Annotated in this window: 77 protein-coding genes, 2 tRNA genes and 2 pseudogenes; 59 read left to right on the top strand and 22 right to left on the bottom strand. The window is 63.7% G+C overall.

The annotated features are described in order from the left end of the window. The 3 genes and pseudogenes from Q0T48_RS15315 to Q0T48_RS15305 all read left to right on the top strand — a co-directional run. The coding region (locus Q0T48_RS15315; RefSeq protein WP_295957688.1) for a HupE/UreJ family protein at window positions 1–542 on the top strand (542 nt) is incomplete at its 5' end. Between the two features lie 182 nt (window positions 543–724). Then, a complete protein-coding gene (locus Q0T48_RS15310) occupies window positions 725–1,219 on the top strand; it encodes a MarR family transcriptional regulator (RefSeq protein ID WP_295957686.1) in 495 nt (164 codons plus the stop codon). Between the two features lie 168 nt (window positions 1,220–1,387). Then, window positions 1,388–2,869: pseudogene (locus Q0T48_RS15305) on the top strand (DHA2 family efflux MFS transporter permease subunit). A 60-nt stretch (window positions 2,870–2,929) separates the two neighbouring features. Here the strand turns inward: Q0T48_RS15305 and Q0T48_RS15300 are convergent. Both Q0T48_RS15300 and Q0T48_RS15295 read right to left on the bottom strand, forming a co-directional pair. Beyond that, window positions 2,930–3,739, bottom strand: coding sequence for a carbon-nitrogen hydrolase family protein (locus tag Q0T48_RS15300; protein WP_295957684.1), 810 nt, complete (start codon window positions 3,737–3,739; stop codon window positions 2,930–2,932). Beyond that, window positions 3,736–5,418, bottom strand: coding sequence for an NAD(P)/FAD-dependent oxidoreductase (locus Q0T48_RS15295; protein WP_295957681.1), 1,683 nt, complete (start codon window positions 5,416–5,418; stop codon window positions 3,736–3,738). Before Q0T48_RS15295 ends, Q0T48_RS15300 begins: the two co-directional genes overlap by 4 nt. A gap of 70 nt (window positions 5,419–5,488) precedes the next feature. Here Q0T48_RS15295 and Q0T48_RS15290 point away from each other — a divergent pair, with 70 nt between their 5' ends. Then, a complete protein-coding gene (locus Q0T48_RS15290; RefSeq protein WP_295957680.1) occupies window positions 5,489–6,079 on the top strand; it encodes a cupin domain-containing protein in 591 nt (196 codons plus the stop codon). Window positions 6,080–6,130: 51 nt separating this feature from the next. Here Q0T48_RS15290 and Q0T48_RS15285 read toward each other — a convergent pair whose 3' ends face one another. Together Q0T48_RS15285 and Q0T48_RS15280 are read right to left on the bottom strand one after the other, a co-directional pair. Further along, window positions 6,131–6,670: an Mpo1-like protein gene (locus tag Q0T48_RS15285; RefSeq protein ID WP_295957678.1), complete on the bottom strand. Its 540-nt coding sequence runs from the start codon at window positions 6,668–6,670 to the stop codon at window positions 6,131–6,133. Window positions 6,671–6,760: 90 nt separating this feature from the next. Then, window positions 6,761–8,023 (bottom strand): annotated as a pseudogene (locus Q0T48_RS15280) (chloride channel protein). 161 nt (window positions 8,024–8,184) lie between these two features. Between Q0T48_RS15280 and Q0T48_RS15275 the strand changes: the two are divergent. From Q0T48_RS15275 to Q0T48_RS15240, 8 genes are all read left to right on the top strand, one after another. Further along, a complete protein-coding gene (locus Q0T48_RS15275) occupies window positions 8,185–8,673 on the top strand; it encodes a MarR family winged helix-turn-helix transcriptional regulator (protein WP_295957676.1) in 489 nt (162 codons plus the stop codon). A 31-nt stretch (window positions 8,674–8,704) separates the two neighbouring features. Continuing rightward, window positions 8,705–9,958 carry a putative Na+/H+ antiporter gene (locus Q0T48_RS15270; protein WP_295957674.1) on the top strand — a complete coding sequence of 418 codons (1,254 nt, stop codon included), beginning with the start codon at window positions 8,705–8,707 and terminating at the stop codon, window positions 9,956–9,958. Window positions 9,959–10,021: 63 nt separating this feature from the next. After that, the gene (locus tag Q0T48_RS15265; RefSeq protein ID WP_295957672.1) at window positions 10,022–10,522 is read left to right on the top strand and encodes a C40 family peptidase; all 501 of its coding nucleotides are present in this window, start codon (window positions 10,022–10,024) and stop codon (window positions 10,520–10,522) included. A gap of 16 nt (window positions 10,523–10,538) precedes the next feature. After that, entirely contained in the window at window positions 10,539–11,156 is a 618-nt protein-coding gene (locus Q0T48_RS15260; protein ID WP_295957670.1) for a methyltransferase domain-containing protein, read from the top strand. Between the two features lie 62 nt (window positions 11,157–11,218). Further along, window positions 11,219–12,523 (top strand): efflux RND transporter periplasmic adaptor subunit, encoded by a 1,305-nt coding sequence (locus Q0T48_RS15255; RefSeq protein ID WP_295957668.1) that lies wholly within the window; start codon window positions 11,219–11,221, stop codon window positions 12,521–12,523. Next, on the top strand, window positions 12,523–13,419 hold the full coding sequence (locus Q0T48_RS15250) for a glycosyltransferase (protein WP_295957666.1): 897 nt from the start codon (window positions 12,523–12,525) through the stop codon (window positions 13,417–13,419). The genes Q0T48_RS15255 and Q0T48_RS15250 overlap by 1 nt, the downstream gene beginning before the upstream one ends. Next, window positions 13,419–15,386 carry an ABC transporter permease gene (locus Q0T48_RS15245; RefSeq protein ID WP_295957664.1) on the top strand — a complete coding sequence of 656 codons (1,968 nt, stop codon included), beginning with the start codon at window positions 13,419–13,421 and terminating at the stop codon, window positions 15,384–15,386. Before Q0T48_RS15250 ends, Q0T48_RS15245 begins: the two co-directional genes overlap by 1 nt. Before the next feature lie 35 nt (window positions 15,387–15,421). Next, window positions 15,422–16,942, top strand: coding sequence for a trypsin-like peptidase domain-containing protein (locus Q0T48_RS15240; protein WP_295957662.1), 1,521 nt, complete (start codon window positions 15,422–15,424; stop codon window positions 16,940–16,942). Window positions 16,943–17,014: 72 nt separating this feature from the next. On the opposite strand, the gene Q0T48_RS15235 is transcribed toward Q0T48_RS15240, so the two are convergent. Then, window positions 17,015–17,893 (bottom strand): MurR/RpiR family transcriptional regulator, encoded by an 879-nt coding sequence (locus Q0T48_RS15235; protein ID WP_295957660.1) that lies wholly within the window; start codon window positions 17,891–17,893, stop codon window positions 17,015–17,017. Between the two features lie 108 nt (window positions 17,894–18,001). On the opposite strand from Q0T48_RS15235, the gene Q0T48_RS15230 reads away from it, so the two are divergent. The 5 genes from Q0T48_RS15230 to Q0T48_RS15210 all read left to right on the top strand — a co-directional run bounded on the left by Q0T48_RS15230 (window position 18,002) and on the right by Q0T48_RS15210 (window position 22,434). Then, window positions 18,002–19,336, top strand: a complete 1,335-nt coding sequence (locus Q0T48_RS15230) for an aspartate aminotransferase family protein (RefSeq protein ID WP_295957658.1) — start codon at window positions 18,002–18,004, stop codon at window positions 19,334–19,336. 84 nt (window positions 19,337–19,420) lie between these two features. Then, entirely contained in the window at window positions 19,421–20,281 is an 861-nt protein-coding gene (locus tag Q0T48_RS15225) for an amino acid ABC transporter substrate-binding protein (RefSeq protein WP_295957692.1), read from the top strand. A 2-nt stretch (window positions 20,282–20,283) separates the two neighbouring features. Beyond that, complete coding sequence (locus Q0T48_RS15220) at window positions 20,284–20,928, top strand: aspartate/glutamate racemase family protein (RefSeq protein ID WP_295957656.1); 645 nt, start codon at window positions 20,284–20,286, stop codon at window positions 20,926–20,928. A gap of 31 nt (window positions 20,929–20,959) precedes the next feature. Next, window positions 20,960–21,784, top strand: coding sequence for an undecaprenyl-diphosphate phosphatase (locus Q0T48_RS15215; protein WP_295957654.1), 825 nt, complete (start codon window positions 20,960–20,962; stop codon window positions 21,782–21,784). After that, window positions 21,784–22,434: an HAD-IA family hydrolase gene (locus Q0T48_RS15210; RefSeq protein ID WP_295957653.1), complete on the top strand. Its 651-nt coding sequence runs from the start codon at window positions 21,784–21,786 to the stop codon at window positions 22,432–22,434. The genes Q0T48_RS15215 and Q0T48_RS15210 overlap by 1 nt, the downstream gene beginning before the upstream one ends. On the opposite strand, the gene Q0T48_RS15205 is transcribed toward Q0T48_RS15210, so the two are convergent. The 4 genes from Q0T48_RS15205 to Q0T48_RS15190 all read right to left on the bottom strand — a co-directional run bounded on the left by Q0T48_RS15205 (window position 22,391) and on the right by Q0T48_RS15190 (window position 27,767). Next, on the bottom strand, window positions 22,391–23,236 hold the full coding sequence (locus Q0T48_RS15205) for an alpha/beta hydrolase (RefSeq protein ID WP_295957691.1): 846 nt from the start codon (window positions 23,234–23,236) through the stop codon (window positions 22,391–22,393). The genes Q0T48_RS15210 and Q0T48_RS15205 overlap by 44 nt on opposite strands. A gap of 63 nt (window positions 23,237–23,299) precedes the next feature. After that, window positions 23,300–24,127 carry a proteasome-type protease gene (locus Q0T48_RS15200; RefSeq protein WP_295957651.1) on the bottom strand — a complete coding sequence of 276 codons (828 nt, stop codon included), beginning with the start codon at window positions 24,125–24,127 and terminating at the stop codon, window positions 23,300–23,302. 29 nt (window positions 24,128–24,156) lie between these two features. Next, window positions 24,157–26,739 (bottom strand): DNA mismatch repair protein MutS, encoded by a 2,583-nt coding sequence (mutS, locus tag Q0T48_RS15195; protein ID WP_295957689.1) that lies wholly within the window; start codon window positions 26,737–26,739, stop codon window positions 24,157–24,159. A 119-nt stretch (window positions 26,740–26,858) separates the two neighbouring features. Then, window positions 26,859–27,767 carry a LysR substrate-binding domain-containing protein gene (locus tag Q0T48_RS15190; protein ID WP_295957649.1) on the bottom strand — a complete coding sequence of 303 codons (909 nt, stop codon included), beginning with the start codon at window positions 27,765–27,767 and terminating at the stop codon, window positions 26,859–26,861. A gap of 257 nt (window positions 27,768–28,024) precedes the next feature. Here Q0T48_RS15190 and Q0T48_RS15185 point away from each other — a divergent pair, with 257 nt between their 5' ends. Next, entirely contained in the window at window positions 28,025–29,629 is a 1,605-nt protein-coding gene (locus Q0T48_RS15185) for a glycosyltransferase family 39 protein (protein WP_295957647.1), read from the top strand. Here Q0T48_RS15185 and Q0T48_RS15180 read toward each other — a convergent pair. From Q0T48_RS15180 to Q0T48_RS15170, 3 genes are read right to left on the bottom strand one after another with little or no spacing between them, the layout of a single operon-like run. Further along, window positions 29,586–30,956 carry a sensor histidine kinase N-terminal domain-containing protein gene (locus Q0T48_RS15180; RefSeq protein ID WP_295957645.1) on the bottom strand — a complete coding sequence of 457 codons (1,371 nt, stop codon included), beginning with the start codon at window positions 30,954–30,956 and terminating at the stop codon, window positions 29,586–29,588. The genes Q0T48_RS15185 and Q0T48_RS15180 overlap by 44 nt on opposite strands. After that, window positions 30,953–31,627: a response regulator transcription factor gene (locus tag Q0T48_RS15175; protein WP_295957644.1), complete on the bottom strand. Its 675-nt coding sequence runs from the start codon at window positions 31,625–31,627 to the stop codon at window positions 30,953–30,955. Before Q0T48_RS15175 ends, Q0T48_RS15180 begins: the two co-directional genes overlap by 4 nt. Window positions 31,628–31,663: 36 nt before the next feature. Next, entirely contained in the window at window positions 31,664–32,464 is an 801-nt protein-coding gene (locus Q0T48_RS15170) for a helix-turn-helix transcriptional regulator (RefSeq protein WP_295957643.1), read from the bottom strand. A 127-nt stretch (window positions 32,465–32,591) separates the two neighbouring features. Between Q0T48_RS15170 and Q0T48_RS15165 the strand changes: the two genes are divergently transcribed. The 4 genes from Q0T48_RS15165 to Q0T48_RS15150 all read left to right on the top strand — a co-directional run bounded on the left by Q0T48_RS15165 (window position 32,592) and on the right by Q0T48_RS15150 (window position 36,710). After that, entirely contained in the window at window positions 32,592–33,515 is a 924-nt protein-coding gene (locus Q0T48_RS15165; RefSeq protein ID WP_295957641.1) for a DMT family transporter, read from the top strand. A 216-nt stretch (window positions 33,516–33,731) separates the two neighbouring features. Then, window positions 33,732–34,928: an acyl-CoA dehydrogenase gene (locus tag Q0T48_RS15160; RefSeq protein WP_295957640.1), complete on the top strand. Its 1,197-nt coding sequence runs from the start codon at window positions 33,732–33,734 to the stop codon at window positions 34,926–34,928. A 1-nt stretch (window position 34,929) separates the two neighbouring features. Then, on the top strand, window positions 34,930–36,159 hold the full coding sequence (locus tag Q0T48_RS15155; RefSeq protein ID WP_295957638.1) for a CaiB/BaiF CoA-transferase family protein: 1,230 nt from the start codon (window positions 34,930–34,932) through the stop codon (window positions 36,157–36,159). Between the two features lie 131 nt (window positions 36,160–36,290). Continuing rightward, window positions 36,291–36,710 (top strand): DUF3052 domain-containing protein, encoded by a 420-nt coding sequence (locus tag Q0T48_RS15150; protein ID WP_295957637.1) that lies wholly within the window; start codon window positions 36,291–36,293, stop codon window positions 36,708–36,710. 149 nt (window positions 36,711–36,859) lie between these two features. Here Q0T48_RS15150 and Q0T48_RS15145 read toward each other — a convergent pair whose 3' ends face one another. Together Q0T48_RS15145 and Q0T48_RS15140 are read right to left on the bottom strand one after the other, a co-directional pair. Beyond that, window positions 36,860–37,453, bottom strand: a complete 594-nt coding sequence (locus Q0T48_RS15145; protein WP_295957635.1) for a PEP-CTERM sorting domain-containing protein — start codon at window positions 37,451–37,453, stop codon at window positions 36,860–36,862. A 502-nt stretch (window positions 37,454–37,955) separates the two neighbouring features. Beyond that, on the bottom strand, window positions 37,956–39,479 hold the full coding sequence (locus tag Q0T48_RS15140) for a CoA-acylating methylmalonate-semialdehyde dehydrogenase (protein WP_295957633.1): 1,524 nt from the start codon (window positions 39,477–39,479) through the stop codon (window positions 37,956–37,958). Window positions 39,480–39,584: 105 nt separating this feature from the next. Between Q0T48_RS15140 and Q0T48_RS15135 the strand changes: the two genes are divergently transcribed. Continuing rightward, window positions 39,585–40,538, top strand: a complete 954-nt coding sequence (locus Q0T48_RS15135) for a LysR family transcriptional regulator (RefSeq protein WP_295957631.1) — start codon at window positions 39,585–39,587, stop codon at window positions 40,536–40,538. 92 nt (window positions 40,539–40,630) lie between these two features. Here Q0T48_RS15135 and Q0T48_RS15130 read toward each other — a convergent pair whose 3' ends face one another. Further along, window positions 40,631–41,293: a GntR family transcriptional regulator gene (locus Q0T48_RS15130; RefSeq protein ID WP_295957629.1), complete on the bottom strand. Its 663-nt coding sequence runs from the start codon at window positions 41,291–41,293 to the stop codon at window positions 40,631–40,633. A 168-nt stretch (window positions 41,294–41,461) separates the two neighbouring features. Between Q0T48_RS15130 and Q0T48_RS15125 the strand changes: the two genes are divergently transcribed. From Q0T48_RS15125 to Q0T48_RS15060, 14 genes are all read left to right on the top strand, one after another. Then, the gene (locus Q0T48_RS15125; protein WP_295957627.1) at window positions 41,462–42,376 is read left to right on the top strand and encodes a dihydrodipicolinate synthase family protein; all 915 of its coding nucleotides are present in this window, start codon (window positions 41,462–41,464) and stop codon (window positions 42,374–42,376) included. Between the two features lie 45 nt (window positions 42,377–42,421). Further along, on the top strand, window positions 42,422–43,183 hold the full coding sequence (locus Q0T48_RS15120) for an ABC transporter ATP-binding protein (RefSeq protein ID WP_295957625.1): 762 nt from the start codon (window positions 42,422–42,424) through the stop codon (window positions 43,181–43,183). Beyond that, window positions 43,176–43,898 (top strand): ABC transporter ATP-binding protein, encoded by a 723-nt coding sequence (locus Q0T48_RS15115; RefSeq protein ID WP_295957623.1) that lies wholly within the window; start codon window positions 43,176–43,178, stop codon window positions 43,896–43,898. The genes Q0T48_RS15120 and Q0T48_RS15115 overlap by 8 nt, the downstream gene beginning before the upstream one ends. Before the next feature lie 39 nt (window positions 43,899–43,937). Further along, the gene (locus Q0T48_RS15110) at window positions 43,938–45,131 is read left to right on the top strand and encodes an ABC transporter substrate-binding protein (RefSeq protein WP_295957621.1); all 1,194 of its coding nucleotides are present in this window, start codon (window positions 43,938–43,940) and stop codon (window positions 45,129–45,131) included. 33 nt (window positions 45,132–45,164) lie between these two features. Continuing rightward, window positions 45,165–46,067 carry a branched-chain amino acid ABC transporter permease gene (locus Q0T48_RS15105; RefSeq protein WP_295957619.1) on the top strand — a complete coding sequence of 301 codons (903 nt, stop codon included), beginning with the start codon at window positions 45,165–45,167 and terminating at the stop codon, window positions 46,065–46,067. Window positions 46,068–46,070: 3 nt separating this feature from the next. Then, entirely contained in the window at window positions 46,071–47,036 is a 966-nt protein-coding gene (locus Q0T48_RS15100; protein ID WP_295957618.1) for a branched-chain amino acid ABC transporter permease, read from the top strand. 22 nt (window positions 47,037–47,058) lie between these two features. Next, complete coding sequence (locus Q0T48_RS15095; protein ID WP_295957616.1) at window positions 47,059–47,997, top strand: 4-hydroxyproline epimerase; 939 nt, start codon at window positions 47,059–47,061, stop codon at window positions 47,995–47,997. Further along, window positions 47,994–49,100, top strand: a complete 1,107-nt coding sequence (locus Q0T48_RS15090) for an FAD-binding oxidoreductase (protein ID WP_295957614.1) — start codon at window positions 47,994–47,996, stop codon at window positions 49,098–49,100. Before Q0T48_RS15095 ends, Q0T48_RS15090 begins: the two co-directional genes overlap by 4 nt. After that, window positions 49,091–49,327 (top strand): (2Fe-2S)-binding protein, encoded by a 237-nt coding sequence (locus tag Q0T48_RS15085; protein WP_295957613.1) that lies wholly within the window; start codon window positions 49,091–49,093, stop codon window positions 49,325–49,327. Before Q0T48_RS15090 ends, Q0T48_RS15085 begins: the two co-directional genes overlap by 10 nt. Next, a complete protein-coding gene (locus Q0T48_RS15080) occupies window positions 49,324–50,577 on the top strand; it encodes an FAD/NAD(P)-binding oxidoreductase (RefSeq protein WP_295957611.1) in 1,254 nt (417 codons plus the stop codon). Before Q0T48_RS15085 ends, Q0T48_RS15080 begins: the two co-directional genes overlap by 4 nt. 135 nt (window positions 50,578–50,712) lie before the next feature. After that, window positions 50,713–51,846, top strand: a complete 1,134-nt coding sequence (locus Q0T48_RS15075) for a branched-chain amino acid ABC transporter substrate-binding protein (RefSeq protein WP_295957609.1) — start codon at window positions 50,713–50,715, stop codon at window positions 51,844–51,846. Between the two features lie 607 nt (window positions 51,847–52,453). Then, entirely contained in the window at window positions 52,454–56,308 is a 3,855-nt protein-coding gene (locus tag Q0T48_RS15070; protein ID WP_295957607.1) for a DUF748 domain-containing protein, read from the top strand. Between the two features lie 191 nt (window positions 56,309–56,499). Then, window positions 56,500–59,343: a DUF349 domain-containing protein gene (locus Q0T48_RS15065; protein ID WP_295957606.1), complete on the top strand. Its 2,844-nt coding sequence runs from the start codon at window positions 56,500–56,502 to the stop codon at window positions 59,341–59,343. A 92-nt stretch (window positions 59,344–59,435) separates the two neighbouring features. Then, window positions 59,436–61,019: a glycosyltransferase family 39 protein gene (locus Q0T48_RS15060; RefSeq protein WP_295957605.1), complete on the top strand. Its 1,584-nt coding sequence runs from the start codon at window positions 59,436–59,438 to the stop codon at window positions 61,017–61,019. Here Q0T48_RS15060 and Q0T48_RS15055 read toward each other — a convergent pair. The 4 genes from Q0T48_RS15055 to Q0T48_RS15040 form a co-directional block, all read right to left on the bottom strand. After that, window positions 60,979–62,970, bottom strand: coding sequence for an ATP-dependent helicase (locus Q0T48_RS15055; protein WP_295957603.1), 1,992 nt, complete (start codon window positions 62,968–62,970; stop codon window positions 60,979–60,981). The genes Q0T48_RS15060 and Q0T48_RS15055 overlap by 41 nt on opposite strands. Before the next feature lie 66 nt (window positions 62,971–63,036). Then, window positions 63,037–63,591, bottom strand: a complete 555-nt coding sequence (gene efp / locus Q0T48_RS15050; RefSeq protein WP_295957602.1) for an elongation factor P — start codon at window positions 63,589–63,591, stop codon at window positions 63,037–63,039. Between the two features lie 113 nt (window positions 63,592–63,704). Beyond that, window positions 63,705–64,817 carry an elongation factor P maturation arginine rhamnosyltransferase EarP gene (earP, locus tag Q0T48_RS15045; RefSeq protein WP_295957600.1) on the bottom strand — a complete coding sequence of 371 codons (1,113 nt, stop codon included), beginning with the start codon at window positions 64,815–64,817 and terminating at the stop codon, window positions 63,705–63,707. Beyond that, the gene (locus Q0T48_RS15040) at window positions 64,817–65,329 is read right to left on the bottom strand and encodes a YgjP-like metallopeptidase domain-containing protein (RefSeq protein ID WP_295957598.1); all 513 of its coding nucleotides are present in this window, start codon (window positions 65,327–65,329) and stop codon (window positions 64,817–64,819) included. Before Q0T48_RS15040 ends, earP begins: the two co-directional genes overlap by 1 nt. Window positions 65,330–65,375: 46 nt before the next feature. Here Q0T48_RS15040 and uvrC point away from each other — a divergent pair, with 46 nt between their 5' ends. The 12 genes from uvrC (at window position 65,376) to Q0T48_RS14980 (ending at window position 77,644) form a co-directional block, all read left to right on the top strand. Beyond that, window positions 65,376–67,364: an excinuclease ABC subunit UvrC gene (gene uvrC / locus Q0T48_RS15035; RefSeq protein ID WP_295957596.1), complete on the top strand. Its 1,989-nt coding sequence runs from the start codon at window positions 65,376–65,378 to the stop codon at window positions 67,362–67,364. Between the two features lie 34 nt (window positions 67,365–67,398). Continuing rightward, complete coding sequence (pgsA, locus tag Q0T48_RS15030) at window positions 67,399–67,965, top strand: CDP-diacylglycerol--glycerol-3-phosphate 3-phosphatidyltransferase (protein ID WP_295957594.1); 567 nt, start codon at window positions 67,399–67,401, stop codon at window positions 67,963–67,965. Window positions 67,966–68,268: 303 nt separating this feature from the next. After that, a complete protein-coding gene (locus Q0T48_RS15025) occupies window positions 68,269–68,541 on the top strand; it encodes an HU family DNA-binding protein (RefSeq protein ID WP_295957592.1) in 273 nt (90 codons plus the stop codon). A 17-nt stretch (window positions 68,542–68,558) separates the two neighbouring features. Next, window positions 68,559–68,634: transfer RNA gene (locus tag Q0T48_RS15020), tRNA-Val, on the top strand. Window positions 68,635–68,724: 90 nt separating this feature from the next. Continuing rightward, window positions 68,725–70,650 carry a SurA N-terminal domain-containing protein gene (locus Q0T48_RS15015; RefSeq protein WP_295957590.1) on the top strand — a complete coding sequence of 642 codons (1,926 nt, stop codon included), beginning with the start codon at window positions 68,725–68,727 and terminating at the stop codon, window positions 70,648–70,650. A 41-nt stretch (window positions 70,651–70,691) separates the two neighbouring features. Continuing rightward, window positions 70,692–70,767 (top strand) — tRNA-His (locus Q0T48_RS15010). A gap of 264 nt (window positions 70,768–71,031) precedes the next feature. After that, window positions 71,032–73,530 (top strand): EAL domain-containing protein, encoded by a 2,499-nt coding sequence (locus Q0T48_RS15005; protein ID WP_295957589.1) that lies wholly within the window; start codon window positions 71,032–71,034, stop codon window positions 73,528–73,530. A gap of 65 nt (window positions 73,531–73,595) precedes the next feature. Continuing rightward, window positions 73,596–74,357, top strand: a complete 762-nt coding sequence (gene surE, locus Q0T48_RS15000) for a 5'/3'-nucleotidase SurE (protein ID WP_295957587.1) — start codon at window positions 73,596–73,598, stop codon at window positions 74,355–74,357. After that, complete coding sequence (locus Q0T48_RS14995) at window positions 74,358–75,164, top strand: protein-L-isoaspartate(D-aspartate) O-methyltransferase (protein ID WP_295957585.1); 807 nt, start codon at window positions 74,358–74,360, stop codon at window positions 75,162–75,164. A 67-nt stretch (window positions 75,165–75,231) separates the two neighbouring features. Continuing rightward, the gene (locus tag Q0T48_RS14990; protein WP_295957583.1) at window positions 75,232–76,134 is read left to right on the top strand and encodes a peptidoglycan DD-metalloendopeptidase family protein; all 903 of its coding nucleotides are present in this window, start codon (window positions 75,232–75,234) and stop codon (window positions 76,132–76,134) included. Between the two features lie 5 nt (window positions 76,135–76,139). After that, on the top strand, window positions 76,140–77,099 hold the full coding sequence (locus Q0T48_RS14985) for a sigma-70 family RNA polymerase sigma factor (protein WP_295957580.1): 960 nt from the start codon (window positions 76,140–76,142) through the stop codon (window positions 77,097–77,099). Next, window positions 77,099–77,644: a DUF1439 domain-containing protein gene (locus Q0T48_RS14980; protein ID WP_295957578.1), complete on the top strand. Its 546-nt coding sequence runs from the start codon at window positions 77,099–77,101 to the stop codon at window positions 77,642–77,644. Before Q0T48_RS14985 ends, Q0T48_RS14980 begins: the two co-directional genes overlap by 1 nt. A gap of 78 nt (window positions 77,645–77,722) precedes the next feature. On the opposite strand, the gene trxB is transcribed toward Q0T48_RS14980, so the two are convergent. Continuing rightward, window positions 77,723–78,679 (bottom strand): thioredoxin-disulfide reductase, encoded by a 957-nt coding sequence (gene trxB / locus Q0T48_RS14975; RefSeq protein WP_295957576.1) that lies wholly within the window; start codon window positions 78,677–78,679, stop codon window positions 77,723–77,725. A 232-nt stretch (window positions 78,680–78,911) separates the two neighbouring features. Here trxB and Q0T48_RS14970 point away from each other — a divergent pair, with 232 nt between their 5' ends. From Q0T48_RS14970 to lolA, 3 genes are read left to right on the top strand one after another with little or no spacing between them, the layout of a single operon-like run. Further along, window positions 78,912–79,586, top strand: coding sequence for a Crp/Fnr family transcriptional regulator (locus tag Q0T48_RS14970; protein WP_295957575.1), 675 nt, complete (start codon window positions 78,912–78,914; stop codon window positions 79,584–79,586). 45 nt (window positions 79,587–79,631) lie between these two features. After that, the gene (locus Q0T48_RS14965; RefSeq protein ID WP_295957573.1) at window positions 79,632–81,962 is read left to right on the top strand and encodes a DNA translocase FtsK; all 2,331 of its coding nucleotides are present in this window, start codon (window positions 79,632–79,634) and stop codon (window positions 81,960–81,962) included. After that, window positions 81,962–82,606 carry an outer membrane lipoprotein chaperone LolA gene (gene lolA, locus Q0T48_RS14960; RefSeq protein WP_295957572.1) on the top strand — a complete coding sequence of 215 codons (645 nt, stop codon included), beginning with the start codon at window positions 81,962–81,964 and terminating at the stop codon, window positions 82,604–82,606. Before Q0T48_RS14965 ends, lolA begins: the two co-directional genes overlap by 1 nt. Before the next feature lie 65 nt (window positions 82,607–82,671). On the opposite strand, the gene Q0T48_RS14955 is transcribed toward lolA, so the two are convergent. Continuing rightward, window positions 82,672–83,883 carry a hypothetical protein gene (locus Q0T48_RS14955; RefSeq protein ID WP_295957571.1) on the bottom strand — a complete coding sequence of 404 codons (1,212 nt, stop codon included), beginning with the start codon at window positions 83,881–83,883 and terminating at the stop codon, window positions 82,672–82,674. 88 nt (window positions 83,884–83,971) lie between these two features. On the opposite strand from Q0T48_RS14955, the gene Q0T48_RS14950 reads away from it, so the two are divergent. The 7 genes from Q0T48_RS14950 (at window position 83,972) to Q0T48_RS14920 (ending at window position 94,088) form a co-directional block, all read left to right on the top strand. Further along, window positions 83,972–85,273: a replication-associated recombination protein A gene (locus Q0T48_RS14950; RefSeq protein ID WP_295957568.1), complete on the top strand. Its 1,302-nt coding sequence runs from the start codon at window positions 83,972–83,974 to the stop codon at window positions 85,271–85,273. A 431-nt stretch (window positions 85,274–85,704) separates the two neighbouring features. After that, window positions 85,705–86,634: a branched-chain amino acid ABC transporter permease gene (locus tag Q0T48_RS14945; RefSeq protein WP_295957566.1), complete on the top strand. Its 930-nt coding sequence runs from the start codon at window positions 85,705–85,707 to the stop codon at window positions 86,632–86,634. Between the two features lie 13 nt (window positions 86,635–86,647). Further along, window positions 86,648–87,721, top strand: a complete 1,074-nt coding sequence (locus Q0T48_RS14940) for an ABC transporter ATP-binding protein (RefSeq protein ID WP_295957565.1) — start codon at window positions 86,648–86,650, stop codon at window positions 87,719–87,721. Between the two features lie 9 nt (window positions 87,722–87,730). Beyond that, the gene (locus Q0T48_RS14935) at window positions 87,731–88,516 is read left to right on the top strand and encodes an ABC transporter ATP-binding protein (RefSeq protein WP_295957563.1); all 786 of its coding nucleotides are present in this window, start codon (window positions 87,731–87,733) and stop codon (window positions 88,514–88,516) included. Window position 88,517: 1 nt separating this feature from the next. Continuing rightward, entirely contained in the window at window positions 88,518–89,258 is a 741-nt protein-coding gene (locus Q0T48_RS14930; RefSeq protein WP_295957561.1) for an ABC transporter ATP-binding protein, read from the top strand. A 91-nt stretch (window positions 89,259–89,349) separates the two neighbouring features. Then, window positions 89,350–90,636, top strand: a complete 1,287-nt coding sequence (locus Q0T48_RS14925; protein WP_295957559.1) for a DNA repair exonuclease — start codon at window positions 89,350–89,352, stop codon at window positions 90,634–90,636. Next, window positions 90,633–94,088, top strand: coding sequence for a YhaN family protein (locus Q0T48_RS14920; RefSeq protein WP_295957557.1), 3,456 nt, complete (start codon window positions 90,633–90,635; stop codon window positions 94,086–94,088). The genes Q0T48_RS14925 and Q0T48_RS14920 overlap by 4 nt, the downstream gene beginning before the upstream one ends. Window positions 94,089–94,205: 117 nt before the next feature. Here the strand turns inward: Q0T48_RS14920 and bfr are convergent. After that, a partial coding sequence (bfr, locus tag Q0T48_RS14915) for a bacterioferritin (RefSeq protein ID WP_295957555.1) occupies window positions 94,206–94,530 on the bottom strand: 325 nt, incomplete at its 5' end.

Here is a 94,530-nt window from a genome sequence, read left to right as displayed (position 1 = left end):
TGCAGGGCTACGACCACATGGCTTTCCTGCTGGCCTTGGTGCTGCCGCTGCAACTGCGCCTGGGCCGGGCGGCGGCGTTGGTAGAAGGCCGCAGCCCCTGGTGGTCGCTGCTGCGCACCATCACCGCCTTCACCGTAGGCCATTCCATCACCCTGGGGCTGGCCACCTTCGGCTGGACCGAGGCCTCGCCCCGCTGGGTGGAGCCCGCCATTGCCGCGTCCATCGCCTTCACCGCGCTGCTCAACATCTATCCGGTGCGGGTGCTGCGCTCCGAGCGCCTGGCGCTGGTGTTTGGCCTGGTCCACGGCTACGGTTTCGCGGGCCTGTTGATCGAAGCTGCAGCCCCCGCGGGCTTGTTGCCCTGGGCGCTGGCCGGTTTCAACCTGGGCGTGGAAGCCGGGCAACTGACCGCCGTGACCGCCTGGGTTTTGCTGTCGCAGGTGGTGGTGCGCCAGCCCTGGTATGGCCGGGTGGTGGTGCGCGGCGGCTCGTGGCTGCTGGTGGCACTGGCCGCGTACTGGTTCTGGCTGCGGGTAGCTTGAATCTGAAGGGTGGGATCGGGCGGCGACTCGCCCATTCCTGGATCCGATCGGGTAGTCCCCTATTTTTATATGAAATGGGCCGTTAGTGCATGTTCTACCTATGCATTTTGCTATTTATTTAGTAGCAATTTATGCCGGCAGCCCGCAGCGCAAATTAGTAACCTAGGTTATCATTTGCGCCCATGCCTGAAAGCTTTGCCCCTTTTGAATCGGCCATCAAGGCCATTGCCACCCAAATACCGGGTGCGCAGCCGCGCGAGGCGATTCTGACGCGGCTGCTGCTGCACATCGGCACCCGCCTGGGCGAGGTGGTCGATGTCAAGCTGCGCGAACTCGGGCTGAACTACACCACCTGGACCACGCTGGTGGTGCTGTACAGCCATCCGGGCCACCGCATGCTGCCGTCGGAATTGAGCACCTTTATCCACACCTCGCGCACCCACTGTTCGCGCATTGCCGACGACCTGGCCAAGAAAGGCTGGGTCGAGCGCGTCGCCAGCGAGGTGGACCGGCGCGAGGTCTACATGCAGCTCACCGATGCGGGCCAGGCCCTGGTGGAAACGGTGCAGCCCCAGCGCCGCCAGCAGTACAGCACGCTGTGGGCCGGGTTTAGCGCCGAAGAGATGGACCAGTTTGACCTGCTGCTGCGCAAGGTGTTGCGCTATGTGGACGGGTGACAGCCGCTCCTTTTTTTTATGCATATGGTGACCTATGTCACTATCACCTCCGTCACCATTTCACCTTCTGCACCCTAGACACCCATGGCCCTAACCGCAACAGCCACCGACACCGCCGCCCCTCCGCCCGACTTGGCTAAACACCGCAAGCTGGTTACGGTGGCGATCATGCTGGCCACCGTGATGCAGACGCTGGACAGCACCATTGCCAACGTGACGCTGCCGCACATGGCATGCAACTTGTCGGCCTCGCAGGACCAGATTTCCTGGGTGCTCACCTCCTACATCGTGGCCGCGGCGATTGCCACGCCGCTGACCGGCTGGATGAGTGGCCGCTTTGGCCGCAAGCGCATCTTTCTGATTTCGGTGGTGGGCTTCACCGTGGCGTCGGCCTTGTGCGGGCTGGCCACGTCACTCACGCAGATCGTGCTGGCGCGCCTGCTGCAGGGGCTGCTGGGGGCGGCGTTGGTGCCCTTGTCGCAGGCCATCATGCTGGACACCAACCCGAAGAAAAAGCATGCCCAGGCCATGGCCATCTGGGGCATGGGCGTGATGATTGGCCCCATCCTGGGCCCCACGCTGGGCGGCTGACTGACCGACAACTTTAGCTGGCGCTGGGTGTTCTTCGTCAACATTCCGGTGGGCATTTTGTCGTTCATCGGCATCCAGCTCTACATCCGCGAAACCGTGGTGCAGACCAAGCTGCGCTTCGATGTCTACGGCTGCGTGGCCCTGAGCCTGGCGATTGGGCTGCTGCAGATGTTTCTGGACCGGGGCGAGCTGCTGGACTGGTTCAGCTCGCTAGAGATCCAGCTGGAAGCCGCCGGGGCGCTGGTCAGCTTCGCCTTCTTCATCGCACTCACGGCTACCGCCAAGGAGGTGTCGTTCTTCAATGTGCAGTTGCTCAAAGACCGCAACTTCGTCACTGGCCTGGTGCTGTACTTCATGGTGGGGCTGCTGCTGTACGCCACGCGGGCCCTGCTGCCGCCGATGCTGCAGTCGCTGATGGGCTACCCCGTCATCACCGCGGGCTTGGTGATTGCGCCCAGCGGCATGGGCACCATGGTGGCCATGATGTTTGCCGGGCGCTATGCCAGCCGCGTCGATGCGCGCGGCATGATCGCTTTGGGGTTTGCGCTGACCGCCTGGTCGCTGTGGCAGATGTCGGGCTACACCTTTGACACCCCGCAATCCAGCGTTGTGTGGTCCAGCGTGATCCAGGGCCTGGGCCTGGGCTTTGTGTCGGTGCCGCTCACCACCATGACGTTCTCCACGCTCAACCCGCTGTACCGGCCCGACGGCACCGCCATCTACAGCCTGTCGCGCAACATCGGCAGCAGCATCGGCATCTCGGTGATGCAGACCCTGCTAACCCGCAACACCGCCTTGTTCCATTCGCAAATGGTCGAGCACGTCAACCTGGCCAGCCCCGCCGTGCAGGCGGGTCTGCCGGCCGTCTACAACCTGGCCACGCCGCAAGGCCTGGCCGCGCTGAACAACGAAGTCACCCGCCAGGCCAGCTTTCTGGCCACCCTGAACGACTTCAAAATCATGATGGCCGTGACCCTGCTGTCCATCCCGTTGCTACTGCTGATGCGCAAACAAAGCCACGCAGCCACGCCGCCGGTGGAGGCGCATGTGATGGAGTGAAGGAATTTATAGAAAAAGTGCCTCTAGTGCAGACGTCAGCTACGCTAGTAGCTATTAACTTTATAGCTTTTGCGGAGGAGTCCGGCACAGCGCCAAATGCCCATTCAAAGCCCGCCCGGCCGCCAAGCCCGCCCGCGTCACATCCGCCAGCAGTAGCTCGGCCCCGCGCCCAGCCTGTACCAGGCCGGTCCCGTTCGGTGCCGCCACGCAGCTCAGTCCGTTGTAGACCAAATCCCCCTCGCTGCCGCAAAAGTTGGCATACGCCACAAACAGCTGGTTCTCGTAAGCCCGCGTGGGCACCAGGTGCTGGGCGACGAAGTCAAAGCCCTCCATATTCGCCGTGGGCACCACGATGAGGTCGGCGCCTTGCAGGGCTAGGCGGCGGGTGTTTTCGGGGAACTCCACATCAAAACAAATCAGCAGGCCGAGCTGCCAGCCGTGGAAGCTGAACAGCGGCTCGTCGCCGGGGCCGGGGCTGAACATGCCGCGGTCCAGGTCGCCAAAGAGATGGGTTTTGCGGTAACGGGCCAGCATCTGGCCCTGGGCATCGATGCATTGGGCGGCGTTGAAGATGGCTCCAACATCGTCGTGTTCGGGATGGCCGAAGGCGATGGCGATCTGGTGCTGCCGGGCGATGGCGGCCACGGCCTGGGCGCGGGGACCGTCAGGGCGTTCGGCCAGCACGGCAGCGGCGGGGCCGCCGATGTTGTAGCCGGTCAAAAACATCTCGGGCGTGACCAGCAGGTGGGCTCCGGCGGCGGCGGCCTGGGCGGCGAATGCGTCCAGCCGCGCCAGGTTGGCGGGCACGTCCAGCGGCAGGGAAGGGCACTGCAGCAGCGCCAAACGTAGATCGTTCGGCAGGTCGATCATTCCGGCAGTTCCATAGGGCCAATCTCTTTGAACACATCGCCGGGGCCGGGGTTCTCGGCGTGGGTTTTTCCACCGAAGTGGTGCAGGATGCCCCACACCGCGTTCAGCGAAGTCTGCACCGCGCCCTCCACCCAGGCGGGGGTCCAAGACACGTCGTCGCCCGCGATGAAGATGCCGCGCTCGCTGGCGGGTTTGTCGTCTTGCATGAAGTGGGCAAACATGCGCTGGTTGTAGCGGTAGTGGCCGGGCAGCGCGCCTTTGAATGCGCCCAGAAAGTGCGGATCGGCCTCCCACGAGACGGTGATGGGGTCGCCGATGATGTGGCTGGCAATGTCCACCTGCGGGTAGATTTTTTTCAGGGCATCCAGTGCCAGCTTGACGCGCTTTTCGGGCGGCTGGGGCAGCATCTTCAGCGCGTCGCCCATCCAGGCGTACGACAGGCAGATCACGCCTGGTTTGCCGGGGCCGTTGTCGAACAAATAGGTGCCGCGGGTGAGGCGGTCGGTCAGCGTCATGCTCAGGGTGTCGCGGCCGGTGACGGGGTCTTTGTCTTTCCAGAACGGGCGGTCCACCATGACGAAGGTTTTGCTGGACTGCATGTAGCGCGTGCGGTCCAGCGCCATCCACATTTTTTGCGAAAACAGCGATTCGTCGCAGTCGATCTGGGTGGTCAGCAGCCAGCTTTGGCAGGTGGTGAGCACAGCGGCGTAGCTGCGCGTGTCGCCCCAGCGGTCGGTGACCGCAATGTTGCCGTCGCTTTGGCGCTGGATGGCCGCCACACCGGCGCGCGGTGCACCGCCGTGCAGGCTGGCCAGGGTGGTGCCTGCGGGCCAGTGGGCCAAGGTGTCGGGCACCAGCTGCCACAGGCCCAGCGGTACCTGGTCGGCACCGCCGACGATCAGGCGCTGCGCGTCGTCGCAATTGGTCATCACCACGCGCAATATTTCGAGCATGGAGTTGGGAAAGTCCGAATCCCAGCCGCCGGTGCCAAAGCCCACTTGGCCGAAGACTTCGCGGTGCTGGAACGACAGCCCAGCAAAGGCCTCGGAAGTGGCCACAAAGTCGTAGAAGGTGCGGTCGTCCCACAGCGGCACCAACTTGTTCCACAGCGCCTTCAGCGCGGGCACGTCGCGGCTGCGGATGGCGTTTTGTACCGCCTCGAACTGGGCACCGTCTTCCAGCGCGCGGGCCCAGGCGTCGGCCACTTCCTTGAACATGGGCGGCAGGTCGGCCAGCTTTTCGGCGTAGTAGGTCTGGCCTTCCAGATCGACCACGGTGCTGCCGCTGGCGGGCGTGAGCGGGTTGGGGAAGGGCTGGCTCTGCAGGCCCAGGGCGTTGACGTAGTGGTAGAACGCGGTGCTGGACACCGGGAAGCGCATGCCGCCCAGCTCGGCGATCACGCCCTGGCCGCCCTCGAACGGCTGCGAGCGCAGGCGCCCACCCATTTTGGAGGCCTCGTACACCACGGGTTTGAAGCCCAGCTTCATCAGCTCGTAGGCGGCCACCATGCCCGCCATGCCCGCGCCAACGATGGCGACCTCGGCCCCATGGTGCTGGGCGGGCAGGCTGCCCAGCCCGGCGGGGTGGGCAATCCAGTCGTCGAAGGGAAACGGAAAATCGGGGCCGAAAATGGTGACGGGCGCTTTGTCAGCGGCGGTGGCAGTGTGGTCGAGTGGCATGGCAATGGTGCAAGTGATCGGTATAAGTGTATATTTTGCTCAAAATATTGAGCGTTTGGGGAAATTATTTATGCTGGATGGTCCGTTTGATGTGGGGAGCCGCTTGCGCCAGGTGCGCATGGTGGCGGGCTGGTCGCAGCGGCAACTGGCGGAGCGGGCGGGCGTGCCGTCCAGCCAGATTTCGACCATCGAGCAGAACAAAAGCAGCCCCTCGGTGGCCTCGCTGCGCAAAATCTTGAGTGGCGTGCCGCTGACCATGGCGGAGTTTTTCGAGCCCGACCAACCCCAGGCCGATGCCGTGTTCCACAGCCCGGCCGACCTGGTGGATTTGACATCCCGCCTGACCCGCCACGCCCCCGGTGCCAGCGGCGACCGCACGCTGACGCTGCGCCAGGTGGGCAATGCCCGCGCCCACAACCTGCAAATACTGCAAGAACGTTACGCGCCCGGTGCCGATACCGGTGTGGACATGCTGGAGCACGAATCGCACGAGGGCGGCATTGTGCTTAGCGGCGAGATCGAGCTGACCGTGGGCGAGCAGGTGCGGGTGCTAAAGGCGGGCGATGCCTATTTGTTCGACAGTAGCCTGCCGCACCGCTTTCGCAATATCGGCGACAGCGTGGTCGAGATTGTGTCGGCCTGCACGCCACCATATTTGTAGTTTGCTATTGAAAATGTAGCTACTGGCGTAGATGGTATTTGCGCTAGAGCCTTAAAAAGCTTGTGGTTTTTTCGTGGGGCGAATGCACGTGGGTCCGGCGCTGCGCTCGATTTCGGCCAGCAGGTTTTTGCCCCAGCCCAGCGCAAACAAGGCCTCGCCGGTGACGAACATCGGCCCGACCAGCAGGCCCACCAAATCGTCCATAAACGCCGGTTTGCGGCCCTCAAAGTAGTGCCCGATGAACTGCAGCACCCAGCCCACCGCAAAGCTACCTAGGCCCCAGCCCAGCCAATGGGCTACGCTGCCGCCCGCCACTTGGTGGGCCAGCGCGATCAGCAGGCCATTGGCCATACTAACGGCCACACCCAGTAACAGATTGCCCCGGCTGAGGTACCACAGCGTGCTGAGTATCCAGAGCAGCCAGGCGGCGGTGAGCGGATTACCGTCCAGCTGCCAGCGCGCCAGCAGCACGCCGATGCCGAACACGATCAGCGGAATGCCGACGTAGTGCGTGGCGATGTTGCGCCGGTCGCGGTGGTAGTGCGCGTACTGCACCATCAGCACGGTGGCGGGGCGGAACAGGGATGCCATGGGGGTCTCCTTCTTTTGGGGTGTATGGCATGCTAAGAGTGCGAGCCCGCAGCGCGCTGTCAAGTGCACGACACCCAGGGTTTACACCGCCTAGGACACCTGCGGCACCCGCCGCAATTGCAACGCTGCCAGCGACGCGTACAGCGGCGCGCTGACCAGGCGTGACACACCGCTGGCCACCAGGGCGCTGGCCATCAGGCTCAGTACCAGGCCGTGGCCGTCCACCATTTCCATCACGATGATGAACGAGGTCATGGGGGCCTGGGTCACCGCCGCCAGAAAGCCCGTCATGCCCAAAGCGATGAGCGTGGGCGCGTTGACGTAGCCGGTCAGCAGGGCGATGTCGTTGCCCAAGGCCCCGCCAATCGCCAGCGAGGGCGCAAAAATACCCGCGGGCACCCCGGCCCAGGTGGTGAGCCAGGTGGCGATGAACTTCAACGGCATGAACAGCGGCGCGGCGTCGCCGTGGCCCTCCAGCAGGGCGCGGGTGTGGCCGTAGCCGCTTCCGTAAGTGGCACTTTGGCTCACTACACCCAGCACCGCCACGGCGAGCCCGCAGGCGGCGGCAAACCGCACGGGCGCAGACTGGCGAAACCGGGTAAACGCATCGGCCGAGCTGCCCGACAGTGACACCACCAACAGCCGCGCAAACAGCCCGCCCGCCAACCCGCAGCACACCGTGACCAGCAGACCCGGCAGCAGCAGCGCCATGCTTAAATTTTCAATGTGGATCACCCCAAAATAGGTGGTGTTGCCGTACACCGATACGGCCATCAAACCACTGAGCACAATCGCCGCCAGCAGCAGGCCGCTGCTGCGCTGTTCGGGCCTGCGTGATAGCTCTTCAATGGCAAACATCACGCCGCCCAGCGGGGTGTTGAACGCCGCCGCGATGCCTGCCGCGCCGCCGGCCAGCAGCAGGCCGTGCTCCGACACCCGCGAGCCCTTGGGCAGTCAGCGGCGCGCGTGGTGCATGACTCCGGCAGCAATCTGCACCGACGGGCCTTCACGCCCCAGCGACAAACCGGCCAGCAGGCCCCAGGCTGTCAGTAGCGCCTTGGCCAGCGCCAGGCGCAGCGACACAAACAGCCCGCGCGCTGCGGGTGGCACCTCGGGGGTGAGGGCAGCCATCACCTGTGGAATGCCCGAGCCCGCGGCACAGGGGGCAAACCGCCGCGTCAGCCAGACGATGGCCGCGGTGCAGGCGGGGGTCCACAGCAGCGGGGCCCACCAAGCCTGTGCGTCCAGCACAGAAAACATCTGCAGAGCATGTTCCGTCAACCAGGTAAAGGCCACCACCGTCAAACCTGCCAGTGCGGCAAACCCCAGCACCACGCCGCGCCCGGCCCACAAACGCTAGTCGGCCACTTCTTGCTGGAGGGCAGTGAAAATGCGGGGATGCGGCTGCATGGGTTGGCCTTGGTAGGATGGGAATTACATTTGATGCAATATATTAGATTGTAGGGTGCTCCACGCCGCAGGGTGGACCGCCCATTGGCCTCTATCATCGCGCTATGCTGTCACTCCAAGATACCTCTGAGCACCCCGCCACCACAGCCCAGGTGCTACGCCGGTTTCGGGTGGTGTTCAACGCGGTGCGCAGCCACTTTCAGCAGGTGGAAAACCAGGTGGGCCTGGGCAGTGCGCAGGTGTGGGCGTTGAGCGTGGTCAGGGACCAGCCTGGGATCGGCATGGGGGGCTTGGCCAAAGGCATGGACATCCACCAAAGTACCGCCAGCAATCTGGTCAAAGCCCTGCTGCGCAAGGCGCTGATCCGCATGGACAAAGCCCCGGAGGATTGGCGCAATGTGCGGTTGCATATTCTGCCCAGTGGCATCGCCGTGCTGGACCAGGTGCCCGGCCCGTTCGCCGGTGTGCTGCCGCTGGCGCTGGGCAAGCTGCCCCAGGCCAGCCTGCAACGGCTGGACCAGGATCTGGCCGAACTGATCGTGCTGCTGAAGGCTGACGAGCAGGCCGGTGGGATTCCACTGGCCGAGCAATAATTTTTTAATGGATCTATCCGAGTACTTCTGCATGCAACCCACTGCCCTCCAACTCGCCGCCGCCGTCCTTTTTGGGCTGGCACTGCTGCACACTTTCGCCGCCAGTTGGTTTGAAACCCTGGCCCATCGGTATCCACTCCACTCGGGGCTGTTCCACATCCTGGGCGAGGTCGAGGTGGTGTTTGGCGTCTGGGCTTTTGTGCTGATCGTGGTGATGGCGGTGTTGGGCAATGGGGCCGATGCGCTGGCCTACGCCGAGTCGCGCCAGTACACCGAGCCACTGTTTGTGTTTGTGGTGATGGTGGTGGCCGCCTCGCGCCCGGTGCTGGAACTGGTGCAGCAGTGGCTCAGCAGCGTGGCCCGTGTGCTGCCGCTGCCCACCCCCGTAGCCATGGCCTGGCTGGGCATGGCCCTGGTGCCGCTGCTGGGCTCGCTGATCACCGAACCCGCAGCCATGACCCTGGCCGCGCTGATCCTGGCCCCGCTGGTGTTTCGCCAAGGGCCACCGGAGTGGCTCAAATACGGGGCTTTGGGCGTGCTGTTCGTGAATGTATCGGTCGGCGGCACGCTGACCTCGTACGCCGCACCACCGGTGCTGATGGTGGCATCCGTGTGGGGTTGGGACAGCGCTTTCATGGCCAGTACCTTTGGCTGGCGTGCTTGCATCGCGGTGCTGGTCAACGCCAGCGTGTTGGTGTTTTTATTGCGCCCGTACCTTAAGACTACGGCCGCCGCCAAGCCCATGGCGACCCGGCCCGTGCCGCTGGTGGTGAGCCTGATCCACCTGGCATTTCTAGCCGGGGTGGTGGTATTTGCCCACCATCCGGTGGTGTTTATCGGCCTGTTTGTGTTCTTCATTGGCTACACCCAGGCCTACGTGCGGCACCAGAGCCCGCTGATTTTGAAAGAGGGCCTGCTGGTCGGGTTCTTTTTGGCGGGCCTGGTGGTGCTGGGCGGCATGCAGCAGTGGTGGCTGCAGCCCATCGTTTCCAGCCTGGCCCCCACGGCGCTGTTTTTTGGCGCACTGGGTTTAACGGCGCTGACCGACAACGCCGCGCTGACCTATCTGGGCTCGCTGATCGAGGGCATCAGCGACCCAGCCAAATACATGCTGGTGGCGGGTGCCGTGGCGGGCGGCGGTTTGACGGTAATTGCCAACGCACCCAACCCGGCCGGGGTGGCGCTGCTGCGCAAAGGCTTCAACGACGAGTCGATCGGGGCACTGGGTCTGCTGGCCGGGGCAGTGCTGCCAACGGTAGTGGCGGCAATTTTGTTTTTGCTGTGATTTTGATAGCTATTGGTACATGATGGACGGGCGCTAGAGGTCATTTTTATCAGAATCAAGCATATGGACGCACACACACGCAGGTATTGCACGGTAGCCGCTGGGGTTTTGCTGCTCACGCTGGCAGGTTGCGCCACCGCGCCGCCGTCGCGCCCCGCCACGGCGGGCCCCATGGGCCCCTCGCGCTTGACGGTGGAAGAGGCCAACGATGTGACCCTGTACGCCATCAGCCTGGTGGGCACGCCCTACCGCTACGGCGGCAACACGCCCTCAACCGGGTTTGACTGCAGCGGCCTGATTGGCTACGTCTACAAATCCCAAGCGGGCCTACCGGCTCCGCGTACCGTGGCTGCCCTGGTCAACTGGGGCCAGGCCGTGCCTGCCGATGCGGTGCGCACCGGCGACCTGGTGGTGTTTGCCCCGCGCGGCGCGGCCACGCATGCGGGCATCTATGTGGGCGAAGGGCGGTTTGTGCACGCGCCGTCCACGGGCGGTGAGGTGCGGCTGGACCTGCTGATTTCCAGCTACTGGTCTCGCCAGCCCACCGCGTTTCGGCGGCCCTGATTTTTGGAGGTATTTGATGGCAGGCCCTGGTATCGCCTTTTGGCAAGCGCGTTTCGACACCCAGCAAACCGGCTGGGACCGCGGTGGCCCCAGTCCACAGTTGCTGGCCTGGCTGGACAGCGGCGCATTGCAGCCATGCCGCATCGCCGTGCCGGGCTGCGGTGGTGGCTGGGAGGTGGCCGAACTGGCCCGGCGCGGCTTTGAGGTGGTGGGCCTGGACTACACCCCGGCGGCAGTGGCGCGCACGCAGGCGCATCTGCAGGCCCAGGGGCTGGCGGCCGAGGTGGTGCAGGCGGATGTACGCAGCTACCTGCCTGCGCAACCCTTTGACGCGGTGTACGAACAAACCTGCCTGTGCGCCATCCACCCTGACTCCTGGTTCGCCTACGCAGGCCAACTGCGGCAGTGGTTGCGGCCCGATGGCAGCCTGTGGGCGGCCTTCATGCAAATGCCCCGGCCCGAGGCCATGGCGCAGGGGCGGGTAGAGGGCCCGCCGTACCACTGCGATATCAACGCCATGCGCGCCTTGTTTCCCAGCGCCCAATGGGACTGGCCCGCGCCGCCATACCCCCAGGTGCCGCACCCGGCTGGCATGCACGAGCTGGCCGTGCGCCTGGTACGCCGTGCGGAATAACCGTTGTAACCCCACACGAAATTTTGTAACCACCCGTTCCTACAATCGCTCCAATGCGAAAAATGAAGCGATGGGTGTGGGGACTGGTGGCCGTGCTTGTGCTGGGCGGGGCTGCGTGGTGGTGGAACCAGAGCCGCGCTGCGGACCTGCCGGTGTACCGCACCGGCACCTTGGAGCGCGGGCCGCTACTGGCCACCGTGGCGGCCAGCGGGGCGGTGAACCCGGTGACCCAGGTGTCGGTGGGCACCCAGGTGTCGGGGCAGATCAAGGAGCTGTACGCTGACTTCAATGACGAGGTCAAGGCTGGGCAGCTCATCGCCATACTGGACTCGGAAACCTTTGAATACCGCGTGCGCTCGGCCCAGGCCGATGTGGATGCCGCGCGGGCCGCGGTGCTGACAGCCCAGGCCAACGCCGCAGCGGGCCGGGCCGCCATCTCCAAAGCCCAGGTGGACCTGACCGAGGCCCAGCGCGACCATGACCGCAAGCGCGACCTGGCCGACAAGCAATTCATCGCCCAAAGCGAGGTGGACCGCACCCGCGCCTTGGTCAACACCAGCGGTGAGCTGCTCAAGCTGGCCCAGGCCCAGGCCAGCGTGACCCAGGCGCAGATCACCACCGCGCAGGCCAATGTGGCGCAGCGCGAAGCCATGCTGGGCCAGGCGCGCATCGACCTGGGCCGCACCCGCATCACCTCGCCGGTCAACGGCATCGTCATCAAACGCACCATCGAGCGCGGCCAGACCGTGGCCGCCAGCCTGCAGGCGCCCGAGCTGTTTGTGATTGCGCAAAACCTGCACGACATGCAGGTCGAAGCCAGCATCGACGAGAGCGACGTGGGCCGCATCCGCCTGGGGCAAAAAGCCAATTTCAATGTCGATGCCTTCCCCGGCCAGACCTTTGAGGCCGAGGTGCGCCAGGTGCGCAAGGCCGCGCTGAACGTGGCCAATGTGGTCACCTACGTGGCCGTGCTGCGCTTTGCCAATACCGACGGCCGCCTGCTGCCGGGCATGACGGCCAATGTGCGCGTGGTCACCGACATCCGGCAAGACGTGCTGAAAGTGCCCAACGCCGCCCTGCGCATGCGTATTGTCGATACAGTAAATGCTACAAATACCGTAGCTACTAGCGTAGGTACTACATGTGCTAGCGGCACTATTTCTATAAATTCTGCACGCCGGGGCCGAATCTACCTGCTGGACGCGCTGGGCAAGCCCGTGGCCACCAACGTCTGCCTGGGCATTACCGACGGCAGCAGCACCGAGCTGGTCGACCCCAATGGCGCATTGCAAAGCGGCACGGCGGTCGTCACCGGCAACCCCCTGGCTGGAGCCCCCCGTGCAGGCGCGCCCAAGCTGCCGTTTTGATGCAACCCCATCCCTCAACCAATATGGCCGCCACCTGGTCGATCGCGGTATTTGCCCACAACGAGGCCCCGCGCATTGCCGCCACCCTGCGCAGCATCGAGGCCGCCGCCCAGGGTATGGCGGTCGAGGTGGTGGTGCTGGCCAATGGCTGCCAGGACGGCACGGCGCAGGTGGTGCGTGATCTGGCGGCGACCAGGCCCCATCTGCGCGTGGTGGAGATCGCGCTGGCCGACAAGGCCAACGCCTGGAACGAATACGTGCACACCATGGCAGCCACGCCCACCCTGCACGTGTTTGTGGACGGCGACGTGCAGGTCGCCCCCGGTGCCTTGCGCGCGCTGGCCGAGCGGCTGGCGCAGGTGCCTGCAGCCCACGCCGTGGGGGCCCTGCCCACCACCGGCCGCGACCGCGAGGGCTGGAGCCAGCGCATGCTGAGCCAAGGCACGCTGGCGGGCGGGCTGTACGCGCTGCGCGGCAGCTTTGTGCAGACCCTGCGCCAGCGCGGTATCCGCCTGCCGCTGGGCCTAGTGGGCGAAGACTGGCTGGTGTCCCTGTGGGCGGGCCGCGACCTGCAGCCCATCGCCATGGAGCTGGAGGGCAGCGACTACGTGGTGTTTGCGCCCGAGGCCGGGTTTGCGTTCCGCTCGCTCAGCCCCTGGCGGCTGCACGACTACCGCACCTACGCACGCCGCCTGTGGCGCTATGCCCAGCGTGGCGTGCAGTATGAAATGGTCTGGCAGTGGCTGCGGCTGCGCTTGCCGGAATCTTTGCCGCCCGATGTGCAGACCTTGTACGCCCAGGCCCCCGCGCCGTCGCGCCTGCTGTGGACCGGCTCGGTCCTGGGGTCACTGCTGCGCTGCCTGGCGGTGCAGAAGGTACGTCGGAGGCAACTCTGATGCCAGTCGTCCAAGCCCAGGCGCTGACCAAGAGCTACGCCATGGGCGGTGACGTGGTGCACGCCCTGCGCGGCGTGTCGCTGGAGATTGCCGACGGCGACTTCGTGGCCATCATGGGCACGTCGGGCTCGGGCAAGTCCACGCTGATGAATATTTTGGGCTGCCTGGACACGCCCAGCAGCGGCAGCTACGCCCTGGCGGGCGAGGCAGTGCAGGGCCTGGATGCGGACGCGCTGGCCCAGGTCCGCAACCGCCGCATCGGCTTTGTGTTCCAGCAGTTCAACCTGCTGCCCCGTGCCAGTGCGCTGGAGAACGTGGAGCTGCCCCTGGTCTACGCCGGGGTGGCGGCGGCGCAGCGCCGAGAACAGGCCACCGCCGCCTTGCAGCGGGTGGGCCTGGGTGAGCGCATGCACCACACGCCCGCCGAGCTGTCGGGCGGGCAGCAGCAGCGGGTGGCGATTGCGCGGGCCCTGGTGAACCAGCCGCAGCTCATCCTGGCCGACGAGCCCACCGGCGCGCTGGACAGCCAGACCTCCGAGGAAGTGATGCAGCTGCTGGCCGACCTGAACGCCCAGGGCATCACCGTGGTGCTGGTCACGCACGAGGCCGATATCGCGGCCTGGGCGCGGCGCAAGATCGTGTTCAAGGACGGGCAAATCGTGGAGGACTCTGGCGGGGTGTCTGCGCCGACGCTCGCCCGGGACGGGCGGCAGGCCAGCCGGGCCAGTGCGCGCATGAACGGCATGGCCGCACTGCGCAGTGCCTGGCGGGCGCTGGCCTCGAATGCGCTGCGCAGCCTGCTGACCATGCTGGGCATCATCATCGGCGTGGCGGCGGTGATCACCATGGTGGCGGTGGGCCGCGGCGCGACCGACCGGGTGCAAGAGCAAATGAAGGGCCTGGGCTCCAACATCATGCTGGTGCTGCCCGGCGGGGCCACGGCCGCGGGCGTGCGCCAGGGCGCGCAGACCCGCAGCCGCCTGACCGAGGAAGACGCCACCGCCATCCAGGTCGAGGTGCCCGAGGTGCAGGTGGCTGCGCCCTCGTCGCGCACCATGGCCCAGGTGGTGGCCAACAACGCCAACTGGAGCACCACCATCTTTGGCACCAACAACGATTATTTAGAAGCCCGCGAATGGCCGCTGGCTGCCGGTCGGGCGTTTGAAGAGGCGGAGCTGCAGGGTTCGGCCAAGGTCGGCCTGATTGGTGCCACCGTGGCGCAGGAGCTGTTTGGCGATGCCGACCCCATCGACCAGACCGTGCGGGTGCGCACCGTGCCGGTGAAGATCGTCGGCGTGCTCAGCCGCAAGGGGCAAAACTCCATGGGCCAGGACCAGGACGACATCCTGGTGCTGCCGATCTCCACCTACCGCAACCGCTTACAGGGCGGTTCGCCGGGCAATGTGAAGCGGGTTTGGGCCATCAACGTGAAGGTGCGCGAAGGCCAGAGCATGCAGGTGGCCGAGGACAACATCCGCGAGCTGCTGCGCCAGCGCTTCAAGGTGGAGGCCAGCGCCGACGACACCTTCACCATCCGCAACCTGAGCGAGATTCTGGAGGCACAAGAGCAGTCCAGCCGCACCATGACCCTGCTGTTGGCGGCCGTGGCGGGCATTAGCCTGCTGATTGGCGGCATCGGCATCATGAACATCATGCTGGTCAGCGTGACCGAGCGCACCCGCGAAATCGGGCTGCGCATGGCGGTGGGGGCGCGCGGGCGAGATATTTTGGTGCAGTTCCTGATCGAAGCCGTCACTTTGAGTTTGCTGGGTGGCGCGGCGGGCGTGCTGTTGGGGGCGCTGGCCACCTGGGCCGTGGGGCAATGGGCGGGCTGGCAGGTGAGCATGACGCTGGCCTCGATTGCGCTGGCGGTGGGGTTTTCGGCGGCGGTGGGTGTGTTTTTTGGTTTTTACCCAGCGCGGCGGGCTTCGCTGTTACAGCCTATTACGGCTTTACGGCACGCCTGACCGGGTACATTGGGCCGAGTTTTTAGGAGATAAATATGGTGCGCAGTTGGAATGGAATGGGCCTGTTGGCCGTAGCGGGGTTGTTGGCCAGTTGCGGTGGCGGCAGCGACGGTGGCAGCCCGGCGGTGTGCGCCGCAGTGTCCACCACCACGGCCAAATCTGCGGCAGTCAATCTGCTGTCGGGTACGGGCGCGCAGGCCGAATCGATGCGCCAGACCGCGGGCAGCACGGCATCGCCGCTGCAGCCGCGCCCCGCACTGCAGGTGCTGGCCCGCGCCATCGCCCTGGGCGATGTGGCGCAGGCCAAGGTGGCGGCCGTCAAACCCCTGGTGGCGCAGATGGGCGTGCCCCAGCAGATCGGTTTGCCGCGCGATGTGGCCGCCACGGGCACGTTGGCCAGCACCGCGGCTTTGCTGCAGTGGCAGGCCACGGCAGCGGGTGGACAGGTGGCGGCCATCAGCATCCAGTCCGGTCAGGCCGTGGGCCTGCGCTTGGGCGTGCTGGTAAAAAGCTTGCCCGCTTCGGCCACGCTGCGGGTCTACGCCCCCGGCGCGGCCACGGCTTACACCATTCCGGCCCAAGACGTGCTGGACACCCTGGCGCGCAACCGCGCAGCGGGCGACACCAGCGATGCCGGGCGCACCTACTGGGCTCCGGTGGTGGACGGCACCGAGGCCACGCTGGAGATCGAGCTGCCCGCGCTGGTGTCTCCCGCCGAGGTGCAAATTGCCATTCCGCGTGTCTCGCACCTGTTCAGCAGCCCGGTGTTGGAGGCCAAAGTGGGCAACACTGCCAAGGCGGCGGTCGGCAGTTGTGAGGTCGATGTGGCCTGCAGCCCCAGCTACGCCACCGAGAGCAATGCGGTGGCCCGCATGAACTTTGTGAGCGGCGGCGCGGCGTATCTGTGCACTGGCACGCTGGTCAACGATGCCACGGGCAGCGGCACGCCGTACTTTCTTGGGGCCAACCACTGCGTTTCGACCCAGGCGGCGGCATCGACGCTGCAAACCTGGTGGTTCTACCGCGCCAGCACCTGCAGCGGCTCCACGCCCGATGCTGCAGCCACCACCCGCACCGGTGGGGCCACCTTGCTCTACGCGAATGCCACCACCGACACCTCGTTCATGCGCCTGGCCGATACACCGCCCACGGGGGCCGTGTTTGCAGGCTGGTCGGTCAATGCCCCCACGCTGGGTGACGCGGCGGCCGGTTTGCACCACCCGCAGGGCAGCTGGCAGGCCATCAGCAGCGGTGTTATCAGTTCGTTCCTGAACTGCACGGGGCTCATGGCATCGTCGCTGGACTTTAGTTGCAGCGTGTCGAACCAGGCCAACGGCAATTTTGTCAACGCCCAGTTCAGCCGCGGTGCCACCGAAGAAGGCAGCAGCGGTTCGCCCCTGTTTGAAACCATCGGCAGCGGCCATTACCTGGTGGGTCAGCTGTACGGCGGCAGTTCCAGTTGCAGCAACCCCACCGGCAGCAACGCCTATGGCCGGTTTGACGTGGCCTACAACGCCGCCCTGCGCCAGTGGCTGGCCCCCAGCAGCTGCCGTTGAACAGGTTTGCTCTTAAATAAATAGCTGCTAGCGTAGGTGCTATTTACGCTAGCAGCTGTTTTTTTTTAAATTTCAAGGCGCCCGTGCTGCAGGCTTTTGCAGGTACGCACCGGACGTAAATAGCTGGTTTTCTGCCGCAGCGATGCGCCCCACCACTGCGCTGCCCGACTGCGCTACTACCAACTCCAGCAGGGCCTCCACCAGCGCCATCCCGGCGGCGGTGGATGGAAAGAAAGACGGGCTGTGTACCGAGAACAGCAGCGTCTCGTCGGCCAGCAGCGACAGCGGCGAAGCCGTGCTGTCGGTGATGGCCACCAGCTTGCAGCCGCGCTGGCGGGCGGCCTGCGCCACCACCTCGGCCTCGCGCGAATAAGGCGCAAAGCCCACCACCAGCACCGTGTCTACCGGCTGCAGGGCGCGCAACTGCATCTCCAGTCCGCCTGCATGGCCGTCCAGCAACTGCACCGACGGCCGGAACAGCCGCAGCCCATAGGCCAGGTGGAAAGCCAGCGCATAGCTGGCCCGAAAGCCCGCCACATGCAGCTGCGGCGCGCCCACCAGCAGTGCGGCGGCCCGGCCCAGGGCCTCGCCGTTGTGGGTTTTGGTGAACTGCAGGTTGTGCGCCTGTACCGCAAACAGCTCGTCTTGCAGCGCTGTGTCGCCGCCCGATTTGCTGCTGCGGGCGATCAGGCTCTGGGCCCGCTGGCCGTACTGCTCGGGCGCCAGACCCAGCTCCAGCGCAAACGCCTCCTTCAGCTGCGGCCAGCCTGCAAAACCCAGCGTCTGCGCAAAGCGCACCAGCGTGGCCGGTGGCACCTCGGCCCGCACGGCGATGCTGCGCATCGACACGGTGACGATCTCGTTCGGGTGGTCCAGCGCGTACTTGCCTGCGCGTTGCAGGCCGGGGCTGAGGGTGGAAAAGCGTTCTCGGATCAGGTCACTGGCGTTCATGGAACAGATGTTACGTGCTTTGATTTGTGAATCGTATGTTGCATTTCATTTTAATTTTGGTATATTTGTTCCATTAAATTAATTAACGCAACACCTAGACCACTCGCCATGACCCACGTCTTCCACCGCCACCTGCACCACACCCCGCCCGTCGCCATATCGGCCCAGGGCATGCGCATCCGTGACGCGGCAGGGCGCACCTACCTGGACGCCTCCGGCGGTGCCGCCGTGTCCTGCCTGGGCCATGGCCACCCCGACGTGCTGGCGGCCATGCACGCGCAGATCGACCAGTTGGCGTACGCCCACACCAGCTTTTTCACCAGCCAGGTGGCCGAGGAACTGGCCGACCACCTGGTGCAGCACGCGCCCGAGGGCATGGACCAGGTGTACCTGGTCAGCGGCGGCTCGGAGTCGGTGGAGTCTGCGCTGAAGATGGCGCGGCAGTACTTTGTAGAGATCGGCCAGCCCCAGCGCAGCCACTTCATCGCCCGCCGCCAGAGCTACCACGGCAACACCCTGGGGGCCTTGGCCGTGGGCGGCAACGCCTGGCGGCGCGCACCGTTTGCGCCGCTGCTGGTGCCCGCCACCCACGTCGCCCCCTGCTACCCGTACCGCGAGATGCGGGAGGGCGAGACCCCCGCTGCCTACGGCCTGCGCCTGGCCGCCGAACTGGAAGCGGCCATCCTCGCCCAGGGGCCGGACACGGTGATTGCCTTCGTGGCCGAAACCGTGGGCGGGGCGACTGCCGGGGTGCTGACGCCCGTGCCCGGCTACTTCCAGGCGGTGCGCGCCGTGTGCGACAAGTACGGCGTGCTGTTGATCCTGGACGAGGTGATGTGCGGCATGGGCCGCACCGGCACGCTGTACGCCTGCGAGCAAGAGGGGGTGGTGCCAGACCTGTTGACCATCGCCAAGGGCCTGGGCGGCGGCTACCAGCCCGTCGGCGCGGTACTGGTGCAACGCAAGATCACCCAGGCCATGGGGGCTGGCAGCGGCTTCTTCCAGCACGGCCACACCTACCTGGGCCACCCGGTTGCCTGCGCGGCGGCGCTGGCAGTGCAGCGCGTGATCCAGCGCGATGGTTTGCTACAAAAAGTACAGCGCGATGCCCAGGTGTTGTCGGCGCTACTGCATGAAAACATGGGCCAAAGTCCCTGGGTAGGCGATATCCGCGGCCAGGGCTTCTTTTGGGGCATCGAGCTGGTGGCCGACCGGGCCCGCAAGACCCCCTTCGACCCCCGCCACAAGCTGCACGCCCGCATCAAAAAGGAAGCCATGGCGCGCGGCCTGCTGTGTTACCCCATGGGTGGCACGGTGGACGGCCAGGCCGGCGACCACGTGCTGCTGGCCCCGCCCTTCATCGCCACGCATGCCGATTTGACCGAGATCGCCAGCACCTTGGCGGCTTCCATCGACGCGGCGGTGGCCAGCCTGCCGCGCTGAACCCCTTTCCCCTTTCGTTTCCTTTCACCCCCTAGGAGTTTTGCCATGTAAGCTTGTGCCCCCTCACGCCTGTTTTCTGCCGTCCTGCTGCTCTGCATCGGCCTGCCCGCCCTGGCCCAGGAGGCCAACGACACGATCAAGAAGGTCAAAGACACGGGGGCTATCACCCTGGGCCACCGCGAAGCCTCGTTCGGCTTTTCATACGTGGACGGTGGTGCCAAGCCGCTGGGCTACAGCATCGACATCTGCATGAAGATCGTGGACGCGATCAAGGCCGAGGCCAAGCTGCAAAACGTCGAGATCCGCTGGCAGCCGGTCACGTCCAGCAACCGCATCCCACTGGTAATGAACGGCACGGTGGACATTGAATGCGGCAGCACTACCAATCTGGTCGAGCGGCAAAAGCAGGTGGCGTTTTCGCCGGACATCTTCCGCTACAACGTGCGCATGGCGGTGAAGGCCAACGCGGGCATCAAGAGCATTGCCGACCTGCAGGGCAAGACGGTGGTGACCACGGCGGGCACCACCTCGTTCCGCCTGCTGAAAGAAGCCGACAAGGCCAAGAACCTGGACATCACCAACATCGGTGCCAAGGACCATTCCGAGTCTTTTCTGATGCTCGATACGGGCCGCGCCGCTGCCTTTGTACTGGACGACATCCTGCTGGCCGGGCAGATCGCCAACGCCAAGAACCCGAAAGACTTTGCCATCGTAGGCGAGTCGCTGCGCACCGAAAACCAGTCGCTCATGTACCGCAAGGACGACCCGCAGCTCAAGGCGCTGGTGGACCGCGTGGTGGGCGGCATGATGAAGTCGGGCGAGATGGAAAAGCTCTACACCCAATGGTTCATGTCGCCGATTCCGCCCAAAAACGCCAACATCCACTACCCGCTGAACGCCGAGACGCGGGAGGCGTTTGCCAACCCGTCCTCCAAAGGCATCTGAACATGCGTATCGCCCTCATCCACGCTCTGGCCCATTCGGTGGAGCCCATCAACCGCGCCTTTACGGAACTGTGGCCTCAGGCGCAGGTAGTGAACCTGCTGGACGACAGCCTGTCGGCCGACCTGGCGCGCGGTGGGCGGGGGCTGGATGCGGCCATGCACCAGCGCTTTGCCCAGCTGGCGCAGTACGCGGTGGACACCGGGGCCGAGGGGATTTTGTTCACCTGCTCGGCCTTTGGGCCCTGTATCGAGGCGGTAGCGCGGGCGCATCCGCAGGTACCGGTGCTCAAACCCAATGAGGCCATGGTGGCCGAGGCCTTAGGGCAGGGCGGTACGCTGGGCCTGATCGCCAGCTTTGGCCCGACGCTGCAGTCCATGCCTGCCGAATTTCCGCCCGGCCAGCGGTTGGAGCTGGCGCTGGCCGAGGGCGCGCTGGAGGCCTTGAACCGGGGCGACGGTGCACGCCACGATGCCCTGGTGGCCGCACAGGCGCGGGCACTGCAAGCCCGGGGCTGCACCCGCATCGCCCTGGCCCAGTTCAGCCTGGCCCGGGCACGGGCGGCCTGCGAGGCGGCTACGGGTTTGCCGGTGTTGACAACCGTGGACAGTGCGGTGAGGGCTTTGCGGGCGCGGTTGGCCGCCCAGTGATAATCGTCCCATCTTATTTTTGGGAGTGCGTGTGGATACCATTTTGCTGATCAAAGCCGCCATCATGGGCATTGTTGAAGGGCTGACCGAGTTTTTACCGGTGTCCAGCACCGGACATTTGATTTTGACCGGCTCGCTTTTGGGCATGACGGACGACAAGTCCAAGGTATTCGACATCGCCATCCAGACCGGTGCGATCCTGGCCGTGATCATCGTCTACTGGCAGCGGATTGCCGGGGCCATCAGTGGCTTTAGCAGCAGCGCCCGCTCGCGCCGCTTTGTGTTCAACGTGGCCATCGGCTTTCTGCCTGCGGCCCTGGTCGGGTTTTTTGTCTATAAAAGCATCAAGGCCTATTTGTTCAACGCCCCGGTGGTGGCTACAGCCTTCATCGTCGGCGGCCTGATCATCTGGTGGGTAGAGCGCCGCGCCAAACCCGTGGTACGCATCCAGGAGATCGACGACATGAGCGGCCTGGATGCCCTCAAGGTCGGCCTGGTGCAGTGCCTGGGCATGATCCCCGGCACCAGCCGTTCCGGTTCCACCATCATCGGCGGCATGCTGCTGGGCCTGTCGCGCAAGGCGGCCACCGATTTCAGCTTCTTTCTGGCCATCCCCACGCTGATCGCCGCCGGAGGTTACAGCCTGTGGAAAGAACGCGCGCTGCTGTCCATGGCCGACTTTCCCCTGTTTGCCGTGGGCTTTGTGGTCAGCTTCTTGAGCGCGTGGCTGTGCATCCGCTGGCTGCTGCGCTACATCTCCACCCATGATTTCGTGGTGTTTGCCTGGTACCGCATCGCCTTTGGCCTGGTGGTGCTGGCCACCTGGGTGACGGGCACGGTGACTTGGGCCGCCTGATGGCTGCCATCCAGGCCGTCATTTTCGATGCCGACAGCACGTTGGTAGACAGCGAGGAGCCGGGCATGGACGTGCTGCACGCGCTGGCCGTGGCCCATGGCGTGCAGGTCAGCCGCGCCGAAGCCCACCAGCGGTTTCGCGGCGCGCGTATGGCTGACTGCATAGCCTGGATTACGGCCCAGTTGCCTGCCCAGGCACCAGGTTTTGAAGCCGCACTGACGGCCCAGGTACGCGAGCAGTCCGAAATCCGCTTTCGCCAGGACCTGCAGCCTTTGCCAGGCGCGCTGGCCTTGCTGCAAAGCCTGCAGATCCCTTTTTGCGTCGCCACCAACGGCCCGCGCGAAAAGGTCGAGCTGACCCTGGGCCTGACCGGCTTGCACCATCTGCTGGGTGAACGCATTTTTTGCGCCTACGAGGTCGGCCATTTCAAGCCGGACCCCGGCCTGTTCCTGCACGCCGCGCAAGCCCTGGGCGTGGCCCCGGCCCACTGCGCGGTAGTGGAAGACAGCCTGCCGGGCCTGTTGGCCGGTTTGGCTGCGGGCATGCAGGTGTTCAGCCTGCACCCGCAAGAGGGTCTGGCGGCGGACGTGGCCGAACGGGTGACGTTTATTGACGGTCTGCAGGCTCTGGGGCCGCTGCTGGCGCGCTGATATTCCCAATATTCAGTAGGGCCGCCTCGATCGCCGCCGCCGTGGCCAGCGGTTTTTCCATGGGGAACAGGTGGCTGCCGTCCAGCATCATGGTGCGGCCCTTGGTGATTTTGGTGGTCAGGCCCATGCCGATCTGGCGCATCTCGGCCGAATGTGTGCCGCCGATGAAGGCCACCGGGCATTTCAACGGGCGGCGGCGCAGCAGGCCCTCCAAGTTGTCGGGAAAGCAGTTGTAGATGGCGGTTTCCACCGCACGGTCGAAGCCCAGAACCCGCTGGCCGTCCTCGTCGCGGGTGCCGTAAGTAATGTAGTCCTGCAGTACCTGCGGCTCCCAGCGGGCAAAGGCTTTTTTGCCCTGGAAGTGCGCCAGTGCCGCGCTCTGGTCGGCCCAGTGTTGGCGGCGGGTGCGGCTGATTTTGCCGGGCGACACCACTTCCACCATCTTGGCCCGCTTGAAGGCCCCCAGTGTGGTGGCGCGCCAGCCGCCGACGATGGGTGCGTCCAGCAGCAGCACGCCGCAGGCCAGCTCCGGGTGGCGGGCGGCCACCATCAGGCTCAAAAATCCACCCAGCGAATGCCCGACCAGAAACGCAGGTTGGCTCTGCCGCGCCACTGCCTCGGCGGCAAAGTCGGCCAGTTGCTGCACCAGGTGCGGCCAGTTGTTGGTGACTGGGTACTGCGGGTCATGCCCGAGCTGGTCGATGGCCTCTACCGCGAAGCCGCGCGCGCGCAGGCTGGCGAACAGTCCGCTGTAGGTGGCGGCGGGAAAGCTATTGGCGTGGGTAAAGACGATGGGGGGCAAAGGCAACATAAACGGCATTCTGTGACTTTTGCCCGCCACAGAGAGTCGCGTATGCGCGCAGCGCTAAATCAAGCGCTCTTGCGGGGTGGTGATCTTGCGCAGCGGCTTGCCCCGGGCGGATTCGACCATCAGCGGAATCTCGGTTTGCTCGCCGTTCCACATCGGGTCTTCGATGCTGTCGAACACCTCGCGCAGCTTGTGGCCCCAGCTGCTGTGCAACATCTTCATGTAGGGGTTGTTTTCGTCAATACAGACCACCTTGTCGGTCTGGAAGGTGTCGGCCTCGTACACCACCAGGTCCAGCGGCAGGCCGACGGACAGGTTGGACTTGAGGGTGGAGTCCATCGACACCAGCGCGCACTTGGCGGCTTCGTCCAGCGGGGTGGTGGGGGTGATCACGCGGTCCAGCACGGGCTTGCCATACTTGGATTCGCCGACCTGGAAGTACGGGGTTTCGGGCGTGGCTTCGATGAAGTTACCGGCCGAATACACCTGGAACAGGCGCATGCCCTCGCCCTTGATCTGGCCGCCAAAAATCAACGACACATTGAATTCCACGCCCGCCTGTCGCAGCGACACCGCGTCGCGGTCGTACACATGGCGCACGGCCGCGCCCAGCACCCGGGCCGCGTCGAACATGCTCTTGGCGTTCCAGATGGTGATGGGTTCGCTGTCGTCGCTGTCTTTGAGCTGCTCGATCTGCAAGATCTCGCGAATGGCCTGCGAAATGCTCAGGTTGCCCGCCGACAGCAGCACCATGAAGCGGTCTTGCGGCTTTTCGTAGACGATCATCTTGCGAAAGGTACTGATCTGGTCCAGCCCGGCGTTGGTGCGCGAATCGGACAGGAAAACCAGCCCGGCATTGAGTTTGATGGCGACGCAGTAGGTCATGGTGGTACGGGTAAGAAGCTGAAATGGGGTTAGGCCGATGCGCCCAGGCTGAGTTTCTTCAGGCTGTACAAGGCCTCCAGCGCTTCGCGTGGAGACAGGGCATCCGGCTGGATGGCGGCTAGCGCTGATTCTAAAGCGCTGGGTCCGTCGTCGGGCTTTTGGGGCGGCGGCGCAAACAAATCCACCTGCGCCTGGTTCCCCAGCGCATGGTCTTCCAGCGCGGCCAGCGTGTGGCGGGCATGGTTCAGCACGGCGGCGGGCATGCCGGCCAGCCGGGCCACCTGGATGCCGTAGCTGCGACTGGCGGGGCCGGGCTGCAGCTCGTGCAGAAACACAATGTCGCGGCCCGACTCGGCCGCGCTGACGTGCATGTTCACCGCGCCATGGTGCTGGGCCGGGAACTCGGTGAGCTCGAAATAGTGGGTGGCAAACAGGCAGAAGGCCTGGGTTTTGTCGTGCAAATGAGCGGCAATGCCGCTGGCCAGCGCCAGGCCGTCGAAGGTGGAGGTGCCGCGGCCAATTTCGTCCATCAGCACCAGGCTATGGGATGTGGCGCTGTGCAGGATTTGCGCGGCCTCGGTCATCTCCACCATGAAGGTGGATTGCGCGTTGGCCAGGTCGTCGGCCGCGCCGATGCGGGTGTGGATGGCATCGATAGGGCCCAGGCGGCAGGTACTGGCGGGCACATAGCTGCCCATGCTGGCCAGCAGCACGATGGTGGCCACCTGGCGCATGTAGGTCGATTTACCGCCCATGTTGGGGCCGGTGATGATTTGCATGCGCTGGCGGTGGCCCAGGGCGGTGTCGTTGGCGATGAAGCTGGCGTTGCTGGTTTCGGCCAGGCGGGCTTCTACCACCGGGTGGCGGCCCCCTGCAATGGCGATGCAGGGCTCTTTCACGAACACCGGGGCGCACCAGTTCAGCGTGAGCGAGCGCTCGGCCAGGGTGCACAGCACGTCCAGCGCGGCCAGGGCGTAGGCCAGTTGGCCCAGGCGCGGCACAAAGGCCTGCAAGGCATCCAGTACCTGCTCAAACAGCCATTTCTCGCGGGCCAAGGCGCGCTCCTGGGCGCTCAGGGCCTTGTCTTCAAAGGCTTTGAGCTCGGGGGTGATGAAGCGCTCGGCGTTCTTCAGCGTCTGGCGGCGGCGGTAGTCGGCGGGCACCTTGTCGATCTGGCCCTGGGTGACTTCGATGTAGAAGCCGTGCACCTTGTTGAACTGCACGCGCAGGTTGGCAATGCCGGTACGGGCTTTTTCGCGGGTTTCCAGGTCCAACAAAAACGCGTCGCAGTTGGTCTGGATGTCGCGCAACTCGTCTAGCTCGGCATCGAAGCCGCGGTTGATCACGCCGCCGTCCCGCACCAGGGCGGCGGGCTCGTCCAGGATGGCGCTTTGCAATAGAGCGGCACAGCCTTCTGGCGGGTGCAGGGCCGCAGAAATTTGAACCAAAAGTGCTGATTGCGCAGGTACTGCCTGCACTAGTAGCTCTGCTTTTTGTAGCGTGTACTGCAGGGCTACCAGCTCACGCGGGCGCACTTGGCGCAGCGCGATGCGGGCGCTGATGCGTTCCACGTCGCCGCTGCCCTTGAGCTGTTCGCGCAGGCGCTGGCCCTGCCCGGCTTCGCGCAGGGTGGCAATGGCCTGCAGGCGCAGAGTAGCTTCGCTGCGGTCGCGCTGGGGTTCCAGCAGCCAGCGTTTTAGGGCGCGGCTGCCCATGCTGGTGCTGCAGGTGTCGAGCAGCGAGAACAGCGTGGGCTTGTCCTCGCCGCGCAGGGTTTGCGTTAGCTCCAGGTTGCGCCGGGTGCTCAGCGGCAGGTGGATGCTGGCATCGCCTTTTTGCACGCGGATGGATTGCACGTGCGACAGGGCGCGGCCCTGGGTATGCTCGGCAAAGTTCAGCAGGGCAGCGGCGGCCGCATGGGCCTGGGGCAGGTCGTCCGCCTGCCAAGCGGCCAGGGTGGCGGCGTGCAGTTGCTCTAGCAGCTTGCGCTGGCCCAAGCCTGCATCAAACTGCCAGGCCGGGCGGGCGGTGGTGGACAGTGCCGTGCCCGGTGCGGTGGCGCGCTTCAGGGCCTGGATGCGCTGCTCCAGGCTGGCACTGGCATCCGCGCTGTGCAGCAGTTCGCTGGGGGCGATACGGGTGACCCAGGCTTCGAGTTCGTCGCTGGGGCACTCGGCCAGGTGGATTTCGGCGCGGGTCACGCTCAGCCAGGCCAGGCCGCAGGTGTTGTGCGGCCCCTGGTGGATGGCCAGCAGCACGGATTCGGTCTTGTCGGACAGCAGCTCGGCATCGGTGAGCGTGCCGGGGGTCACCACCCGCACCACTTTGCGCTCCACCGGGCCCTTGCCCGTGACCTCGCCCACCTGCTCGCAAATCGCCACCGACTCGCCCAGCTTGATCAGCTTGGCCAGATAGCCCTCCATGGCATGGAAGGGCACGCCGCACATGGGAATCGGCACGCCCGCCGTGTGGCCGCGCTTGGTCAGGGTAATGTCGAGCAGGGCGGTGGCCTTTTCGGCATCGCTGAAAAACAGCTCGTAGAAATCGCCCATGCGGTAGAAGACCAGCGTGTCGGGGTGCTCGGCTTTGATGGCCAGGTACTGGGCCACCATGGGCGTGTGGGCGGCAGCGGGCGCGTCGGTGGGCAGAGCAGTGGACGGGGGAGGGGCTTTGGCGCTCAAGATCGTGGTTCCAGGAAAGGCGGGCGGGGGCCGATTATCGGCGACGGCCGCTAGCCCACCGCCTGCTGCATCCACCCCACAAACGCCTCCACCAAGGCCCGGTTCTCCGTGCGCTCGGGCAGCACGCAGTAATACGCGCGGTCTTCCGTCTGGTCGCCCGGCAGCGGCTGCGCGCAGGCCAGCACCAATTCACCGCGGGCCAGTTCGGCCTCGACCAGCAGACGCGGCACCAGGGCCAGGCCCAGGCCGCAGGTGGCGGCTGCGGCGGTCATAGAGAACAGCTCGTAGCGCGGGCCGCGTCGGGCCAGCGGGGCGGGCACGCCCATGGCATCGAACCACTGCCGCCAGCCGTCGGGGCGGGTGCTTTGCTGCAGCAGGGGGAGGTCGGCGATGGCTTGCGCGGTGAATGCCGTTGCGCCGCCCAGCAGCGCCGGGCTGCACACCGGCACCATATCCTCGCCCAGCAGGCGCACGGCGCGGGTGCCCGCCCACTGGGCCACCTGGTCGGCACTGCCGCTGTACAGGGCGGCATCGAAGGGCGTATCGGCAAACAGAAAGGGGCGGGTGCGGGTTTCGATGTGCACCGTGGTGTCGGGGTGCAGGGCCGTCCAGGCAGGCAGGCGCGGGATCAGCCAACGGGTGGCAAAGGTGGGCACCGCCGCTAGGTGCAGGCTGCCGCCGCTGCCCTGGTGCGACATGGCATCCAGCGTGTCTTGCTCCAGCCCCCGCAGGCGCACTGCCACCTGCTGTGCGTACTCGGCCCCCTGCGGTGTCAGCGCCACGCCGTGGCGGGTGCGGCGAAACAGCGGTACGCCGACAAAGGCTTCCAGTGCGGTGATCTGGCGCGACACCGCGCCCTGGCTCAGGGCCAGCTCTTGGGCGGCGCGGGTGTAGCTTTCGTGGCGGGCGGCGGCATCGAGGCAGGCCAGGGCTTGGAGGGAGGGGATTTTGCGGCGCATGGTATGCGAAATATACACAATATTGGGTTTGTTGTGGTCTGTTATTGATAGCTACTAGCGTAGATTAAATCTACGCTGTGGGTCAAAATAATTGAAGCACCTGTGGAATAAGAAGTTCAAAAAACGCATAACTGCGTGGTGCTTGCCTTGGCAATCTGGCGGCTGTGCACAAACGGGGACTATTTACGCCGCCTTAAGGCTAAGTTAATCGGGCTCTCGCAATACTGCGGCCCATCTTTCCTTTTGCGAATGTCCCCATGCGTCCCTCCCTTGCGCCGGATTCCCTGGACGCACCTGTTTCCCTGCGCCACCGCCCGGCCTGGATTGCGCACTCTCCCATCTTGAACGCGTCACGCACCTGGCAGGAACCCATTTGGGTGTCATTGGCGATCCTGGTCTGGCTGGCGGCCACGGCCTGGGCGCGGCCCCTGATGCTGCCCGACGAGGGGCGCTACGTGGGGGTTGCCTGGGAAATGCTGGCATCGGGCCACTGGCTGACCCCCACGCTGAACGGCTTGCCCTTCTTCCACAAGCCGCCGCTGTTTTACTGGATCACCGCCGCATCCATGTCGGTGTTCGGTGCCAACCCTTGGGCGGCCCGGGCGGCACCGCTGCTGGGGGCCTGGCTGGGCGCAGTCGCGCTGTACCTGTTTACCCGGCGCTGGGCAGGGCCGGTGGCTGCGGGCCGGGTGGCCGTGGCGCTAGCGGTGCAGCCACTGTTTTTGATTGGCGGGCAGTTTGCCAATATGGACATGCTGGTGGCGGGCTGCACCACGGCCACCATCTTGGCGGCGGCGGATGCGGTGCTGCGTATGGAACAGAAGCTGCCCTTTAAACGGTCGCTCGCCGCGGCCTGCGCCCTGGCGGGCCTGGGGGTGCTGGCCAAGGGCCTGATCGGTGCCGCGATTCCTGGCCTGGTCATGCTGGTCTGGCTGGTGGCCACACAGCGCTGGCGCAGGCTGTTGGCGCTGCTGTGGCTGCCGGGCTTGGGGGTGTTTTTGGCGGTGGCCGCACCGTGGTGTGTGGCCATGCAGCAGCAGTTTGCGGGCTTCTTCCACTACTTTTTTGTGGTGCAGCACTTCCAGCGCTTTGTGGGCAGTGGTTTCAACAACGTCCAGCCGTTTTGGTTTTACCCGGCGGTGCTGCTGCTGTTCAGCCTGCCCTGGACGCCGCTGCTGTACCGGCTGGCTATCCGGGGCTATGGGGACCGGGTACCGCACGATCCGGTGCGCAGCCTGATGGGGGTCTGGTTGGTGACCGTAGTGGTGTTTTTCTCGTTGCCGCAGTCCAAGCTGCTGGGCTATGTGCTGCCGGCCGTGCCGCCCCTGGCCTACCTGCTGGCCGACAGCCTGACCACTTTGCAGCCCCTGTCGCGCCGCATGCAAAACGTCTGGCGGGCCAGTAGCGCCATGGCGGCGGCGCTGGGTTTGGGCGCTATCGCCTGGCTGGCGGTGGTTCCGACCAAAAGCACGGCCGAAATCGCCGTGGCCTTGCAAAGCCACCGCACGCCCGGCGAGCCGGTGCTGATGCTCCAGCACTATTTCTACGATGTGCCGTTCTACGCGCGCCTGCACAACCCGGTCATGGTGGTCGATGACTGGCAAGACCCGGAAATCCGCACCGAGGACAGCTGGCGCAAAGAGCTGGTGGACGCGGGCCAGTTCGCCCCGTCCAAGGCGGCGGCTGCGCTGGTGGACGCAAGTCGACTGCGCGCGGCCCTGTGCCGGGCCCCGGTGAGCTGGGTCATCGGTCCGGCCCATGCTCTGGATGCCTACGCGCTACCCCCGCGGGCGCAAGCGGTGCTGACCGAACGCGGCACTACGCTGTGGCGGGTGGATGCAGTGTGCCCCGCTGCACCCTGACCCGCATGCCTAGCCCGTTGTCGCCTGGGCCAAACACCACCACCAGGCCGTGCAGCGCGGCAATCCGCTGCACGATGGACACCCCCAGGCCACTGCCGATTTCGGTTTGCCCCTGGGGCCGGTGAAAGCGGATGCCCAGGCTGGCCAGCTGTTCGGTGCTGAGCGGCGTGCCGTCGTTCTCTACCGCCAGGGCGTGCGGCGTGAAACGCAGCGTCACCAGCGTGCCCTGGGGGGCATAGCGCACCGCGTTGTCCAGCAGGTTGCGCAGCAGCACGGTCAGCAGGTCGGCATCGCCCTGCATCGGCAAGGCGGGCTGGCCTTCGGGCGGCCATTCGCAGGCCAGTTCGATGTGGCGGCGTTCGGCCAGCGGCAGGCAGTCGCCCATGGCCTGCTCCACCAATTGCGGCCAGTCCACCGGGGTGTGGGGGATTGCGGCGCTGCCCGAGCCCAGGCGCGCCTCTACCCGGGACAGGGCCAGCATTTGCGTCACCAGCCGGTCGGTACGGTCCAGGCCGGTGCTGAACTGGGCTTCGGCCTGCGCCCGCTCGGCCCCGCTGTGCGCGCGGCGGACCACGTCCCACTGGGCCCGCAGCACCGCCAGCGGCGTGCGCATTTCGTGCGCGGCATCGGCGGTGAAGCGGCGTTCGCGCTCCTGGCTGTCGTCGATGCGGGTGAACAGGCCGTTCATCGCCACCAGCAGCGGCCGTAGTTCTGCCGGTGCCCGCAGCGGGGATACGGGTTGCAAATCTTGCGCATTGCGGCCTTGCAACTCGGCTGCCAGCGTGCGGATGGGTAGCAGCGCTTGCCGCACCGCCAAGGCCATGGCCAGCAGCAGAAACGGCAACATCAGCAGCCAGGGCATGATCTGGCTGGCCGTGAGCCCGGCAACCAATTCTTGGCGCTCGTGCACGTCCTGGCCCGCGGCCACCAGCCATTCGCCGTTGGACGAGGGCAGGTAGTACACCCGCCAGGCGGTGCCGAACAACTGCGTATCCACAAAGCCCGCCGGACCGGGTCGGCGCTGGAGCTGCATGCCTTCGCGGTCGGTTAAAACCAGTTGGCCCTGGGCGTTCCACACCGCCACAGCCAGTTCGCGTGCATCGTCATCCAAGGGGTCGTCGGCAACGGGCGGGATCGGCGCAGGCAGCGGGCCTGTATGTTGGCGGTTGAACACCGCCTGCACCTGGCGGGCCAGGCGGACCAGCTCGCCGTCGTAGAGTTCGTTGACTTCATGCCGGGCCCGGCTCACCGACACCCACAGGGTCACGGCCCACACCAGCGGCGCGCACACCAGCAAGTACAGCAGTAAACGGCGTTGCAGGCTCATGGCCCGGCCTCGCCCGAGCCCAGTGCGTAGCCCACGCCGCGCAGTGTGCGCACGATGGCCGGGTCGATCTTGCGGCGCAGGTGGTGGATGTGCACCTCCAGCGTATTGCTTTCGGGCTCCGCGCCGCTCCAGTCGTACAGTTTTTCTTGCAAGTGGGCCTTGGATAGCACGCGCTGCGGGTGCTTCAGCAGGGCCTCCAGCAGGGCCAGTTCACGGCCCGTCAGCTCAATGGTTTCGCCCTTCCAGCGCACGTGTTTGCTGGCCGGGTCGTATTCGAGCGCGCCGTGCTGCCACACCGACTGGGCCCGGCCCGAGGTGCGGCGCATCACTGCCCGCAGGCGCGCTGCCAGCTCGTCGATGGAGATGGGTTTGACGAGGTAGTCGTCGGCCCCGCTGTCCAGGCCGGTGATGCTGTGCGCCGCGCCGTCGCGGGCCGTCAGGATCAGCATAGGCACGGCCACGCCCGCGTTGCGCCAACGCGCCAGCCAGACCAGGCCATCCCCGCCGGGCAGGCCCAGATCCAGCACCACGGCATCAAAAGTGGTGGCCGCCAGGGCCGCATCGGCCTGCGCACCATCGCCAAACCAGTCCACCACATGCCCGAGTTGGCGCAAGCCCGTGGCCAGGGCATCGCCCAGTAAAAGGTCGTCTTCCACAATCAATACACGCACGCAAGCCCCTAAAGCACCCCAAGGGTGCCCTAGCCATTATCCGGTGCGCACCACGCCACGGGTTTCCACCGCGCCCTTGCGGAATTCGTCCGGTGTCACCCCCATCAGGCGGCGGAACATGCTGATGAAGGCCGAGGCGCTGGCGTAGCCCAGGTCCAGCGCCACCGTCTCCACGGTTTGCCCGGCATCCAGCAGCGGCATGGCCTTGACCACCCGTAGACGCTGGCGCCACTCCACAAACGACATGCCCAGCTCGCGCTGGAAGCGGCGCAGCAGGGTGCGCTCGGTGGTGTGGGCGGCGTGGGCGATTTCGGGCAGGGTGCGGTTGTCGCCGGGCTGGGCTTCCAGAGCGCGCAGCACCGCGCCTAGCAAGGGGTCGTCGGAGCTGGGCAGGTAGCTGCCGGCGCAGGGAGCCAGGGCCAGCTGGTCGGCCAGCACCTGCAGCAGGCGCTCTTGCGCGTCGCTGCGGGGCAGGGTGCCGGGCTGCTGGCGCAGGTGCTCCAGCAGGGAGCGCACCAGCGGGCTGACGGTGAGGGCGCAGGGGTTCTTCGGCAGCGCGCCGCAGTGCTCGGCCGCCATGTAGAGCGAGCAGTGCACCACCTCGTAGCGGTTCAGGCCCATGTGCTCCACGTCGGGCGGCAGCCAGATGCCGTACTGCGGCGGGGCCAGGTAGTGGTGGTCGGCCACCTTGACCTCGATCACGCCGCTGAAGGCGTAGACGAATTCACCCCAGGCGTGGCGGTGCTGCGGGTAGCGCGAGTCGGCCTGCACGCTGCCTGTGCGAAAGAACATGGACGCGGGCAGGGCGCTGGTGAACGGCGCGGTTTCCAGGTGCATCCCGGGACTTGTACGGTGGTGTTTGGCAGCTTGCATATTGTCGGCTTCCGGCTATGGCTTGTCTGGAATGCACTATATCCACCAAATCCGTCGAACGGACAATCCAGATTCACACCAAAGGATTTCCATGGACACCCGCAAACCCCTCGACGGCCAAGCCAGCGCCACCATGCTGGTGCTTTGCACCCTCTGGGGCCTGCAGCAGGTGGCGATCAAGGCCGTGGCGCACGACATCGCGCCCATTCTGCAGATCGGGCTGCGCTCGGGCGTGGCGGCGCTGCTGGTCTGGCTGCTGATGCGCTGGCGCAAGGAAGACATGGCGCTGACCCACTGGCGGCCCGGTCTGGTGGTGGGGGCTTTGTTCGGGCTGGAATACCTGCTGGTAGGCGAGGGCTTGCGCTTCACCTCGGCCTCACACATGGTGGTGTTCTTGTACACCGCGCCGATTTTTGTGGCCCTGGGTCTGCACTGGAAGCTGCCCGCCGAACGGCTGAGCCCGGTGAAGTGGTTGGGTATCGGCCTGGCGTTTGCGGGCATTGTGTTTACCTTTTTTGGCCGTGCGGCATCGCCCACCGCCGGCACGTCCAGCCAGGTGCTGCTGGGCGATCTGCTGGGCCTGCTGGCGGGCGTGGCCTGGGGCGCTACCACGGTGGTGGTGCGCACCTCTAGCCTGGCCCGGGTGTCGGCCGCGCAGACCTTGCTGTACCAATTGGTGGCCGCCTGCGTGCTGCTGCTGGGCGCGGCCTGGGCGTTGGGGCAAACCACCATCCATGCCACGCCGCTGGTCTGGGCGGTGATGGGCTTCCAGTCGCTGGCGGTGTCGTTTGCCAGCTTTTTGGTGTGGTTCTGGCTGTTGCGCACCTACCTGGCATCGCGCCTGAGCGTGTTCTCTTTTCTGACCCCACTGTTTGGCATGGGCTTTGGTGTGTGGCTGCTGCACGAGCCGCTGGAGCCGGGTTTTGTGGCGGGTGCCGTGTGTGTGCTGGCGGGTGTGGTGCTGGTCAGCAGCGAGGGCTGGCGGTGGCTGGGCTTCAAAAAGCAGGCGGTTTGAATCGTGCAAAGCTGTGTTTAATATTCACAATAGTTGGGCTAAGGCGCTTCAATATATGTAGCTATAAGCGTAGAAGCAATATACGATATATGCAAAAATTTTATATAAATGGCTGTATCTATACATCCGTAAAATGCATAACTGGGTGCGAATAAATCGTTTGCCCCAGTGTCCCGGCGGGCACTACCATGGCGTTTATTCTTTTGGAGACACCCCATGGCCCACGCCGCATTCCAATGGCAAGACCCATTCTTGCTCGACCAGCAACTCAGCGACGACGAGCGCATGGTGCGCGATGCGTCGGCGGCCTACTGCCAGGACAAACTGCTGCCGCGCGTGCTGCAGGCCTTCCGCACCGAGAGCACCGACCCGGCCATCTTCCGCGAGATGGGCGAGCTGGGCTTGCTGGGCCCGACCATCCCCGAGCAGTACGGCGGCCCCGGCCTGAACTACGTGGCCTATGGCCTGATCGCCCGCGAAGTGGAGCGCGTGGACTCGGGCTACCGCTCGATGATGAGCGTGCAAAGCTCGCTGGTGATGGTGCCGATTTTTGAATTTGGCACCGAGGCGCAGCGGCAAAAATACCTGCCCAAGCTGGCCACCGGCGCGTGGATTGGCTGCTTCGGCCTGACCGAGCCCGACCACGGCTCCGACCCCGGCTCTATGGCCACACGCGCCCTCAAGGTGGCGGGCGGCTACAAGCTCAGCGGCTCCAAGATGTGGATTTCCAACAGCCCGATCGCGGACGTGTTTGTGGTCTGGGCCAAAGAAGTGGACGCGGCGGGCCATGTGGGCCCCATCCGCGGTTTTATTCTGGACAAAGGCATGGCGGGCCTGAGCGCCCCGGCCATCCACGGCAAGGTGGGGCTGCGCGCCAGCATCACCGGCGAGATCGTGATGGACGGCGTGTTTTGCCCCGAAGAAAATGCCTTCCCCGAGGTGCAGGGTTTGAAAGGTCCGTTCACCTGCCTCAACAGCGCCCGCTACGGCATCGCCTGGGGCGCGCTGGGGGCGGCAGAAGACTGCTGGTTCCGCGCCCGCCAGTACACGCTGGACCGCAAACAGTTTGGCCGCCCCCTGGCCGCGAATCAGCTGATCCAGAAAAAGCTGGCCGACATGCAGACCGACATCGCCCTGGGCCTGCAAGGCTGCCTGCGCCTGGGCCGCATGAAAGACGAGGGCACGGCTTCGGTGGAGCTGACATCGCTGCTCAAGCGCAACTCCTGCGGCAAGTCGCTGGACATTGCCCGGCTGGCGCGCGACATGATGGGCGGCAACGGTATCTCCGACGAGTTCGGCGTGGCGCGGCACCTGGTGAACCTGGAAGTGGTGAACACCTACGAGGGCACGCACGACATCCACGCCCTGATTCTGGGCCGGGCGCAAACCGGCATTGCCGCGTTTGGAAACTGAGGTGAGCGCTGCACTGAGCCACCTCAAGGTGCTGGACCTGTCCCGCGTGCTGGCTGGGCCGTGGTGTACCCAGATGCTGGCCGACCTGGGGGCCGATGTGGTCAAGGTCGAACGCCCGGTGGTGGGCGACGACACCCGCCACTGGGGCCCGCCGTTTCTGCAGGATGCCGACGGGAATGACACCGACCAGGCCACCTATTTCACCGCCTGCAACCGCAACAAGCGCTCCATCACCATCGACATGGCCCAGGCGGCAGGCCAGGCGCTGATCCGCCAGATGGCCGCGACCAGCGACGTGCTGGTAGAGAACTTCAAGGTCGGCGGCCTGGCCCACTACGGGCTGGACCACGCCAGCCTGCAGGCCCTCAACCCCCGGCTGATCTACTGCTCGGTCACCGGCTTCGGCCAGACCGGGCCGTATGCCGAGCGCGCGGGCTACGACCTGATGGTGCAGGCCATGAGCGGCATGATGTCCATCACCGGCCCGGCAGGCGGCGCACCGCAAAAAGTCGGCGTGGCGGTGATCGATTTGTTCACCGGGGTCTACGCCTGCAGCGCCATCCTGGCTGCCATTGAGGCCCGCCACCGCACCGGCCTGGGCCAGCACATCGACATGGCCTTGCTCGACGTGGGCATGGCCATCCTGGCCAACCAGGCCGCCGGGTTCCTGAACACCGGCACCGTGCCCCAGCGCCAGGGCAACACCCACCCCAGCCTGGCCCCGTACCAAGATTTCCCCACGGCCGATGGCGCGATGCTGCTGGCCATCGGCAACGACGGCCAGTTCGCCCGCTTCTGCGCCGCCGCCGGGCACCCCGAATGGGCCACCGACCCGCGCTTCACCACCAACACCCTGCGGGTGCGGCACCGCGCCGAGCTGATCTCCGCGCTGGAGTGGGTCACCCGCACGCGCAGCACCGCGCAGTGGATCACGTTGCTGGAGGACAAAGCCGTGCCCTGCGGCCCCATCAACGACATGGGTCAGGCCTTTGCCGATGCCCAGGTGCAGGCCCGCAGTTTGAAGGTAAATCAGCCTGTAGCGCAGGTGGAATCTACACAGACAGCTATTACATCAGTAGCAAGCGTGGCCAGCCCGCTGCGCCTGACCGCCACGCCACCGGTGCTGCACCGGGCTCCGCCGGGTTTGGGCGAGCATACGGACGAGGTGCTGGCGGGGTTGGGGTTGGATGCAGCCGCGATAGCTTCGCTGCGGGCGGGTGGGGTGGTGTAGGTCTGTAAGGCTTTGCCCAGCGCGTCTGCGCGGTTACGATGGCGCTGGATTCCGCGCAACTTCGTTTTACCCCGTCAGAAAGGTGGACCGATGGACCCAGAAACTCCGCTCTACGGGCGCTGCTAAGCCGCATGCCAGGCAACAGCACGCCCGGTTACTCCGGCACGCCGCTGGCCAAGAAGCTGGGGGTGAAAGAGGCGCACCGCATCTGGCTGGTGGACGCGCCCGAGAACTACGCCAGCCTGCTGGAGCCACTGCCCGCCGCCGTGCTGTTTGTCGGCCGCGCCGACGCCACGGTGAACATCGCCCACGTGTTTTTGACCGAGCGGGACGTGCTGGAGCGGCAACTCAACGACTTGCGCGGCCTGCTCAAGCCCGACGCCGCGTTATGGATTTCCTGGCCGAAAAAGGCCTCCAAAGTGCCCACCACCGTGACCGAAGACACCATCCGCGCGCTGGCCCTGCCGCTGGGCTTTGTGGACGTGAAGGGCTGCGCGGTGACCGAGGTGTGGTCAGGCCTGAAGCTGGTGCTGCGCAAGGAACTGCGCTGAGATCTGAGGTGGGACCGGCGGTAATTGCGGGACTGCGGGTGGGTGGCGCAGGGCGGCATGGCCTGCATCACCCATGCAGATGGGCTGCGCTTGGCGGTCCATCTGCCGTCCCTGCAGCAGGGGCGGTGGGTTTGGCCCTGAATACGTTCTTATGCTGCCTTGCGTTTGCGCAGGGCGGCCATGCCTGCTAGGGCGATACCTACCAAGGCCAGGCTTCCGGGCTCTGGAATTTTATTGGTGGTGCCATTGACTTGGATGTCGTCCACCAAAAAGATGTTGCTGCTGATGATTTGCAGCGTGTCGATGTTGCCGAAGTTCAGTACAAAGTTGGTCCACGGTTGGTCAAAGGTGGCTGTGACGCTGCCAACCACGTTGCCGTTCAACAGGCTAACAATGGTGTCGGTTTGCTGGTTACCTTGCCAGCCGTTGAGCCAGAGGTCTTGCACAGAAAATGTGCCGCCGCCCAGCTGGGTCATGCTCATGTTGCCACCGTAGTTGTTCAATGCAGCAAATTTGCCGCTGTGTCCTGTACCGACGCCATTGCTCCAACCGCCGCCCGATGGGCTGACATCTACAGCGTCCATGTTGCTGCTGAACACATAGCCAAAGTCAACGAAGCCAGAGCCAGAGCTAGGGCCGTACGTGCCCGGCTGGATCAGATCATCAAAGGTGATGACGGTGGCATTGGCGGCGAAGCAGGTCAACAGGGCAGCGGCCAGTACGGAAATGGGTAGCAGTTTCATGTGTTTGTAAGTTTTAAAGTTAAAGGGCTCTTGCTCAAAAAAGACTCCTGGCGGCGATTTGCGACTCCGGTTTTTATGTCTTTTATTGCAACCCTAACAATTTGTTATAGCAACTAGCATGCCTACCCGCAATCCATATGCCCGTGGCTAGAAAAAGTCCTTTGTAAACAATAAGTTACAAATCCCCGCGTTGCCTCGCAAGAATGTAAACATATGTTTCATATTTTGGGTGTGTAAATTTATCCGACACGCCTTGGTGTCGTGCATGCGCCGCGTTGCACGGCGACTCCACTGGTCTTTTTGCAAAGATTCGCCGTGGGTGGCGAATTCAAGACTGACGCCCGCCCAGGCAAAGCCGCAGGCGAGCCAAATCTTCCAGAAACAGCGCAGAACTGACTTTGCCAGGCTGCTGCTGTTACCCCCTGCGTGTCGCCTCGGTTTTTGCAAACCGATACGAGGGGGGTTGGCGAAAGACGCGAAGCGCTGCAGCCTGGGGGTGTGCTTATTTAGCGGTTGGCATCACAAATTCAGCGCCCTTGGCAATGCTCTCGGGCCAGCGTTGCATGATGGACTTTTGCTTGGTGTAGAAGCGCACGCCTTCTTCGCCGTAGGCATGCATGTCGCCAAACAGGCTCTTCTTCCAGCCGCCGAAGCCGTGCCAGGCCATGGGCACGGGGATCGGCACGTTGATGCCGACCATGCCCACCTGGATGCGGCGGCTGAACTCGCGGGCCACGTTACCGTCGCGGGTGAAGCACGCCACGCCGTTGCCAAATTCGTGGTCGTTGATGAGCTGGATCGAGGTCGCCAGATCGGGCACGCGCACGCAGGCCAGCACCGGGCCGAAGATTTCTTCCTTGTAGATGCGCATGTCGGGCGTGACGTGGTCGAACAGCGTGCCGCCCATCCAGAAGCCTTCGCCACAGCCCTCGCCTGCCTGGTTGCCGTCAAACACGCGACCGTCGGCCAGCAGGGTGGCGCCTTCCTTGATGCCTTGCTCGATGTAGCCGGTGATGCGGGCGTGGGCAATGGGGGTGACGATAGGGCCCATTTCGGCGGCTAGATTGGTACCGTTCAACACCTTCAGGGTCTTGGTGCGGGCCAACAGCTTGGGGATCACCTTGTCGGCCACATCGCCGACCAGTACGGCGACGGAGATCGCCATGCAGCGTTCGCCAGCGGAGCCGTAGCCCGCGCCGATCAGGGCATCCACCACCTGGTCGATGTCGGCATCGGGCATGACCACCATGTGGTTCTTCGCGCCACCCAGGGCCTGCACGCGCTTGCCGTGGTGGGCACCGGTTTCATAGATGTAGTTGGCGATAGGTGTGGAGCCTACGAAGCTCACGGCCTTCACGTCGGGGTGCACCAGCAGCGCGTCTACGGCTTCCTTGTCGCCCTGGACCACGTTGAACACGCCGTCTGGCAAACCGGCTTGCTTCAGCAAATCGGCCATGAACAGGCTGGCGCTGGGGTCGATGGGGCTGGGCTTCAGGATGAAGGTGTTGCCCGCGGCAATCGCCACCGGGAACATCCACATCGGCACCATCACGGGGAAGTTGAACGGGGTGATACCAGCCACCACGCCCAGGGGCTGGCGCAGCGTCCAGTTGTCGATACCGGTGGACACCTGGTCGGTGAAGTCGCCCTTGAGCAACTGCGGAATGCCGCAAGAGAATTCCACGATGTCGATACCGCGGGCCACTTCGCCCTGCGCATCGGTAAACACCTTGCCGTGCTCGGCAGTGATGAGGTGCGCGAGTTCATCCTTGTGCAGGTTCAGCAGCTCCAGAAACTTGAACAGCACGCGGGCACGGCGGATGGGCGGTGTGTCGGCCCACTTGGGGAAGGCTGCTTTGGCCGATGCCACGGCCGCATCCACGTCCTGCTGGTTGCCCAGGCGCACGTTGCGGCTGACGGCACCGGTGGCGGGGTTGTAGACAGGCTGGGTGCGGGTGCCGCTGCCGGTGGTACGCACGCCGTGCAGGTACTGGGCAATTTCGCTGGAATCGGTAGCTGTGGTCATGGAGTGTCTCGTTGTGTGGAGTGAGGCTGCAGTGTAGGCATGCCACCCCCGCGTCACAAGCCCGAAACTTTGAATTGATTGTTTAGAATGGTGAACAATAGGAGAATGAACGAGCAGAAAATCAACGAACTCTGGAGCCACCTGCACTGGCTCACCGTGCTGGCCCAGCAGGGCAGCTACACGGCAGCGGCGGCCCGCCTCGGCGTGAGCAAGGCGGCGATGAGCCAGCGCATGGCCGATCTGGAGCGCACGGCTGGCGTGCCGCTGGTGCGCCGCACCACCCGCAGCGTGCGCCTCACCGAGGCGGGCCAGCGCCTGGTGGACGACACCCGTGCCCCGTTCGAGCAAATCGCCCAGAGCTTTGCCCAGGTGCGCGACCTGGCCGACGCGCCCCAGGGGCTGCTGCGGGTGACCGCGCCGGTGGCGTTTGCACGCCAGCAGCTGGTGCCCCGGCTGGCAGACTTTTTGCGCGAATACCCGGATGTGCGGCTTGAATTGGAGCTGTCCGACCGCCTGTCTAGCCTGGCCACAGAGGGTTTCGATCTGGCCATCCGCCACACCGCCGCGCCACCCGACACCCACGTGGCCTGGACGCTGTGCGCCACCCGTTCGCTGCTGGTGGCCAGCCGCGCCTATCTGCGCAAACGCGGCACGCCGCTGCGCCCCGAAGATCTGCGCACCCACAGCTGCCTGCACTACCCGCGTGCGCAGGACACGCCTGCCTGGACCTTCGAGCACGCGGGTGAACGGGTGACGGTGCCGGTGTCTGGTGTCTTGTCGGCCAACAACAGCGAGGCTCTGCGCGATGCCGCCTTGGCCGGGCTTGGGATTGCGCTGTTGCCCGATTTCAGCCTGCAGAACTACGTATCCAAGAGCCTGCGCGCCAGCAAGCTGGTTTCCGTGCTGCCCGACTGGCAACTGGTGGGTGGCTATGCCGACCAGCTTTACGCTATCCGCCCCTACACGGCCCATGTGCCGCGCGCGGTGACCGCGTTTGTGAACTATCTGCGGCAGGCGCTGGCGGGCGGATTTGGTGTGGGCGAAGATTTAGAAAAATAGGGCATTTTTTGAGTATTAAATCGTCCTCTAGCGTATATTTAATCTACGCTAGGTGCTCCTATTTTTGATGTAAAAAATAGGAGTAATGGTTTTTAGTTGTCAATGACCCGCCGCGCAAAACCCTGCAGATAGTCCATCAGCCGCGTGGCCCCGCCCACTGCCGCGGCCTCGTCGCCGGTGGCGATGCCCTGGGCCAGCTCCATATGGGCGTGCGCGCCTTCCATGATGTCGCCCGCGTGCTGGTAGGCGTACCAAAAGCGGCGGCACTGCACGATCAGCGGCACCACGGCCTTGACGGCGGAATGGTTGTGGCTGGCCTGGTGGTTCACCTGGTCCAGCGCCAGGTCGGCGGCCATGTAGTCGGCCAGGTGGCCACGCGCTGCCGCCTGCACCATCTTCTCCGCGCAGCGCAGGATGTCTTTGCGCTGCAAGGCGGTGGCCCGGCGGGCCGAGCAGGCCGCGATCAGGCATTCGAGTACACGCCGCGTCTGCACGACATCTAGGTGGTCGGCTAGGTCGATGTTGGACACCAGCAGGCCACGCCGGGGCTGCTGCACGATCAGCCCGATCGACACCATGCGTAGCAGCGCCTCGCGCACGGGGGTGCGGCCCAGCTGCGTCAGCTCGACCAGATCGCCCTCAACCACCGGGCTGCCCGGGGCCAGCTTCAGGGTAGAGATCAGCGTCTCGATCGCGTCATAGGCCAGGTCGGCGGCGCGGCGCTTGGGCGCTGGCGGGGTAGGAGCTTTGGGCATGGTGTGGGCCGTGGTCAGGCGCGGTTGTGCATTGCAATGGTGCATTGGACCAAAAAAAAGCTGGCACGCAAGCTGCTTGGGTGTAAAAAGATATTTTAAATATGTTGCTAATATATTAAGATTGCGGTCGACAACCCGCCATCACCTTATTTACCAAGGAAACACACCATGACATTGCCCCGCTGGAAAGGCATCTTCCCCGCCATCACCACCAAGTTCCACGCCGATGAAAGCATCGACGCGGAAGGCACGGCCAAGCACATCGAGTTCCAGATCGCCAACGGCATCCACGGCCTGGTCACCTGCGGCTCGCTGGGCGAAGCTAGCACCCTGACGCTGGAAGAAAAGCTGCAGGTCGCCGACATCGCCCTGAAGGCTGTCAAGGGCCGCATCCCGGTGCTGGCCAATGTATCCGAAACCAGCACCCGCGAAGCCCTGCGCTACATCGACGGTGCGAACAAGCTGGGCGTAAACGGCTACATGGTCATGCCATCCGTCATCTACGTGGCCGATGCCCGCGAAGCCATGCAGAACGTGCGCACCATGGCCAACGCCGCGCAAAAACCCATCATGGTCTACAACAACCCCGTGGCCTACCGCGTGGACTTGAAGCCCGAGCACATGCAGGAGCTGGCCGACTGCGAATGGATCGTGGCCATCAAGGAAAGCACCGACAACATCCGCCGCATCACCGACCTGCGCAACCTGCTGGGTACGCGCTACCAGCTGTTCCTGGGCGTGGATGACCTGGCTTTTGAGGGCCTGGCCCTGGGCTGCGACGGCCTGCTGGCCGGTGTCGGCTGCGCTTTCCCGCGCGAAACCGTGGCCTTGTACGACCTGATGCAGGCCGGCGAGTGGGCCGAAGCGCTGAAGCTGTACCAGTGGATGACCCCGATGCTGCACCTGGACGTGTCCACCAAGCTGGTGCAAAACCTGAAGCTGATCGACCTGCTGGTCGGTGTGGGCAGCGAGCACATGCGCCGCCCGCGCCTGCCGCTGATCGGCGAAGAGCGCGCCTTTATCGAGGGCGTGGTCGCCAAGGCGCTGGCTACGCGGCCTGCCAAGTACCAGTCCGTCGTTTAAGGGCCTTCGCCCACTTACCCGCCCACCGACTTGCCGAGCACACGCATGGATACGAACATCATTCTCGAAACGCAGGGACTCACCAAGGAGTTTCGCGGCTTCGTTGCCGTACGCAATGTCAACCTGCGTGTGCGGCGCGGGACCATCCATGCGCTGATCGGTCCGAACGGTGCGGGTAAGACGACGGTATTCAATCTGCTGACCAAGTTCCACATCCCTACCGCGGGCCAGATCCTGTTCAACGGCAGCGACATCACGGCCGAAAAGCCAGCGCAGATTGCGCGCCGCGGCATCGTGCGTTCGTTCCAGATATCGGCGGTGTTCCCGCAGATGACGGTGCTGGAAAACGTCAAGGTGGCGCTGCAGCGCAAGCTGGGTCTGGACCACCGTTTCTGGCAACCTGTATCCACCCTGCGTACCTTGGACCCGGTGGCCATGGACTTGCTGGAGCAGGTGGGGCTGATGGACGCCGTGCATCTGCTGGCGGCCGACCTGCCGTACGGCCGCAAGCGCACGCTGGAAATCGCCACCACGCTGGCGTTGGATCCCGAGCTGTTGCTGCTGGACGAACCCACGCAGGGCATGGGCCACGAGGATGTGGACCGCATCAAGGATCTGATCAAAAAAGTCTCGGCCCAGCGCACCGTGCTGATGGTCGAACACAACATGAAGGTGGTGGCCGACATCTGCGACACCATCACCGTTTTGCAGCGTGGCGAGGTGTTGGCCGAAGGGCCCTACGCCAGCGTGTCCGTCAACCCGGCGGTGTGCGAAGCCTATATGGGGACGGAGGAAGAGCATGCCTGACAACCAAAATTCCAGCGCCACCATGCTGTCCATCCGCGACCTGCATGCCTGGTACGGCGAATCGCACGTCTTGCAGGGCATTGATCTTGAAGTCAAGGCGGGCGAATGCGTGACCCTGCTGGGCCGCAACGGCGCGGGCCGCACCTCCACGCTGCGGGCCATTCTGGGCCTGGTGGGCAAGCGCACTGGTTCGATCCAGGTGACGGGCAAGGAGACGATTGCCATGCCCACCCACCGTATTGCGCAGATGGGCCTGGGCTATTGCCCGGAAGAGCGCGGCATTTACGCATCGCTGACCGCCGAGGAAAATCTGCTGCTGCTGCCCAAGGTGGGTGAGGGCGGTATGTCGCTAGACCAGATTTACGGCATGTTCCCGAATTTGAAAGAGCGCGCCTCTAGCCCCGGCACCCGCTTGTCGGGCGGCGAGCAGCAGATGCTGGCCATGGCCCGCATTCTGCGCACCGGCGCCAAGCTCTTGCTGCTGGACGAAATCACCGAAGGCCTGGCCCCGGTGATCGTGCAAAAGCTCAGCCAGGTGATCCGCGAGCTCAAGGCGCGCGGCTTCACCCTGGTGCTGGTGGAGCAGAACTTCCGTTTCGCCAAGCATCTGGCCGACCGCCATTACGTGATCGAACACGGCCGTGTGGTGGAGGTGATTGCTAGCGCCGAAGTTGCGGCCAAGCAAGACCGGCTCGACGCGCTGCTCGGTATTTGAATTTCCTATTCCCCTTTTTCTTTTACTTTGGAGTACCCCATGCAATTCAAGAAACTCGCGGTATGTCTGGCGGCCTGTGCCGCGATGGCGGCCCACGCCCAGGTCAGCGATGACGTGGTCAAGATCGGTGTGTTGAACGATTTGTCGGGCATTTATTCAGACCTGTCGGGCCAGGGCTCGGTGACGGCGGCGCGACTGGCGATTGAAGAAATGGGCGGCAAGGTGCTGGGCAAACCGATCGAGCTGGTGTTTGCCGACCACCAGAACAAACCTGACGTGGCGGCCAACCTGGCACGCGGCTGGTTTGACCAGGGTAAGGTTGATATGGTGACGGATTTCCCCACCGCATCGACCGCGCTGGCGGTGATGGAAATCGCCAAGCAAAAGAACCGCATCGTGATGCCGTCGTCTGGCCTGGCCACGGCGATCCTGGGTGAAAAATGCAATGCGCTGACGGCGCAGTGGACCACCAACACCTACGCGCTGGCCGCCGGTACCGCGCGGGCCCTGGTGAAAGACGGCAAGAAGAAGTGGTACTTCATCACTGCCGACTACACCTTTGGCCATTCGCTGGAAAAAGACGCATCCGAGGTCATCAAGGCCGATGGCGGCACGGTGGTGGGTAGCTCGCGCCACCCGTTCCCCGGTGGCGATTTTTCGTCCTTCCTGCTGAAGGCCCAGGCATCGGGTGCCGACGTGATTGCGCTGGCTAATGCCGGTAACGATACGGTTAACGCCATCAAGCAGGCCAACGAATATGGCATCACCCGCAAGCAGGTGGTGGCCCCGTTGCTGACCTACATCTCGGACGTGCACAGTATTGGCCTGGAAAAAGCCCAGGGCATGTATCTGAGCGAGGCTTTCTACTGGGACTTTGACGAGCGTTCGCGTGCCTGGTCCAAGAAGTTTTTTGAAAAGCAAAAGCGCATGCCCACTTCGGCCCAGGCCGGTGTGTATAGCGCCACCCTCAGCTATCTCAGGGCCGTGCAGGCTGCGGGTACCGACGAGGCCAAAGCCGTGATGGTCCAACTGCGCAAGATGACGATTGACGATGCGGTGATCCGCCAAGGCAAGCTGCGCGAAGATGGTGCGCTGGTGCACGACATGCTGCTGCTGCAGGTCAAGACCCCGGCCGAATCCAAAGTGCCATGGGACTACTACAAGGTCAAGGCCGTACTCAAGGGCGCGGACGTGTACCCGGCCATCAACCCGGCGTGCCAGGTCGGCACCTAAAAACCTTGCGCGTACTCTGCAGGAATCCCCTCCATGTTTGATATTTCGAGCCAGGCCTTGCTTGCCCAACTGCTGGTGGGCCTGATCAATGGCTGCTTTTATGCCGTGCTGAGCATGGGTCTGGCCATTATTTTTGGCCTGCTGAACATCATTAACTTCGCGCATGGTGCGCAGTTCATGGTGGCGGCCTTTCTGGCCTGGATCGGCTTTACGCAACTGCCGCTGTTGCTGGGGGCTGATTTCAAAATCAACTTCTGGGCTGCACTGGTGCTGGCACCACTCATCGTGGGAGGGCTGGGGATACTGCTGGAGAAAACCCTGCTCAAACGGCTCTACCACCTGGACCATTTGTACGGGCTGCTCCTGACCTTTGGCGTGGCGCTGGTGCTGGAGGGGGCTTTTCGCAACTTCTACGGCATCTCGGGTGCCAGCTACGACCCGCCCGCGCTGCTGCAAGGCGGCATGGACCTGGGTTTCATGTTTCTGCCGGTGTACCGCGCCTTTGTGGTGGTGGCGTCGTTGCTAATCTGTGCCGTCACCTGGTTTCTGTTTGAACGCACCAAGCTGGGTGCGCTGCTGCGGGCGGGCACCGAGAACCCCAAGCTGCTACAGGCTTTTGGGGTCAATATTCCACTGATGATTACGCTGACTTACGGCTTTGGTGTGGCGCTGGCCGGCATTGCCGGTGTGCTGGCCGCGCCCATCATGCAGATCAACCCGCTGATGGGGGCGAATCTGCTGAACATCGTATTTGCCGTGGTGGTGATCGGTGGCCTGGGCTCCATCATGGGGGCGATCCTGACCGGCCTGGCGTTGGGTTTGCTCGAAGGCTTGACCAAGGTGTTCTACCCCGAGGCCTCGACGGTGGTGGTGTTTGTGGTCATGGCGGTCGTGCTGTTGGCGCGCCCGGCGGGCATGTTCGGTAAAGAGGCCTGAGCCATGAAGAATATTCCAACCTCCATCCGTATCTTGCTGGTTTTGTTGCTGCCAGCGCTGCTGGTGCCGGTGTTTCCCGAAATCGCCTATCCGGTCTTCGTCATGAAGGTGCTGTGCTACGCGCTGTTTGCCTTGGCTTTCAACCTGCTGATTGGCTTTACCGGGCTGGTGTCCTTTGGCCATGCCGCTTTTTTTGGCTGGGCAAGCTACACCACGGGCATCCTGATGATCAAGCTGTCGGCTAGCGGCTTCCCGGTGGAGCTGGCCATCCTGGCCGGGGTGCTGGTGGCAACTGCCATCGGCTGGCTGATAGGCACCCTGGCGATTCGGCGCACCGGTATTTACTTTTCGATGATCACCTTGGCGCTCTCGCAGATCGCCTACTTCCTGGCGGTGCAAATCAAATGGACGGGCGGCGAAGACGGCATGCAGGGTATTCCGCGTGGCAAGCTGCTGGGGCTGGTGGACTTGTCGGTGGACGCGAACATGTACTACTTCACGCTGGCGGTGTTTGTGGTGGGCTTTCTGGCCATCCACCGCATCGTGCATTCACCGTTTGGCCAGGCGCTAAAGGCCCTGCGCGACAACGCACCGCGCGCAGTGTCCCTGGGCTACGACATCGACCGCTGCAAGCTCTACGCTTTCATGCTGTCTGCCGCGTTTGCCGGTCTGGCGGGCTCGCTCAAGGCGCTGGTGTTGCAGCTTTCGGCGTTGAACGATGTGATGCTGAGTACCTCGACCGAGGTTCTGTTGATGACGCTACTGGGCGGCCTGGGCACGGGCTGGGGCCCGGTGGTCGGGGCCACACTTGTGGTCAGCTTGCAGAATTACCTGGCCGAGCTGGGCGGCGTGGTCACCATCATCATCGGCCTGACCTTTATTGTGTGTGTGTCCTTTTTCCGGCGCGGCATGGTGGGGGAAGCCCAGGCCTGGTTGCAGCGCCGCCAAGCAAAACGCCAAAATACCTGATCCAAATCCAAGAGACTTCTCCATGCAGCGCATCCAGATTATTGATTCCCACACCGGCGGTGAACCGACCCGCCTGGTTATTGGCGGCTTCCCCGACCTGGGCGGCGGCAGCATGGCCGAGCGCCGGGCCATATTGGCCGCGCAGCACGACAAATGGCGGGCCGCTACGGTGCTGGAGCCGCGGGGCAACGATGTGATCGTGGGCGCGCTGTTGTGCGAGCCGGTGGCGGCTGACGCGGCGGCGGGCGTCATCTTCTTCAACAACACCGGCTACCTGGGCATGTGCGGCCACGGCACCATCGGCCTGGTGGTCAGCCTGGCGCACATGGGGCGCATTGGGCCGGGCGTGCACAAAATAGAAACCCCGGTGGGCACGGTAAAGGCTACCTTGCACACCGACGGTTCGGTCAGCGTGCGCAACGTGCCTGCCTACCGCCATGCGACCCAGGTGGCGGTGGACGTGCCGGGCTACGGGGTGGCGCATGGCGACATCGCCTGGGGCGGCAACTGGTTCTTCTTGGTCAACGACCACGGCCTGCGCGTGGCCAGTGACCAGCTGGCGGCGCTCACCACCTACGCCTGCGCGCTCAGCGCGGCGCTGGGGGCCCAGGGCATTACCGGAGCCGACGGTGCAGAAATCGACCACATTGAACTGTTCGGCCCGGACGACCAGGGTGCCGACAGCCGCAACTACGTGCTGTGCCCCGGCATGGCCTACGACCGCTCGCCCTGCGGCACCGGCACCAGCGCCAAGATCGCTTGCTTGGCGGCAGACGGCAAGCTGGCACCGGGTGCCATCTGGCAGCAAGCCAGCGTGATCGGCAGCCGCTTCGAGGCTTCGTATACCGTGCAGGACGGCCAGGTCATCCCCACCATCCGGGGCCGCGCCCATGTGTGCGCCGAATCGACCTTACTGATTGCAGAAGACGACCCCTTCGCCTGGGGGATTGCCCTGGCATGAATCCGGATGTGATCGTCATTGGTGCGGGCATCGTCGGCGCGGCCTGCGCCCAGGCCTTGGCGCAGGCGGGCCAGCGCGTGCTGGTGCTGGATGCCCAGCGCGGCGGAGCCACCGGCGCGGGCATGGGCCACCTGGTGGTGATGGACGACAACCCGGCCGAGCTGGCGCTGAGCCAGTATTCCGTGGCGCAATGGCGGGCCCTGGCCCCGCAGATGCCCGCAGACTGCGCTTTCAGCGGCTGCGGCACGCTGTGGGTGGCGGCAGATGCCGAAGAAATGGCGGCAGCCGAAGACAAGCGCCAGCGCCTGCAAGACCATGGCATCGCCTGCCATTTGCTGGATGCTGCTGCTTTGGCCCAGGCCGAACCTGCGTTGCGCCCTGGCCTGGCGGGTGCGCTCAAAGTACCGGGCGACGGCATCGTCTACGCCCCCAATGCTGCCCGTTGGTTACTATCAAAATACGAGCACTTAGTGCAAGTGGAATATGCGCTAGTGGCCGAAATTGATGGAAAAACAGTGCGGCTGGCCGATGGTAGCCAGCGCCAGGCCCCGCAGATTCTGCTGGCCAACGGCATCCACGCCACTACGCTCTGCCCCGGCCTGCCGATCCGCCCCAAAAAAGGCCATTTACTCATCACCGACCGCTACCCCGGCACGGTGCATCACCAACTGGTGGAGCTGGGTTACGTGACCAGCGCGCACCACAGCGTGGGGCCGTCGGTGGCTTTCAATTTGCAGCCGCGCCCCACGGGGCAGTTGCTGCTGGGGTCGAGCCGCCAGTTCGACACGATGGACACCACCGTAGAGGCCGAGATGCTGCAAGCCATGCTGCAACGCGCCCTAACTTATATGCCCGGCCTAGCCGACCTCAACGCCATCCGCAGTTGGTGCGGCCTGCGCGCCGCCACGCCCGATAGCCTGCCCATCCTGGGCGCGCACCCGGACCGCGACGGCCTGTGGTTGGCCGTGGGGCACGAAGGCCTGGGCGGAACGACGGCTTTGGGTACGGCCCACCTGTTGGCCGCCCTGATGACCGGCGGCACGCCACCCCTGGATCCCGCGCCCTATAGCCTGCAACGCTTTGCGGAGGTGGTATGCACGTGAACCTGCACATCAACGGCCAGCCTGTCGCCGTGCCTGCAGGCTGCTCGGTTGCCGCCGCGCTGGCCATCGCAGGCAGTGGCATTTCCCGCACCTCCGTCAATGGTGAAGCCCGCGCCCCGCTGTGCGGCATGGGCATCTGCCAGGAGTGCCGGGTGTCCATCAACGGCGTGCGCGGACTAGCCTGCCAGACGACGTGCAGCGCGGACATGCGGGTGGAGTTCACATGATGACCCAGTGCGACATCCTCATCATCGGCGCGGGCCCGGCGGGCATGGCGGCGGCCTTGGCAGCAGCGCCCAGCGGCGCGTCGATTGCCGTGATCGACGACAACCCAGCGCCCGGCGGCCAGATCTGGCGCGACGGCCCCAATGCCCTGGTGCCGGTGGCTGCGCGGCGCATGCGTGAGCAACTGGCCGCCTGCGCCAACGTGCGCATGTACAGCGGCACGCGGGTCATCTCCGCCCCGGCTCCCCATACCTTGTTGCTGGAAGATGCCGAACGCGGCTGGACCCAGCAATGGAAAACCCTCATTCTGTGCACCGGCGCACGCGAGCTGCTGCTGCCGTTCCCCGGCTGGACGCTGCCGGGCGTCACAGGCGCGGGCGGCTTGCAGGCACTCATCAAATCCGGCATGCCAGTTGCCGGTGAGCGCATCGTGGTGGCGGGCAGTGGCCCCTTGCTGCTGGCCGCTGCAGCCTCGGCGCACAAGGCCGGTGCCAAAGTGGTGCGCGTCGCCGAGCAGGCGGATCTTGCTGCCGTGCTGGGCTTTGCTGCACGGCTGGTCGGGTCGCCGGGTAAAGTTCTGCAGGCGTTGACCCTCATGCATCCGCAGTACCGCACCTCCAGCCATGTGCTTGCGGTGCGCGGGCAGGGCCGGGTGGAATCGGTGCAATTGCAGCAGGGCGACCGCAGGGTGGAGATCGACTGCGACCGCGTGGCCTGCGGCTTTGGCCTGGTGCCCAATACCCAGCTCGGCCAACTGCTGGGCTGTAGCCTCACGCCGACCGGGCTGGCGGTAGACGGTTGGCAGGCCACCAGTCAAGCCGGTATTTACGCAGCAGGCGAATGCACCGGCGTGGGGGGCAGCGAGCGGGCTTTGGTGCAGGGCTGCATCGCTGGCCTGGCCGCGGCAGGCGACAGTGCTGCTGCCCAAAAGCTGTGGCCCGAGCGCAGCCGCTGGGATGCGTTTGCCCGGCAGTTGGCGCGCAGCTTTACTTTGGCACCCCAACTGAAAAAACTGCCCCAGGCCGACACGCTGGTCTGCCGCTGTGAAGACGTGCCCTATGCCGCTCTCCAGGCCTGCGCGGGCTGGACAGATGCCAAGCTGCATACCCGTTGCGGCATGGGTGCCTGCCAAGGCCGCGTCTGCGGCGCGGCCATGCAATTTTTACTGGGCTGGCAACAGCCCGTGCCCCGCAACCCTCTGGCACCTGCGCGCGTTGGCACGCTTGCTGCTTCATATGAGAAAGGAAAATAAACATATAAGTTTTACTTCTAGTAGTTCATATTCGCTACATAAAGAAACTCTTTTTCCCCTTGATTGCGGTTCCCGCCTACAGTGCGTCCGTGACCGATTTCATGTTTTTACAACCTCTTCTTTAGGACACAGTCAATGCAAGCCACATTCACCAAAATTACCCTCGCATGCGCCGCAGCCATGGCGCTGGCCGGTACTGCTTACGCTGAAGACCAGACCGTCAAAATCGGTGTGACCGGTCCCTTGTCGGGTCCCAATGCCTTCATCGGCAAAGACAATGAAAACGGTGTGCGCCTGGCCGTGGAAGACCTGAACGCCAAGAAAATGGTGGTCGGCGGCAAGACTCTGAAATTTGAACTGGAATCGGAAGACGACCAGTGCGATCCCAAAGCCGGTGTGAGCGTGGCCCAGAAGCTGGTGGACGGCAGCGTCAAGTACGTGATGGGCCCTTACTGCTCCGGCGTGGCCATTCCTGCTTCCCGCGTGTACAGCCAAGGCGGCGTAGTGGTGTCTACCGTGGGCAGCAACCCCAAGGTCACCATGGGCGGCTACAAAAACCTGTTCCGCATCATGGCGGGCGACAACGAAATCGGCGCACGTCTGGCTTTCTACGCGGCCAACATCATGAAGGTCAAGAACGTGGCTGTCATTGATGACCGCACCGCCTACGGCCAAGGCCTGGCAGACGAGTTCAGCAAGGAAGCCAAAAAGCTGGGCCTGAACATCGTGGGCCAAGAGTTCACCACCGACAAAGCCACCGACTTCTCCGCCATCCTGACCAGCCTGAAGGCCAAGAACCCCGACGTGATTCTGCTGGGTGGCTACGCACCCCAGGCTGGCCCTATGGCCCGCCAGATGAAGTCGCTGGGCATTACTGCCAAATTGCTGGGTGGTGACGCTATCTGTACCTCAGAACTGGGCAAGCTGGCCGGTGAAGCTGCCACCGACACCGTGTACTGCGCCCAGGGCGGTGCCGTGCTGGACAAGACTGCTGAAGGCCCTGCTTTCAAGGCCAAGTACAAGAAGCGTTTCAACATCGAACCCGATGCCTACGCGCCTTCGTTCTACGACCAGACCATGTTCATCGGCCAGTCGATGCAAAAAGCCGGTTCGGTGGATCCAGAAAAGGTCGGCGCCGAGATCTACAAGACCTCGTACAAGGGCATGTCGGGCACGTTCGCGTTTGACGAAAAGGGCAATCTGAAAGCCGCCCCGATCACCATCTACACCTTCAAGGCGGGCGCACCATCGGCCCTGGGTACGTACTGATCTGGCGCTGAATAGCATCTAAAAAAGGCCGCTTTTGCGGCCTTTTTTACGTTTTGGCCCGCAATCTGCTGTTCTTTGCAGCGGGTGTTGTCAAGCACATTGCCTTAATCATGTGCCGCAAATGCATTGAAAGACACATTTGTATTCCCACGCACCTTGGATTAAATTGTCACTGCCTGTGCAAACAGGCGCTAACCGGTAGGAGCCAGTGCCACCTGACAATTTGCGACGGTGGGATGCAGCAGCCCCGGTCCTTAATGGAAGCAATCTCTTGCCTCCAACGCAATGGGGGACATCACTCTCTCCCTTGCAATCTCGACGGCATGAACCGCAAGTTCGCCGTCAAGCCCGGCACCCGATGCGAATCGAGTGCCGGGCTTTTATGTTTTTGGAACACCCCCCAGGCTGCAGTGCTTCGCATCTTTCGCCAACCCCCTTGCAGGGGGAGATTCCAGCAGCCTGGCGGAGCCAGTTCTGCGGAATCCTTGAAAGGATTGGCATCGCGGTGCGTGGTGTCTGTTGGTGTTTTGACCCGCCAATTTGCTCCAAGCCACTAGGTGCACATTCGCTTGCAGAGCCCCTACGGTCTAGCGGCAAAATGGGCGCTATGACATTTTTTCAAAACAAGTGGTTGCGCCATGCGGCTTGGGTCGTGGCGGGGGTGCTGGGGTTGTGGACCGTCACCTGGCTGGCGGTGCCTGCCTTGGTGAAATACGGGGTGGAAAAAATGGGCAGCGACACGCTGGGCCGCACCGTCACGCTGGGCCGCGCCGACTTCCATCCCTGGACGCTGGTATTGACCCTGGATGACCTGTCTGTTGCCAGTGCCGGTGCCGATGCCAGCGCCAAAGATGCCACGCCCCAGGTCCACATAAAACGCATCCTGCTCGATGCCGCACTGTGGCAGTCGCTGCGGCGGTTGGCGCCGGTGGTGGATGCCGTTTCCCTAGACCAGCCGACCATCAAGGCCACCTACCTGGGCGATGGCCACTATGACTTTGATGACGTGCTGGCCAAGCTCAACACCCCGTCCGACAAGCCCGCGGGCGCGCCACCCCACTTTGCCGTCTACAACATCGCCATCACAGGCGGCGCAGTGGATCTGACCGACCAGGCCCTCAAAACCACTCACACCCTGCGGGATCTGCACCTTAGCCTGCCATTTTTGAGTAACCTGGACTCGCAGCGCAGCGTGCAGACCCTGCCGCACCTGGCCTTCAAGCTCAATGGCAGCAGCTTCGATTCCGCCGCCCAGTCCACCCCGTTCGCCCCCAGCCGCAAGACCGACGCGCAGATCCGCCTCGACCACTTCGATCTGGCCCCGTACCTGGCCTACCTGCCTGCCAGCCTGCCGGTGCAGCTGCAGGGCGCAGTACTCAGTGCCGACTTGCAGCTGGCGTTTGAAGAAACTCCCAAGCTGTCGGTCAAGCTCAGCGGTACCGTGCAGGCCGACCAGCTCAAAATTGCTAACCCCCAGGGCGAAAAATGGCTGGCGCTGGACACGCTCAAGGTCACGCTGGACGAACTGCGCCCGCTGGAACAAAGCGTGAAGATCAGCGAAATTGCGCTTAGCGCCCCGGTGGTCGATCTGCGCCGCGACGCTGCGGGCAATCTGCAATTCACGTCCCCGGCCAAAACTACAAAAACCATAGCTACTAGTGCAGGTAAATCAAGCGCTAGCGGCATAAAAGATACTGAAAATGACGCGGGCTGGAAAGTCAGCGTTGCCAAGCTGGCTCTGCAAGACGGCACGCTGCGCTGGCTGGATGCCAGCACCCGCCCAGCCGCCGAGGTGGCCCTGCACGGCGTGACGGTGGACGCATCGGCCATCACCTGGCCATTTACCCAGCCGCTGGCGTTCACTGCCTCGGCGCAGGTCGATGGTGGCGGCGCCGCCTCGGCAACGCCTGCCGAATTGAAGCTCAGCGGCACCACCACCGATGTAGAAGCCAACGTGGATGCCGCCCTGGGTGGCCTGCCGCTGGCCCTTGCCGCGCCGTACCTGGCCAACACCCTGGAGCCCCGGCTCAGCGGCCAGTTGGGAGCGGATCTGCAAGTCCACTGGCAAGCCGCGGGTGCGCTGCAGGTGACGGCTAGACAGCTCACGCTGGACCGGCTGGCCCTGGGTGAAACCGGTACGGACAATACCAAAACCAAGGACGCGACCAAAGACAAGTCCAAGAGCAAAGCCGCCCCATCGGCACTGTTCAGCCTGCGCCAGCTGCAGCTCAGCCAGGCGGTGGTCGATGTCACAGCGCAGCGTGTGCAGATCGGCAAGCTGGTGCTGACCGAGCCGCGCACCAAAGTGGAGCGTAGCACCGATGGCCACTGGATGTTTGAGCGTTGGCTGAAACCTCCTGCGGCCCATGCCGAGGCGAAATCCACGCCTGCCGCGCCCGCCAGTGCCCCCTGGGCCGTCAGCATTGCAGACTTGGCGCTGGAGGGGGGCGCGCTGTCCTTCCTCGACCAGTCCACCTACCAGCCGGTGGCTGTGGATATCAGCGCCCTCAGTGTGCAGATGAAAGACCTGGTGCCAGGCAGCGCCAAAGCCTCGCCCCTGACCATCAGCGCCCGTATTGGCGCAGAAAACTCCCGCAATGTCGAGCCGGGGCGGCTGGCCTACAAAGGCACGCTGGCCCTGCAACCGCTGGCCGCTGTGGGCCAGGTGGACCTGCTGCACCTGCCGCTGCACGCCTTTGAGCCGTATTTCGGCGCGTCGCTGAACGTGGACATCGTGCGCGCCGACACCAGCTTCAAAGGCCAGGTGGCCTACACCGCCAGCCCGGCCGGCCCGGTGCTGAAGGTCAAGGGCGACGGCACGCTGGAAGACTTCCGCGCCAACAACGGGGTCGCCATGGTCGCCATCCAGGCGGCGGCCCCCACGGCCCCCAGTTCCGCACCGCTCGGGGCTGCGGCCACGGCGGCGGCGGTGGCCGATGCCTCCAGCGAGCAGGCTCTGCTGCGCTGGAAGCTGCTGAACCTGCGCGGGCTAGACGTGTCCGTGTCGCCCGCCAGCCCCACCACCGTGGATGTCAAGGAAACTGCCCTCAGCGACTTCTACGCCCGCCTGGTACTGAATGAAAACGGCCGTCTGAACCTGCAAGACCTGGTCAAGCCCAGTGCCGCAGAAACCGCTTCTGCTGCTAATACTGTAGCTGTTAGCGCAGCAGCATCAAGCGCTAGCGCCCCAAAAGACTTGAAAAAGGAAGCTGAACCCGGTGGCGCGGTGGTGCGCTTTGGCGGCATCAGCCTGGTGAACGGCCGGGTGCTGTTCACCGACCACTTCATCAAACCCAACTACAGCGCCAACCTCAGCGCCCTGACCGGGCGGCTGGGTGCGTTTGCCTCCGTGCCCGTGGCCGGTGCCGTGCAGATGGCCGACCTGGAGCTGCGTGGCCGCGTGGGCGACTCCGCCGTGCTGGAGATTTTAGGCAAGCTCAATCCCCTGGCCAAACCGCTGGCGCTGGACATCAAAAGCAAGGTCACCGACTTGGAGCTACCCGGCCTGTCGCCGTACAGCGTGTTCTACGTGGGCCATGGCATCGAGCGCGGCAAGCTCAGCATCGACGTGCACTACGTGGTGCTGCCCAACGGCCAGCTCACCGCCACCAACAGCATCATCCTCAACCAGCTGACCTTTGGCGAGCAGGTGCCGGGCGCACCCAGTAGCCTGCCGGTCAAGCTGGCCGTGGCCCTGCTGGCCGACAGCAATGGCGTGATCAACCTCGACCTGCCGTTGTCGGGCTCGCTGAACGACCCGCAGTTCCGTATCGGCCCGGTAATCTTCAAAATCCTTGGCAACCTCATCACCAAGGCCATCACCGCGCCGTTCAGCCTGCTGGCCCATGCCTTTGGCGGCGGGGCGGACGCGCTTGGTACGGTCAACTTCCCGCTGGGCAGCGCGGCTTTGACCCCCGAGGCCCGCTCAGGCCTGGACAAAGTCGCCAAGGCCTTGACCGAACGGCCCACCTTGAAGCTCACCGTGGTGGGTAGCGCCAGTCTGAATGCCGAGCGCGATGCGCTGCAGCGTGAAAAACTGCGCCGCCGCGTCGAGGCCGAAAAACGCCGCAACACCGTGCTGCAAGGCACGTCCCTGGCAGCTCCCAAGGACGAGGGAGATACCGGCGCCGAGGATGCACTCGCAGACCCCGCCGTGTCCGATGCCGAATACGCGACCCTGCTCAAAGCCATTTACAAGCGCGCCAACTTCCCCAAGCCGCGCAACGCCCTGGGCCTGGTCAAAGACCTGCCGGTACCCGAGATGGAGCAACTGCTGCTGGCCAATATGCCTGCCGACGACGATGCCATCCGCCAGCTCGCCATCCAGCGCGGCGTGGCGGTGCGCGACTACCTGGCGACCCAACAATTGCCGCTGGACCGACTGTTTCTGGGCGCCTCCAAAACCGTCGATGAAGGCACGGGTTGGAAGCCCCAGGCCGACCTGCAACTGGCCATGCCGTGATGCCAATCTGCGCGATTTACAACTCCGCCTGAAAAGCGGCGAAAATAGCGGTCTTGCCCGGATGTGGCCCCAGTGGCCGCAGGGCGCTTGTGGCCCATGGGCCACTTGTTTATTTACCCTTCGCGGATACCGGCCATATGGTGAAAACCTGGCCGGGATCCGCTGGCCAACCTCCAAGAATAAGTTCATCCATGTTTGGTTTCTCCAATCCCAAAACCGCGCCCGCACCTGTGTCTGAAAAGCCCGCCGTGACTACCAAATCCAACGAACCGCATCCGCTCGACGCCCTGACCGGCGGCGCTTTCTCGGCCCACACAGCGGGCGAGCGCGCCCAGCGCATCCGCGACTGGCTGGTCACCAACCCCAGCTACGAGCAGATGCACGAGGTGTTCCAGGAGCTGAACGGGCGCGACCGCGGTGCCGCCAAGCCGCTGCGCGAAAAGCTCGACGAACTCAAGCGCACCAAGGGTGCCGAACTCATCGCCGCCGAATGGGCTCGCAAGGCCACGGCCCTGCTCGAACTGCCACGCCTGAACATGGCCGATGCCATGGCCTGGCAGCGCGATGCCGCCAAAGCCGGTGCGCCGCTGAGCAAAGAGCCGCTGGCCGCCCTGCGCGTGCAGCTGGCCGACCGCGTCAAAGGCATCGAAGACCTGCAACACCGCGTGCAAGTCCAACGCGAAGCCGCTGTGCTGCTGGCCCAGCGTATCGAAGTGCTGTCCACCAAGCCCTGGCGCGATGCCCAGACCGCCCTGGAAGTGCTGCGCACCGACGTGCAACACTGGCAAGACCAGGCCACCGCGCTGGCTGCCGATGCCAACTGGAGTAGCGTAGACGGCAAATACCCGACCATGCTGGATGCCTCGCGTGGCCAGTTGCTGGTGGTGTGGGAGGCTTTCCAAGGCGCGTTGGCCACCACGGTGGCGGCCGATGCCGACGCGGCTGCACCTTTGCCGCCCGTCAATGTCTGGGCCGATGAATTGCGCGTAGCCCGCGGTGTGCCGCTGGAAACCGCTAAAACAGACCGGGCCGCCAACCCAGGCCGCGCCCCCAAGGCCCCGGTGGACCCCGCCCTGCGTGAAGCCGCCAACAAGGCCGTGCAAGACGCACTCACCAAGGTCGAGCAAGAAGTTGCCGAAGGCCATGGCAAAGCCAGTGCCGGTGCCGCTGCTGCCCTGCGCAACGCCCTCAAAGAACATAACCGCCTGGTGGACGACAAACTGGGCAACGCCGCCCAAGCCGCCCTGGCCGCCGCTGGTGAGCTGGAAGGCTGGCAGCGCTGGCGCGCCGACCAACTGCGCGAGGAATTGTTGATAAAGGCTGAGGGCTTGTTGAAACGCCCCGAAGGCCACGCCCTGGGCGGCCGCAAGATGCAAGACACGCTGCGCCAGATGCGCGAGCAATGGAAGCAAACCGACCAAGGCGGCGTGCCCAACCACGCACTGTGGAAGCGTTTTGACGAAGCCTGCAACGAAGCCTACAAGGTCGTGGAAGCCTGGCTGGACAAGGTCAAGACCGATGCCGTGGCCCACAAAGCCCAGCGCGTCGCCCTGATCGAAGAAGTCAAGGCCTGGGCCGCCGAGAACGTGACGGCCAAAGACGGTGACTGGAAGGGCTTTTCCCGCATCCTGCACCAGTTTGGCGACCGCTGGCGCGATGCCGGCCACCTGGGCGAAAAAGCCTTTGCCGAAATGCAGCCGCTGTGGAAAGAGGCCATCGGCCTGGCCGCCGCGCCGCTGGAGAATTTGCAAAAAGCCAGCGTCGACCGCCGCCACGCCATGATCGAAGAAGCCAAGGTGCTGGGCGCTGCCCCGGTGCTGCGCATCGATGCCGTCAAGGCCCTGCAGCAACGCTGGCAGGCCGAGGCCCAGGGCGTGCCCATGGACCGCAAGTTCGAACAAAAGCTGTGGGACGCGTTCCGCAAGCCGCTGGACGATGCCTTCAACCGCAAGACCGAAGAGCGCGAAAAATCCGCCTCGGCCCTGAGCGACCGCGACCGCATGGTGTTGGACGCCGCCAAGGCCCTGGATGCTGCCAACGCCACCGGCGATGCCCAAAAGATCCGTACCGCCATGACTGGCCTGGAAGCCGCGCTGCGTGGCCAGGCCCTGGCGCAGGCTGCGGTGCAAGCCGACAAGGCCGAAGCTGTTGCCGAATCCGCCGTGCAAGCTGAAGCACAGGCCGCTGCGCCCGTTGTTGATGCTGCCGAAGTTTCTGAAGAAAATCAGGCTCCAGTACAGACAGAGTCTACGCAAGACGCTACTGAAACCGTAGCGGATGCCGAATCTGCAGCTGAACCGGTTGCCGAGGCCGCTCCAGTCGAGCCGCCCAAACCCGTGCGCAAGCCGGTAGTGGCCATGCGCGGCGACGACCGCCCTGGTATGAAAAAAGCCGAGCCTGCTGCCGCGGGCCGTGGCGGCAAGTTTGGCGACCGCAAAGACGGCCCACGCGGTGCGCCGCGTCCTGGCGACAACAAGTTCGAGCCGATCCGCAGCGAGCGCGGTGACCGTCCTTCGCGTGACGGTGCCCGCTTTGGCGAGCGCCCCGCATTCGAAGACCGCGGCCCGCGCCTGGGCGATGCCGCCTTCCGCGCCCAGCGTGATGCGTTGGAAAATGCCCAGCACGCCCTGAAGAAGCTGGCCGCCCAGGCCCACGGCGAGGTCCTCACCGACCTACTGACCGCCTGGGAAAAGCGCGATGTCGAACAGTTGCCCTCCGCCCAGGCCCTGGGCGCGGGTGTCAATCCCGCCACCCGCACCGCCTGGTCGCAAAGCATCACCGCCGCGCCCAAGGCGGATGACAAAGCGGCTGCCGAAGCGCTGCTGCGCCTGGAAATGGCGGCCGAAGCGCCGACCCCCGCCGAGCACATCAGCGCCCGCCGCATGCTGCAATTGCAACTGCTGACCAAGCGTAACGACCCGCCACCGGCCCAAACCTGGGCGCAGGACACGGCCAAGGTGCTGGCCAGCAGCTTTGATGCAGGCAATGCCCGCCGCATGCAGACCGTGCTGAAGGTGCTGCTGAGCAAGCGCTGATCCCGCTTACGCCATCCACCCTGGTATGCGCCAGGGCCTGTTCGGGGCGCTTTGAGTGCTCCGAACGCTATCTCCACCGAGCTTGCCCGCCTATGTCCACCCCCATACCTGCTCCGTTGCCAGGTTCTGCGGTAACCGCCCTGGCGGTGCGCCCGGCCTGGCATCTGGTGCTGGCCTTGTGTGTGGGCCAGGTGCTGTTATGGGGCTTTGCCTTCGGGCTGACCTACAACGCCCCCGAGATCGACTCGGCCGAGCAGTTCATCTGGTCGTTTTCGATGGAAAGCGGCTATTGGAAACACCCGCCCATGCCGTCGTGGATCATGCACCTGCTGCTGCAGGTGTTTGGCCCGTCGATTGCGCTGCCTTTCGTGGCGACCCAGGTGTGCATCGTGGTGGCGCTGGCACTGACCTGGCGGCTGGGCTGCGAATTCATGTCGCCGCAGCGCTCCTTGATCGCCATGGCCCTGACCTCGCTGGTGACCTACCACAACCTGGGCGGCGACAACTTCAACCACAGCCTGGTGGAATTGCCGTTCCAAGCGGCCACCGCGCTGTTTTTCTACTGGGCGACCCGGCGCGGCCACTTGCGACTCTGGGCGCTGACCGGGCTGTTTGCCGGGCTGGGCATGCTGGTGAAGTACGTGGCCTTGCTGCCGCTTGCTGGCCTGGTGCTGTACCTGCTGCTGGACCGCCGCCTGCACCACCGCCGTACTTGGCAGGGGCTGGCCATGGCGACCGTGGTGTTTGTGCTGGTGCTGGTGCCCCACGCCATCTGGCTGGAGAAGACCAACTTTTTACCCTTCCAATACGCCCATTCGGTGGCCCAGCCTATGTCCGGCTGGCTAGAGGGCCTGCGCAGCCTGTTTGAGTTTGCTCTGATGCAGTTCTTCCGCACGCTGCCCTTGCTGGCCTGCCTGGGCTTTGTTTTTTGGCCGCGCAAAGCGGTAGACCCGATCGCCAGCGCACGCCTGTTGCCTGTGCTACCCGCCCAGGAGCGCTTGTTTTTGTGGGTGGCGGCATTGTCGCCCCTGGTGCTGACCACCATTTACGGCATCGCCAGCCGCACCGAGCTGCAGTCGCGCTGGGGTACCAACGCGTTCTTATGCAGCGGCCTGCTGGTAATGGCGCTGGTGCGCCGCGTCGACACCCCGCAGATGCTGCGCCGGGTGCTGGTGTTTGTGGTGGCCGCGCATGTGGTGCTGAGTGTGGGTATGACCGTCAGCAAGACGGTGCTGGCCGACCACCTGCACCGCAAAACCCGGGCGAACTTCCCCGGTGCGGTGCTGGCCCATAACGCAATGCTGGTCTGGAAGGCCCATACCGATGCGCCGCTGCGTCTGGTGGTGTCTGACATCTGGCTGGGCGGCAATATCGTAGCCAACAGCCCGCAGCGCGTGGCCGTGCTGATCGACGGCCATCTGTTCAAGTCGCCGTGGGTGGATGCCGATGCCGTGCGCGATTGCGGTGCGCTGGTGCTGGATAACCAGACCACCGGTGCCACCGGCGCATCGGACAACAGTCCGGCCCTGAATGCACTGATGGCCCGAGCCACCGATACCGGCGTGTGGAACCTGCCCTGGGCCGTGTCCCAGCAAGAGGCCACCGACCACGCCACTGGCGTGATCCGTTGGGGCATCATCGAACCGGCGGCTCCGGGGGCTTGCAAAATCCACTGAACCCGCCGGGGCGCTCTGCGTGGATGTACACGCTGAGCGCACGCCGTGCGCGGGTGAGACCCACGTACAGCGTGTTCAGTTCTTCATCGGCATCGCCCTGTGGATCGGGGAATTCGCCCTGCGCCAGGTAGGGCAGCAGTACCGCATCAAATTCCAAACCTTTGACGCTGGTGATGCTGGCGATCAGCAGGCTGGCGGCTTTATCTTTGGGGCTGGTCTGCTGCTTTTGCTCGATGGCGTTCAGGTGCTGGAAAAACTGGGCCGGGCTGGCAAAGCCCTCGGCCGCCTGGGCCAGCCAGGCCAGATTCGACTCGGCTTCCAGGCGGCGGCGGGTGGAGGTCAGCACGTTGCGCACCAGCGAAGGTGCGTGCAGGGCCGCCAGCACGGCTGCCAGCAGGCCTGGGCCGGTGTGGTTGCGGATGGTGTCAACGGCAGCCTGCAGCCGCTGGCGGGTGCTTGCCGGGGCATTGCGTAGCACCTGGTTCTCAAAGAATGATTTCAAAAACGTCGGGGCTACGGCCACGGCGCGCACCGCGTCGTCCAGCAGTTCCTGCTGGGATTCGTGCTCACGGCCGTCCACCTGGATACGCGATTCGGCAAAAAACACCAAGGCACGCAGGATATTTTTGCGTGTCTGCTCGGCGGTGATGCTGGCCAAGTCGTCGGTGGCCACCGCCAGCAGGCCGCGCAGCAGCAGCACCTCGGGGCGCTGCACATAGCTGTCAAAGCCCTGGGTGGTGTAGGCAATACCTGCGGTGATCAAGGCGTTTTCGATCTGCACCGACTGGTGCGGGTGGCGCAGCAGCACGGCGAACGCGTCCATCTTGGCCTTGGGCTGGGCCTTCCACTGCATGGCGGCTTCCACCACTTGGCGGGCGCAGTCGGCGTTGTCGGTGTAGCTTTGCACCGCGACGCTGGTGGCGTGGGGGGCCAGGGAGGCGTAGGGTTTGTTGCGGGCCACGGCACCGGCCAGCTTGGCCAAGGCCGGGCTGAAGCGAAAGCTGTGCGTCAGCGGGTAGCGCTGCACGGCGTGCGTGCTGTGCGCTTCCAGGGCCGAGCGCATGAACTGCGCATCGGCACCGGTGGCTTTGTGGATCACCTGGTCGATGTCGCCCACGCCGCAGAAGAAGCAGCGGTTGCTTGCCAGCAGCGCCCGCAGCAGGATGAACATGGCCTGGTTCATGTCGTGCATTTCGTCGACCACCAGCACTTTGACGGCCTGCGGCCAGCTGGACGTGTGCCGCATCGATTCCCCGCCGTGCAGCAGGCAGGCGAGGTCGTAGGTGGCATCCTGCGGCCCGCGGAAGGCGGGCTTTTCGGGGTTGGCGCAGCGGATGCGCTCGAACGCCAAATGAATCTTGAACTGGGTGTATTCGGTGCCAATGCTGTCGGCATAGTCGGGCGACACGGCCTGGTCATCGCGCTCCAGCACATCGCGCAGCGTGCCTTTGAGGATTTCGCCCTGCTGCAGGAAGCTGTCTGTCATGCCGTGGTCGCCCAGGGTGGGCATCAGCAGCTCGGAGCGCCAGCGGGCATCGGGGTGCTCTGCCACCTGCTGCACGGCCTCCCAGATCACCGGGCTGAACTGTTCCGCCTCGGTGTAAACCGGCACCTGGCCGCCTTCGATCTCGGCCAGCACCTGGGTGCTGAAGGCTTCAAAGGTCTGGATGCGCATCTGCTGCGCCACGGCTGCGGGCACGCCAATTTTCTTTAAAGCACCGCGCAAGGCCCCACAGGCCGCGTCGGTGTAGGTGAGCGCAAAAATCTGCCCGGCCCGGGTGCCCCGCGTCCAGGCCTCAGCCATGCGCAAGGCCAGCACCGTGGTTTTGGCGGCGCCCGCGTTGGCTTCCACGATGGCCATCCGCGCCGGGCTTATCTGGATCGCCACTTGCTCCGCCGTGGGCGTGAGGGCTTTGGGGACGAAATGCGCGACGGTTTTGGTGAAGGTCATGGTGGGGGATATTCTTGCCGCAATAAAAAAAGGCTCCCGAAGGAGCCTTTTGCCGGTCAGCCGCGTTTAGACGCGCTTGCGGTATTCGCCGGTACGGGTGTCGATTTCGACCTTGTCGCCTTGGGCCACGAAGATCGGCACGCCGAATTCAAAACCGGTGGCAATCTTGGCGGGCTTGAGCACCTTGCCGGACGTGTCGCCCTTGACGGCGGGCTCGGTCCAGGTGATTTCGCGCTGCACGCTGGTGGGCAGTTCAACCGAGATGGCCTTGCCGTCGTAGAACACGACTTCCAGTTCCATGCCGTCTTCCAGGTAGTTCAGGGCGTCGCCCATGTTCTCGGCTTCGACTTCGTACTGGTTGAATTCGGTGTCCATGCAGATGTACATGGGTTCGGCAAAGTAAGAGTAGGTGCAATCCTTCTTGTCCAGAATGACCTGGTCGAGCTTGTCGTCGGCCTTGAACACTTGTTCGGTGTTGAAGTTGGCGATCAGGCTTTTGAGCTTCATGCGCACGGTGGCGGAATTGCGGCCACCGCGGCTGTATTCGGTTTTCAGGACGACCATGGGGTCTTTGCCGTGCATGATGACGTTGCCAGCGCGGATATCTTGGGCGATTTTCATAGCATTTTCTGGGGTGAGGGCCGCTCAATGCTTCTCAAAGAAGATGTCTGCGGCGGGTAGGGCAAAACATTCGCGTTTGCCGGTAGCAGCCCGTTTGGGCAAAGCCTTGAATTTTAACGGGTTTTGGATTTGAAATCGAGCAGCTGGGTGGCCAGGTCGACTTGCTGCAGTAGCTGCCCACGTAAAGCCCGCACATTGCTGCGCCATTCGGTCCATTCCAACGGGGGCAGGGGGCTACTTTCCAGTCCATTCCACACCCGGTGGAATTGCCGTAAAGAGGCGGGGGCCTGGGCCATGTCCAAAAAGGCTTCCAGCTTGGCGTGGTGGGCATCGTCGTCTTGCGGGTAGATTTGCCACACAAAGGGTTTACCGGCCCAGATGGCACGCACCAGCGAGTCCTCGCCGCGCACCAGGTTGCAGTCGCTGGCCCACAGCAGGTGGTCGAAGTCGCGCTGGTCCAGGGCGGGAAAGTATGAAATTGATAGCTGTCTGCGCATGTGGAATATGCGCTGGAGCCTGTTTTTATCTGTAAAAAACGTCTGCACAGCGCGCGTGGCGCGGCCTGTGGTAACCAGTAGCCGGGTGGGCGTGTCGGTGTTGGCTAGCTGTTCCAGTAGCCCCTCCAGGGCCGCGGGCTCGTAGCAGAACAGGCTGATGGTTTGCTCGCCCGCTTGCCGCGCAGGCGCGCCGTGCGCATGCTCCAACCGGGGCCACAGGGCTTGTAGCCAGGTGTCTGCATCAAAGTCCGCTTGCCGCTGCGCCACGTCCGCCTCACGCAGCAGGCCACCGGTGTGGGCGGTAAAGCCGGGGTAAAAAAACCATTTGTGCCGACCCGCTGCCGGGCCTTCACGTACCAGCGAGGGCAGGGCGTGGCAGCGTTCCACGTAGGGCTCGGCGGACAGGTATTCCAGGTTGATCCATAAGGGCTTTAGGCCATTAGCGCAAGTGTAATAAGCGCAGGCAGCTATGAATTCAGGAGCAATAGTGCAGCCGAAGGCTTCGACCCACACGTCGCTGGGTTCCAGCGTGTCCACGTCCAAAGGCTGCGTCCAGCGCCGCACCTCTACGCCGGGGCAGCCCTGGGGTGCCATCCAGGCCAGGGCCGAAGGGTCGTCCACCCACAGCCGCACCTGCACGCCGCGCGCGGCCAGGTTGGCACTGAGCCGCCAGCACACGCCGATGTCGCCAAAGTTGTCGATCACCTCGCAGAAGATGTCCCAGCGCATCAGCTCGGCCAGTCCAGTTTGCCGGATGCGTCGATGTGGGTCAGGTACAGGCGCACGTCGAATTCCAGCTGGTGGTAGTCGGGCTCCATGTAGGTGCAGAGCTGGTAGAAGGGCTTGTCGTGGTTGCGCTCCTTCAGGTGGGCCAGCTCGTGCACAGCGATCATTTTCAGGAACGGGTCGGGCACGTCCTTGAACAGGGTGGCGATGCGGATTTCGTGCTTGGCCTTGAGCTTGTTGCCCTGCACCCGCGACACGGTGGTGTGGGTGCCCAGCGCGTGGTGGTAGACGTGCAGCTTGGCGTCAAAGCCGACTTTGTTGATGGGCGCGGCGTTGCGCAGGTGCTGGGTTTTGAGGTCCATCACGTACTCGAACAAGGCTTTGTCGGTGCGCACGCTGTGGGCGCGCGGGTACTTTTTGAGCAGCAGCGCGCCCAGTTGGTCGTCGGCCAGCAGTTGCTGCACCTGGGCGGTGACGTGGGCCGGGTAGGCGGACAGGTATTTCAGGGGATTCATGCAGAGTGTGGGGGAGCGCAGCCCGGGATTGTCCACAATACGGGATATGTCCGAGATTAATCCTGTTGAACCGCCTGTGGTTCCTGCCGTGCCGCCCAATGCGCCCGCCGTAGCGCCCGTCCATTCTGACCAGTTGCTGAGCGAAGTCGCGGCCTTGCCCGCCTTGCCGGGTGTCTACCGCTACTTCGATGCCGATGGCACCGTGCTGTATGTCGGCAAGGCCAAGAATCTCAAGAAGCGCGTCACCACCTATTTCCAGCGCGACCACGGCGGCACCCGCATCGGCCACATGGTCAGCAAAATTGCGCGCATGCAGACGACCGTGGTGCGCTCCGAGGCCGAGGCGCTGCTGCTGGAAAATAACCTCATCAAGACGTTGCACCCCAAGTACAACATCTTGTTCCGCGACGACAAGAGCTACCCTTACCTGAAGATCACCGCCTTGCCTGCTTTCGCCGCCGAGCCCAGCGCGGTGACCTTTCCGCGCGTGGCTTACTACCGGGGTTCGGTCGAGAAGAAGCATCGCTACTTCGGCCCGTTTCCCAGCGCCTGGGCGGTGAAGGAGTCGATCCAGCTGCTGCAAAAAGTCTTCCGCCTGCGCACCTGCGAAGACACGGTGTTTAACAACCGCACCCGACCCTGTTTGCTGTACCAGATCAAGCGCTGCTCGGGTCCCTGCGTGAACTTTGTGTCGCCGCAAGATTACGCACAGGATGTGCTGAACGCCGAGAAGTTTCTGGACGGCGAAACCCAGCAGGTGCTGCAAGCGCTAGAGATCCGCATGATGGCCCACGCCGACAAACTGGAGTTTGAGCAGGCGGCCGAGTTGCGCAACCAGATGAGTGCCTTGTCTACGGTGCTGCACCAGCAGTCGGTGGACAACGTGTCTGACAAGGACGTGGATATCTTGGCTGTGAAGGTGCAGGGCGGGCGGGCCTGCGTGAATCTGGCCATGGTGCGTGGCGGGCGGCACCTGGGCGATCGCGCCTATTTCCCCACCCACGTGGAAGACGCTTTTTTCATGGGCAGCGTGGAGGTGGAAGGTGAAGATGTCGCCCAGGCCGTGGAGGTGCAGGTGCTGGAGGCCTTCATCGCCCAGCACTACATCGACATCCCGATTCCCCCGGCCCTGATCACCAGCGCGCCGGTGGGTAAGGCTTTGTTGGATGCCTTGTCGTCGCAAAGCGGGGTCAAGGTCACGGCGGTGCACAACCCCCGTGAGCAGCGCCGCGTGTGGCAAGAAATGGCGCAGAAAAATGCCGGTTTGCAACTGGCCCGCCTGCTGGCCGAAGAGGGCTCACAACAAGCTCGCACCCGGGCGCTGGTGGATGCGCTGGACCTGGCCCCTGATGATTTGGATACTTTGCGCATCGAGTGTTTCGATATTTCACACACTGCCGGGGAGGCCACCCAGGCCTCCTGTGTGGTGTTCCAGCAGCACAAGATGCAGAACTCGGAATACCGGCGCTACAAGATCGAAGGCATTACGCCGGGCGACGATTACGCCGCCATGCGCCAGGTGCTGACGCGGCGCTACAGCAAGTTTGGCGTGCAGACGGAGCCGACTGCGGAACCTGCGGCAGGGCGCATGCCCGACCTGGTGCTGGTCGATGGTGGAAAGGGCCAGGTGTCCATGGCCAAGGCGGTGTTCGAGTCGCTGGGGCTGGACCTGGGGCTGATCGTCGGGGTGGAAAAAGGCGAGGGTCGCAAGGTCGGGTTGGAAGAATTGGTATTTGCCGACGGTCGAACCAAAGCTACTTTAGCCCGCGATTCGGCGGCGCTGATGCTGGTGGCCCAGATCCGTGACGAGGCCCACCGTTTTGCCATTACCGGCATGCGGGCCCAGCGCGCGAAGGTTCGCGTGGGCGGCAGCAAGCTGGAAGATATTGCGGGCATCGGTCCGAAAAAACGCGCCAGCCTGTTGCAGCGTTTTGGTGGCATCCGGGGCGTGGCGGCAGCCGGAGTGGACGATATCGCCAAAGTTGACGGCATTTCGCGTGATTTGGCTGAAGAAATCTACCGTGCACTGCGTTGATCTGACTGCCCTGGCGGCATGACACAATCAAGCCATGTTTTGGACCATCCCCACCATCATGACCTGGACGCGCATTGTCGCGATCCCATTGATCATTGGTGTTTTTTATTTGCCCATCAGCGAGCCCAGCCGCAACCTGATTGCCACCGTGATGTTCGTGGTGTTTGCCGCCACCGACTGGCTGGACGGCTTTCTGGCCCGCAAGCTGAACCAGACCTCGTCGTTTGGAGCCTTTTTGGATCCGGTGGCCGACAAGTTTTTGGTCTGCGCCTGCGTGCTGGTACTGGTGCATCTGGGCCGCGCCGACGTATTTGTAGCGCTGATCATCATTGGCCGCGAGATCGCCATCTCGGCGCTGCGCGAATGGATGGCGCAGATCGGCGCGTCCAAGAGCGTGGCGGTGCACATGATCGGCAAGCTCAAGACCGTGTCTCAGATGGTGGCGATTCCGTTTTTGTTGTACGACGGCCGTTTGTTCGGGACGGTAGATACGCATTTGTGGGGTGTATGGCTGATCTGGATTTCAGCTGTGTTGACCATTTGGTCAATGGTTTACTATCTTCAAAAAGCGCTGCCTGAAATTCGGGCGCGGACAAAGTGAAGAAGTCGGTTGCACAGTGCTGGTGCGTGCCAGGAACCGTTTTGGTGGCATGGCGGGGTCGATTTAAAAAGTGTTACGGGGGTTCGAGGACCAGGCCAAAAACGGTCTAGAATCCGCCTCCGCGCCGCTTGAAAGCAGTTTGTCTGATTGACACCATGCAAGTCCATGGTTTTAATTGCCTGAGCAGTGGTTGCTGCAAAGTTTCGTTTTCCCCAGGCTTGTTTTTTGCGCGCTGCAGACTGCAATTCAGGGGAGAATATTTTGAATATCGTGGTCTGAATAAATTTGAGCGAGGGGCTCCTTGTGAACAAAACGGAATTGATTGAACACATCGCAAAGCATGCTGATATCTCTAAAGCAGCTGCTACACGTGCTTTGGAGTCCACCATCAGTGCGGTCAAAACAACGCTGAAAAAGGGCGGTACCGTATCGCTGGTAGGATTCGGCACCTTTGCGGTGGGTAAGCGTGCAGCACGTGCCGGGCGTAATCCCCGCACCGGCGATGCGATTAAAATCAAAGCCGCTAAGGTTCCAAAATTCCGCCCAGGCAAAGCATTGAAAGATGCATTGAACTGAGGCTTCTGTTTCAGGTGGGGTGCTTAGCTCAGTTGGTAGAGCAGCGCCCTTACACGGCGTAGGTCGGCGGTTCGAGCCCGTCAGCACCCACCACACCCACCCGGCAAAGGCGAACAGATTGTTCGCCTTTTTTGTTTTTAAGCATGGGCCCTGTGCCCATCGTGTTTTCAAAAGAGTTCTGCCATGTTTGATTTCGTCCGCAAGCACACCAAGATCATGATGGGCTTGATGTTCTTGCTGATCATTCCCGCCTTCATTTTGGTGGGAGGCAAGGAAAGCTTCCAGCGATTCAACGAAGGCGGCAGCACGGTTGCTAAGGTGGCTGGGCAAGATATCAAACAGACGGATTGGGATAACGCGCACCGCAATGAAGTGCAGCGCATCATGGCCGCCCAACCGGGCACCGACCCCAAGCTGTTGGATTCGCCCGAGGCGCGCTACGCCACGCTGGAAAACCTGGTACAGCAGCGTGTACTGGCTGCCGCTGCCGACAAGTTCCATTTGGTCACCAGCGACAGCCGCTTGGCCCGCAGCCTGCAAGAAGACCCGACTATCGCATCGCTGCGTAATCCCGACGGCTCGCTCGATATGGCGCGTTACAGCCAGTTGCTGGCCGCCCAGAATATGACTCTGGCTATGTTTGAAGCCCGGGTACGCACCGACTTGTCGCAACGTCAGGTGGTGGCGGGCGTGGCGGGTACCGCGTTCAGTTCGGGTGCAGAGGCCGATGTCGCGCTGAATGCCCTGTTTGAGAAGCGCGAAGTGCAGGTTGCCGTATTCAAGACTGCTGATTTCGCTGCCAAGATTAATCCGACCGATGCCGAGTTGGAAGCCTGGTACAAAGACCATTCGGCGCTGTTCCAGGCACCGGAGCAGGCGACGATCGAATACGCCGTGCTGGACCTGGATGCCGTGAAGAAAGGCATCCAACCCAACGAGCAGGACCTGAAAACCTATTTCAAAGAGAATGCCGATCGCCTGGCAGGCAAGGAAGAGCGCCGCGCCAGCCATATCCTGGTCAATGCGCCCAAGGATGCTTCGACCGATGACCGCAAAAAAGCCCATGCCAAAGCCGAAGAGCTGCTGGCCCTGGTCAAGAAGAATCCGGTCAGTTTCGCCGAAGTGGCCAAAAAGAACTCGCAGGACACCGGCTCGGCCGTCAACGGCGGCGACCTGGATTATTTCGGCCGTGGTGCTATGGTCAAGCCGTTTGAAGATGTTGCCTTCTCCCTGAAGAAGGGGGATATCAGCGGCATCGTGGAGTCTGATTTTGGCTACCACATCATCCAGTTGACCGACATTCGTGCACCCAAGCAGCGCAGCTTTGAAGAGATGCGGCCGGAACTTGAAGCTGACTTGAAGAGCCAACAAGCCCCAGCCAAGTTTGCCGAAGCAGCCGATGCGTTTACCAACGGTGTCTACGAACAAGCCGATAGCCTCAAGCCGATTGCAGATCGCCTTAAATTAAACGTCCAGACCGCATCGCTGTCGCGTACCCCGGCCCCTGGTGCCAAAGGTGTGTTGGCCAGTGCCAAGTTTCTGAATGCCATCTTCTCCTCTGATTCGATCGAGAAAAAGCGCAATACCGAAGCGGTAGAAACCGCGCCCAACCAGTTGGTGTCTGGGCGCATCACCCAGTACACTCCGGCACACACCCTGCCTTTCGCCGAGGTTAAAGGCCAGGTGCGGTTACGGGTGGTGGGCGCGCGCGCGAACGAGCTGGCTAAAAAAGAAGGCCTGGAAAAACTGGCGGCCTGGAAGGCCAATCCAGGAGCCGCCGTACTGTCCGCTCCTTTGGTGGTGTCGCGCGAAAACGCCCAGCAACAGCCTGTGCAGGTGGTCAATGCGGCCTTGCGGGCCGACCTTGCCAACGTGCCTGCCTGGGTAGGAACGGATCTGGGTGAGCAAGGTTACGCTATCGTCAGAATTAACAAACCGATACCGCGCGATGTGCCAGTAGAGGCTCAGCTCAAACAAGGCCGTGAGCAATACAGCCAGGGTTGGGCCGGTGCCGAGAGCCGTGCCTACTACAACACCCTCAAAGAACGCTTCAAGGTGAAAATCAACGTGGCCAAACCGGTGGCTAAAACCGGTATTGATGCGGGATAAGCGCTTAAATGAAGAAATTCAGGCTATAATATGAAGTTACGGTGGCTGTAGCTCAGTTGGTAGAGTCCAGGATTGTGATTCCTGTTGTCGAGGGTTCGAGCCCCTTCAGCCACCCCATTCATATGCCAGTCTAAATGCAGGGCGCTATCTACCAGGTAGCGCCCTTTTTTATTGGCCGCAAAATGGGGCTTCGCCATGTCCACGCTGGTACTTTTCTGACCCTTTTAAAAGGTAGATCGGCATGTACTAATATGGCTAGCTGCATCGCATACAGTTTTGAAGACGTTCTCATTACCTGACCCCGTTGACCTGTAGGAACCCTGTGTGGAAACCAAGCGCTCCGACCCCCGCGGTGACCGTACCTCTTTGGGTGATGACCCCATGAATTTGCGTGCGCTCCTGGCTGGGAGGGGCGCGGCGTTGCTGGGTGGTACGGTGTCACCGCAAATTTTGGCGGTGTTGGACGGTTTGCCGGTTCTGGTCAGCGCCATGGATTTGCGCGATCGCCGAACCATTACTTATTGGAACCGCGAGTGCGAATCTGTTTCGGGCTACGGAAGCGACGAACTGGTGGAGCACCCCGAAGCCCTGCAGTGGCTCTACCCGGAACCCTCTTATTTGTCGCGCAAGCTGGCCGATTTTGTAGAGTTGGGTGCCAGTTTCAGGGATGTTGAATGGACGCTGACTACCAAGTCGGGTGACAAGCGGCGCATCGCTTGGTCCAGTATTGACGGTTTGCGTACCGTGACCCAGCCGGATGTGGTGTGGTGTGTAGGGCTGGATGTTACAGCCCGTTCCGAGTCAGACCGCCTGCTGCGCGACCGCGACAAACTGCTGGGCTCGGTGTTTCGGCACCTGCCCGACATGGTTTACCTCAAAGACGGCGAAGGGCGTTGGCTGTTGACCAACCCCGCCGCGCGTGCTGTGCTGGGTTTGACCGAGCAAGATGCTTACGGCTACACCAACTTGGAAATTGCCGACCGCGACCACCCCCAAGGTGAAGGCTTGCGCCAATGGGCCTTGACCGACGAGGCCACCTGGCAATCGGGTCAGGCATCGCACATGCAGGAAGTGGCTGACGACGGTCAGGGCAATTTGCGCTGGCTGGACGTGATCCGGGTGCCCACCTTCGGGCGCAGGGGCCAGCGCATGCACTTGCTGATGGTGCGGCGGGACATCACTGACCAGCGCATCGCGGCCACCAAGCTGGAACTGGCGGGCCGGGTGCTGGAACAAAGCACCGATGGCATCATCGTCACCGACGAATCCAATCGCATCATCATGGTGAATGGAGCGTTCACCGAAATTACCGGCTACCAAGCCAGCGAAGTCTTGGGCAGTGACCCGAAGTTGCTGGCATCCGGGCAGCACGACGCGGCATTTTTCCAGCAGATGTGGAAGGTTTTGGCCGAAGAGGGGCGCTGGACGGGTGAGATATGGAACCGCCGAAAAAACGGTGAGGTATATCCCCAATGGCTCAGCCTGTCGGCCCTGCACCAGCGTGCCCACGGCGAAGTGACGCACTACGTTGCGGCTTTTTCCGACCTGAGCTCGCGCAAGGCGGCGGAAGAAAAAATTGCCTACTTGTCCAGCCAGGACGTGATCACTGGCCTGCCCAACCGTGCCCACGTGGCTTTGCGCTCTACCTTGGTGCTCAAGCACGCCAAGACCACCCACGAACAGGTGGCCATGATTGTCATTGACGTGGACAATTTCAAAACCCTGAATGATTCACTAGGCCATGCCGCGGGTGACCAGATGCTGCGCGAAGTGGGCCTGAGGTTGAGCCAGTTTGCGGACGAGCGCTCGGTGGTGGGGCGTTTGAGTGGCGATGAATTTTTGATTTTGCTGCGCAATGTGCAGGGTACTGCCGATGCCGCCCACATGGTGACGGCCTTGATGGATGCCGTGGGCCAGCCCATGATTTTGGCCGATATGCCGGTAAATGTGTCTATCTCCGCCGGAATCGCCATGTTTCCAGCCGATGGCGACCAGTTTGATGCCTTGTTTGGCCGCGCTGACTCGGCCTTGTATGCGGCCAAGCGCGGTGGGCGTGGTACTTACCAGTTTGCCAATGCCACCATGAACGAGGCGGCGCTGGAGCGGCTGCGGCTGGAGTCCGCCTTGCGCCTGGCGATTGAAAACAATGCCTTGCGCCTGGAATACCAGCCGCTGATCCATTTGCCCAGCGGGCGTGTGGTGGGAGCCGAAGCCTTGTGCCGCTGGGACCACCCGGAGCGCGGCGCGATTCCCCCCGGCATATTTATCCCGATTGCCGAAGATTGCGGGCTGATCGAAGCCCTGGGCGGCTGGGTGCTGAAAACCGCCGCCTTGCAGCTGCGCGCCTGGCACGACGCGGGCCAGCCCGAGCTGATCATGGCGGTGAATCTGTCGGCCCGCCAGTTCCAGCGCGGCGTGGTGCTCAAGCAGGTGGAGGCGGCGCTGGAAATATCTGGTATCGCCCCCGACCGGCTGGAGCTGGAGCTGACCGAAAGCGTGCTGCTGCACGACGGTGAAGCCGTGACGGCCGTGTTGCGCCGTCTGCAAGCGCTGGGTGTAAAACTGTCGATTGACGACTTTGGCACCGGTTACTCCAGCTTTGCTTATCTGCGCCGCATCAAGTTCGACAAAATCAAGATTGACCAGTCGTTTGTGCGCGATTTGATTGATGACCCGGACAATACTGCCATCGTGCGAGGCATTATTTCTTTGGCCCTGAGCCTGGGTCTGAGCGTGCTGGCCGAGGGGGTGGAAACCGAAGAAATCGCCCAACGCTTACGCCACCTGCAATGCACCTACGCCCAGGGCTACCACTTTGCCCGCCCGCTGCGGCCCGAGGTGTTTGCCTCGCAGCAGGGGTTGGTGGTCGCGCCAACATAGTGTTGCATCTAAGGGTGGGGGCTGTAACCCGGCCCCTACAATCCCGTAACACTTTGGCATGTTCTATGAAAATTTTGATTTCCAATGACGACGGTTACCAGGCTCCCGGCATCGTTGCGCTATATGAAGCGCTGAAAGACGTAGCCGAGGTCGAGGTGGTCGCGCCCGAGCACAACAACAGCGCCAAGTCCAACGCGCTCACCCTGTACGCCCCTTTGTATGTGCACCGGGCGGCCAACGGTTTTCGGTATGTGAACGGCACCCCGGCCGACTGCGTGCACATCGCGCTGACCGGCCTGCTGGGCTACCGGCCAGACCTGGTGATCTCGGGCATCAACAACGGCGCCAACATGGGCGACGACACCATTTACTCAGGCACCGTGGGCGCGGCCATGGAGGGCTATCTGTTTGGCATTCCAGCGATTGCGTTTTCACAAACCCAGGGCGGCTGGGCCCACCTGGATGCCGCGGCCCAGACTGCGCGCGACCTGGTGCTGCGCCTGATCCGGCAACAGCACGAGGGCGCGCCACCGTGGCTGCTTAATGTGAATATTCCCAACCTGCCGCTGGAGCAGATCAAGCCCTTGAAGGTCTGCCGCCTGGGCCGCCGCCACACGGCCGAAAAAGTTATCACCATGGACAGCCCGCGCGGCGACACCATGTACTGGATCGGCAGCGCCGGGGCCGCCAAAGACGATGCTGAGGGCACCGACTTCCACGCCAGCCTACAGGGCCACGTCACCATGACCCCGCTGAAAGTAGACCTGACCGACCATGACAACCTGGGTTACTGGGCGCAAACGGCATCCCGCCTGGCGGCGGCCTGAATGGCACAGCGGCCCCCGTTTCCGGCCCGGCTGGATTTTTCAAGCGGTGCGCCATCTGCCAAGACACTTGCTACTAAAACAGTAGCTGGTAGTGTAGGTGGAGCAAGCGCTAGAGCACTAAAAGTCTTAGAAATAACGCCAACAGCAGGCCATGGCATGGACTCGGATGCCGTGCGCGCCCGCATGGTGCACAAGTTGTCGGCCATGGGCATTGTGTCGGCCCCGGTGCTTCGCGCCATGGGCCAAGTGGAGCGGCACCGCTTTGTCGATACTGCCCTGGTCAACCAGGCCTACGAAGACACCAGCCTGCCGATTGGCCTGGGCCAGACCATCTCCAAACCAAATGTGGTGGCCCGCATGGGCGAGCTGCTGCTGGACTCGGCGCTGGGCAAGGCCGGGCAACTGGGCCGGGTGCTGGAGATCGGCACCGGCTGCGGCTACCAGGCGGCGGTGCTGGCCGTGCTGGCCCGCGAGGTCTACAGCATCGAGCGCCTGCGCGGCCTGCACGACAAGGCCCGGGCCAATTTGCGGCACTTTCGCCTGCCCAATGTGCACCTGCTGTTTGGCGACGGGATGCTGGGCTACGCCAAGGGCGCACCGTATGCGGGCATCATCGCCGCGGCCGGGGGTGATGCGATTCCGCAGGCCTGGCTGGACCAATTGGCAGTGGGTGGGCGGTTGGTGGCACCGATGGTGACCAGCGGCGGCAAACAGGCGCTGGTGGTGGTGGACAAAACCGCCCAGGGTCTGAAACATCAGTTACTCGAAGCCGTGCATTTTGTCCCTCTAAAATCAGGGATTGCATAACTTGCACGCACGGGGTGCAAAGCACCCCAGGCCGCGCAAGTTATTTCATGTTTACAGGGAAAAACACATGCACGCGTTGCGCAGTCCGGGTTGGAATAAGGCCGTTGGGGTCGTTGGTTTGGTGTCGTTTGTGCTGCTTGGCGCTTGCTCTGGTCCGGCCGTGCGCAAGGCACCTGTGGAGGACCGTGGAACCAGCCGCTCGCAGCCGACCGCCCCCGATGCCGTGCCCGCCAAACCCCTACCTGGTGCCGAAAATGCAGGCAAGCCGGGCTACTACACCGTCAAGCCCGGCGATACGCTGATCCGCATCGGCCTGGACACTGGCCAAAGCTGGAAAGACATCGCTCGCTGGAACATGCTGGACAACCCCAATGTGATTGAAGTCGGCCAGGTGCTGCGCGTGATTTCGCCCAATGCCGTGGCGACCGAGACCGGCGTGACGACCCGCCCGGTCGCCTCCAGCACTGTCACCCCGGTGCCCGTGCCTGCTCCGGCAGCCTCGGCTGCTTCCAGCCCGGCCAGTGCCGCCAGTGCTACCGCCAGTACGGCTACCAAACCGGTGACTCCCACCCCCGTAGCTCCGGCAGCGGCTGCTGCCGAGGATGACATTGCCTTCATCTGGCCTACCAGTGGCAGTCTGATTGCCGGGTTTGACGAAGCCAAAAACAAGGGCCTCGACCTGGGCGGCAAAACCGGAGATGCCGTGCTGGCCGCTGCCGATGGCCGGGTGGTGTACGCTGGAGCGGGCTTGCGCGGCTACGGCAACCTGCTGATCCTCAAGCACAACAACACCTACCTGACTGCCTACGCCCACAACCAGACCCTGCTGGTCAAGGAAGACCAGTCGGTGCGCAAGGGCCAAAAAATCGCCGAAATGGGTAGCAGCGACACCGACCGTGTCAAACTCCATTTCGAGATCCGCCGCCAAGGCAAGCCCGTCGATCCTGCCAAATATCTGCCTAACCGGTAACTGCCATGAAAACCCCCAACGTGCCCGGCCAAACTGTGCTTGAGGACGCGTTGGGCGAGGAGGGCAGCAGCCCGGCTGCGGCAGGCCAGGCAGCTTGGCAGGCCACCGGGGCTGAAAGCCACGACACCCTCAGCATGTACCTGCGCGACGTGCGGCGTACCGAGCTATTTACCCCCACCGAAGAATTCGACATGGCCACCCGGGCCCGCGCCGGTGACTTTGCGGCCCGCCAGGCCATGATCGAGCACAACCTGCGCCTGGTCGTCAGCATCGCCAAGGGCTACCTGGGCCGGGGCGTACCCATGGGCGACCTGATCGAAGAGGGCAACCTGGGTCTGATGCACTCCATCGACAAGTTCGAGCCCGAGCGCGGTTTCCGCTTCTCGACCTACGCCACCTGGTGGATCCGCCAGGCGGTGGAGCGCGCGGTGATGCAGCAAGGCCGCGTGATCCGCTTGCCGGTGCACGTGGTGCGCGAGCTGCAACAGGTGCTGCGGGCCCGCCGCACGCTGGAGCACGACCCGGCCTTTGCCGCTCTGCGCCCCGAAGGCGTGGGCGTGGACGATATTGCCGCCCTGATGGGCCGTGAAGCACACGAGGTGGCCGAGCTGCTGGCATTGGCCGAATCGCCGCGCTCGCTGGATGCCGCCATGGACCGCAGCGAAGACGGTCAGACCCTCGTCGATACCTTGGCCGATGAAGGCACCCCCGACCCTGCCACCACCACCCAGAGCCATGAAGTCGAGCGCCTGTTGGAGGGTTGGATCGCCACCCTGACCCGGCGCGAACGCGAGGTGTTGGACGGCCGCTTTGGCCTGCACAACCGCGAACCCGAAACCCTGGACACCCTGAGCGACCGCCTGGGCCTGACCCGCGAACGGGTACGCCAGATCCAGAACGAAGCGCTGCGCAAACTCCGCATCCAGCTAGCGCGCAGCGGCATGCACAAGGAAGCTTTATTTTGATGAAAAGAATAGGGGCCTGGATACTGGTCGCCGCAATGGCGGGCTGCGCTGCACCCGGCCCGCGTACCACCACCATCAGCCAAGAGAAGCTGCAAAGCCTGCTGGCCGCCCGCTTTCCTTACACCGGCAAGATTGGCCCGTTGTTCGAGCTGCAGGCCCAGACTCCGCAGCTGCGCCTGCTGCCCGCGCAGAACCGGCTCGGTACGGCCATCCAGGTGCAGGTCACCGAGCGCCTGACGCATGCGGTCTTTACCGGGGTGCTGGACATGGACTACGGCGTGCAGTTTGAGCCCAGCGACCAGACCCTGCGCATGGCCGATGTGCACGTCAACACCCTCAGCTTTACCGGTGTGCCCGAGCGCTACCAGGCCGTGGTGCAAGGCTTGGCACCGCAACTGGCCGAGCGCCTGCTGGACGGCATCCAACTGCACCAGATCAGCGCCAAAGACATGGCCGTGGTGAACGGCTGGGGCTACGAGCCCGGCAGCATCGACGTGACGGCTGCGGGCCTGCGCATCACCCTGAACCCGAAAAAGTCACCATAAAACTTTTACTATCAAAAAAATAGCTGCTAGTGTAGGTGGCACCTACGCTAGCGGCTATTTTTATACCTAAATATGGCGTTAGTGCGCGCCTTGCTCCAGAAAACGTTGGGCATCCAAAGCGGCCATGCAGCCCGTACCGGCGCTGGTGATGGCCTGGCGGTAGATGTGGTCTTGCACGTCACCGGCTGCGAACACGCCGGGCACGCTGGTCATGGTGGCGAAGCCTTGCAGGCCGGTGCGTGTGATGATGTAACCGTCTTTCATCTCCAACTGGCCCGCAAAGATGTCGGTGTTGGGCTTGTGGCCAATGGCGATGAAGCAGCCCTTGAGGTTTATGTCGGTGGTCTCGTCGCTCTTGGTGCTTTTCAGGCGGATACCGGTCACGCCGGAGGTATCGCCCAGCACTTCTTGCAGCGTGTGGAATAGCTTGAGCTCGATCTTGCCCGCCGCCACTTTTTCCATCAGCTTGTCCACCAGAATGGCTTCGGCCTTGAAGGTGTCGCGGCGGTGTACCAGGGTCACCTTGGCGGCGATATTGGACAAATACAGGGCTTCTTCCACCGCCGTATTGCCGCCACCCACCACGCACACGTCTTGCTCGCGGTAGAAGAATCCGTCGCAGGTAGCGCAACCCGACACGCCCCGCCCCATGAAGGCGGTTTCCGATTCCAGGCCCAGGTACTGCGCCGACGCTCCGGTGGCCAGGATCAGCGCATCACAGGTGTAGACGCCACTGTCGCCGGTGAGGGTAAAGGGGCGCTGGCTGAAGTCGACCGTGTGGATGTGGTCGAAGATGATTTCGGTCTTGAAGCGCTCGGCGTGCTCCTGAAAGCGCTGCATCAGTTCGGGGCCTTGCACGCCCATCACATCGGCTGGCCAGTTGTCGACTTCGGTGGTGGTCATCAGCTGGCCGCCCTGGGCGATGCCGGTGATCAGCACCGGGTTCAGGTTGGCGCGGGCGGCGTAGATGGCGGCGGTGTAGCCCGCAGGGCCGGAGCCCAAAACCAGGACCTTGGCGTGTTTATTGTTCGACATGGATAAAAACCTGTAGTGAAAAGGAGAAAGGGGCGTGTACAGTTTGCTACTTGTTACAAAATAACAAGTGCCTCCTATCGGCTGGACCGCGATACTTTTTAGAGATCGCACAGTATCTGCCCAAGCGGTTTTTGCCGCTGGGACAGGTTACTGCGCAAACCATGTTTAGAAATTCTGCCCCAGATTGTAAGAACCCACGGTCTGCAGGGCTCTGACGCCAAAGGAAATGACCATGTCGATGTTGTCCAACATAGAGCTTTTGTTGCGCGTGCCCTTGTTCTCCACCATGACCGCTGAACAAGCCGATGTGGTGGCCAAGGCCGTGACCAAGCAGCGTTTCAAGCGGGCAGAAATCATTGTCGAGCAGGGCCGCAAGTCCAACGCCTTGTTCATTGTGCTCAGCGGCCGGGCCCGTGTGCTGACCACCGACAGCCGGGGCCGCGAGGTCATCCTGGCGACCCTGCAGGTGGGCGATTACGTGGGTGAAATGAGCCTGATCGACAACGAACCCCATTCGGCCACGGTGCAAACCGAGACCCCTACCGACTGCCTGGTGCTGGGCCGTGCCGAGTTCGAGCACTGTCTGGACAGCAACACCGCCATGGCCCGCGCAGTGATGTCCGGTCTGGTCAAGCGCCTGCGCCGCGCCGACCAGAAGATCGAGTCCCTGGCCCTGATGGACGTGTACGGCCGTGTGGCCCACGTGCTGCTGGAGGCCGCTACGCCCAATGCCGATGGCCAAATGGTCATCCGCGACAAGATATCGCGCCAGGACGTGGCCAAAATGGTCGGTGCTTCGCGCGAAATGGTCAGCCGGGTAATGAAAGACTTGGAAGAGCGCGGTTACATCGAAGGCCATGACAACGGTTCCACCCACATCCGCTCGGTGCTGGGTTCGCTGACCTGATCGGCCCCGCGCATGGGGTAAGCTTGGCGCAGACTCTTTCTGCCCATGACTTACTCCCTCAATACCCTCAATTCATCCGGACCGGTGGTATCGCCGATGCGCACCGGCATCAACCGCTTTGCGCGTGAAATTGGCCTGATCCTGGGGCTGCTGGCCCTGGTGTTCTGGTGCATGGCTCTGCTGGGTTTCTCTTTGCAGGATGCCGCCTGGTCCACCTCGGGTCAGGGCGCCGTGGTGCATAACTGGGGCGGCCGCCTGGGTGCGTGGATCGCCGACATGAGCTACTTCTGCCTGGGCTTCTCGGTCTGGTGGTGCCTGGCCGCCGGTGCGCGGGCCTGGCTGGCCGGCTTGGCCGATTGGATGCGTGCCCACGCCCCGAACGATAAACCCCGGCCCAGCGGCCATCTGGCGGGCACGGCCTGGGGTTTCTGGCTTGGGCTGGTTTTGCTGTTGTGCGCCAGCACCGCGTTGGAATGGTCGCGCCTGTACCGGCTGGCACCTTTGCTGCCGGGGCATGTGGGCGGCGTGCTGGGCTATGTGGTGGGGCCATTTGGCGTGAAATGGCTGGGCTTTACGGGGTCCGGCTTGGTGTGGATTGCGCTGGGCGTGATTGGCGTGTCGGCCGTGTTCCGCTTCTCGTGGAGCCATGTGGCCGAACGGTTGGGGGCCTGGGCCTATTCCCTGGTGGAAACACGGCGCGAAAAGCGGGTGGTTGCCGAGGACTTGGCCGTGGGCAAGGTGGCGGCCAAAAAACGCGAAGCTGTGGTGCGCGAAGAGCGGGTGGAAATCGCTGCCCACCACCCCACGCCGGTGATGATAGAGCCCACCCTGGCCGACCCACCCAAGAGCGCCCGTGTCATCAAAGAGCGCCAAAAACCGCTGTTCAGCGAAATGCCCGACTCCAAGTTGCCGCAGGTGGATCTGCTGGACGGCCCGCAACTGCACCAGGAAACCGTGGCCCATGAAACGCTGGAAATGACCAGCCGCATGATCGAAAAGAAGCTGAAAGATTTCGGCGTAGAGGTCAAAGTGGTGCTGGCATCGCCCGGCCCCGTAATTACCCGGTATGAAATTGAGCCTGCCACCGGTGTCAAAGGCTCACAGATTGTCGGTCTAGCCAAGGATTTGGCACGCAGTTTGAGCCTGGTGTCGATCCGGGTGGTGGAAACCATCCCCGGCAAAAACTACATGGCGCTGGAGCTGCCCAACGCCAAGCGCCAGTCCATTACCTTGTCGGAAATTCTGGGTTCGCAGGTCTATCACGAGGCCAAATCGCTGCTGACCATGGGCCTGGGCAAGGACATCATCGGCAACCCAGTGGTGGTGGACTTGGCCAAGATGCCGCACGTGCTGGTGGCTGGTACCACCGGTTCCGGCAAGTCGGTTGGTATTAATGCCATGATTTTGAGCCTGCTGTACAAGGCCGAAGCGCGCGACGTGCGGCTGCTGATGATCGACCCGAAGATGCTGGAAATGTCGGTCTACGAAGGCATTCCGCACCTGCTGGCCCCGGTGGTCACCGACATGCGCCAGGCGGCCCATGGCCTGACCTGGTGCGTGGCCGAGATGGAGCGCCGCTACAAGCTGCTGAGCAAGCTGGGCGTGCGCAACCTGGCGGGCTACAACGCCAAGATCGACGAAGCCAAGGCGCGCGAAGAATTCATTTACAACCCGTTCAGCCTCACGCCTGATAGCCCCGAGCCCTTGAAGCGCGAGCCGCACATTGTGGTGGTGATCGACGAGCTGGCCGACCTGATGATGGTGGTCGGCAAGAAGATCGAAGAGCTGATTGCCCGCCTGGCGCAAAAAGCCCGGGCCGCCGGTATCCACTTGATTCTGGCCACCCAGCGCCCTAGCGTGGACGTGATCACCGGTCTGATCAAGGCCAACATCCCCACCCGCATCTCCTTCAAGGTCAGCAGCAAGATCGACAGCCGCACCATCCTGGACCAGATGGGTGCCGAGGCCCTGCTGGGCCTGGGCGACATGCTCTACATGCCTGGCAGCGGCATGCCGACGCGGGTGCACGGCGCCTTTGTCAGCGACGAAGAGGTCCACCGCGTTGTAAGTTACTTGAAGAGCCAGGGTGAGCCCGACTACATCGAAGGCGTGCTGGAAGGCGGCACGGTCGATGGCGAAGACGGGGAGGGCGGTGAAGGTGGCGACAGCGGCGGTGAAAAAGACCCGATGTACGACATGGCCGTGGAAGTGGTGCTGAAGAACCGCAAGGCCAGTATTTCCTTGGTGCAGCGGCATCTGAAGATCGGCTACAACCGCGCCGCCCGTTTGGTGGAAGACATGGAAAAAGCCGGTTTGGTCAGCGCCATGAGCGGTGCTGGTCAACGCGAAATTTTGGTGCCTGCAAGGGCAGAATGATGAAAAAACTATTTGCTGCGGTATTGATAGCTGCTAGTGCAGGCGCTGCCTGCGCAGACGGCCTGGAAAGCTTGGAAAACTTCGTCAAAACGGTGAAGTCTGGCCGCGCCGATTTCACCCAGGTCGTGACCTCGCCACCCAAGGAGGGGCAGGCGGCGCGCGTCAAAACCTCTACCGGCAGCTTTGAATTCCAGCGGCCCAGCAAATTCAAGTTTCTGTACAAAAAGCCTTTTGAGCAAAGCATCGTGGCCGACGGCCAAACTCTGTGGCTGTACGACGTGGACCTGAACCAGGTCACCGCGCGCAAACAGTCTGCGGTGCTGGGCTCTACCCCCGCTGCGCTGATTGCCGCTGCTCCTGATTTGCGGGCTCTGCAGGCCGATTTCACCCTGCAAGCCGCACCCGACAAGGACGGCCTGCAATGGGTATCGGCCACGCCCAAGGCCAAAGACGGCCAACTGCAAACCGTGCGCGTCGGCTTCAAGGCCGACGGCAAAACCACCGAGCTGGCCGCGCTGGAGATTCTGGACAGCTTTGGCCAGCGCTCGGTGATGACGTTTGCCAAGGTGGAGGTGAACCCGGCACTGGCGGCAGACTCGTTCCAGTTCAAGCCGCCTGCGGGCGCGGATGTTGTTAAGCAATAGCCTTTTTAACTGCTATCGGTTTTAGAAGAGGCAGTGGCGGCTATGAAGTGAATAGCGATGGGCAGCTATGGCGCTGCCAGGATCACTTTCATGACCGCCTTCTGCACCCGCTCGTGGCTGATCTTGACGTTGTCGGCGGCTACCGGGGATTGGATGGCGAACGGCTTTTCGCGGGTGTCGCGTAGCACGTAGATGCCCAGGGGCAGGCCCTGGGCATTGGCGATGCTGACCACCAGCGGGGTGTTGACGGCGGCCCCTTTTTTAACGCTGACGGCTTTTTCGCCATTGGCCAGCATTACGTAGGTACCGGGCGGGTAAAAGCCGATGGCGTTGGTCATGGCCTTGCCGACCCGGGCGTCTTCGTCTGGCACACCCACGATATTGGACTTGGCCGCGCCCAGCGCCGACAGGCCGGGCCGGGTGGAGCGGTGGGCCATTTTGCCAATCAGCACATCGGCCAAGTGCAGGATGCGGCGGCATTCCCGGTTGCGCTCCAGGCCTTTGGTTTCGTCCCGGTCGTGGTGCAGGCGCACGATGTCCAGCAGGTCCTCATTGACGACCCCAAAGCCGCGCAGAATCGCTTCGCTCTGCACCGGGTGGTCCTGGATGCGCTGCTTTTGCTCGGCATCGGGCGGGGTGGGCTGGGTGACCAGGGTGTCCTGTAATTTGGCCATGCTGGTGTTCATGGTCAGGGCGGCTTGCACCAGGATGGGTCGCACACAGTCGTCCAACGCCAGCTTGCGGGCTGTCAGCTCGCACACCACGGCACACAGCAGTGCGTGGGTGGCGCAGTAGCCCAGGGTTTTGTCGGCTAGTGCTTGGAACAGGCTGAACAGGCTTTCATCCGCGTCTTTGTCCAACAGCTCCATGGCGCGCTTTTGTACGCCGTCCAGTCGGCCCAACGGGTTTTTGGCGGTGGCTCCGGTTTGCAGTACGGTGCCCCAGACGGCTTGCACATCGGTCCAGCCGCCGGTGATGTCTTCGCCCACCGTGTAGTCCAGCTCCAGGATGTCTTGCGGCATGGTGGCTTGGGCGATTTCCTGGATGCTGACCCCTTCGCGCAGCAGGCCGTAGATCAACCGGTCGTAGCTGCTGACCCAGGCTTTGTAGTCGGGTTGGGTGGCGCAGGCACCGTGGGCTTCCAGGTGCTCGCGGTGGTGCTCCGACAAAATCGACTGCCCTTTGCGCAGCAGCAGGTTGCCTTTGGTATCCCATACATTGATGGGCAGGGGGCGCAGAATCTCGATGCGGGAAACGGGGACGGGAACGTAAATCATGGTGCGGGGAGGATAAGGGATAGCCATGTGGTTTTTGGGCCCTGCCGCAGGCGCATGGGAGAATCAGACTCCACTTTGTTGAACCCCCATGACCCGTACCGCCTTGTCCACCGATGCCCCTTTGGCCGAGCGCTTGCGCCCCAAAAACCTGGGCGAAGTCATTGGCCAGCAGCACCTGCTGGGTGAGGGCATGGCGTTGCGCATCGCGTTTGAGTCGGGCCAGCCGCACAGCTGCATCCTCTGGGGCCCGCCGGGCACCGGCAAGACCACCATCGCCCGGCTGATGGCCGATGCGTTTGACGCGCGCTTCATCACCATCAGCGCAGTGCTGGGTGGCGTGAAGGACATCCGCGACGCGGTCGAGCAGGCGCTGATCTCCCAGGCCCAGGGCCGCCGCACGATCGTGTTTGTGGACGAGGTGCACCGCTTCAACAAAAGCCAGCAAGACGCGTTTTTGCCGCATGTGGAGAGCGGGCTGTTCACTTTTGTGGGTGCGACCACCGAGAACCCGTCGTTCGAAGTTAATTCGGCCTTGCTGTCGCGCGCGGCGGTGTATGTGCTGCAGCCGCTCACCCCTGTAGATTTAGAACAAATAGTGCTCCATGCTCAGGTGATACATGCAGTACCAGCTATCGAAAAAATAGCAGTTGATCGCCTGGTCGCCTACGCCGATGGGGACGCGCGGCGGCTGCTGAACACGCTGGAGACCCTGGCCGTGGCCGCCACGCAGGAGAAGCAGGCCGAGATTACCGATGCCTGGCTGCTCAAGGTGCTGGGCGAGCGCATGCGCCGCTACGACAAAGGCGGCGAGCAGTTTTACGACACCATCAGCGCGCTGCATAAATCCGTGCGCGGCTCTGACCCGGACGCGGCGCTGTACTGGTTTGTGCGCATGCTCGACGGCGGGGCCGACCCGCGCTACATGGCCCGCCGCCTGGTTCGCATGGCCAGCGAAGACATTGGCCTGGCTGATCCCCGGGCCTTGCGCTTGGCGCTGGATGCCGCCGATGTGTACGAGCGTCTGGGCAGCCCCGAGGGCGAACTGGCGCTGGCCGAGTGCGTGGTCTACCTGGCCGTGGCGGCCAAGTCCAACGCGGTCTACAAGGCCTTCAACGAGGTCAAGGCCTTCATCAAGAAAGACGGCACCCGCCCGGTGCCCATGCACCTGCGCAACGCCCCCACCAAGCTGATGAGAGAGCTGGACTATGGCAAGGGCTACCGCTACGCGCACGACGAGGAGGGCGGTTTTGCCGCAGGCGAGCAGTACCTGCCTGACGGCATGGCGGCGGCCAGCTTCTACCGGCCGGTGGAGCGGGGCCTGGAGATCCGCATCGCAGAAAAGCTGCGCACGCTCAAGCGCCTGAACGCGGCCGAAGGCAAAACGTCCTGACTTTCATGGAGTCGGGTGCAGAGCACTCTGAGCCATTAAAGTTGTGTCACGTTAACAGCAGGCCAGAGTCTGCCGGGCCTGGCAACCCGGTATGCCCGATAAGTTAGGCGCGTTGATGTATTTGCATAATCAGATTTGCTAATACTTTGGCAAACCCGCTAATCCCTGCTGTTTCGAGGGTAAACACGCCCTAAACCCTTTGTTTTGGCCCGTTTCGTGCTGGATACAATTCGCCACAGAACCCGCACCAAGTTGGACACGACTTGCGCGGCAACCGAGAGCCAGGCCTTAGGTCAGCTCTTCGCGTGCTGCACAAGTCTATCGAAGTTGGCGGGTTTTTTGTTAAGTTGCGGGGCCCACAAGGCCGCCAGCCATCCTGGATGGTTGGCACCAGCAGCCTGTGGATGCACAACACACACGGAGAATTATTTATGGATATCTTGCTACAGCAGATCATCAACGGTCTGGTGCTGGGCAGCATGTATGCCTTGGTAGCCCTGGGCTACACGATGGTGTACGGCATCATTAATTTGATCAACTTTGCGCACGGCGAGGTGCTGATGGTCGGCGCGCTGACCAGTTGGACCATCATCGGACTCATGCAAGACTCCATGCCCGGCATCCCCGGCTGGCTGATGCTGCTGATCTCGCTGGTGATTGCCTGCATCGTCTCGGCCACACTCAACTTCGTGATTGAAAAAGTCGCCTACCGGCCGCTGCGCAACAGTCCCAAACTGGCCCCCTTGATCACCGCCATCGGCATGTCTATCCTGCTGCAAACCCTGGCCATGATCATCTGGAAGCCCAACTACAAACCCTATCCCACGCTGTTGCCCGCCACGCCGTACAACATCGGCGGCGCCGTCATCACCCCCACGCAGATCCTGATCCTGGGCCTGACCGCCGTGTCCCTGGCCGTGCTGATGTGGCTGGTCAACTACACCAAGCTGGGTCGCGCCATGCGCGCCACGGCAGAGAACCCCCGCGTTGCCGCTCTGATGGGTGTCAAGCCCGACATGGTGATTTCGGCCACCTTCGTCATCGGCGCAGTGCTGGCCGCCATTGCCGGTGTCATGTACGCATCCAACTACGGCACGGTGCAGCACACCATGGGCTTCCTGCCCGGCCTGAAAGCCTTTACGGCAGCCGTGTTTGGCGGTATTGGCAACCTGGCCGGTGCGGTGGTCGGCGGCATTTTGCTGGGCCTGATCGAATCCATCGGCGCGGGCTACATCGGCGCGCTGACCGGTGGCGTGTTGGGTAGCAACTACTCCGACATCTTTGCCTTCATCGTGCTGATCATCGTGCTCACGCTGCGTCCTTCGGGCCTGCTGGGTGAACGTGTGGCCGACCGGGCCTGATGGGAGCACCACTATGAAACTGAACAAAACAACTTTGATCGTCGGTGCCATTGCGGCACTGATCCTGCCGCTGATCCTGCAAAACTTCGGCAATGCCTGGGTGCGGATTGCCGACATGGCGTTGATCTACGTGATGCTGGCCCTGGGCCTGAACGTGGTGGTCGGTTTTGCCGGTCTGCTCGATCTGGGCTACGTGGCCTTCTTTGCCGTGGGTGCCTACACCTACGGCCTGCTGGCTTCGCCCCAGTTGACCGATTCGTTCCCGGCCATTGCCGCCCTGTTCCCAGAGGGCTTGCACATGCCGCTGTGGATGATTCTGCCGGTCGGGGCGGCCATTGCGGGCTTCTTCGGCATGCTGCTGGGCGCGCCCACGCTCAAGCTGCGCGGTGACTACCTGGCCATCGTGACCCTGGGTTTTGGTGAAATCATCCGGGTGTTTTTGAACAATCTGGACCACCCCATCAATATTACCAACGGCCCCAAAGGCCTGAACCAGATCGACTCGCTGAAGTTCTTCGGTATCGACCTGGGCAAGTCTTTGCACATCGGCAGCTACGAGATTCCCTCGGTCAGCCTGTACTACTACCTGTTCCTGGTGCTGGTGGTGATCAGCGTGGTGATTTGCCACCGCATGGAACTGTCGCGCGTGGGCCGCGCCTGGATGGCCATCCGTGAAGACGAAATCGCCGCCAAGGCCATGGGCATCAACACCCGCAACATGAAGCTGCTGGCCTTCGGCACCGGTGCCACGTTTGGCGGTGTGTCTGGCACGCTGTTCGCTGCGTTCCAGGGCTTTGTGTCGCCAGAATCCTTCAGCCTGATGGAGTCGGTGATGATCGTTGCCATGGTGGTGCTGGGCGGTATTGGCCACTTGCCTGGCGTGATTTTGGGTGCTGTGCTGCTGTCGGCTCTGCCCGAAGTGCTGCGCTACCTGGCGGGCCCACTGCAGGCCATGACCGGCGGACGGCTGGACTCGGCCATCCTGCGCCAGTTGCTGATTGCCCTGGCCATGATCGCCATCATGCTGTCGCGTCCGCGGGGTCTGTGGCCCTCGCCCGACCACGGCAAATCGCTCAAGGCCAAGTAAGGAACACCCATGACAGACAGCAAAAAATCCGAAGTGATCCTGCAAGTTGCGGGCATTTCCAAGCGTTTCGGCGGCCTGCAAGCACTCAGCGACGTGGGTATCACCATCCAGCGCGGCCAGGTCTACGGCCTGATCGGCCCCAACGGTGCCGGTAAAACCACGTTCTTTAACGTGATCACCGGCCTGTACACCCCTGACAGCGGCACCTTCCAGCTGGCAGGTAAGCCGTATTCGCCCACCGCGGTCCACGAAGTGGCCAAGGCTGGCATTGCGCGCACCTTCCAGAATATCCGCTTGTTCGCCGAAATGACCGCGCTAGAGAACGTCATGGTGGGCCGCCACATCCGCACCCACACTGGGCTGCTGGGCGCGATCTTCCGTACCAAGGGCTTCAAAACCGAAGAGCTGGCGATTGCCAAGCGCGCCCAGGAGCTGCTGGAATACGTCGGCATCGGCCAACTGGCCGACTACAAGGCCCGCACTCTGAGCTACGGTGACCAGCGCCGTCTGGAAATCGCCCGCGCCCTGGCCACCGATCCGCAATTGATCGCGCTGGACGAGCCCGCTGCCGGTATGAACATGACCGAAAAAGTCATGCTGCGCGAGCTGATCAACAAGATCCGCAACGACAACCGCACCATTTTGCTCATCGAGCACGATGTGAAGCTGATGATGGGCCTGTGCGACCGCCTGACCGTCCTCGACTACGGCAAGCAAATTGCCGAAGGCACCCCTGCCGAAGTGCAGAAAAATGAAAAAGTGATCGAGGCCTACCTAGGCACGGGAGGACATTGAGATGGCAACAACCCCTATGAAACAACCCGGCGAAGTGCTGCTTAAAGTCAGCGGCCTGAAGGTCTCTTACGGCGGCATCCAGGCCGTCAAGGGCGTGGACTTTGAAGTCCGCGAAGGTGAACTGGTCAGCCTGATCGGCTCCAACGGTGCGGGCAAAACCACCACCATGAAGGCCATCACCGGCACGCTGCCATTTGTCGGTGGCGACATCCAGTACCTGGGCAAGAGCATCAAAGGCAAGGGCGCGTGGGATCTGGTCAAGGACGGCCTGGCCATGGTGCCCGAAGGCCGTGGCGTGTTCACTCGCATGACCATCACCGAAAACCTGCAAATGGGCGCGTACATCCGCGACGACAAGGCGGGCATTTTGGAAGACATCGAAAAGATGTTCACCATCTTCCCGCGCCTGCGCGAACGCAAGGACCAGTTGGCCGGCACCATGTCGGGCGGCGAACAGCAGATGCTGGCCATGGGCCGTGCGCTGATGAGCCGCCCCAAGGTGCTGCTGCTCGACGAGCCCTCCATGGGCCTGTCGCCCATCATGGTCGATAAGATCTTTGAAGTGGTCAAAGACGTGTACGCCCAGGGCGTGACCGTGCTGCTCGTGGAGCAAAACGCCAGCCGCGCACTCGGCATTGCCGACCGCGGTTACGTGATGGAATCGGGCATCGTCACCATGAGCGGTGATGCCAAGCAAATGCTGAAGGATCCGAAAGTGCGCGCCGCGTACCTCGGCGAGTAAGCCTCAAGACACCTTCTCCTGCGGCGCGGGAGAAGGTGTTGGATTTATAGAAAATCAGCCTCCGCCGCACATTCCACCTACACTAGGTGCTATGGATACTGTAGTACTTTCCGCCGTCGATACGCCCGGCACTTTCCGCTTCCTCCACGCCGCCGACCTGCACATCGACAGCCCACTGCGCGGCCTGAGCCGCTATGCCGGTGCGCCGGTGGAACGCCTGCGCAACGCCACCCGCCGGGCGCTGGAAAACCTGGTCGATCTGGCCCTGGCCGAGAAGGTGCACTTCGTCTTGCTGGCGGGCGATTTGTACGACCGCGACTGGCCCGACTTTCATACCGGCCTGTTCTTCCGCGCCCAAATGGTGCGCCTGGGCCGTGCCCACATCGCCGTCTACTTCGTCCAGGGCAACCACGACGCGCAGGGCACCATCACCCGCGAGCTGGTGCTGCCCGACAACGTCAAAAAGTTCTCCAGCCGCAGCGCCGAGACCGTGCACCTGCCCGCACTGGGCGTGGCCATCCACGGCCAGAGCTTCCCCCAGCGCGAGGTGCCCGAAGACCTGGTGCCGCACTACCCGGACGCACTGTCCGGCCAGTTCAACATCGGCCTGCTGCACACCAGCCTCACCGGTGCCAACGGCCACGACACCTACGCGCCCACCGACATTCCCACGCTCAAAACCAAGGGCTACGACTACTGGGCGCTGGGCCATGTGCACACCCGCGCGGTGCTGTGCGAATCGCCCCGCGTGGTCTTCCCCGGCAACCTGCAGGGCCGCCACGCTAATGAAACCGGGGCCAAGGGCTGCGAACTCGTTACCGTGACCAACGGGCAGATGGACACCTGCTTCGTGTCGCTCGACGTGGTGCGCTGGCACCAGCTCAGCGCGCCGCTGGACGGCGTGGACAACCTGGCCCAGGCCAGCCAGGCCATCACTGCGGCGTTGGAACAAGCCACACTGGGCGCGGGCGATCGCCTGCACGCTCTGCGCATCCACCTCACCGGCCGTACCGCCCTGCATACCACCGAGGCCGAGCAGCCCGGCACCTTGGAGGCCGCCGTGCACGCCGCCGCGCAAGACGTGGCCGGGGCCGAGTTGTGGATCGAGCAGGTGCAGTTACAGCTCAGCTCCCCCGTCAACCGCGCCGCCCTGGCCCAGGGCGAAGATGCTGTGGCCGAGCTGCTGCGCCTGGTGGACGAGCTGGCTGCCGACCCCGTAGCGCTGGCCGCCTGGGCCGCCAAAGCCTGTGGCGACGTGCTGCACAAACTGCCCGCAGAAGCCAAGGGCGACGGAAATTGGGCCGACCCCGATAGCCTGAAAGCCCTGTTAATGGATGCTGAATCCACTTTGTTAGCGCGCTTGGGGAGTGCTGCATGAAGTTGCAAAAACTCTATCTGTCGGCTTTCGGCCCGTTCACCGACAAGCTGCTGGACTTCACTGCCAGCCCGGCCCGCATCCATCTGGTCTTCGGCCCCAACGAAGCCGGCAAATCCTCCGCCTTGCGCGCCATGGCCGATCTGCGTTTTGGCATCCCGGCGCGCAGTGCCGACAACTTTGTGCACGACAGCCCCAAGCTGCTGCTCACGGCGGTGTTGGAAGACGCCAGCGGCCAGCCGGTCGCCGTAGCCCGCCGCAAAAAAACCAAAGACCCGCTGACCCAAGCCGACCCCGCCACCGGCTTGCCGCTGGCCACCCCGGTCAGCGCCGCCGTCGCCCAGGCCCTCACCGGTGGCATGGACCGCACCGCCTTCGAGCGCAGCTTTGGCCTGGACCACGCCCGCCTGCGCAAAGGTGGTGAAGAGCTGCTCAAAGGCGAGGGCGAACTCGGTGCCGCCCTGTTCGAAGCCAGCGCCGGTCTGCAAGGCATCAAGGCTCTGTTGGCCAGCCTGCAGGATGATGCCCGCAAATTCCTGCTGCCCAGCGCCCAGGCCGTCATCCCCGAATCCAAGCGCCTGATCGAAGAGTACAAATCCCTGTCCAAAGCCGCACTGACCCGCCCCGCAGAATGGAAAGACCGCCAGCGCGCCGTAGACACCGCCACCGACTACCTCACGGCCCTGCAAGACCAGTTGAAGGTCCAGCGCAAGCGCATCCACACCCTGACCGAATTACGCGCAGTGCTACCCTTATTGCAGCAGCTAGCGCAGGTGGAATATGCGCTAGAGGCACAAAACACTATAAATTTACTGCCCATTGATGCGCGCGAACACCGCCTAGCCGCCCAACACAACCTGCTCACCGCCACCGAGCAGCGGGAGGCCGCCCTGGCCGAGCAAACCGCCTGCGCCCAGGCCCAGCAGGCGCTGGTGCTGGAGCCCATGCTGGTCGCCCACGCCCCGGCTATCGAACGCGTGGTGCAGACCCGCGCACTGGCCCGCCAACAGCGCGGCGAGCAGCTGCAGTTGCAGACCCAGGCCGGGCAGGGCGCCGCCGCGCTGGCCGAGATGGCCCGGCGCATCCACCCCGGTGCGGACCTGGACGCTGTGCTGGCCGCCGTGCCCGGCCCGGCCGACCGTGTGGCGCTGGACGAACTGCTGGACAGCGTGGCCCGCCACACCCAGGCGCTGGCCCAGCAGCAGGATCGCTTGGCGCAGTTGGATGCGCAGTTGGCCCAGACCCCGGAAGACCGCAGCCCGGTGCCCCCGGTATTACTGGCCGCTGTCGAATCCGCCTTGCAACAGGCCCTGGCCCTGGGCGACACGCCCCAGCGCCAGACCGAGGCCCAGCGCGAGATCGATGCCCTGGACCAGCGCATCCAGCGCGCCTTAGCCGACCTGCGCCTGCCCAGCACGGTAGCGCTGCAAGCCACTCGCCCGCTGTTGCTGGCCGACATAACCCAGGCCGAAAAATCCCAGGCGGATGGGGCTCTGCAGTTGGAGGCGCTGCGCAAGGAAGATGCCGACCTGCAGCGCGAGCTCAACACCCAGCAGCGCCGCCAGCAGCAGCTTGCCGCCGTGGGCGAAATCGTCACCGCCCAGAGCCTGCAAGCCGCCCGCCAACAGCGCGATGCGCGTTGGCAAGAGGTGAAAACAGCTTATGGACACGACGCAGCTTCGCCCGCCACCCTGGCCGCCTTTGAGCCCACCCAAACCGAGGCCGACCGCCAGGCCGACCTGCTGCGCGAAGGCGCAGAGCGCGCCGCCCAGGCGGCAGAATGCGCGCTGCGCATCGCCGAGGCCGGCACCCGCCGCCACGCCATCGCCCATCAGTTAGCCGATGGGGCTACACAAGCGGCCCAGCAACAACGCGATTGGCTCCAGACCCTGGCCGATGCGAACCTGCCCCCGCACCCACCCGCCGCCTTGCGCGAATGGCAGGCCCAGCGCGCCGCCGCGGTCGAGCTGTGCGAGCGCCAGCACCAGCTGCAGCGCGAGCAGGCCGATGCCGCCCAGGCCGTCCACACCCGCACCGAGGCACTCGCCCAGGCCCTGCAAGCCGCCGGATGTACAGCCGCAGGGGCAGGTTTGGTCAGCCAGGCTAGCGCGTGGCTGCGCGCCGCCCAGGATGCCGCTGCCCACGCCCGCGCCGAGACCCACCTGCGCGAAACCCTGCGGGCCGAGCACGCCACGGTCCAACGCCGCATCGCCGAGCACCAGGCCACCCTGGCCGCCGCCTTGGCAGCTCAAACCGCCTGGACCCGCCGCCTGTTTTTACCTGCCGCCAGTAGCTCCGCTGCCACCAAGGCCCGCCTTGCCGAGTTGGCCGCGCTGGAGTCCACCCACGCCGCCCAGACCCGCCGCACCGAGGCCATCGCCCAGCACCAGGCCCGCGCCGACGACGTGCAGGCCCAGGCCATGGCGCTTGCTGCGCTACTGGGCGAGCCTGCAGTGGCGCAGATTGACGACTTTGCCGACCGCCTCAGCACCCGTCTGGCCCACGCCCAAGCCCACGCCCTGCAAGCCAGCGAACTGGCTCGCCGCCTGGCCTCCGCCCAGCAGCAGTACACGGCGGCCCAGCAGCGCACCACGGCCAGCCAGGCCAGTCTGCAAGCCTTGTGCACCGCGGCAGGCGTGGACAGCCCGGCAGTATTGCCCGAAGCCGAAGACCGCTCCGCCGCCCAGCGTACCCTGCAAGACAAACAGCGCGATCTCGACGCGCAACTGCGCCAGGCCACCGCCCGCCCGTTGGCCGAACTCCACGCCGAACTGGCCGGGCGCGACGCGGTAGACCTTGACACCGAGCGCGCCGTGCTGGACACCCAGGTCACGCAGTTGGAGGTCGACATCGCCACCGCCAGCGCCACCGTCCACACCGCCCGCCAGGCGCTGGAGGCCATCGACACCTCGGCCGCCGCGGCCGAAGCCCGCGAGCAGATGGAATCCGCCGTCGCCCGCCTGCGCGCCGCTGTGCCGCCCTGGATGCAACTGCGCCTGGCCGACAGCCTGCTGCAAGAGGCCTTGAAGCGCTTTCGCGAACGCGCCCAGGCTCCGATGGTGCGGCTGGCCTCCGAATACTTTGGTTTGATTACCGGGGGGCGCTACCCCAAGCTGGTGGTAGACACCTCGGCCGAGCGCCCGGTGTTGCAGGCCGAAGGCCTGGATGGCCGCCTGATCGGCATAGAGGCCATGAGCGAAGGCACGGCCGACCAGCTTTATCTGGCCCTGCGCCTGGCCGCGCTGGAATTGCAACGCAGCAATGGCGCAGACATGCCCCTGGTGCTGGACGACGTGCTCATGACCAGCGACGACACCCGCGCCACCCACATCTTCCAGGCCCTGGCCCGCTTCGCCGAAGGCGGACAGGTCCTGCTGTTTACCCACCACCAGCACTTGGTGCAGGTGGGGCAGGCGGCGCTGCCAAGCGGGGCGTTGGCGGTGCATTATTTATAGAAAAAAGGCCGTTTGCGTAGGTTTTGTATACGCTGGTAGCTACCAAAAAAATAGCGAGTGAGGTTGCCTTCAGTCGCTATCGTTGAACCGAGGAAATGGCCCCGGTGGGTTGTCGATTTACGCCAGCTCGCCCATCTGGCTTTGCAGGTAGTTTTGCAGACCAACCCGGTCAATCAGGTCGATCTGGGTTTCGAGGAAGTCTATGTGTTCTTCAGTGTCGTCCAGAATGCCCTGCAGCAGGTCGCGCGAGACATAGTCGCGGACGCTTTCGCAGTGCGCCATGCCGTCCTTGATCGTGGCCTGTGCGCCCATCTCGGCCTTCAGGTCGCAGCCCAAAGCCTCGGGTACGTTTTCACCAATCATCAACTTGCCCAAGTCCTGCAGGTTGGGCAGGCCGTCGAGCATGAAGATGCGGTCCATGAGCTTGTCTGCGTGCTTCATC

Origin of the sequence: Rhodoferax sp. (genome assembly GCF_025354435.1) — a bacterium.
Lineage (GTDB): Bacteria > Pseudomonadota > Gammaproteobacteria > Burkholderiales > Burkholderiaceae_C > Rhodoferax_B.
The sequence above is the reverse complement of the archived record's forward strand: the minus strand, read 5'-3'. Positions and strand labels throughout refer to the sequence as shown.

What these genes read in the sequence shown, in the direction of transcription:
- Q0T48_RS15265 (WP_295957672.1), top strand. Translation starts at nt 10,022, where the DNA reads ATGGACGCACACACACGCAGGTATTGCACGGTAGCCGCTGGGGTTTTG.
- Q0T48_RS15200 (WP_295957651.1), bottom strand. Translation starts at nt 24,127, where the DNA reads ATGACCTACTGCGTCGCCATCAAACTCAATGCCGGGCTGGTTTTCCTG.
- Q0T48_RS15295 (WP_295957681.1), bottom strand. Translation starts at nt 5,418, where the DNA reads ATGCCACTCGACCACACTGCCACCGCCGCTGACAAAGCGCCCGTCACC.
- Q0T48_RS15230 (WP_295957658.1), top strand. Translation starts at nt 18,002, where the DNA reads ATGACCCACGTCTTCCACCGCCACCTGCACCACACCCCGCCCGTCGCC.
- Q0T48_RS15140 (WP_295957633.1), bottom strand. Translation starts at nt 39,479, where the DNA reads ATGACCACAGCTACCGATTCCAGCGAAATTGCCCAGTACCTGCACGGC.
- Q0T48_RS15250 (WP_295957666.1), top strand. Translation starts at nt 12,523, where the DNA reads ATGCAACCCCATCCCTCAACCAATATGGCCGCCACCTGGTCGATCGCG.
- Q0T48_RS15075 (WP_295957609.1), top strand. Translation starts at nt 50,713, where the DNA reads ATGCAAGCCACATTCACCAAAATTACCCTCGCATGCGCCGCAGCCATG.
- Q0T48_RS15210 (WP_295957653.1), top strand. Translation starts at nt 21,784, where the DNA reads ATGGCTGCCATCCAGGCCGTCATTTTCGATGCCGACAGCACGTTGGTA.
- Q0T48_RS15270 (WP_295957674.1), top strand. Translation starts at nt 8,705, where the DNA reads ATGCAACCCACTGCCCTCCAACTCGCCGCCGCCGTCCTTTTTGGGCTG.
- Q0T48_RS15135 (WP_295957631.1), top strand. Translation starts at nt 39,585, where the DNA reads ATGAACGAGCAGAAAATCAACGAACTCTGGAGCCACCTGCACTGGCTC.
- Q0T48_RS15130 (WP_295957629.1), bottom strand. Translation starts at nt 41,293, where the DNA reads ATGCCCAAAGCTCCTACCCCGCCAGCGCCCAAGCGCCGCGCCGCCGAC.
- Q0T48_RS14950 (WP_295957568.1), top strand. Translation starts at nt 83,972, where the DNA reads ATGACCCGTACCGCCTTGTCCACCGATGCCCCTTTGGCCGAGCGCTTG.
- Q0T48_RS15095 (WP_295957616.1), top strand. Translation starts at nt 47,059, where the DNA reads ATGCAGCGCATCCAGATTATTGATTCCCACACCGGCGGTGAACCGACC.
- Q0T48_RS15285 (WP_295957678.1), bottom strand. Translation starts at nt 6,670, where the DNA reads ATGGCATCCCTGTTCCGCCCCGCCACCGTGCTGATGGTGCAGTACGCG.
- Q0T48_RS15120 (WP_295957625.1), top strand. Translation starts at nt 42,422, where the DNA reads ATGGATACGAACATCATTCTCGAAACGCAGGGACTCACCAAGGAGTTT.
- Q0T48_RS15240 (WP_295957662.1), top strand. Translation starts at nt 15,422, where the DNA reads ATGGTGCGCAGTTGGAATGGAATGGGCCTGTTGGCCGTAGCGGGGTTG.
- Q0T48_RS14995 (WP_295957585.1), top strand. Translation starts at nt 74,358, where the DNA reads ATGGCACAGCGGCCCCCGTTTCCGGCCCGGCTGGATTTTTCAAGCGGT.
- Q0T48_RS15040 (WP_295957598.1), bottom strand. Translation starts at nt 65,329, where the DNA reads ATGAATCCCCTGAAATACCTGTCCGCCTACCCGGCCCACGTCACCGCC.
- Q0T48_RS15275 (WP_295957676.1), top strand. Translation starts at nt 8,185, where the DNA reads ATGCTGTCACTCCAAGATACCTCTGAGCACCCCGCCACCACAGCCCAG.
- Q0T48_RS15310 (WP_295957686.1), top strand. Translation starts at nt 725, where the DNA reads ATGCCTGAAAGCTTTGCCCCTTTTGAATCGGCCATCAAGGCCATTGCC.
- Q0T48_RS14990 (WP_295957583.1), top strand. Translation starts at nt 75,232, where the DNA reads ATGCACGCGTTGCGCAGTCCGGGTTGGAATAAGGCCGTTGGGGTCGTT.
- Q0T48_RS15005 (WP_295957589.1), top strand. Translation starts at nt 71,032, where the DNA reads ATGAATTTGCGTGCGCTCCTGGCTGGGAGGGGCGCGGCGTTGCTGGGT.
- Q0T48_RS15085 (WP_295957613.1), top strand. Translation starts at nt 49,091, where the DNA reads ATGCACGTGAACCTGCACATCAACGGCCAGCCTGTCGCCGTGCCTGCA.
- Q0T48_RS15125 (WP_295957627.1), top strand. Translation starts at nt 41,462, where the DNA reads ATGACATTGCCCCGCTGGAAAGGCATCTTCCCCGCCATCACCACCAAG.
- surE (WP_295957587.1), top strand. Translation starts at nt 73,596, where the DNA reads ATGAAAATTTTGATTTCCAATGACGACGGTTACCAGGCTCCCGGCATC.
- trxB (WP_295957576.1), bottom strand. Translation starts at nt 78,679, where the DNA reads ATGTCGAACAATAAACACGCCAAGGTCCTGGTTTTGGGCTCCGGCCCT.
- Q0T48_RS15110 (WP_295957621.1), top strand. Translation starts at nt 43,938, where the DNA reads ATGCAATTCAAGAAACTCGCGGTATGTCTGGCGGCCTGTGCCGCGATG.
- Q0T48_RS15070 (WP_295957607.1), top strand. Translation starts at nt 52,454, where the DNA reads ATGACATTTTTTCAAAACAAGTGGTTGCGCCATGCGGCTTGGGTCGTG.
- Q0T48_RS14980 (WP_295957578.1), top strand. Translation starts at nt 77,099, where the DNA reads ATGAAAAGAATAGGGGCCTGGATACTGGTCGCCGCAATGGCGGGCTGC.
- uvrC (WP_295957596.1), top strand. Translation starts at nt 65,376, where the DNA reads ATGTCCGAGATTAATCCTGTTGAACCGCCTGTGGTTCCTGCCGTGCCG.
- Q0T48_RS15115 (WP_295957623.1), top strand. Translation starts at nt 43,176, where the DNA reads ATGCCTGACAACCAAAATTCCAGCGCCACCATGCTGTCCATCCGCGAC.
- Q0T48_RS15105 (WP_295957619.1), top strand. Translation starts at nt 45,165, where the DNA reads ATGTTTGATATTTCGAGCCAGGCCTTGCTTGCCCAACTGCTGGTGGGC.
- efp (WP_295957602.1), bottom strand. Translation starts at nt 63,591, where the DNA reads ATGAAAATCGCCCAAGATATCCGCGCTGGCAACGTCATCATGCACGGC.
- Q0T48_RS15100 (WP_295957618.1), top strand. Translation starts at nt 46,071, where the DNA reads ATGAAGAATATTCCAACCTCCATCCGTATCTTGCTGGTTTTGTTGCTG.
- Q0T48_RS15300 (WP_295957684.1), bottom strand. Translation starts at nt 3,739, where the DNA reads ATGATCGACCTGCCGAACGATCTACGTTTGGCGCTGCTGCAGTGCCCT.
- Q0T48_RS14965 (WP_295957573.1), top strand. Translation starts at nt 79,632, where the DNA reads ATGACTTACTCCCTCAATACCCTCAATTCATCCGGACCGGTGGTATCG.
- Q0T48_RS15055 (WP_295957603.1), bottom strand. Translation starts at nt 62,970, where the DNA reads ATGACCTTCACCAAAACCGTCGCGCATTTCGTCCCCAAAGCCCTCACG.
- Q0T48_RS15015 (WP_295957590.1), top strand. Translation starts at nt 68,725, where the DNA reads ATGTTTGATTTCGTCCGCAAGCACACCAAGATCATGATGGGCTTGATG.
- Q0T48_RS15150 (WP_295957637.1), top strand. Translation starts at nt 36,291, where the DNA reads ATGCCAGGCAACAGCACGCCCGGTTACTCCGGCACGCCGCTGGCCAAG.
- earP (WP_295957600.1), bottom strand. Translation starts at nt 64,817, where the DNA reads ATGCGCTGGGACATCTTCTGCGAGGTGATCGACAACTTTGGCGACATC.
- Q0T48_RS15165 (WP_295957641.1), top strand. Translation starts at nt 32,592, where the DNA reads ATGGACACCCGCAAACCCCTCGACGGCCAAGCCAGCGCCACCATGCTG.
- Q0T48_RS14935 (WP_295957563.1), top strand. Translation starts at nt 87,731, where the DNA reads ATGACAGACAGCAAAAAATCCGAAGTGATCCTGCAAGTTGCGGGCATT.
- Q0T48_RS15145 (WP_295957635.1), bottom strand. Translation starts at nt 37,453, where the DNA reads ATGAAACTGCTACCCATTTCCGTACTGGCCGCTGCCCTGTTGACCTGC.
- Q0T48_RS14985 (WP_295957580.1), top strand. Translation starts at nt 76,140, where the DNA reads ATGAAAACCCCCAACGTGCCCGGCCAAACTGTGCTTGAGGACGCGTTG.
- Q0T48_RS15170 (WP_295957643.1), bottom strand. Translation starts at nt 32,464, where the DNA reads ATGCACCTGGAAACCGCGCCGTTCACCAGCGCCCTGCCCGCGTCCATG.
- Q0T48_RS15190 (WP_295957649.1), bottom strand. Translation starts at nt 27,767, where the DNA reads ATGCGCCGCAAAATCCCCTCCCTCCAAGCCCTGGCCTGCCTCGATGCC.
- Q0T48_RS14920 (WP_295957557.1), top strand. Translation starts at nt 90,633, where the DNA reads ATGAAGTTGCAAAAACTCTATCTGTCGGCTTTCGGCCCGTTCACCGAC.
- Q0T48_RS15255 (WP_295957668.1), top strand. Translation starts at nt 11,219, where the DNA reads ATGAAGCGATGGGTGTGGGGACTGGTGGCCGTGCTTGTGCTGGGCGGG.
- Q0T48_RS15185 (WP_295957647.1), top strand. Translation starts at nt 28,025, where the DNA reads ATGCGTCCCTCCCTTGCGCCGGATTCCCTGGACGCACCTGTTTCCCTG.
- Q0T48_RS15245 (WP_295957664.1), top strand. Translation starts at nt 13,419, where the DNA reads ATGCCAGTCGTCCAAGCCCAGGCGCTGACCAAGAGCTACGCCATGGGC.
- Q0T48_RS15180 (WP_295957645.1), bottom strand. Translation starts at nt 30,956, where the DNA reads ATGAGCCTGCAACGCCGTTTACTGCTGTACTTGCTGGTGTGCGCGCCG.
- Q0T48_RS15235 (WP_295957660.1), bottom strand. Translation starts at nt 17,893, where the DNA reads ATGAACGCCAGTGACCTGATCCGAGAACGCTTTTCCACCCTCAGCCCC.
- Q0T48_RS15220 (WP_295957656.1), top strand. Translation starts at nt 20,284, where the DNA reads ATGCGTATCGCCCTCATCCACGCTCTGGCCCATTCGGTGGAGCCCATC.
- Q0T48_RS14925 (WP_295957559.1), top strand. Translation starts at nt 89,350, where the DNA reads ATGGATACTGTAGTACTTTCCGCCGTCGATACGCCCGGCACTTTCCGC.
- Q0T48_RS15065 (WP_295957606.1), top strand. Translation starts at nt 56,500, where the DNA reads ATGTTTGGTTTCTCCAATCCCAAAACCGCGCCCGCACCTGTGTCTGAA.
- Q0T48_RS15260 (WP_295957670.1), top strand. Translation starts at nt 10,539, where the DNA reads ATGGCAGGCCCTGGTATCGCCTTTTGGCAAGCGCGTTTCGACACCCAG.
- Q0T48_RS14970 (WP_295957575.1), top strand. Translation starts at nt 78,912, where the DNA reads ATGTCGATGTTGTCCAACATAGAGCTTTTGTTGCGCGTGCCCTTGTTC.
- Q0T48_RS14930 (WP_295957561.1), top strand. Translation starts at nt 88,518, where the DNA reads ATGGCAACAACCCCTATGAAACAACCCGGCGAAGTGCTGCTTAAAGTC.
- Q0T48_RS15290 (WP_295957680.1), top strand. Translation starts at nt 5,489, where the DNA reads ATGCTGGATGGTCCGTTTGATGTGGGGAGCCGCTTGCGCCAGGTGCGC.
- Q0T48_RS14940 (WP_295957565.1), top strand. Translation starts at nt 86,648, where the DNA reads ATGAAACTGAACAAAACAACTTTGATCGTCGGTGCCATTGCGGCACTG.
- Q0T48_RS15060 (WP_295957605.1), top strand. Translation starts at nt 59,436, where the DNA reads ATGTCCACCCCCATACCTGCTCCGTTGCCAGGTTCTGCGGTAACCGCC.
- pgsA (WP_295957594.1), top strand. Translation starts at nt 67,399, where the DNA reads ATGTTTTGGACCATCCCCACCATCATGACCTGGACGCGCATTGTCGCG.
- Q0T48_RS15160 (WP_295957640.1), top strand. Translation starts at nt 33,732, where the DNA reads ATGGCCCACGCCGCATTCCAATGGCAAGACCCATTCTTGCTCGACCAG.
- Q0T48_RS15080 (WP_295957611.1), top strand. Translation starts at nt 49,324, where the DNA reads ATGATGACCCAGTGCGACATCCTCATCATCGGCGCGGGCCCGGCGGGC.
- Q0T48_RS14945 (WP_295957566.1), top strand. Translation starts at nt 85,705, where the DNA reads ATGGATATCTTGCTACAGCAGATCATCAACGGTCTGGTGCTGGGCAGC.
- lolA (WP_295957572.1), top strand. Translation starts at nt 81,962, where the DNA reads ATGAAAAAACTATTTGCTGCGGTATTGATAGCTGCTAGTGCAGGCGCT.
- mutS (WP_295957689.1), bottom strand. Translation starts at nt 26,739, where the DNA reads ATGGTGGCCCAGTACCTGGCCATCAAAGCCGAGCACCCCGACACGCTG.
- Q0T48_RS15090 (WP_295957614.1), top strand. Translation starts at nt 47,994, where the DNA reads ATGAATCCGGATGTGATCGTCATTGGTGCGGGCATCGTCGGCGCGGCC.
- Q0T48_RS14955 (WP_295957571.1), bottom strand. Translation starts at nt 83,883, where the DNA reads ATGATTTACGTTCCCGTCCCCGTTTCCCGCATCGAGATTCTGCGCCCC.